The organism is Rhizobium sp. S152 (assembly GCF_030380735.1).
GTDB lineage: Bacteria > Pseudomonadota > Alphaproteobacteria > Rhizobiales > Rhizobiaceae > Rhizobium.
Genome location: NZ_JAUDRZ010000011.1, coordinates 56,830 through 169,374 on the forward strand (window position 1 = coordinate 56,830; position 112,545 = coordinate 169,374).

At 63.0% G+C, this 112,545-nt stretch carries 114 protein-coding genes and 1 tRNA gene (1 of these 115 only partly in view); 45 read left to right on the plus strand and 70 right to left on the minus strand.

All coding sequences use genetic code 11. From position 1 onward, the window contains the following. Positions 1–12 precede the first annotated feature (12 nt). The 3 genes from QTL95_RS14965 to QTL95_RS14975 all read left to right on the plus strand — a co-directional run bounded on the left by QTL95_RS14965 (position 13) and on the right by QTL95_RS14975 (position 3,786). Positions 13–2,739, plus strand: a complete 2,727-nt coding sequence (locus QTL95_RS14965; RefSeq protein ID WP_289720869.1) for a TIGR02302 family protein — start codon at positions 13–15, stop codon at positions 2,737–2,739. 113 nt (positions 2,740–2,852) lie between these two features. After that, complete coding sequence (locus tag QTL95_RS14970; protein ID WP_289720752.1) at positions 2,853–3,161, plus strand: hypothetical protein; 309 nt, start codon at positions 2,853–2,855, stop codon at positions 3,159–3,161. Between the two features lie 172 nt (positions 3,162–3,333). Beyond that, the gene (locus QTL95_RS14975) at positions 3,334–3,786 is read left to right on the plus strand and encodes a hypothetical protein (protein ID WP_289720753.1); all 453 of its coding nucleotides are present in this window, start codon (positions 3,334–3,336) and stop codon (positions 3,784–3,786) included. 22 nt (positions 3,787–3,808) lie between these two features. Here the strand turns inward: QTL95_RS14975 and QTL95_RS14980 are convergent, their stop codons facing one another. From QTL95_RS14980 to QTL95_RS14990, 3 genes are all read right to left on the minus strand, one after another. Beyond that, on the minus strand, positions 3,809–4,168 hold the full coding sequence (locus QTL95_RS14980) for a response regulator (RefSeq protein ID WP_037182439.1): 360 nt from the start codon (positions 4,166–4,168) through the stop codon (positions 3,809–3,811). A gap of 130 nt (positions 4,169–4,298) precedes the next feature. Next, entirely contained in the window at positions 4,299–4,841 is a 543-nt protein-coding gene (hpt, locus tag QTL95_RS14985; protein ID WP_289720754.1) for a hypoxanthine phosphoribosyltransferase, read from the minus strand. A gap of 64 nt (positions 4,842–4,905) precedes the next feature. Next, positions 4,906–5,568, minus strand: a complete 663-nt coding sequence (locus QTL95_RS14990; protein ID WP_289720755.1) for a hypothetical protein — start codon at positions 5,566–5,568, stop codon at positions 4,906–4,908. A gap of 205 nt (positions 5,569–5,773) precedes the next feature. Between QTL95_RS14990 and ftsE the strand changes: the two genes are divergently transcribed. The 4 genes from ftsE to QTL95_RS15010 all read left to right on the plus strand — a co-directional run bounded on the left by ftsE (position 5,774) and on the right by QTL95_RS15010 (position 9,097). Next, on the plus strand, positions 5,774–6,433 hold the full coding sequence (gene ftsE / locus QTL95_RS14995; protein WP_289720756.1) for a cell division ATP-binding protein FtsE: 660 nt from the start codon (positions 5,774–5,776) through the stop codon (positions 6,431–6,433). Further along, entirely contained in the window at positions 6,426–7,433 is a 1,008-nt protein-coding gene (locus tag QTL95_RS15000) for a cell division protein FtsX (protein ID WP_289720757.1), read from the plus strand. Before ftsE ends, QTL95_RS15000 begins: the two co-directional genes overlap by 8 nt. A gap of 74 nt (positions 7,434–7,507) precedes the next feature. Further along, on the plus strand, positions 7,508–8,218 hold the full coding sequence (locus QTL95_RS15005; protein WP_442981298.1) for a YdcF family protein: 711 nt from the start codon (positions 7,508–7,510) through the stop codon (positions 8,216–8,218). A gap of 81 nt (positions 8,219–8,299) precedes the next feature. Continuing rightward, positions 8,300–9,097, plus strand: a complete 798-nt coding sequence (locus QTL95_RS15010) for a lysophospholipid acyltransferase family protein (protein ID WP_289720759.1) — start codon at positions 8,300–8,302, stop codon at positions 9,095–9,097. Positions 9,098–9,100: 3 nt separating this feature from the next. Here the strand turns inward: QTL95_RS15010 and QTL95_RS15015 are convergent, their stop codons facing one another. Further along, positions 9,101–9,631 (minus strand): gamma-glutamylcyclotransferase, encoded by a 531-nt coding sequence (locus tag QTL95_RS15015; protein ID WP_289720760.1) that lies wholly within the window; start codon positions 9,629–9,631, stop codon positions 9,101–9,103. 51 nt (positions 9,632–9,682) lie between these two features. Here QTL95_RS15015 and QTL95_RS15020 point away from each other — a divergent pair, with 51 nt between their 5' ends. Beyond that, a complete protein-coding gene (locus tag QTL95_RS15020) occupies positions 9,683–10,684 on the plus strand; it encodes a DUF2125 domain-containing protein (RefSeq protein ID WP_289720761.1) in 1,002 nt (333 codons plus the stop codon). Between the two features lie 3 nt (positions 10,685–10,687). Here the strand turns inward: QTL95_RS15020 and QTL95_RS15025 are convergent, their stop codons facing one another. From QTL95_RS15025 to QTL95_RS15035, 3 genes are all read right to left on the minus strand, one after another. After that, positions 10,688–11,617, minus strand: coding sequence for a prephenate/arogenate dehydrogenase family protein (locus tag QTL95_RS15025; RefSeq protein WP_289720762.1), 930 nt, complete (start codon positions 11,615–11,617; stop codon positions 10,688–10,690). After that, entirely contained in the window at positions 11,614–12,723 is a 1,110-nt protein-coding gene (gene hisC, locus QTL95_RS15030; protein WP_289720763.1) for a histidinol-phosphate transaminase, read from the minus strand. The genes QTL95_RS15025 and hisC overlap by 4 nt, the downstream gene beginning before the upstream one ends. Before the next feature lie 95 nt (positions 12,724–12,818). Then, positions 12,819–13,595: a class I SAM-dependent methyltransferase gene (locus tag QTL95_RS15035; protein ID WP_289720764.1), complete on the minus strand. Its 777-nt coding sequence runs from the start codon at positions 13,593–13,595 to the stop codon at positions 12,819–12,821. 54 nt (positions 13,596–13,649) lie between these two features. Between QTL95_RS15035 and gloB the strand changes: the two genes are divergently transcribed. Further along, the gene (gloB, locus tag QTL95_RS15040) at positions 13,650–14,420 is read left to right on the plus strand and encodes a hydroxyacylglutathione hydrolase (RefSeq protein WP_289720765.1); all 771 of its coding nucleotides are present in this window, start codon (positions 13,650–13,652) and stop codon (positions 14,418–14,420) included. A 14-nt stretch (positions 14,421–14,434) separates the two neighbouring features. Next, on the plus strand, positions 14,435–14,857 hold the full coding sequence (locus tag QTL95_RS15045) for a cupin domain-containing protein (protein WP_289720870.1): 423 nt from the start codon (positions 14,435–14,437) through the stop codon (positions 14,855–14,857). Between the two features lie 2 nt (positions 14,858–14,859). Here QTL95_RS15045 and yddG read toward each other — a convergent pair whose 3' ends face one another. After that, positions 14,860–15,756, minus strand: coding sequence for an aromatic amino acid exporter YddG (gene yddG, locus QTL95_RS15050; RefSeq protein ID WP_289720766.1), 897 nt, complete (start codon positions 15,754–15,756; stop codon positions 14,860–14,862). A 30-nt stretch (positions 15,757–15,786) separates the two neighbouring features. Continuing rightward, complete coding sequence (locus tag QTL95_RS15055; RefSeq protein WP_289720767.1) at positions 15,787–16,563, minus strand: DUF3108 domain-containing protein; 777 nt, start codon at positions 16,561–16,563, stop codon at positions 15,787–15,789. A gap of 238 nt (positions 16,564–16,801) precedes the next feature. Here QTL95_RS15055 and rpmB point away from each other — a divergent pair, with 238 nt between their 5' ends. Beyond that, entirely contained in the window at positions 16,802–17,101 is a 300-nt protein-coding gene (rpmB, locus tag QTL95_RS15060; RefSeq protein ID WP_037182170.1) for a 50S ribosomal protein L28, read from the plus strand. Positions 17,102–17,216: 115 nt separating this feature from the next. Continuing rightward, positions 17,217–17,852, plus strand: coding sequence for a queuosine precursor transporter (locus QTL95_RS15065; RefSeq protein ID WP_289720768.1), 636 nt, complete (start codon positions 17,217–17,219; stop codon positions 17,850–17,852). A gap of 20 nt (positions 17,853–17,872) precedes the next feature. Here the strand turns inward: QTL95_RS15065 and QTL95_RS15070 are convergent, their stop codons facing one another. The 5 genes from QTL95_RS15070 to QTL95_RS15090 form a co-directional block, all read right to left on the minus strand. Beyond that, on the minus strand, positions 17,873–18,565 hold the full coding sequence (locus QTL95_RS15070; protein WP_289720769.1) for an LssY C-terminal domain-containing protein: 693 nt from the start codon (positions 18,563–18,565) through the stop codon (positions 17,873–17,875). A 102-nt stretch (positions 18,566–18,667) separates the two neighbouring features. After that, entirely contained in the window at positions 18,668–19,675 is a 1,008-nt protein-coding gene (locus QTL95_RS15075; RefSeq protein ID WP_289720770.1) for an esterase-like activity of phytase family protein, read from the minus strand. A gap of 6 nt (positions 19,676–19,681) precedes the next feature. Continuing rightward, entirely contained in the window at positions 19,682–21,583 is a 1,902-nt protein-coding gene (gene cobT / locus QTL95_RS15080) for a cobaltochelatase subunit CobT (protein WP_289720771.1), read from the minus strand. A 12-nt stretch (positions 21,584–21,595) separates the two neighbouring features. Further along, positions 21,596–22,588 (minus strand): cobaltochelatase subunit CobS, encoded by a 993-nt coding sequence (cobS, locus tag QTL95_RS15085; protein WP_018901558.1) that lies wholly within the window; start codon positions 22,586–22,588, stop codon positions 21,596–21,598. 308 nt (positions 22,589–22,896) lie between these two features. Further along, on the minus strand, positions 22,897–23,511 hold the full coding sequence (locus QTL95_RS15090) for a J domain-containing protein (protein ID WP_289720772.1): 615 nt from the start codon (positions 23,509–23,511) through the stop codon (positions 22,897–22,899). Positions 23,512–23,612: 101 nt separating this feature from the next. Between QTL95_RS15090 and QTL95_RS15095 the strand changes: the two genes are divergently transcribed. Further along, positions 23,613–23,894: a BolA family protein gene (locus QTL95_RS15095; protein ID WP_289720773.1), complete on the plus strand. Its 282-nt coding sequence runs from the start codon at positions 23,613–23,615 to the stop codon at positions 23,892–23,894. Positions 23,895–23,901: 7 nt separating this feature from the next. Here QTL95_RS15095 and QTL95_RS15100 read toward each other — a convergent pair whose 3' ends face one another. From QTL95_RS15100 to QTL95_RS15115, 4 genes are read right to left on the minus strand one after another with little or no spacing between them, the layout of a single operon-like run. Then, positions 23,902–24,384 carry a DUF2938 domain-containing protein gene (locus tag QTL95_RS15100; RefSeq protein ID WP_289720774.1) on the minus strand — a complete coding sequence of 161 codons (483 nt, stop codon included), beginning with the start codon at positions 24,382–24,384 and terminating at the stop codon, positions 23,902–23,904. 60 nt (positions 24,385–24,444) lie between these two features. Then, positions 24,445–25,755, minus strand: coding sequence for an HlyC/CorC family transporter (locus QTL95_RS15105; protein ID WP_289720775.1), 1,311 nt, complete (start codon positions 25,753–25,755; stop codon positions 24,445–24,447). Further along, positions 25,752–26,876 (minus strand): 3-dehydroquinate synthase, encoded by a 1,125-nt coding sequence (gene aroB, locus QTL95_RS15110; protein ID WP_289720776.1) that lies wholly within the window; start codon positions 26,874–26,876, stop codon positions 25,752–25,754. Before aroB ends, QTL95_RS15105 begins: the two co-directional genes overlap by 4 nt. Then, a complete protein-coding gene (locus tag QTL95_RS15115; protein ID WP_289720777.1) occupies positions 26,876–27,463 on the minus strand; it encodes a shikimate kinase in 588 nt (195 codons plus the stop codon). Before QTL95_RS15115 ends, aroB begins: the two co-directional genes overlap by 1 nt. 146 nt (positions 27,464–27,609) lie before the next feature. On the opposite strand from QTL95_RS15115, the gene QTL95_RS15120 reads away from it, so the two are divergent. The 5 genes from QTL95_RS15120 (at position 27,610) to QTL95_RS15140 (ending at position 31,439) form a co-directional block, all read left to right on the plus strand. Continuing rightward, positions 27,610–27,786: a hypothetical protein gene (locus QTL95_RS15120; RefSeq protein ID WP_037182135.1), complete on the plus strand. Its 177-nt coding sequence runs from the start codon at positions 27,610–27,612 to the stop codon at positions 27,784–27,786. A gap of 4 nt (positions 27,787–27,790) precedes the next feature. After that, on the plus strand, positions 27,791–28,744 hold the full coding sequence (locus QTL95_RS15125) for a site-specific tyrosine recombinase XerD (protein WP_289720778.1): 954 nt from the start codon (positions 27,791–27,793) through the stop codon (positions 28,742–28,744). Positions 28,745–28,806: 62 nt separating this feature from the next. After that, positions 28,807–29,760 carry an acetyl-CoA carboxylase carboxyltransferase subunit alpha gene (locus tag QTL95_RS15130; protein WP_037182127.1) on the plus strand — a complete coding sequence of 318 codons (954 nt, stop codon included), beginning with the start codon at positions 28,807–28,809 and terminating at the stop codon, positions 29,758–29,760. A gap of 196 nt (positions 29,761–29,956) precedes the next feature. Continuing rightward, on the plus strand, positions 29,957–31,210 hold the full coding sequence (locus tag QTL95_RS15135; protein WP_289720779.1) for a L,D-transpeptidase family protein: 1,254 nt from the start codon (positions 29,957–29,959) through the stop codon (positions 31,208–31,210). Positions 31,211–31,214: 4 nt separating this feature from the next. After that, complete coding sequence (locus QTL95_RS15140) at positions 31,215–31,439, plus strand: sulfurtransferase TusA family protein (protein ID WP_037182121.1); 225 nt, start codon at positions 31,215–31,217, stop codon at positions 31,437–31,439. Between the two features lie 42 nt (positions 31,440–31,481). On the opposite strand, the gene QTL95_RS15145 is transcribed toward QTL95_RS15140, so the two are convergent. Together QTL95_RS15145 and QTL95_RS15150 are read right to left on the minus strand one after the other, a co-directional pair. After that, a complete protein-coding gene (locus QTL95_RS15145; RefSeq protein ID WP_289720780.1) occupies positions 31,482–32,675 on the minus strand; it encodes a CobW family GTP-binding protein in 1,194 nt (397 codons plus the stop codon). A gap of 12 nt (positions 32,676–32,687) precedes the next feature. Further along, positions 32,688–33,806 (minus strand): D-alanyl-D-alanine carboxypeptidase family protein, encoded by a 1,119-nt coding sequence (locus QTL95_RS15150; RefSeq protein ID WP_289720781.1) that lies wholly within the window; start codon positions 33,804–33,806, stop codon positions 32,688–32,690. A 153-nt stretch (positions 33,807–33,959) separates the two neighbouring features. Here QTL95_RS15150 and QTL95_RS15155 point away from each other — a divergent pair, with 153 nt between their 5' ends. The 5 genes from QTL95_RS15155 (at position 33,960) to QTL95_RS15175 (ending at position 36,260) form a co-directional block, all read left to right on the plus strand. Beyond that, positions 33,960–35,123, plus strand: a complete 1,164-nt coding sequence (locus tag QTL95_RS15155; RefSeq protein ID WP_289720782.1) for a M20 aminoacylase family protein — start codon at positions 33,960–33,962, stop codon at positions 35,121–35,123. 66 nt (positions 35,124–35,189) lie between these two features. Beyond that, positions 35,190–35,266: transfer RNA gene (locus tag QTL95_RS15160), tRNA-Arg, on the plus strand. Positions 35,267–35,430: 164 nt separating this feature from the next. Then, positions 35,431–35,712, plus strand: a complete 282-nt coding sequence (locus tag QTL95_RS15165) for a hypothetical protein (RefSeq protein ID WP_289720783.1) — start codon at positions 35,431–35,433, stop codon at positions 35,710–35,712. A 128-nt stretch (positions 35,713–35,840) separates the two neighbouring features. Then, positions 35,841–36,008, plus strand: coding sequence for a Thivi_2564 family membrane protein (locus QTL95_RS15170; RefSeq protein ID WP_156114606.1), 168 nt, complete (start codon positions 35,841–35,843; stop codon positions 36,006–36,008). 99 nt (positions 36,009–36,107) lie between these two features. Further along, entirely contained in the window at positions 36,108–36,260 is a 153-nt protein-coding gene (locus QTL95_RS15175; protein WP_289720784.1) for a hypothetical protein, read from the plus strand. A 15-nt stretch (positions 36,261–36,275) separates the two neighbouring features. On the opposite strand, the gene QTL95_RS15180 is transcribed toward QTL95_RS15175, so the two are convergent. After that, positions 36,276–36,932 carry a hypothetical protein gene (locus tag QTL95_RS15180; RefSeq protein WP_289720785.1) on the minus strand — a complete coding sequence of 219 codons (657 nt, stop codon included), beginning with the start codon at positions 36,930–36,932 and terminating at the stop codon, positions 36,276–36,278. Positions 36,933–37,274: 342 nt separating this feature from the next. Between QTL95_RS15180 and dxr the strand changes: the two genes are divergently transcribed. Beyond that, on the plus strand, positions 37,275–38,468 hold the full coding sequence (gene dxr, locus QTL95_RS15185) for a 1-deoxy-D-xylulose-5-phosphate reductoisomerase (RefSeq protein WP_289720786.1): 1,194 nt from the start codon (positions 37,275–37,277) through the stop codon (positions 38,466–38,468). A gap of 738 nt (positions 38,469–39,206) precedes the next feature. On the opposite strand, the gene hemA is transcribed toward dxr, so the two are convergent. Further along, on the minus strand, positions 39,207–40,421 hold the full coding sequence (gene hemA, locus QTL95_RS15190; protein WP_289720787.1) for a 5-aminolevulinate synthase: 1,215 nt from the start codon (positions 40,419–40,421) through the stop codon (positions 39,207–39,209). Here hemA and QTL95_RS15195 point away from each other — a divergent pair. Continuing rightward, a complete protein-coding gene (locus QTL95_RS15195) occupies positions 40,335–40,535 on the plus strand; it encodes a hypothetical protein (protein ID WP_289720872.1) in 201 nt (66 codons plus the stop codon). The two genes, hemA and QTL95_RS15195, sit on opposite strands and share 87 nt — an antisense overlap. A 78-nt stretch (positions 40,536–40,613) precedes the next feature. On the opposite strand, the gene QTL95_RS15200 is transcribed toward QTL95_RS15195, so the two are convergent. The 3 genes from QTL95_RS15200 to QTL95_RS15210 form a co-directional block, all read right to left on the minus strand. Further along, on the minus strand, positions 40,614–41,411 hold the full coding sequence (locus QTL95_RS15200) for an FAD binding domain-containing protein (RefSeq protein WP_289720788.1): 798 nt from the start codon (positions 41,409–41,411) through the stop codon (positions 40,614–40,616). Between the two features lie 13 nt (positions 41,412–41,424). Beyond that, positions 41,425–43,770 (minus strand): xanthine dehydrogenase family protein molybdopterin-binding subunit, encoded by a 2,346-nt coding sequence (locus tag QTL95_RS15205; protein WP_289720789.1) that lies wholly within the window; start codon positions 43,768–43,770, stop codon positions 41,425–41,427. Positions 43,771–43,849: 79 nt separating this feature from the next. Then, complete coding sequence (locus QTL95_RS15210) at positions 43,850–44,341, minus strand: (2Fe-2S)-binding protein (protein WP_289720790.1); 492 nt, start codon at positions 44,339–44,341, stop codon at positions 43,850–43,852. A 284-nt stretch (positions 44,342–44,625) separates the two neighbouring features. Here QTL95_RS15210 and QTL95_RS15215 point away from each other — a divergent pair, with 284 nt between their 5' ends. The 4 genes from QTL95_RS15215 (at position 44,626) to QTL95_RS15230 (ending at position 53,839) form a co-directional block, all read left to right on the plus strand. Beyond that, positions 44,626–44,883 carry a YMGG-like glycine zipper-containing protein gene (locus QTL95_RS15215; protein ID WP_289720791.1) on the plus strand — a complete coding sequence of 86 codons (258 nt, stop codon included), beginning with the start codon at positions 44,626–44,628 and terminating at the stop codon, positions 44,881–44,883. Positions 44,884–45,053: 170 nt separating this feature from the next. Beyond that, complete coding sequence (locus tag QTL95_RS15220) at positions 45,054–46,982, plus strand: autotransporter assembly complex protein TamA (protein ID WP_289720792.1); 1,929 nt, start codon at positions 45,054–45,056, stop codon at positions 46,980–46,982. Positions 46,983–47,039: 57 nt separating this feature from the next. Further along, on the plus strand, positions 47,040–53,144 hold the full coding sequence (locus tag QTL95_RS15225; protein WP_289720793.1) for a translocation/assembly module TamB domain-containing protein: 6,105 nt from the start codon (positions 47,040–47,042) through the stop codon (positions 53,142–53,144). A 296-nt stretch (positions 53,145–53,440) separates the two neighbouring features. After that, a complete protein-coding gene (locus tag QTL95_RS15230; RefSeq protein WP_289720794.1) occupies positions 53,441–53,839 on the plus strand; it encodes a hypothetical protein in 399 nt (132 codons plus the stop codon). Between the two features lie 133 nt (positions 53,840–53,972). On the opposite strand, the gene QTL95_RS15235 is transcribed toward QTL95_RS15230, so the two are convergent. The 3 genes from QTL95_RS15235 to QTL95_RS15245 all read right to left on the minus strand — a co-directional run bounded on the left by QTL95_RS15235 (position 53,973) and on the right by QTL95_RS15245 (position 55,901). Next, the gene (locus tag QTL95_RS15235) at positions 53,973–54,287 is read right to left on the minus strand and encodes a hypothetical protein (RefSeq protein ID WP_289720795.1); all 315 of its coding nucleotides are present in this window, start codon (positions 54,285–54,287) and stop codon (positions 53,973–53,975) included. A gap of 442 nt (positions 54,288–54,729) precedes the next feature. Beyond that, positions 54,730–54,951 carry a hypothetical protein gene (locus QTL95_RS15240; protein ID WP_289720796.1) on the minus strand — a complete coding sequence of 74 codons (222 nt, stop codon included), beginning with the start codon at positions 54,949–54,951 and terminating at the stop codon, positions 54,730–54,732. Positions 54,952–54,959: 8 nt separating this feature from the next. Then, positions 54,960–55,901 (minus strand): AraC family transcriptional regulator, encoded by a 942-nt coding sequence (locus QTL95_RS15245; protein ID WP_289720797.1) that lies wholly within the window; start codon positions 55,899–55,901, stop codon positions 54,960–54,962. A 107-nt stretch (positions 55,902–56,008) separates the two neighbouring features. On the opposite strand from QTL95_RS15245, the gene QTL95_RS15250 reads away from it, so the two are divergent. Together QTL95_RS15250 and QTL95_RS15255 are read left to right on the plus strand one after the other, a co-directional pair. Then, entirely contained in the window at positions 56,009–57,211 is a 1,203-nt protein-coding gene (locus QTL95_RS15250) for an MFS transporter (RefSeq protein ID WP_289720798.1), read from the plus strand. Between the two features lie 118 nt (positions 57,212–57,329). Then, a complete protein-coding gene (locus QTL95_RS15255) occupies positions 57,330–58,301 on the plus strand; it encodes a DMT family transporter (protein ID WP_289720799.1) in 972 nt (323 codons plus the stop codon). A 139-nt stretch (positions 58,302–58,440) separates the two neighbouring features. On the opposite strand, the gene QTL95_RS15260 is transcribed toward QTL95_RS15255, so the two are convergent. Together QTL95_RS15260 and QTL95_RS15265 are read right to left on the minus strand one after the other, a co-directional pair. Continuing rightward, positions 58,441–58,689 (minus strand): hypothetical protein, encoded by a 249-nt coding sequence (locus QTL95_RS15260; RefSeq protein WP_289720800.1) that lies wholly within the window; start codon positions 58,687–58,689, stop codon positions 58,441–58,443. Between the two features lie 206 nt (positions 58,690–58,895). Next, positions 58,896–59,324 (minus strand): Lrp/AsnC family transcriptional regulator, encoded by a 429-nt coding sequence (locus QTL95_RS15265; protein WP_289720801.1) that lies wholly within the window; start codon positions 59,322–59,324, stop codon positions 58,896–58,898. Between the two features lie 127 nt (positions 59,325–59,451). Here QTL95_RS15265 and rocF point away from each other — a divergent pair, with 127 nt between their 5' ends. From rocF to QTL95_RS15295, 6 genes are all read left to right on the plus strand, one after another. After that, complete coding sequence (gene rocF / locus QTL95_RS15270) at positions 59,452–60,387, plus strand: arginase (protein WP_289720802.1); 936 nt, start codon at positions 59,452–59,454, stop codon at positions 60,385–60,387. Between the two features lie 13 nt (positions 60,388–60,400). After that, positions 60,401–61,600, plus strand: coding sequence for an ornithine--oxo-acid transaminase (gene rocD, locus QTL95_RS15275; protein ID WP_289720803.1), 1,200 nt, complete (start codon positions 60,401–60,403; stop codon positions 61,598–61,600). A 31-nt stretch (positions 61,601–61,631) separates the two neighbouring features. Continuing rightward, positions 61,632–62,420, plus strand: coding sequence for a glycerophosphodiester phosphodiesterase (locus tag QTL95_RS15280; RefSeq protein ID WP_289720804.1), 789 nt, complete (start codon positions 61,632–61,634; stop codon positions 62,418–62,420). Between the two features lie 192 nt (positions 62,421–62,612). Next, entirely contained in the window at positions 62,613–63,089 is a 477-nt protein-coding gene (locus QTL95_RS15285) for a chemotaxis protein CheW (protein WP_037182076.1), read from the plus strand. 310 nt (positions 63,090–63,399) lie between these two features. After that, positions 63,400–65,154: a methyl-accepting chemotaxis protein gene (locus QTL95_RS15290; RefSeq protein WP_289720805.1), complete on the plus strand. Its 1,755-nt coding sequence runs from the start codon at positions 63,400–63,402 to the stop codon at positions 65,152–65,154. Between the two features lie 493 nt (positions 65,155–65,647). Continuing rightward, a complete protein-coding gene (locus QTL95_RS15295) occupies positions 65,648–66,283 on the plus strand; it encodes a hypothetical protein (RefSeq protein ID WP_289720806.1) in 636 nt (211 codons plus the stop codon). A 36-nt stretch (positions 66,284–66,319) separates the two neighbouring features. On the opposite strand, the gene QTL95_RS15300 is transcribed toward QTL95_RS15295, so the two are convergent. From QTL95_RS15300 to QTL95_RS15380, 17 genes are all read right to left on the minus strand, one after another. Beyond that, the gene (locus QTL95_RS15300; RefSeq protein WP_289720807.1) at positions 66,320–66,580 is read right to left on the minus strand and encodes a formate dehydrogenase subunit delta; all 261 of its coding nucleotides are present in this window, start codon (positions 66,578–66,580) and stop codon (positions 66,320–66,322) included. Then, positions 66,570–67,397 (minus strand): formate dehydrogenase accessory sulfurtransferase FdhD, encoded by an 828-nt coding sequence (gene fdhD / locus QTL95_RS15305; protein WP_289720808.1) that lies wholly within the window; start codon positions 67,395–67,397, stop codon positions 66,570–66,572. The genes QTL95_RS15300 and fdhD overlap by 11 nt, the downstream gene beginning before the upstream one ends. Then, positions 67,397–70,276: a formate dehydrogenase subunit alpha gene (fdhF, locus tag QTL95_RS15310; protein WP_289720809.1), complete on the minus strand. Its 2,880-nt coding sequence runs from the start codon at positions 70,274–70,276 to the stop codon at positions 67,397–67,399. The genes fdhD and fdhF overlap by 1 nt, the downstream gene beginning before the upstream one ends. Positions 70,277–70,504: 228 nt before the next feature. Further along, positions 70,505–72,061 carry a formate dehydrogenase beta subunit gene (locus QTL95_RS15315; RefSeq protein ID WP_289720810.1) on the minus strand — a complete coding sequence of 519 codons (1,557 nt, stop codon included), beginning with the start codon at positions 72,059–72,061 and terminating at the stop codon, positions 70,505–70,507. Further along, the gene (locus QTL95_RS15320) at positions 72,058–72,537 is read right to left on the minus strand and encodes a formate dehydrogenase subunit gamma (protein ID WP_289720811.1); all 480 of its coding nucleotides are present in this window, start codon (positions 72,535–72,537) and stop codon (positions 72,058–72,060) included. The genes QTL95_RS15315 and QTL95_RS15320 overlap by 4 nt, the downstream gene beginning before the upstream one ends. 310 nt (positions 72,538–72,847) lie before the next feature. Then, positions 72,848–73,189, minus strand: coding sequence for an ArsR/SmtB family transcription factor (locus QTL95_RS15325; RefSeq protein WP_289720812.1), 342 nt, complete (start codon positions 73,187–73,189; stop codon positions 72,848–72,850). Positions 73,190–73,297: 108 nt separating this feature from the next. Beyond that, positions 73,298–74,068 (minus strand): SDR family NAD(P)-dependent oxidoreductase, encoded by a 771-nt coding sequence (locus QTL95_RS15330; RefSeq protein WP_289720813.1) that lies wholly within the window; start codon positions 74,066–74,068, stop codon positions 73,298–73,300. A gap of 199 nt (positions 74,069–74,267) precedes the next feature. Beyond that, positions 74,268–74,675, minus strand: a complete 408-nt coding sequence (locus QTL95_RS15335; protein ID WP_289720814.1) for a F0F1 ATP synthase subunit epsilon — start codon at positions 74,673–74,675, stop codon at positions 74,268–74,270. Then, entirely contained in the window at positions 74,675–74,908 is a 234-nt protein-coding gene (locus QTL95_RS15340) for a hypothetical protein (RefSeq protein WP_289720815.1), read from the minus strand. The genes QTL95_RS15335 and QTL95_RS15340 overlap by 1 nt, the downstream gene beginning before the upstream one ends. Beyond that, positions 74,908–76,356, minus strand: a complete 1,449-nt coding sequence (gene atpD / locus QTL95_RS15345) for a F0F1 ATP synthase subunit beta (protein WP_289720816.1) — start codon at positions 76,354–76,356, stop codon at positions 74,908–74,910. The genes QTL95_RS15340 and atpD overlap by 1 nt, the downstream gene beginning before the upstream one ends. A gap of 23 nt (positions 76,357–76,379) precedes the next feature. Continuing rightward, positions 76,380–77,264 (minus strand): F0F1 ATP synthase subunit gamma, encoded by an 885-nt coding sequence (locus tag QTL95_RS15350; protein ID WP_289720817.1) that lies wholly within the window; start codon positions 77,262–77,264, stop codon positions 76,380–76,382. Between the two features lie 26 nt (positions 77,265–77,290). Beyond that, positions 77,291–78,820 carry a F0F1 ATP synthase subunit alpha gene (atpA, locus tag QTL95_RS15355; protein ID WP_289720818.1) on the minus strand — a complete coding sequence of 510 codons (1,530 nt, stop codon included), beginning with the start codon at positions 78,818–78,820 and terminating at the stop codon, positions 77,291–77,293. Beyond that, complete coding sequence (locus tag QTL95_RS15360) at positions 78,820–79,386, minus strand: F0F1 ATP synthase subunit delta (RefSeq protein ID WP_289720819.1); 567 nt, start codon at positions 79,384–79,386, stop codon at positions 78,820–78,822. Before QTL95_RS15360 ends, atpA begins: the two co-directional genes overlap by 1 nt. Positions 79,387–79,640: 254 nt before the next feature. Further along, positions 79,641–80,030 carry an AGROH133_08824 family phage infection protein gene (locus QTL95_RS15365; protein WP_289720820.1) on the minus strand — a complete coding sequence of 130 codons (390 nt, stop codon included), beginning with the start codon at positions 80,028–80,030 and terminating at the stop codon, positions 79,641–79,643. 78 nt (positions 80,031–80,108) lie between these two features. After that, on the minus strand, positions 80,109–82,322 hold the full coding sequence (locus QTL95_RS15370) for a primosomal protein N' (RefSeq protein WP_289720821.1): 2,214 nt from the start codon (positions 82,320–82,322) through the stop codon (positions 80,109–80,111). Positions 82,323–82,376: 54 nt separating this feature from the next. Next, positions 82,377–83,522: an AAA family ATPase gene (locus tag QTL95_RS15375; RefSeq protein ID WP_289720822.1), complete on the minus strand. Its 1,146-nt coding sequence runs from the start codon at positions 83,520–83,522 to the stop codon at positions 82,377–82,379. A 21-nt stretch (positions 83,523–83,543) separates the two neighbouring features. Continuing rightward, positions 83,544–84,491: a GNAT family N-acetyltransferase gene (locus QTL95_RS15380; RefSeq protein WP_289720823.1), complete on the minus strand. Its 948-nt coding sequence runs from the start codon at positions 84,489–84,491 to the stop codon at positions 83,544–83,546. 143 nt (positions 84,492–84,634) lie between these two features. Between QTL95_RS15380 and QTL95_RS15385 the strand changes: the two genes are divergently transcribed. Together QTL95_RS15385 and QTL95_RS15390 are read left to right on the plus strand one after the other, a co-directional pair. After that, positions 84,635–85,579, plus strand: coding sequence for a tyrosine recombinase XerC (locus tag QTL95_RS15385; RefSeq protein WP_289720824.1), 945 nt, complete (start codon positions 84,635–84,637; stop codon positions 85,577–85,579). A 370-nt stretch (positions 85,580–85,949) separates the two neighbouring features. Next, positions 85,950–87,044: a TraB/GumN family protein gene (locus QTL95_RS15390; RefSeq protein WP_289720825.1), complete on the plus strand. Its 1,095-nt coding sequence runs from the start codon at positions 85,950–85,952 to the stop codon at positions 87,042–87,044. A gap of 286 nt (positions 87,045–87,330) precedes the next feature. Here the strand turns inward: QTL95_RS15390 and lpdA are convergent, their stop codons facing one another. The 12 genes from lpdA to QTL95_RS15450 form a co-directional block, all read right to left on the minus strand. Then, positions 87,331–88,737, minus strand: a complete 1,407-nt coding sequence (gene lpdA, locus QTL95_RS15395) for a dihydrolipoyl dehydrogenase (protein WP_289720826.1) — start codon at positions 88,735–88,737, stop codon at positions 87,331–87,333. Positions 88,738–88,763: 26 nt separating this feature from the next. Then, positions 88,764–89,402, minus strand: coding sequence for a LysE family translocator (locus tag QTL95_RS15400; RefSeq protein WP_289720827.1), 639 nt, complete (start codon positions 89,400–89,402; stop codon positions 88,764–88,766). Positions 89,403–89,433: 31 nt separating this feature from the next. Further along, on the minus strand, positions 89,434–90,186 hold the full coding sequence (locus QTL95_RS15405) for an SDR family oxidoreductase (RefSeq protein ID WP_289720828.1): 753 nt from the start codon (positions 90,184–90,186) through the stop codon (positions 89,434–89,436). After that, positions 90,183–90,689, minus strand: coding sequence for a hypothetical protein (locus QTL95_RS15410; RefSeq protein ID WP_289720829.1), 507 nt, complete (start codon positions 90,687–90,689; stop codon positions 90,183–90,185). The genes QTL95_RS15405 and QTL95_RS15410 overlap by 4 nt, the downstream gene beginning before the upstream one ends. A gap of 7 nt (positions 90,690–90,696) precedes the next feature. Then, positions 90,697–91,086, minus strand: a complete 390-nt coding sequence (locus QTL95_RS15415) for an MAPEG family protein (RefSeq protein ID WP_289720830.1) — start codon at positions 91,084–91,086, stop codon at positions 90,697–90,699. Positions 91,087–91,140: 54 nt separating this feature from the next. Then, positions 91,141–92,376 (minus strand): 2-oxoglutarate dehydrogenase complex dihydrolipoyllysine-residue succinyltransferase, encoded by a 1,236-nt coding sequence (gene odhB, locus QTL95_RS15420; RefSeq protein WP_289720831.1) that lies wholly within the window; start codon positions 92,374–92,376, stop codon positions 91,141–91,143. Between the two features lie 116 nt (positions 92,377–92,492). Next, positions 92,493–95,477, minus strand: coding sequence for a 2-oxoglutarate dehydrogenase E1 component (locus QTL95_RS15425; protein ID WP_289720832.1), 2,985 nt, complete (start codon positions 95,475–95,477; stop codon positions 92,493–92,495). 157 nt (positions 95,478–95,634) lie between these two features. Further along, the gene (gene sucD, locus QTL95_RS15430; protein WP_289720833.1) at positions 95,635–96,537 is read right to left on the minus strand and encodes a succinate--CoA ligase subunit alpha; all 903 of its coding nucleotides are present in this window, start codon (positions 96,535–96,537) and stop codon (positions 95,635–95,637) included. A gap of 16 nt (positions 96,538–96,553) precedes the next feature. After that, on the minus strand, positions 96,554–97,747 hold the full coding sequence (sucC, locus tag QTL95_RS15435) for an ADP-forming succinate--CoA ligase subunit beta (RefSeq protein ID WP_037181991.1): 1,194 nt from the start codon (positions 97,745–97,747) through the stop codon (positions 96,554–96,556). A 40-nt stretch (positions 97,748–97,787) separates the two neighbouring features. Beyond that, positions 97,788–98,750: a malate dehydrogenase gene (gene mdh / locus QTL95_RS15440; RefSeq protein WP_037181990.1), complete on the minus strand. Its 963-nt coding sequence runs from the start codon at positions 98,748–98,750 to the stop codon at positions 97,788–97,790. A 179-nt stretch (positions 98,751–98,929) separates the two neighbouring features. Next, positions 98,930–100,093, minus strand: coding sequence for a cell division protein ZapE (gene zapE / locus QTL95_RS15445; RefSeq protein WP_289720834.1), 1,164 nt, complete (start codon positions 100,091–100,093; stop codon positions 98,930–98,932). A gap of 48 nt (positions 100,094–100,141) precedes the next feature. After that, complete coding sequence (locus QTL95_RS15450) at positions 100,142–100,660, minus strand: protease inhibitor Inh/omp19 family protein (RefSeq protein ID WP_289720835.1); 519 nt, start codon at positions 100,658–100,660, stop codon at positions 100,142–100,144. 31 nt (positions 100,661–100,691) lie between these two features. Between QTL95_RS15450 and QTL95_RS15455 the strand changes: the two genes are divergently transcribed. After that, positions 100,692–100,958, plus strand: coding sequence for a hypothetical protein (locus QTL95_RS15455; RefSeq protein ID WP_289720836.1), 267 nt, complete (start codon positions 100,692–100,694; stop codon positions 100,956–100,958). Here the strand turns inward: QTL95_RS15455 and QTL95_RS15460 are convergent. Genes QTL95_RS15460 through sdhC form a run of 6 tightly spaced genes read right to left on the minus strand, consistent with a single transcriptional unit; the run spans position 100,955 to position 105,122 of the window. After that, positions 100,955–101,734: a succinate dehydrogenase iron-sulfur subunit gene (locus QTL95_RS15460; protein ID WP_289720837.1), complete on the minus strand. Its 780-nt coding sequence runs from the start codon at positions 101,732–101,734 to the stop codon at positions 100,955–100,957. The genes QTL95_RS15455 and QTL95_RS15460 overlap by 4 nt on opposite strands. Then, positions 101,727–102,185, minus strand: a complete 459-nt coding sequence (locus QTL95_RS15465; RefSeq protein WP_289720838.1) for a type II toxin-antitoxin system VapC family toxin — start codon at positions 102,183–102,185, stop codon at positions 101,727–101,729. The genes QTL95_RS15460 and QTL95_RS15465 overlap by 8 nt, the downstream gene beginning before the upstream one ends. Next, on the minus strand, positions 102,182–102,421 hold the full coding sequence (locus QTL95_RS15470) for a hypothetical protein (RefSeq protein ID WP_289720839.1): 240 nt from the start codon (positions 102,419–102,421) through the stop codon (positions 102,182–102,184). The genes QTL95_RS15465 and QTL95_RS15470 overlap by 4 nt, the downstream gene beginning before the upstream one ends. Positions 102,422–102,469: 48 nt before the next feature. Further along, positions 102,470–104,326, minus strand: a complete 1,857-nt coding sequence (gene sdhA / locus QTL95_RS15475) for a succinate dehydrogenase flavoprotein subunit (RefSeq protein ID WP_037181985.1) — start codon at positions 104,324–104,326, stop codon at positions 102,470–102,472. Between the two features lie 8 nt (positions 104,327–104,334). Then, positions 104,335–104,715 (minus strand): succinate dehydrogenase, hydrophobic membrane anchor protein, encoded by a 381-nt coding sequence (gene sdhD, locus QTL95_RS15480; RefSeq protein WP_289720840.1) that lies wholly within the window; start codon positions 104,713–104,715, stop codon positions 104,335–104,337. Positions 104,716–104,726: 11 nt separating this feature from the next. Then, positions 104,727–105,122 (minus strand): succinate dehydrogenase, cytochrome b556 subunit, encoded by a 396-nt coding sequence (gene sdhC, locus QTL95_RS15485; RefSeq protein WP_289720841.1) that lies wholly within the window; start codon positions 105,120–105,122, stop codon positions 104,727–104,729. Between the two features lie 314 nt (positions 105,123–105,436). Here sdhC and QTL95_RS15490 point away from each other — a divergent pair, with 314 nt between their 5' ends. After that, positions 105,437–105,946 (plus strand): hypothetical protein, encoded by a 510-nt coding sequence (locus QTL95_RS15490; protein WP_289720842.1) that lies wholly within the window; start codon positions 105,437–105,439, stop codon positions 105,944–105,946. 9 nt (positions 105,947–105,955) lie between these two features. On the opposite strand, the gene QTL95_RS15495 is transcribed toward QTL95_RS15490, so the two are convergent. Genes QTL95_RS15495 through tsaD form a run of 5 tightly spaced genes read right to left on the minus strand, consistent with a single transcriptional unit; the run spans position 105,956 to position 109,432 of the window. After that, the gene (locus tag QTL95_RS15495) at positions 105,956–106,603 is read right to left on the minus strand and encodes a class I SAM-dependent methyltransferase (protein ID WP_289720843.1); all 648 of its coding nucleotides are present in this window, start codon (positions 106,601–106,603) and stop codon (positions 105,956–105,958) included. Between the two features lie 6 nt (positions 106,604–106,609). Beyond that, positions 106,610–107,041, minus strand: a complete 432-nt coding sequence (locus QTL95_RS15500) for an EVE domain-containing protein (RefSeq protein WP_289720844.1) — start codon at positions 107,039–107,041, stop codon at positions 106,610–106,612. Positions 107,042–107,045: 4 nt separating this feature from the next. Further along, complete coding sequence (locus QTL95_RS15505; RefSeq protein ID WP_289720845.1) at positions 107,046–107,339, minus strand: YciI-like protein; 294 nt, start codon at positions 107,337–107,339, stop codon at positions 107,046–107,048. 9 nt (positions 107,340–107,348) lie between these two features. Continuing rightward, a complete protein-coding gene (locus tag QTL95_RS15510) occupies positions 107,349–108,341 on the minus strand; it encodes an NAD(P)H-dependent glycerol-3-phosphate dehydrogenase (RefSeq protein WP_289720846.1) in 993 nt (330 codons plus the stop codon). Then, on the minus strand, positions 108,338–109,432 hold the full coding sequence (gene tsaD, locus QTL95_RS15515; protein ID WP_289720847.1) for a tRNA (adenosine(37)-N6)-threonylcarbamoyltransferase complex transferase subunit TsaD: 1,095 nt from the start codon (positions 109,430–109,432) through the stop codon (positions 108,338–108,340). The genes QTL95_RS15510 and tsaD overlap by 4 nt, the downstream gene beginning before the upstream one ends. A 73-nt stretch (positions 109,433–109,505) precedes the next feature. On the opposite strand from tsaD, the gene hemC reads away from it, so the two are divergent. The 4 genes from hemC to QTL95_RS15535 form a co-directional block, all read left to right on the plus strand. Then, positions 109,506–110,435, plus strand: a complete 930-nt coding sequence (hemC, locus tag QTL95_RS15520) for a hydroxymethylbilane synthase (RefSeq protein ID WP_289720848.1) — start codon at positions 109,506–109,508, stop codon at positions 110,433–110,435. A gap of 6 nt (positions 110,436–110,441) precedes the next feature. Then, positions 110,442–111,161 (plus strand): uroporphyrinogen-III synthase, encoded by a 720-nt coding sequence (locus QTL95_RS15525; RefSeq protein ID WP_289720849.1) that lies wholly within the window; start codon positions 110,442–110,444, stop codon positions 111,159–111,161. An 89-nt stretch (positions 111,162–111,250) separates the two neighbouring features. Then, a complete protein-coding gene (locus QTL95_RS15530; RefSeq protein WP_289720850.1) occupies positions 111,251–112,531 on the plus strand; it encodes a COG4223 family protein in 1,281 nt (426 codons plus the stop codon). Between the two features lie 3 nt (positions 112,532–112,534). Beyond that, positions 112,535–112,545: the start of a heme biosynthesis protein HemY gene (locus QTL95_RS15535; protein WP_289720851.1), read on the plus strand. It continues 1,609 nt past the right edge of the window; the window shows 11 of its 1,620 coding nt (coding positions 1–11); its start codon is at positions 112,535–112,537; its stop codon lies beyond the right edge, outside the window.

Consider the following 112,545-nt stretch of genomic DNA (forward strand, 5'->3'; position numbering starts at 1 on the left):
GCGGAGACCGGATTGAAGAACAGCTCCAGCAGGGAGAAGAATGGTGCATTTGCGCTGAAGCCGTCCTTGGCGCGGCTGGTTGCGGCAAAGCGCTTTCTCGCGCGGCTGGTGCTTCTGTCGGAACAGGCGCTGCCGCTGCTTCTGCCGGTGCTTTCCGTCGCAGCGCTCTATCTCGCCGCATCTTGGTTCGGCCTGTTCCGCTTCACGCCCGATATCGTTCGTCTGGCACTCCTCGCCCTGTTCGCGGTCGCCGCCATCGCCTCGCTCATCCCCTTCCGCAAACTGCGCTGGCCGGATGCCGCGGCGGCCGACCGGCTGCTCGAGCAGCGCAACGGCCTGCCGCACCAGCCGGTCGCGGTGCAGGAAGACGAACCCGCCTTCGACACCCCATTTGCCCGGGCGCTGTGGCGCGAGCACCAGACGCGCATGGCCGAGAAGATCGCCGCCCTCGACGCCGGCTTTCCGCGCCCCGATATCGCGACGCATGACCGGCTGGCGCTACGCGCCATTCCCGCTTTGCTCGTCGTCACCGCCTTCGCCTATTCGCTGTCGACCAATGGCGGCTCGATCGCCGATGCGCTGCAGCCGCGCCCGGAACCGCAATCGACCGACCCGGCTGTGCGCATAGATGCCTGGATCACTCCGCCCGGCTATACCGGTCGCGCGCCCATCTATCTGACGGCCACCGGCACCGAGCAGGCGCCGATCAAGATCCCGCAGATGTCGAACCTCACGGTGCGGGTGAGCGGCGGCGAGACCGCCGAGAAGGTCGTCTTCCGCAACGCCGACGGCCGCGAGCAGGAGATTGCCGCGGATACCGACGCCAAGGTCAGGCCTGCGACGGGGCAAGCGCAATCCCCGCAAGCCGGAGCGTCCGAGACCGCCGCGTCCGGCACCGCGACACCCGCCGTCGCCGCTGCCAGCACGCACCTGATGAAGATCGAGGAAAGCGGCGCGCTGCAGGTGAACGGCCGCACCTGGACCTTCGACGTCATTCCCGACAAGGCACCGGAGATCGCCTTCAACGGCATGCCGAAGACCACGGTGAACGGCGCGCTTGAAATCGGCTTCACCATCAAGGACGACTACGGCGTCCAGGAAGCCCATGCCGAGATCCTGCCGGTCGAGAGCGATGCGAGTGCTACGCCGCTCTATCCGCTGCCGGATTTCCGCCTCGACGTGCCCCGCCGCAATGCCCGCGACACCAAGGGGCTGACGAGCAAGAACCTGACCGAGCACCCGCTGGCAGGCAAGCGCGTCCGCATCACGCTGGTCGCCAAGGATGCCGCCGGCCAGACCGGCCGCAGCCCGCCGCATGAAATGACCATGCCCGCCCGCCCGTTCAGCGAGCCGCTGGCCGCAGCCGTTGCCGAAGAGCGCCAGACCTTCGCGCTCGATACCCGCAAGATGCCCGAGGCGATCGCCCTCAACGAGGCGCTGACGCTGCGCCCCGAGGAGACGATCCCCAAGCTCACCAACTATCTTCTGCTCGAATCCGCCCGCCAGCGCATGAAGCTCGCAAAGGGCGACGAGGCGCTGAAGGACACCGCCGACTATCTCTGGGACATCGCCATCGGCATGGAGGACGGCGACCTATCGCAGGCCGAGCGCAACCTGCGCAACGCCCAGCAGAACCTCGCCGACGCCCTGCAGCGCAATGCGCCCGACGCCGAGGTCAAGAAGCTCATGGACGAGCTGCGCAAGGCGATGAACGACTACATGAAGGAGCTGGCGCAGCGCATGCAGAATGCGCCGATGCAGCCCAACCAGAACGCCCAGAACATGATCCGCCAGCAGGATCTCGAGCGGATGATGGACCAGATCGAGAACCTCGCCCGCTCCGGCAACCGCGACGCCGCCCAGCAGATGCTGTCGGAACTGCAGCGCATGATGAACAACATGCAGGCAGGCAGACCACAGCGCGGCCAGCAGCAGGGCCAGGACAACAGCCAGATGCGCCAGCAGATGGACAAGCTCGGCGAAATCCTGCGCGACCAGCAGAAGCTGATGGAAGAGACCTTCAAGCTTGACCAGCAGCTGAAGGACCGCATGCAGCGCGGCGATCCGATGGACCCGAATATGGGCATGAACGATCCGCTCCTCGACAACATGCCGATGGACGAGGACGGCAACCCTCAGGATCAGCAGCAGGGCCAGCAACAGCCGGGTGAACAGAAGCAAGGGCAGCAAGGCCAGCAGGGCCAGCAGCCTTCCGACCAGATGACCGAACAGCAGCTGCGCGATGCGCTGAAGCAGCTGCGCGAGCGTCAGGACCAGCTCGGCAAGCAGCTCGGCGAATTGCAGAAGGGCCTCGGCGAGATGGGCGTTAAGCCCGGTCCCGGCTTCGGCCAGGCCCAGCGCGAGATGGAAGGCGCCGGGCGCGAGCTCGGCCAGGGCCGCGGCGAGCCGGCCATCCAGGGCCAGGGCCGCGCGCTGCAGGCGTTGCGCCAAGGCGCCCGCGACATGATGAACCAGATGATGCAGGCCATGCAGGGCCAGCAGGGTCAGGGCCAGGGACAGCAGGGGCAGATGGGCCAGGGCAACCAGAACGGTCGCGACCCGCTAGGACGCCCGCGCCGCGCCGAAGCTCCCGATTTCGGCGACCAGGTGAAGATACCGAACGAGATCGACGTGCAGCGCGCCCGAGAAATCCTCGACGCCATCCGCGAGAAGCTCGGCAACAACCCGCCGCAGGAACTGGAGCGCCGCTATCTCGAACGGCTTCTCGACATCCAGTAACCGCTGCGGGCAAAGCTGAATTCACAACTTCGTGATAATCCAGTGATCGCTTTCCGAGATCCCTATTTTCACTTGAGACGCGAATTGTCGCGCCGTTCAGTGAGGGTATGTCCATGCACACAGGATGGAAGCAGCTTGGCGCCGCCGCTCTCGCGCTCGCCATGATGGCAGGCACGGCAGGTGCCTATGACATCGGCGGTTTCGCCTCGACCAACAGCGGCAGTAAGGGTCTTGCCGCCGGGCAGTACAATTCGTCCTTGCACCGTGGATGGGTAAGCACCGGCACCACCGGCAGCATCTCGCCCGACCGCTCGATGACCCGGCGGCCGCCCGGCTGCCCGCCGCGACCGAAGCCGGGCGCGTTACGCACGCAGGGCGGCAACAGCGGCACGACCATCAATCCGGCCTGCCCATCCTACTGAGCGAGGCGTATAGTCTTGACGTCATGAATTCGCCTTCATACGGGGAATGGTGATCCATGCGCCTTGCCTTGCGGCAAGGCTGCATCATATGACATTTCCCGGCAGCAGGGATTTTCCTGCCCCGCCCGAAGATTCGTAGTTTTCAGGGCAGACGACGAACGATAGCGATTCGATGGCAATTCTTTTCAAGACGGCAATTGGCGAAAACGCAGCATTTGCAATGATCGAGAATGCGCTGTCCGGCGGCGGCGATTACGACGGCTACCTCAACATGGTTGCCGACGAGGGCGAAAGGACGCTCACCTGGGCTCCCGGCATGCACGCCGAGCAGTTCCAGGCCGAAATCACCGAGATCCTGCGAACGACCTGGGACATCGCCCGCTTCTGGGTAATCTATGAGCGCCGCGACGACCGCCAGGATGCCGAGGCCAACGACATCAGAAACGGCGCCTTCAAGCTGACGCGCGGCTATGCCGGCGTTATCGTCGTGACGCTAAGCCTGTTGCACAAGCATGATCACGCCGGCGACATCGAGCTGATCTTCGTCTGTTTCCAGCAGGATTTTCACCGGCGGAACTTCAAGGTCCGCTATGAGGGTAAGTTCATCTCCGATCAGACCCGCTGATCGGAACACGCTTCAGGCCGACTCAGGCAGCCAGCGCACGGGCGACCGCCTTGCGGATATCGGGAAGCGCGAAAGGCTTGGACACCACGTCCACGATCTTCTCCGCGAGATCGTCGGCGCGTTCGCGCTGTTCGGCATAACCGGTCATCAGAAGAATCTTCAGAGCCGGGAAGGCCGATTTGGCCTGGTGCGCCAGCTCGATGCCGTCCATGACGGGCATGCGGATATCCGAAAGCAGCAGGTCGTAGCCGCCGATAGTGAGCTTTTCCAGCCCCTCCGCACCGTCAGCCGCTTCTTCGGTCTCATGACCGTCGAGGCGCAAAGCGCGGGCTACGAAAGAACGCAGGGAATCTTCGTCTTCCGTAATCAGAATTCTTGCCATGATGTGCATTGCTCCGTTTCATGCCCTGCCCCGCAAATCACACGAGTTTCCTTTGCGAGAGGTAAACGGGCGGGGGCAATGAACCGGACGATGGACGGGATGGTTAACAACCCGTCCCATTCGGGGACGCTCAGGCGTCGCCGGTGACGACGCCGACGAAGGGCAGTTCGCGGAAGGCGTAGGCCACATCCATGCCGTAGCCAACGACGAAATAATCAGGGCATTCGAAGCCGACGTAGTCCGCCTCCAGCTTTTCCTTGCGCTTGACGCTCTTGTCGAGCAGCACGGCGATGGTGACGTTGCGGGCGCCGCGTTCGAAGAGAAGTTCCTTGGCGAACTTCAGCGTGCGGCCGGATTCCAGGATGTCGTCGATCAGCAGCACGTCACGGTCCTTCACGTCGCTGTCGATATCCTTGACGATGCGCACGCCCTGCGAAACCGTACCGGTGCCATAGCTCGAAAGCGTGATGAACTCGACCTCGGGCGCAAGGCCCGTGTCGTGCAGCGCGCGGATGAGGTCGGCCGCGAAAATGAACGAGCCCTTGAGGATCGCGATGACAAGCAGGTCCTTCGTCGGACCCTCGGCGATCTGCTTGGCAATCGCATGATTGCGCTCGGAGATCTGCTCGGCGGTGAACAGGGGATCGATGTTTTTTCCGCGCACGACTGGCATGGGAAAGCTTGCTCCATGAAAAAGAAGCAAAGCCGTTAGCACAAAGCGGGCTGGGACGCACCCCTTACGGCATGAAGGAAAGCCGGACTTCCGGCATTTTTCCACCGACGTACTGCACGCGGGTCGAAAAGCCACGGCTCTGCCCGCCGTAAAGCACATCAGACGGCGGCTGGATGACGACGCTCGCCGACAGCTGGTCGCCGACGAAGAGATCGGCGCGCACCGGCCGCAGGAGCTGCGTGGTGTTGCCGGTATTGTCGATGATGCCGTTGATGAGCAGTACCCGCATGCCGTTGGCATCGCGCGGCGTCACGCTCACATGGGTGAAATGCAGCGGCGGCCCGGCAACCGCGGCCTGCGATCCCGACAGCCCGGAAAAGCCGCCGAAAAGGCCGAAGGCGAGGACGCAGAGCGCGATCACGAAGGCGGCGAACGTCTTGGCCGAGGACCGCTGCAGGAATTCCTCGCCCGCCTCGGCAAGCGACAAAAGCGTACCCCCGCCACCCGTCGCGGGTTCTTGAACCGCGAAGGCGGAGGTCCGGCGCCGGTAGTTGTCGTTGACGGTGTTTCCTGAAAATGTCTGGCTGCGCTCGCGGCCGATCACCACGAATTCGGCGTCGGCGATATCATCGGGACGCGCGCGGCGGGGTTGGTGTTTGGCCGGCTCCGGCGGAATGAAATCATAGGCCCGGCCCGGCGCCTGCCGGCTGAAGGATGAGGAACTCATGATGACGGCCTTTTCGGTGTCCACATGGTTTCGCGCCGAACGACAAATCCGGCATTGAAACGAATCCTCTCTACTCGTAAATTTTAATGGTTAACGCTTCGCAAAGATCGCCATCAAAGCGACGCCTTTCCGGCGAAATTTACCCGTTGTTAACGGAGTTGGTTAACAAGTCTTGCGTTGAAACAACAAGAAACTGAGCTGCCCGTTGATCCACTTCGAGAATGTCGGTTTGCGCTATGGCATGGGGCCGGAAATTCTCCGGGACCTGACATTCGACATTCCGAAGAAATCCTTCCAGTTCCTGACCGGCCCTTCCGGCGCCGGCAAGACGACGCTGCTCAGGCTTCTGTTCCTGTCGCTGCAGCCGACGCGCGGGCTGATCCGCATGTTCGGCCGCGACATATCCGACATTCCGCGCGGCGAGCTGCCGCTGCTGCGCCGCCGCGTCGGCATCATCTTCCAGGAATTTCGCCTGCTCGATCACCTGACGACCTACGAGAACGTGGCTCTGCCGCTGCGCGTGCGCGGCAAGGACGAGAGTTCCTACAAGACCGACGTGCTTGAGCTTCTGAAATGGGTCGGCCTCGGCGAGCGCATCAATGTGCTGCCGCCGGTGCTCTCTGGTGGCGAGAAGCAGCGCGCCGCGATCGCCCGCGCGCTGATCGACCGCCCCGAGATCCTGCTTGCCGACGAACCGACCGCCAACGTCGATCCGCCGATGGCCCGCCGTCTCCTTAACCTCTTCCTCGAACTCAACCGCCTGGGAACCGCCGTCGTGATCGCCACCCACGACCTGACGCTGATGGACCAGGTGGAAGCCCGCCGCATGATTCTCTCGGAAGGGCATCTCGAAATCCATGACTGAGCCCACATCCCGCGCACCCAACCCCGCATCGAAGGGCCAGAAACGGCCGGAGATGAAGGTGCGCCCGACGGCGCCGATCCTGCCCTCGGCCAATATTCAGGGCAACGCGCTGACGGTCGTGATCGCCATCATGGCCTTCCTCGCCTGCCTGACGCTCGGCGGTGTCTCCATGGTGCGTTCGACCGCGTCCAGCTGGGAAAGCCAGATTTCCCGCGAGATCACCATCCAGATCAAGCCGGACGACGGCCTGGATATGGACAAGGCGCTGCAGCAGGCCCGCGAGATCGCGCTGACCTTCGTCGGCACCAAGGATGGCCAGATCGTAGACGAGGCCGCCACCGCACGCCTGCTCGAGCCCTGGCTGGGCGCCGGCCTCGATATCAAGGAACTGCCCGTTCCGCGCCTCGTCATCGTCACCATCGACGAAAGCAATCCGCCGGACTTCGAGGCAATGCGCGCGCTCCTGAAGGAAAGCATCCCGCAATCCTCGCTCGACGACCACCGCACCTGGGTCGACCGGCTGGTCTCCATGGCGCACACGACTGTCATGATCGGCACCGGCGTACTGCTGCTGGTCTTCTCGGCGATGGTGCTCACGGTCGTCTTCGCCACCCGCGGCGCGATGTCGGGCAACCGGCATATCGTCGAGGTCCTGCATTTTGTCGGCGCCGAGGGTTCCTTCGTCGCCACCGAGTTCCAGAAGCACTTCCTGAAGATCAGCCTCAAGGGCTCGGCAATCGGCAGCGCGCTGGCCGCGCTCTTCTTCATGAGCGCCGGCTTCCTGCAGAGCCGCACACTGGCGACGCCGCAGACCGACCAGGCGACCGCGCTCTTCGGCACCTTTTCCGTGGGGGCGCTCGGCTATGCCGGGATCTTCGCGACGATGATCGTCATCGCGCTGCTGACCACCTTCACCGCGCGCCTCACCGTCATGCGCACGATCTACGAAATCGACACCCTGCGCTCGGATCCCACCCGCGCCGATGGTCTCACCAATTGAATTGACGACGCAATTTTTGCCATGAAAGCGTCTGTTCCCCGCCGCAATCTGCATATATTTTTCGATTCATGAGCATGGGTCACATGTACCGCAATTCGATTCGTTCGAAGTCGGAGCTTAATCGCACCGGCGGCGAGCCCGCGCGCCGTGGGCCCGTGCGCCGCATGCTGCGCTGGGGCGGTGTGCTTTTCGTTCTCACGACGGCGGTGATCTTCGTCGGCTTCCTGCGCTTCGCCGATTCGGTGACGACGCTGAAACCGCCGGCAGAACCGCATGCCGACGCCATCATCGTGCTCACCGGTGGCTACCAGCGCATAGACCAGGCCGTCGAGCTTCTACAGAAGGGCGCCGGCCAGCGCCTGCTGATCTCCGGCGTCCACCCGTCGACCACGCCACGCCAGATCAGAAAGATGACGCAGGCCTCGCCGGAGCTATTCTCCTGCTGCGTCGACGTCGGCTACGACGCGCTCGACACCATCGGCAACGCCGAGGAAGCGACCAACTGGATTCACGCCAAGGGCTACAAGAGCGTTCTCGTCGTCACCAACAACTACCACATGCCCCGTAGTCTGGCGGAACTCGCCTATGTCGACCCGGACACCCAGTTCATTGCCTATCCCGTCGTCAATACCGACCTGAAGAACAGTGACTGGTTTGCCAATCCGGATGCCATGCGGGTGATGCTGGCCGAATATGCCAAGGTGCTCTTCGCCGGCGCCCGCAACATCACCGGCCTTTGGCGCCATCCGGGCCTGCGTTCGGCGGAGCCGGACACAGATAGCTGAGCCGATAGCTTTTTATGTCGGGCGATTTCGTGTAGGAGGGCGCAGCCGCTGATCCTGCGGAAACCGGCCTTGGGAAAGTTCATGATCGCCCTGCGTTCCGTCCTCTTCAACACGATCTTCTACGCCAATCTCATTCTGCGGATGATCGTGCTATCGCCCTACTACTTCCTCGTCTCGCGCAAGCGCGCCTACAGCATCCCGAAGAACTGGGCGCTCTCGAACCATTGGCTGATGGAAAAGATCGTCGGCACCACCTTCGAGATCGAGGGATTGGAGAACCTGCCAGAGGGCGGCTATATCCTGGCGCCCAAGCACCAGTCCTTCTGGGACACCTACGCGCTGCTGCCGTGGCTGAAGGACCCGGTCTATATCCTGAAGCGCGAGCTGATGTGGATCCCGCTGTTCGGCTGGTACGCGAAAAAGCAGCGAATGATCCCTATCAACCGCGGCGCCCGCGGCAAGGTCATGGTCGAGGCGCTACGCCGCACCAAGGAAGAGCTCGCCACCGGCCGCCAGTTGATCATCTATCCCGAAGGCACCCGCCGTCCACCGGGCGCCGAGCCGGTCTACAAATACGGCATCGCCCGCATGTACCGCGACCTGCAGCTGCCGGTCGTACCCGTCGCCATGCATCCCGGCCTGTTCTGGCCGCGCCATACGACGATGCGCTACCCCGGCCATTTCAAGGTCAGGATCCTGCCGCCGATCATGCCGGGCATGGATCCCGACGCCTTCTTCGCGCATCTGATCGAGGTGACGGAAAAGGCAAGCGACGAGCTCCTCGTCGACGCCGCGCAAAGAAATCCCGAGCTTCCCCTGCCGCCCACCGCCGTCGAGCGGCTGGCCGAGATCGACAGAAAAAAGGCGGTCACGGCCTGATCATCAGGCCGCCCGCAGCCGCTCCACCTCGCCCACGACCTGCTCCAGCCAGTGATCGCGGATGCCCATGCTCTTCAGGTGCTCCAGCGTGTTGAAGACATAGGCGTCGTTCGGCCCCGACTGCCCGCTGGCGCTGTGAACCACCCGCGCCGCGGCAACCGCATCCAGCGCCCCGGCATACTGTGTGTGGCGGCGGTCGACGATATAGGCGACCGCCCGGCGGCTGCGGCCATCCGCCAGCCGCAATGGAACATGTCGCTCCAGATAGACGTTGGTGACAAGTTCGCGGGCCCGAAGATACTCGATCACACCGCCCCATTCGTCATGCGCGATGCGGAACGCCATGCCCCGGCAGGAACCGCCGTGGTCGAGCCCCAGCACCAGCCCCGGATGCTCTTGCGTTCCCCTGTGGACCCATGAGCGAACGCAGAGCGAGCGTCGGTAGCCGTGAATAAGCGCCTGAGAACGCTCCAGAAACGCAAAGCCCGGGTTCCACATCAGGGATCCATAGCCAAATACCCAAAATTCGTCCATATCCCACGCCAGACCGAGAATCCCATTCGCGACTCACCATTGGAGAACAACATGGCAGCGTCAAGCCAATCCCGCAGCGGCAGGAAATTCTGGTTGCTGGGCGGCGGCATCGTTCTGGTGATCGCGCTTTACACCGGCGCCTGGTTCTACGCCGCCTCGCAGCTGAAGAACACCGTGCTGCGGGCGATCGCCCCGCGCGATACGGCCGGTGTCAGTAGCGAGTGCACGGATATGGACGTGCGCGGCTTTCCCTTCCGCATCGGGCTGTTCTGCTCGAAGGTGGATGTCGACGACAACGTCAACGGCGTTTCAGCGAGCTTCGGCGCCCTGCGCTCGGCCGCCCAGGTCTATGCGCCTGGCCACATCGTCTGGGAACTCGATTCGCCCACCGAGATCCGCACCGCGCACGGCCTGTCGATCAATGCCGAATGGGAAAAGCTGCAGTCGAGCCTGGTCACCAAGTTTCGCGGCATCGATCGCTCCTCCACCGTCATCGACGGTCTGAAGGCGGTCGCCGTTTCCTCGCAGACCGGCCAGACGATCGATTTCAACGCCGCCCATACCGAGATCCACCTGCGCCAGAACGGCGCCGATCTCGACGGTGCGATCTCGCTCACGGATTCCGACACCTCGATCAAGGATTGGCCGCAACTGCTGCCGAAGCTCTCGGCCAGCATCGACGTGACGCTTGCCGGCAAGGCTGGTCTGGTCGATGGCAGCGACCGCCGAGGGCTCTATGGCTCCAGCGGCGAGCTGCGCAAGGTCGTGGCCGATATCGGTGACGGCAAGGTGATGACGCTGACAGGCCCGTTCACCTTTGACGAGGAGGGTTATCTCTCAGGAAAATTCAAGCTGGAGATCCAGGAACTCGGCCAATGGCGCAACAGCATCAAGCAGACGTTCCCTGACATGGCGAAGACCGTCGACACCGCCGCGAAGCTCCTGAAGGCGCTTGCCGGCGGCGGCGATACGGTCTCGGTCGACCTCGTCGTCGCACGCGGCAACGCCACCGTCGGCGGCTTCATCCCGCTCGGCTCGATCCCGCCGATCTGATTGTCAGGGCTTCTTCTCGAGCGTGTGCGGCCGGCCGAAGTCGGGGGCATCGACGTCCTGGCCTGCCTCGATGATCGAACGGCGGATGGCGCGGGTGCGGGTGAAGAGATCGAAAATCTTGTCGCCCTCGCCCCAGCGGATCGCCCGCTGCAGGTAGGCGAGGTCCTCGGAAAACCGCGCCAGCATCTCCAGGATCGCATCCTTGTTGTGCAGGCAGACGTCACGCCACATCGTCGGGTCGGAGGCCGCCAGACGCGTGAAGTCGCGGAAGCCTGATGCTGAATATTTGATAACTTCGGACTGCGTGACCGTTCCGAGATCATCCGCCGTGCCGACGATGTTGTAGGCAATCAGGTGCGGCAGGTGCGAGACGATCGCCAACACCTTGTCGTGATGCTCCGGGTCCATTACGTCGATCTTCGAGCCCAGCGTTTCCCAGAAACGGCTGAGCGTCCTCAGCGCCGTCTCGTCCGTATCGGCAAGCGGCGTGAAGATGCACCAGCGCCCTTCGAACAGGCCGGGGAAACCGGCATCCGGGCCGGATTTTTCCGTACCCGCCAGCGGGTGGCCTGGAATGAAGTGGACGTTATCGGGCATGTGCGGCTGCATCTGGGCGATGACCGACGCCTTGGTCGAGCCGACATCGGTGACGATCGCGCCCGGCTTCAGGCTGCCGGCAATCTCCCTGGCAACCGCCTCCGACGCGCCGACCGGCACCGAGACGATGACGAGGTCCGCATCCTTGACCGCTTCGGCCGAAGACGTCGTGTAGCGATCGCCGAGCTCAAGCTCTTCCGCCCGCGTCAGCGTCTCGGCGCTGCGGGTGGCGATGACCACCTCTTTCGCCAGCCCCAGCCGCTTGATGTCATGCGCCAGCGACGAGCCGATCAGGCCGATGCCGATAAGCGCGATGCGATCGAACTGGACCGTCATGGTTTCCGCCCCATGAATTCACCGAGCGCCTCGATGACGCCGCGGTTCGCTTCTTCCGGACCGATGCTCATGCGCAGCGAATTGGCAAAGCCGTAGCCCTTGACCGCGCGCAGGATATAGCCGCGGCTGGTGAGGAATTCGTCGGCATCGGCGGCGCGCTTGCCGTCGACATCGGGGAAATGCATCAGCACGAAGTTAGCCACCGAAGGCGTCACCTCGATGCCGAAGCCTTCCAGAGCACCTGTCAGCTTTTCGATCCACATCTGGTTGAAGGCGACGGCTTCCTGCAGGAAGGCCTGGTCGCGAATGGCGGCCGCACCTGCGGAGATCGCCGCGGAATTCATGTTGAACGGGCCGCGGACGCGGTTGAGCGCATCGATGATCTCGGCCGGCGCATACATCCAGCCGACGCGCAACGCGGCAAGGCCGTAGACCTTCGAGAAGGTGCGGGTCATCACCACGTTCGCATTGGAAGACACGATCTCGATGCCCGCCTCGTAGTCGTTGCGACGAACATATTCGGCATAGGCCGCGTCGAGCACCAGCACGACATCCTTGGGCAGCGCCGCCTGCAGCCGGCGGATCTCGCTGACCGGCACGTAGGTCCCGGTCGGATTGCCGGGATTGGCGATGAATACCATCTTCGTGTTCTCGGTCACGGCCGCCAGGATCGCGTCGACGTCGACGGTGCGGTTCTTCTCCTTCACCGTCACAGGCGTGGCGCCAGCGCCCATGATCTGGATCTTGTAGACGAGGAAGCCATGCTCGGTGATGATGGCTTCGTCGCCAGGCGCGAGGTAGACGTGGCAGAGCAGGCCGAGCAGCTCGTCCGAACCGTTGCCGCAGAGGATATTGGCCGCATTCAGCCCGTGCACCGAGGCGATCGCCTCGCGCAGCTCGACGGCCTGGCCGTCGGGATAGCGCTCGAGATTGTCGGCGGCGGCGCGGAAGGCCTCGATCGCCTTCGGGCTGGCGCCCAGCGGATTTTCGTTGGAGGAGAGCTTGTAGACCCTGGCCACGCCGGGGGCATGTTCCTTGCCCGGCACATAGGCTGCGATATCCAGAATACCGGGACGCGGAACGGGCTTGCTCTTCTCTACGCTCATGGGATCGACCTTGGAAAAACGCCGGGAAATCCGGCCAAAAATTGCCCTGAGGCAATAGAACGGAAAGGCGATCTTGTCGAGAGCGAGCTTGGGCTTTACCGGCTGCGCGTCGTCGGCACGCCGTGCGGCGCGAGGACGGGCACGAAGACGCGGCGCGAGGCGCGGGCGGCGACGGGAAGGCCCTGATAAAGCCGCTTCTGCGCCTCGACGATGATGGCGCCGGAAAAGGCCGGCCACATGGTCCGTCCGACTCGCTCGAAGGCGCTGCGCAGCCGCATCACCGTGCCCAGCTTCGATGGCGGAAACAGCAGCGCCTCGGCGGTTGCTCCGGGCGTGAAGTTGGTTTCGCGCAGCAGATGAGTCAGCTGCCCGCGCGAATAGGGCCGCCCGGAGCCGAAGGGCGTGTGCTCCATGCGTGCCCAGACGCCGCGGCGGTTGGGCACGACGATGACGAGCCGCCCGCCCGGCGCCAGCACCCGCCAGATCTCCTTCAGCGTCTCGCGCGGATTTTCGGCGAATTCGAGCGAATGCACCATGAGGATACGGTCGATCGACGAGTCCGGCAGCGGCAGTTCCTCGTCGAAGATCAGCGCGGTGGAGGACAGCGACCCCATCGGCCAGTTCACCGCCCCCTGCCCCGCCGGCATGAAGGCGAAGGTGCGCTCCGTATCCGCCTGGAAACGATCGAGAAACGGCACGGCATAGCCGATGCCGACCAGCCGCTCCTGCGGCAGCCGCACCCAGAGCGACGACAAGGCCATGCTGATCGACTGCTCGGCGATACGGCCGAGATCGGAATGATAGAACTGACGTAGGTCGACAATATCGGCGTGCATTGCGACAAATGTTATCGATAGCCGGTTGGACTTCAAGGGGCGACCCTCTACATTCCCGGTATGCCCGAGATAATGAGGTCGCCTTAAATTATGAAACCATTGAATCTGGAAGTTTTTCTCTGCCGAACCGATAATTTCGGCGTACTGGTCCATGATCCCGAGACCGGCAACACGGCGTCGATCGATGCCCCGGATGCCGATGCGGTGAAGGCGGCTGCCGATCGCCGTGGCTGGAAGATTTCCCATATCCTGACCACCCATCACCATACCGACCATGTCGAGGGCAATCTTGCGCTGAAGGAGCACTACGGCTGCGAGATCATCGGCCCGATCAACGAGGCGGTGGCGATTCCCGGCCTCGACCGGACCATGGCCGACGGCGACACCTTCCTGTTCGGCGACCACACCGTCAGCGTCATCGAGACCCCCGGCCACACCGCCGGCCACATCTGCTACCACTTCGTCGACGACAAGCTGCTGTTTGCCGCCGATACGCTGTTCGCGCTCGGCTGTGGCCGCCTGTTCGAGCGCCCGCCCGCCGATATGTGGCATTCGCTGCAGAAGCTTGCCGTGCTGCCGGATGAAACAGCGATCTATTTCGGCCACGAATACACGCTCACCAACGCCAGCTTCGCAGTGACGATCGATCCCGACAACGAGCGCCTGAGGAGCCGCGCCGCCGAGATCGAGGCGTTGCGCGCCGAAGGCAAGTTCACCATCCCGACGACGCTTGCGCTCGAGAAGGAAACCAACCCCTTCCTGCGCGCCGCCGATCCGGCCATTCGCCGCAACCTTTTGATGGAAAGCAAGACCAACGAGGAGGTCTTCGCCGAAATCCGCAGGCGCAAAGACAATTTCTGATGCCGGCTAAAGAGATGACGGCGGACGACATCATCCGCGAACTCGCCATGCAGCCGCACCCCGAGGGCGGCTGGTACATCCAGACCTTTCGCGACAGCGACACCGATGCGCGCGGCCACTCGACCGCGATCTACTATCTGCTGAAATCAGGGCAGCGCTCGCACTGGCATCGCGTCCATGACGCAGCCGAGGTCTGGCACTATTACGCCGGCGCGCCGCTGGCGCTGCATCGAGCCGCCGATGGCGGCAAAAGCGAAACGCTGACGCTCGGCCCGGATATCCTGGGCGGCGAGCGCCCGCAGGCGGTCATTCCCGCCAACTGGTGGCAATCGGCCGAAACGCTGGGCGACTATACGCTGGTCGGCTGCACGGTTGCGCCCGGCTTCGAGTTCTCAAGCTTCGAGATGGCACCGAAGGACTGGGCTCCGGCGTCCTGAGATCATTCCGCGGCGGCAGCTTCCCGCGCCGGCGCGGACTTCTTCCGGAACATATCCTGCGCGGCCAACACCGCGCCACCCGTGACCAGAACGCAGGCGATGGCGATGCGCGGCGTCGCCTCTGCGAAGCCGAACAGCGTAAGGATCAGCGTCGACAGCAGCGGCGCGGCATAGCTGGCGGCACCGAGGATCTGGATATTGCCGTTCTTGACGCCGTAGTCCCAGGCATAGAAGGCGGCACCCACGGGAAACAGCCCGAGGCCGACGACGGCGACCCATTCCACCACGCCCTGCGGCCACACCGTCGTCTCGAGCGCCAGATGGCAGACGAGCGACAGAATGGAGGTTGCTAGGCAAAAGCCGGTGACGACATCGGTCGACACCGCATCGAAGCGCCGCGTCAACAGCGAGTAGCCAGACCATGTGAAGGCGCAGAGGAAAGCGGCGCCATAGCCGAGCGCATAGGCACCATCGAAATTGACGCCGTTGCGTCCGACGATCAGAAACGTCCCGCAAAGCCCCGCCAGCGCGCCGACAAGGTGATACCAGCGCAGCTTCTCGCCCGGCAGCAGCGCCGAGCCGACGACAATCAGCAACGGCCAGAGATAGGCGATCAGCCCGGCCTCGACCGCCGGCGCGTTTCTAAGCGCCGTGAAGTAGAGAAAATGGTAGCCGAACAATCCGGCGATGCCGACAATCCAGACGCTGGCCGGCTGCTTCAACAGCGCCAGCCGCGAGGGCTTGAGAACAAGCACGAGAATGCCGGGCAGGCTGGCGATGGCAAAGCAGATGGCCGACAGCTGGAACGGCGGCATCTTGCCCGAGGCGGCGGTCAACAGCGCCAGGAACGACCACATCAGGATGGCCGAAAAGCCGATCAACGTTGCCCGCAGCTTCACATGTCCCCCTTCGCGGAGGCATGCGCTCCGTCAGCTTGCGCCGTACTTGACGGCGGTAATCGTCACCGGCCCGTATTGCGTGGGAATACGGACGTAGACAGGAGCATATACATTCGCCGCATCCGCCTTGGCAAACCAGATTTCCATGCGGTTGCTCTTGCTGAGATAGACGATGTCGCTGCGGCCCTTCTTGTAGCCGGATTTCGGCACGAAGCGGACGTTGCAGACGAGCGCCTTGCCGTTGAAGCCATTCGTCGAGAACTCCTGCGAGCCCTTACCCGACAGCACCAGATCCATGCGCATCTCGCCGTCGAAGATTGGCAGGCGCTGCCTGCAGGGATCGGCATCCGCGGGGAAGATCATCCCCGAGATCGGGTCGAGCACCGAACGCAGATCGCCGGCCGGCACGTCCACCCAGTTCTTCGGCAACCGTCGCGGCGGCTTCACCGTCGTCGACGTGATGTTGCCGTTGCTGTAGCGGACGTCATAGGTCCGCGCCCGCTTGCCGCTCTTGTAATAGAGGAAATAGCGCGTCGCCTGCAGCCGGTCGCCGCGCACGATGCCGTCGACGCTGGTCTTGGCCGAGATATCGGTCACGAGATCGGCAAGCCCGGCCGAGCTGATATCGCCGGAAACGCGGTAGCTCTTGTCGTCCTCGATCCGCGTCAGAAAGGCGGCGCGGGCAATCGTGATGATCCCGAGCGATACCTTGTACTCGGTGCGGTGCGTGACCTCGCTCGCCGTCGCCGGTAGGGCCATCAGCGCGGCAAGGGTCGAGATGAAGATTCGTTTGCTCCTATGAGCCATGAAATCCGCCTTGTTGGTCGCGCTGGTAAAGCGGCGAAGTAAGGTCTATACGCCTGTTGTCGCGTCAAGAAAACACGAGCTTTTTGACGGAATTGCGGGAAACGCCAAGGTTTGGCTTGACGCGCGCGGCCTGTCTGATTATAGAACCGCAACTTTCCAATCATGGCCTGATGGATTGCAAGCTCGACTTTGCGCGGGTCGGCAATCAATGGCCGAGAAAAACAAGAATAGGTGTTCCATGTCCCGCATGTGCGAATTGACCGGCAAGGCAGTCCTCGTTGGCAACAATGTCAGCCATGCCAACAACAAGACCAAGCGCCGGTTCCTCCCGAACCTGTGCCAGGTTACGCTGATCTCCGACGCCCTCGGCCAGCGTTACCGTCTTCGCGTTTCGGCTGCTGCTCTCCGTTCCGTTGAGCATCGTGGCGGCCTCGATGCCTTCCTCATCAAGGCAAGCGAAAACGACCTGTCGATGCGCGCTCGTCTGCTGCGCCGCCAGATCGTCAAGAAGACCGCTGAAGCTGCAGTCGCTGCATAATCAGCGCTGATCTTTAGCTGTACGGCTTCAAAAGGCTTGCACGGATAATATCCGTTCAGGCCTTTTGCTTTGCTGTGTGTTCCCTCCAACTGGTGGCATACCCCAGGATAAAAAAATGCTTCAGAGCCGCTATACCCTTATCTACGTTGCCCTGATGACGCTGGTCGTCGTCTCGTCCAACTTCCTCGTTCAGTTCCCATTGAACGTCACCGTCGCTGGCGTCAATCTGGCCGATCTCCTGACCTGGGGTGCCTTCACCTATCCGGTCGCCTTCCTGATCACCGATCTCACCAACCGCCAGTTCGGGCCGCAAGCGGCGCGCAAGGTGGTGTTCGCTGGCTTCCTCGTCGGCGTGGCACTTTCCTTCTTCACGTCGGTTCCGCGCATCGCGATCGCCTCCGGCACGGCCTATCTCGCCGGCCAGCTGCTCGATATCGCGCTGTTCAACCGCCTGCGCCGCCAGGCCTGGTGGCGTGCGCCGCTGGTGGGTTCGTTGCTCGGCTCGATGCTGGACACGGTGATTTTCTTCTCGCTGTCCTTCGCCGCCTTCTTCGTCTTCCTCGGCCCGAACGATCCGTTCGCGCTGGCAGCCTCGCCCGTTCTCGGCGTCCTTGCCGCCGAAGCACCGCGCTGGATCTCCTGGGCGATCGGCGATTTCTGGGTGAAGCTTTTTGTCGGCCTCGTCATGCTGTTGCCTTACGGCGCGCTGATGAGCGTCCTGCGCCCCATGCAGGCTGCCCGCGCCAGCTAAATCCATGGCAACGGCATCCCTCACGGGGTGCCGTTCTTCTCCCGGATGATCCCGACCAGCGCCTTGCCGTCGGTGAAATAGGGATCGCCGCCGCCGTTCCGTCCGGTCTTGGTGGCGCCTACGCCGGCGATCTCATATGTCGACGACAACTGACCCGCTTTCATCAGGTCACCGATCGTCAGGTTCCGCTCCGCATCGACATCCGGCCCGATATGATGGGTGATCTGCCCGGTATCGTGGCTGAAGCCCACCCCGCGATCGAAGCTCGCCGAGCCCAGCCAGATCGGCCGGCCATCCTCCGCCACCTCCTTTGTCATCCAGAAGCGGACATGATTGCGCTCATCGGCGCTCTTGCCGACCGCGAGCTCGAAGGCCAGATCCTGCTTACGTCCCTCGAACTTGAGCGGACTCACCGGCGCATCGAGATCGGGACGGTCGAGCACGACGCTGAGGCCGATTTCCGCCGACGTCCTGAGCGTGATCTTGTCGGCCGGGTCCCAGCCGGCGGCGGAAAAGGCGCGGATGACCTCTTCCTTCGTCCCAACCAACCCGACATTGATCGGATCGCCGGGAATATCCTGATCCGTCGTCGTCACCATCGGCCCGAATTCCGCGATGCGGCCTTCGTCGCGCAGGATCCACATCTCGGGCACCAGGAAGTAGGCAAGCAGCAGATAGGCCGACATCAGCACGAGAAGCCCGCTGGCAGCCATGCGCGTTCTGGTTCGTCGTCGCGTTTCACTTTGGCTCGTCATCCCCACTCCCCCGGTCCGCAGTCTACAACAAGACGCCGGGACGGGCGAGATATGAGCCACCTACTCGACCAGCTTGAATTCCAGCATGAGATTACGCTGCAGGATCGAATGATTGTCGTCGGATACGATGATCACATGTGTGCTGCCATCAGCCGCCCTGAAGACATCCAGGCCTTCCATATTGTCGATCTGGTAGCCGAAGTCGCTCTGCAGCAGGATCTCGCCATCCATGACCGCGCCCGGCCTGATGTCGGCCGATCTGATCCGGCGGATCCGCATGCCGATCCCCTCGGCGAGGTTGAAGCGGCGCTCGAGAAGCAGAAGATCGCCATCGGGCAGGAAGGCGCCGTCCGTGGCGTCGAAGTCGCCATAGTGGGCCAGCGCCAGCTTCCCCTTAAGGGGCCCGTCGAGAATGGCCGCATAGGCATTGCCCGCGTCGTCGAGGCTGCGTTCCGCGACGATCAGCGTGCCGCCCTTGAGCGGGCTGTCTTCGGGCGAAACCGCCACGGTCTCGAAACCGCGGTTCGAGCGAAGTTCCTTGCGTGGAAACGGAATGGGATAATTGCCGGTTACGGCGGAGGCCGCAAAGCCGGGATCGGGATAGACGTCGACCCTGTGGTTCTGCTCGAAGGACACCAGCACCCGGTCGCCATGCAGCGCCAGCCCCTCGGCATCCATCCGCCCCTTGCCCTCGAAGCTCCGGCCCTCGGCGTTTTTCATCGAGGTGATGACGACATCGGCCAGCCCCGAAAGACGTCCCGCGTCATCGCGCTCGATGCGCCCGGTCATCCAGTGTCCGGTATCCAGCACGCCGACGAAACTCGTCTGGTCCGAACGAAAACGGATAGACGACAGCGAACCGAACAGCCGGTTGCCCGAAGTCATTTCCAGCCCGCCGAGAAATTCGAACGGCCCGAACCTTGTCTGGTCCGAGCCGATCTTGAAGCGTGAGATCGGATTGCTTTTGACCGCGGCGCCATCCTCGGCGGCAATCACTGATGACGCCGCGAGCCCGAGCGTCAGAAGCGCACCGGCAAACCAGGACCGCGCGAGCCCGACAGCCTTCATATGGCGTCAGCCTGCACGGCGGGCGCGTCCGCCGCGCGGTTGCGCCGCCTGGTCCTCGAAGAGCGAGGCCAGCTGTTCGGTCATGGCGCCCGCCAGTTCATCCGCATCGACGATGGTGACGGCGCGGCGATAGTAGCGCGTGACGTCATGGCCGATGCCGATGGCGAGCAGTTCGACCGGAGAGCGGGTCTCGATGCGCTCGATGACCGCGCGCAGATGGCGCTCCAGATAGTTGCCCGGATTGACCGACAGCGTCGAATCGTCGACAGGCGCGCCGTCGGAAATCATCATCAGGATTTTGCGCTGCTCGCGCCGCGCGATCAGGCGGTTATGCGCCCACATCAGCGCTTCGCCGTCGATGTTTTCCTTGAGCAGGCCTTCGCGCATCATCAGGCCGAGATTGGTGCGCGAGCGGCGCCATGGGGCGTCGGCGGACTTGTAGATGATGTGGCGCAGGTCGTTGAGGCGGCCCGGCGTCTGTGGCTTGCCATTGGCAAGCCACTGTTCGCGCGCCTGCCCGCCCTTCCAGGCCTTGGTGGTGAAGCCCAAGATCTCGACCTTGACGCCGCAGCGCTCCAGCGTGCGGGCGAGAATGTCGGCGCAGGTGGCGGCAACGGTGATCGGCCGGCCGCGCATGGAGCCGGAATTGTCGATCAAAAGCGTCACGACCGTGTCGCGAAACTGCGTGTCGCGTTCCTTCTTGAAGGAGAGCGCCTGGGTGGGGTCGATGATCAGGCGCGTCAGGCGGGCAGGATCGAGATAGCCCTCTTCCAGGTCGAAGTCCCAGGAGCGGTTCTGTTGCGCCATCAGGCGGCGCTGCAGGCGGTTGGCGAGACGTCCGACGGCCCCCTGGAGATGGGCGAGCTGCTTGTCGAGGAAGGCGCGCAGGCGCTCCAGCTCGGCGGCGTCGCACAATTCCTCGGCGGTGATCGTCTCGTCGAACTCCTCGGTGAAGACGTGGTAGTCGACCTTCTCGTTGAAATCGTCGAAGGGCGTGTTGGGACGGCGGGTTTCGCCCGGCGTCTCGCTGTCGTCCTCGCCCTCTTCCTGCATGTCGTCGTCGGAGATCTCGGCGCCTTCGGTCTCGCCGTCCTCCATCTGCTCGTCGGCGACTTCGCTGTCCTCGACGGGCGCGGCATCCGAACCGGCATCGTCTTCGACATCGTCGTCGTTCTGGTCTTCGCCGCTCGGCTTGTCTTCCTCGTCCTGCTGGTCGTCGGAATCAGGATCGCTGTCGTCGTCACCATACTCCTCGGCCATTTCCATGGCTGTGAGCATGTTGCGGATGACCTTGGAGAAGGCCTGCTGGTCGTTGATGACGCCGGTCAGGTTCTCGAGATCCTTGCCGGCCTTGTCCTCGATGAAGGAGCGCCAGAGATCGAGCACCTTGCCGGCGGATTCCGGCGGCTTCTCGCCCGTAAGCTTCTCGCGCACCATCATGGCGACGGCTTCGCCGACGGGCGCGTCTTCCTGGCGTTCGATGCCGGAGAAATTGGCCTTGGCGTATTTTTCCGAAGTCATCGAGCGCAGGTTCGAGGCGACGCCTTCCATGCGCAGCGCGCCGATCGATTCCACGCGCGCCTGCTCGACGGCATCGAAGATCGCGCGAGCGTCGGAGCCCTGCGGCGCCATCGTCGAATGCACCTTCTCGTCATGGCAGGCGAGACGCAGCGCCATCGAATCGCCGAGACCGCGGGTGACCGCAAGCTCATGCATCGTCGGGCGCTTGGAGAGTTCCGGCAGGCGGATGCGCTCGGCGGTCATGCCCGGCCGCTCGTTGGCGAAAGTCACCTCGACCTCGCCGTCGCCGGCGATGGCGCGGACGCTGCCGGTTATCGCCCGACGCAGCGGCTCCACGTCGACGGGCGAACCGGGCTTTGCTTTCGAATTGTCACCACGCGCTGCCATGATCCGTTAGCCTCAGGCCTCCAGGACGATGTTGGCGGCGCTTTCCTTCAGCTCGACGCCGAAGGCGCGCTGATAGTGCTCTGCAACCAGTGGACGCTCCAGCTCGTCGCACTTGTTGAGGAAGGTGACGCGGAAGGCGAAGGCGAGATCACCGAAGATCTCGGCGTTCTCGGCCCAGGTGATGACGGTACGCGGGCTCATGACGGTCGAGAGGTCGCCGTTCATGAACGAGGCGCGGGTGAGATCGGCGACGCGGACCATCTTGGAGACGGTGTCGCGGCCGTTCTTGTCCTTGCCGAAGCTCTTCACCTTGGCGGCGACGATATTCACTTCGTGCTCGTGCGGCAGGTAGTTCAGCGTCGAGATGATCGACCAGCGGTCCATCTGCGCCTGGTTGATCTGCTGGGTACCGTGATAGAGGCCCGTCGTGTCGCCGAGGCCGATCGTGTTGGCGGTGGCAAACAGGCGGAAAGCCGGGTGCGGGCGGATGACGCGGCTCTGGTCGAGCAGCGTCAGGCGGCCGGAGGATTCCAGCACGCGCTGGATGACGAACATCACGTCAGGGCGGCCGGCGTCATATTCGTCGAAGACGAGCGCGACATTGTGTTGGTAGGCCCAGGGCAGAATGCCGTCCTTGAATTCGGTGACCTGCAGGCCGTCCTTGACGACGATGGCGTCCTTGCCGACGAGGTCGATACGGCTGACATGGCTGTCGAGGTTGATACGCACGCAGGGCCAGTTGAGGCGCGCGGCGACCTGCTCGATGTGCGAGGACTTGCCGGTACCGTGGTAGCCGGAGATCATCACGCGTCGGTTATGAGCGAAGCCGGCGATGATGGCGAGCGTGGTTTCGCGATCGAAGAGATAGTCGGGATCGAGATCCGGAACATAGGCGCTGCCCTGGCTATAGGCCGGAACGCGGATGTCGGAATCGATGCCGAAGACCTCCCTGACGGAAACGGTGGTGTCCGGAAGTTCCGAGATATCAAGGTCAATCTTGCTCATCATGTCTCCAAGGCGGGTGGCCGACACCCTGCCATACTGTCTCAGCTCGTTTCGCGATCATGGCGTCGCGGTACCCCACGCGCTCATGTCTGAACGTCGGCGATGCTTCTCCGGGACTGAAACGAAACCTCGGACACGACATGATGATCGCCTGCGAGCATTCTTGAACATAGTCCCGGACAAGAAACGCCGCGTCCGGAAGTGGCCGAGGCGCCTGTGGGACAAACGCAGAAACAGGTGCCGCGGTTGCCTGCGGCCTCAGCCGATTTGGACCATACCCGATTGAAGACCAAGAGCAAGGACGGGAATTAACAAAAACCGTTCTGCTTCAACAATTGATAGGCCTGGATCACCGCGCGGAAACGCTCCTCGGATCCGCGGTCGCCGCCATTGGCGTCGGGATGGTGCTTCTTCACCAGTTCCTTGTAGCGGCTCTTGATCTCCGACGAGGTGGCGTTGGCCGCCAGATTCATGGTGTCGAAGGCCTTGGCCTCCAAGCTCTTCAACTTGCGCTGCTCGGGAAAGCGCGGACCGCTGCTCTTGTTTTCCTTGACGAAGCCGAAGGGATCGCGAACACGCGTATAGGCGCCGGAGCGCACCTCGGAATGGATCGGGCTATCCTTGGCCGACTTGTTGACCCCAACGGTCCAGGTCGGGCGATGACCGGTGATCGCTTCCTTCTGGTAGCGTGCGATCTCGCTATCCGAGAGGCCGGAGAAGTAGTTGTAGCCCTTGTTGTATTCTTTGACGTGCTCGAAGCAGAACAGAAAGAACTGCCCCTCGGCATTGCGCCCGACGGGAGCACGATGCACGCCTTTCTTGTCGCACCCGTCCCACTGACAGGTCGGGGGAGCCTGTTCGGGTTCCTGCTCGCGTTTGCGGCGGGTGCGGATGCGGTCGAAGTATTTGGAATCGAGTCTCATGACGGCGCTAATTATGGTGTCCAGATCGGATCAGGACAAGAATTGACAAATGGGAATGTTGCTGGCTTGGTGGGAACCTTTTTCGCAAAGCAGCAAGAGCCATGACCCTGCAGTCCGATATCGAAGAAAAGCTCGTCGCGGCGTTCGCGCCCGAACGCCTGTTCGTCATCAACGAGAGCCATCTCCACGCCGGCCACCACCCCGACATCACGGGCGCCGGCGAAACCCACATGCGGGTGCGCATCGTCTCCGAACGGTTTACCGGTATGACGCGCCTTGCCCGCCACCGAGCGATCACCGAACTCCTCAGGCCGGAACTCGACGCCGGCCTGCATGCGCTCGCCGTCGAGCCCGCGGCTCCCGGCGAGGCCGTTCGCTGGTAAGCCAGGTTTAACGGATCAGCAGAGCCGTCGCGTAGAGGCCGAAGCCGAACACCGTATGCGCCACGAGGCCGAGGAACCGCACCTTGTTCGGGTTCGGCGTCTTCGATGCCGCCCAGCCGATGCCGAGGCCGGGCTGCAGCAGGAACCAGCCGGCGGCGATCGTCACGATCCCCCAGATCCATGCCGGCAGGAAGGTCGGGGCGACCAGCCAGTAAGGGCCGGTGAGGATCACCAGCATGATGCCATAGATAATACCGACGGCGTAGTGGAAGACCCAGCCGAGCGCGACTTCGTGCCTGTAAGGCTCGGCCTTGCCGATATCGTCGTGAAAGACCGTGCCCTTGGCGAAGAGATGCCAGAGCCAGCGACCGGGCGGTCCCCAGTTGGGCAGGCCGGTGCCGGTCAGCTTGCCGAGGATGACGGCCCAGATATCCATGAGGATGGTGGCGCCGATGCCGATGGCGATCGAGCGCCAGAGAATATCAAACATATCAAATCCATAGTGATGCTGCTCGCCGGGCTCCTCCCGCAGCGCGCAATGGGTGGGAAATCAGGTCCGGTTAGCCTCGTTCTCCAGAGCCGGACGGATGCGTAGTCTGGTAATACGGTTCTTCTCGCGCTTCATGACGGTGAAGCGCTTGCCATAGAAGGTGAAGGCCTGCCTTTCCTCGGGAATGGTCATGGATTCGTGGATGACGAGACCGGCGATCGTCGTCGCCTCCTCGTCCGGCAACTGCCAGTCGAGCGCGCGGTTGAGGTCTCGGATAGGCACGTTGCCGTCGACGACGATCGACCCGTCCGCCTCCTGGCGCACGCCCTGCATGTCGATATCGTGCTCGTCTGCGATATCGCCGACGATCTCCTCGAGGATGTCCTCGAGCGTCACGATCCCCTGCACCTCGCCATATTCGTCGACGACGACGGCGAAGTGCTGCTTGCGGCGCAGGAAGGCGTTGAGCTGGTCTTCGAGATTTGTGCTGTCGGGCACGAACCACGGCTTCTGCGCGATCTTGGATATCTCCAGATGCTCGGGCTCGGCATCGCGTTCGGCCAGCGCCCGCAAGAGATCCTTCGAATGCACGACGCCGATAATGTTGTCCGTCGAGCCGCGCCACAGCGGCATGCGGGTGAACGGGCTGTCGAGGATGGTGCGCACCACAACCTCGGGCGGATCGTCGGCATTGATCCCGCGCATCGCCATGCGATGAACCATGATGTCGGACAGTTCGAGTTCGCTCAAGTCGAGCACGCCGCCGAGACGGTCGCGGTCGGCCTTGACCACCGAGCCCTCGCGGTGAAGCAGATCGACCGCGCCGCGCAGCTCCTCATGCGCCGTCAGCATCGAGACTTCGCGCGACAGGGTGATGCCGAACAGCGAGAGGATGCCGCGCACGATCATGTTCACGAAGGACGAAAGCGGACCGACCACCGCGACGAACAGCTTGACGCCGCCGGCCGTGTTGAGCGCGAAGCGTTCCGGCGCCGAGATCGCCCAGCTCTTCGGCAGCACTTCGGCGAAGATGACGAGGATAACAGTCATCGCCAAGGTCGCGAGCGCCACGCCCGAGGTCCCGAACAGACCAAGAAACAGGCTGGTGGCCAGCGCCGAGGATAGAATGTTTGCGAGGTTGTTGCCGATCAGGAGCGCGCCGATCAGCCGGTCGCGCCGCTCGATCAGCTGCCGCACGATGCCGGCGCGCGCCTCGCCGTTGGTTTCGAGTGTATGGATGCGGCTGCGGGAGACCGCAGTCAGCGCCGTTTCCGAACCCGAAAAGAACGCCGACATGAGAACGAGGGCCACGATGGAGACAATTTCCGGCCAGTATGCGGAAAGGAATGCCAGCGTGCCTTCGAGGGTCATTGCGGATGCTTCTCCTTGAGGAAGCTCAACACTTCCGATGACGGCACGTCGTTGGCGACGAAGGACTGACCGATGCCTCGGGTGAGAATGAAGGTGAGCTTGCCGCTCTTCACCTTCTTGTCCTGCGCGATCGCATCCATCAGCACTTCGGCCGGTGGCAGCATGCCGGGAATATCGGACATGCGCGTCGGCAGCCCGACCTCCTTCAGATGGCGCTCGACGCGACGGGCGTCGTCGGGGCTGGCAAGGTTCATGCGCGCCGAAAACTCGTGCGCCAGCACCATGCCGATCGCAACGCCCTCGCCGTGAACGAGGCGGGCGCTGTCATAGGCGGTCGCGGCTTCCAGCGCGTGGCCGAAGGTGTGGCCGAGATTGAGAAGTGCACGTTGGCCGTTCTCGTGCTCGTCGGCAACGACGACATCGGACTTCGCCTGACAGCTCGCGGCAATCGCCTCGATCCGCTCGGCACCTCCGGAGAAGACCGATTTCCAGTTGGCTTCGAGCCAGGCGAAGAAATCCGGTTTGTCGATCAGGCCGTATTTGGCGACTTCGGCATAGCCAGCGCGGAACTCGCGCTCACTCAGCGTATTCAAGACGTCGGTATCGGCCAGCACCAGATCCGGCTGGTGGAACACGCCGATCAGGTTCTTGCCGTGGCGGCTGTTGATGCCGGTCTTGCCGCCCACCGACGAATCCACCTGCGACAGGAGCGAGGTCGGCACCTGCACGAAACGGACGCCGCGCCGGACGATGCCGGCGGCAAAGCCGGTGAGGTCGCCGATGACGCCGCCGCCGAGCGCGACCACGAAATCGTTGCGCTCGATGCGCGCTTCGAGAACCTTGTCGCAGACATTTATCAGGTGCTCGAAGCTCTTGGTCTTCTCGCCAGCCGGCAGCACCAGCGTCGCCGCCGTGATGCCCGAAGCCTCAAGGCTCCTAACCAGCGAATCGAGATAGAGCGGCGCGACGTTCTCGTCGGTGATGACAGCCGCCTTGCGACCCTTCAGCCGCGACGCGATCTCCGCGCCCGCCCGCGCAATCAGCCCCGGCCCGATCAGGATGTCATAGGCACGCTCGCCGAGCGGCACGTGAACCTTGCGATCGGAGACGGTGGCATTCATCAGGCTGCACTTTCAGTTCGAGAATTGATCACGGCCTTCAAGACTTCCTCGGCCATGAGTTCCTTGCGCACATCGCGCGACAGCACGGTCAGATCCGCGAGCGCGTAGACGGGATAACGGGCGTTCATCAGGTTTTCGAGCGTCTGCTTCGGGTTTTCCGTCTTCAAAAGCGGCCGCGTGTCGCGCTTATTGACGCGCTCCCAGAGCACATCGAGATCGGCTTTCAGCCAGACGGAGAGCCCGCCCCTCTTGATATGCTTGCGGGTGCGATCGTTGATGAAGGCGCCGCCGCCGGTGGAGACCACGCGCGGCCCGCCCTTCAGCAAACGCTTCATCACCCGCCCCTCCAGCGCCCGGAACTCTTCCTCGCCATAGGCGGCGAAGAGCTCGGTGATCGACATGCGCGAGACGCGCTCGATTTCGGCGTCGCTGTCGATGAAGGGAATGCCCAGCTGCTGGGCGGCGATCCGGCCGACCGAGGACTTTCCGGCGCCCATCAGGCCGACGAGAACGAGATTGCGTGAACCGAGCGCGGCGCGAGCTTTGACTCGCAAGCTGTCGACAACGGTAAGAACTGGGTCGCTCATTGGTCCATTCACACTTTGTTTGCAAACGGTATCGACAAATGAAGGTGTAGCGTCAAGTCGCGGGCAAGGGAAACATGCTTCAAAAGGCCCTTCTTGCACTTGCAAACGCGCTTCTTCATAAAGAGGCAAAGCCATGGAGTTGCTGAATGCCGAGCCTGTTCCGTTTTCTTGCCGTGCTGGCGGTCATCGCCGGAGCGATTTACGGAACGATGTGGGCGCTGGTGACCTTCGTGGAGCCAGAGCCGCGCGATGTGACGATCCGCATTCCCTCCGAACGCGTCAATCCGCCGCCGACGGGCGCGATCAATCCTGCCAAGAAGTGAGCGAATGAAGGATCTCGGCCGGGTTCACGTCGAAGCCTTCCTGGAGATGATGAGTGCCGAGCGCGGCGCCGCGTCTAACACGCTCGTCTCCTACGAGCACGATCTCGACGACTTGCACTCCTTCCTGAACGGCCGCTCCGTGCGCCTCACCGAGGCCTCCTCCGCCGATCTTGCAGCCTACCTCTCGTCGCTCGGCGCGCAAGGGTTCAAACCCTCCTCGCAGGCCCGCCGGCTGGCCTCGATGCGACAGTTCTACAAGTTTCTCTACGCCGAGGGCCTGCGCACCGATGACCCGACCGGGATCCTCGACGCGCCGAAGAAAGGCAGGCCGTTGCCCAAGACAATGGGCTTGGACGAGGTCGGCCGGCTGCTGGAGCAAGCCGAAAGCGAGGCCCACGATCCGGCGCCCGGCCAGTTGCAGCGCCTGCGCATGCTGGTGCTGCTTGAACTTCTCTATGCCACCGGCATGCGCGTCAGCGAACTCGTCTCGCTTCCCGCCCGCGTGCTCGGCCAGGACGGCCGCTTCCTGATGATCCGCGGCAAGGGAAACAAGGAGCGCCTCGTTCCGCTCTCCCAATCGGCGATCGCAGCGCTCAAATATTACGGTCCGATGCTCGCCGCCGAGACCGCCGCCTCCGCCCATCCACAGGAAAGCCCATGGCTTTTCCCGGCCAATTCGAAAGAAGGTTACCTGCCCCGGCAGGTTTTTGCCCGCGACTTGAAAAATCTTGCGATCCGGGCAGGTCTTACCCCATCTATGATCTCGCCGCACGTGATGCGGCACGCCTTTGCGAGCCATCTGCTTGCCAACGGCGCCGACCTTCGCGTGGTCCAGGAACTGCTCGGACACTCCGACATTTCGACCACGCAAATATACACGCATGTCCTTGAGGAAAGGCTTCAGCAACTGGTCCAAACGCATCACCCCCTTGCCAAACAGGCGAAAAAGCAGGAATAGGACCGGCAACAGAGGGCCTGCTGATGAAAAGCAGCCCGGCACAAGGAACGGAAACGCACCTCATGCACAACTATCTCGACTTCGAAAAGCCGATCTCCGACCTCGAAGGCAAGATCATCGAACTGAAGAAGATTGCCTCGGAAGACGAGAGCATCGACACGTCCGATGAAATCGGCAGGCTCGAAGTTCGCGTCCGCGAAGCGACGATCGACATCTATTCGAAGCTCAACGCCTGGCAGAAGACCCAGGTCGCGCGTCATCCGCAGCGGCCGCACTTCGTCGATTACGCCAGGACGCTGTTCCAGGAATTCACGCCGCTCGCCGGCGACCGCAAGTTTTCCGAGGATGCCGCGATCCAGGCGGGCCTTGCACGTTTCCGTGGCCAGCCTGTCGCGGTTCTCGGCCAGGAAAAGGGTAACGACACCAAGAGCCGCCTGAAGCACAATTTCGGTAGCGCCCGTCCGGAAGGCTACCGCAAGGCGATCCGCGTGCTGGAGATGGCTGACCGCTTCGGCCTGCCCGTCATCACGCTGGTCGACACGGCAGGCGCCTACCCAGGCGTCGGCGCCGAAGAGCGCGGCCAGGCGGAAGCCATCGCCCGTTCGACGGAAATGTGCCTCGGCGTCAAGGTTCCGATCATCTCCGTCGTCATCGGTGAAGGCGGCTCCGGCGGCGCCATCGCGATCGCGACCGGCAACCGCGTCTACATGCTTGAGCATTCGATCTACAGCGTGATCTCGCCCGAGGGCGCGGCATCGATCCTGTGGCGCGATTCGGCCCGTGCCAAGGAAGCCGCGACCAACATGAAGATCACCGCCGACGACCTGAAGTCGCTCGGCATCATCGACGGCATCATCGGCGAGCCGCTGGGCGGTGCGCACCGCGATCCCGACACCGTCATCGCCGCCACCGGCGACGTGATCGCCAACGCGCTCGGCGAACTTTCCGGCCGCACCGGCGAACAGCTGCGCAACGATCGCCGCCAGAAATTTCTCAATATGGGCCGCAATCTCTGAGCCAGGAGAGGCGGCCTGCCGACAATTGCGGCCAAACCTTGGCCACAATAATGTTATCAATAGCTTTTGCACTTGCGGGGGCAATGGGCGGACGGCATAGGTTCGTAAGGTTTTCTAAACCATCATGGGCCAATGATTCGTCTGGAACCCGAAGCCGCAGGCGATTGGGTCGCATCTCGTAAATGGGCTAGTTTGAATGCGCATTCGTCATTTTGCCTACGTCTCGCTGATCGCGCTGGCTCTGACCGGCTGCAATGACGCGTTGGACACGACGCAGATCGATCTGTCGAGCGTCAAGAACAAGGTCGAGCAGCCTCTGCCGCCGCGCATCCTGAACGCGATGGCCGCCAAGGGCATGGACCGCAATTCGCCGATCCTGATCCGCATCTTCAAGGAAGAAGGCCAGCTCGAGGTCTGGAAGGCGAAGACGGACAACCGCTTCGACAAGATCGCCGACTACAAGATCTGCGCCTGGTCGGGCCGCCTCGGCCCGAAGGTGAAGCAGGGCGACCGGCAGGCGCCGGAAGGTTTCTACAACCTCACCCGCGCCAACCTGAACCCGAATTCCAAATATTATCTCGCCATCAACACCGGCTTCCCGAACAAGTACGACGCCGTCAACGGCCGCACCGGCACGGACCTGATGATCCACGGCGCCTGCTCGTCTTCGGGCTGCTATTCGATGACCGACCAGCAGGTGCTCGAGATCTACGCCTTCGCGCGCGACGCCTTCAAGGGCGGCCAGACCGGCGTGCAGCTCCAGGCCTTCCCTTTCCGGATGACGGCCGAGAACATGTTCAAGCACCGGATGAACGAGAACATCGACTTCTGGAAGATGCTGAAGGTCGGCTACGACAACTTCGAAGTCACCAAGCGTCCGCCCGACGTCAATGTCTGCGAGAAGAAATACGTCTTCAACCAGCAGTCTTCGGGCGCCTTCAGCCCGGCCGGCAAGTGCCCCGAAATGTCGACGCCGCCGGCGCTCGCCTCGGCGCTGTCGTCCTACCAGAAGACCTATGACCTCGCCTACACCCGCGCCTCGAAGGAATTCGACGGCATGGCCTGGTATGACCCCTCGGAAGCCGAGCGCAAGGCCGTTGTCGCCAAGACCCGCAAGGGCCGCGAACTGGCCTACGCACCGACAGGAACCTCGCTCGAGGCCGGCCGCATGATGAAGGTCGCCGATCTCGAAGGCATGGCCGCCGCCAAGACCGCGACCACGGTTGCATCCAACACGGCACCGACCGCAACGCCTGCGGCCGAAGCACCGGCTACGGCTGCGGCCACCGACGTCGCCCTCGTCAACCCGGCCTCCGTGCCCGTTCCGACGCCGAACCCGATGATGCCGCAGAGCAGCCAGCTCGCCACCGCCTACGCACCGGCCGAACAGGCTGAATCGGTCGAGGTGGCCTCCAAGAAGCCCTTCTGGAAGTTCTGGGGCAGGGACTGACGGCTTGACCGCGGTCCTTTACGACCTGCGCGGGCTGAAATGTCCGCTGCCCGTCATCAAGACACGCAAGAAGATCTCCTCCCTACCATCGGGAGCGCTGATCCGCGTCGAGACCACCGACCCGCTGGCGGGCATCGACATTCCCCATTTCTGCAACGAGGACGGCCACCAGCTGGTCGAAAGCGAAAAGACCGACACCGGCCACCGCTTCCTCATCCGCAAGGGCTGAAGCGCCTAACTCTGAAATCGTCAGAAACGCATGCCGGGAAGACTAAAAACGCATTCCCGGAACGGCGAGCGGATTGTCGTTCAGCGCCGCGCGATCGGGCGTATCTATGCGCGGCTTGCCGAGAAACGCGTCGAAGAGATCCTTCACGAAGGCCTCCGGCAGGTCCTTGGTGATCATCACCATGCGGGTGCGCTTGTCGCTGGCGTCGGGCCATGCCGGAAGCCGGGTCGGCGCGTGGAAGATGTTCTGCACGCCATGCAGCACGACGGGTCGCTCCGGCCGATCCGAGACCGCGATGATCGCCTTCACCCGTAGCAGCTTTTCGCCGTGCGCCGAGCGCAGGAGATCGATGAACATGTCGAGCGCCATCGGATCGATCGGCTTCTCCTCGATGATCGAGAAGGAACGGATCGACGCATCGTGACGGTTCACGTCATGCGGGTTCTGGTCGTCGTGGCCATGGTGATGATGGTGAGCATGATCGTGACCGTGATGATGGCCATGGCCATGGCCATGGTCGTGCCCATGATCGTCGTCGTGATGATGATGCGCCTCGTGCTCGTCCTCGTCGCGCAGCCAGCGGCCGACATCGGCGATCTTCGTCGCCGGATCGTAGAGCCCGTTTACCAGCAGCTTCGCCGTGCCGGTTTCGGCATCGTCGGCATCCATGATCGCGGCACGCGGATTGAGCGCCCGCAGCCGCGCTTCCAGCGCGTCGCGAACGTCGGCCGATGCCATCGACGCCTTCGAGATGATCAGCCGGTCGGCCACGGCCGCCTGCCGCACCGCCTCCTCGTGATTGTCGAGCGTCTGTGACCCGTTGACCGCATCGACCACGGTCACGACACCATCCAGCTCGAAGCTGTCGGCGATGACGGGATTGCCCATGATCGCCTGCATGACCGGCGCCGGATCGGCAAGCCCCGTGGTTTCGATCACGACCCGCTTCACTGCCTTGACGCGGCCTGTCTGCACCGCATCCATCAGGTTGGCGAGCGTATCCACCAGCTCGCCGCGCACCGTGCAGCACAGGCAGCCGTCGGAAAGCTCGATGATCGCGTCACCCGAGCTCTCGACCAGCAGGTGATCGATGCCGACATCGCCGAACTCGTTGATGATGACGGCCGCGTCCTTCATCTCGGTATCCTTGAGGATCCGGTTGAGAAGCGTCGATTTGCCGGCGCCGAGAAAGCCGGTCAGGATGGTGACCGGAATTCGATCGGGAAGAGCGCTCATGTCGATATGACCTTAGAACGAGGTCGGACGCGGCATCGGCACGGGAATGTTAGCGGTGTCGCCAACGCCGACCGTAGCCACCTTGTCGGGCTGCGGCTCCTCCTGACCGGGGATGAGGCCCGCATAGACGAAGTTCGGCTCGCGAGTCATTTGCTGGATATAGGGCGAATGGATCTTCATCCGGCCCACTTCGTCGCGGGTTTCGCTGCGGATCTTGGCGCCCTTGGCGCTGCAGATCTCGGCGGTGATATCGGCGACCTCAGGGGTTTCGCCATAGGGTTTAAGCGTGCCGAGCGTGTCCGTGGCCGGAAACTGCGTGGTGAAGCCGCGCTGCAGCATGTCGGCGGAGGCATCCGCGCGGGCTGCGAGGCTATCGGTGCCGAGCACGACGGAAACAAGCGTGCGGCCGTCGCGCGTCGCCGAACTGATCTGGTTGAAACCGGATGCGCAGATGAAGCCGGTCTTCATCCCGTCGGCACCGGCGAAGCGGCCGATCAGCATGTTGATGGCGGGGATGTTCTGCTTGCCCGTGGTGATGCCCTCGACCGAGAAATAGCCGGCATATTGCGGAAAGTCGCGGCGCAGCGCCACCGACAGGATCGCCAGATCGCGCGCCGTCGTGTACTGGCCCTTGCCGGGCAGGCCGTTCGGGTTGACGAAATGAGAATCCGTCATGCCGAGCTTGGCGGCTTCGGCGTTCATCCGGAGCACAAAGCCCTCCTGGGTGCCGCCTACCGCTTCCGCCACGGCCACCGCGACATCGTTGGCAGACTTCACGATCAGGATCTTCAGCGCGCTGTCGAGCGTCAGCTTCTGGCCGGGCTTGAAATACATCTTGGCCGGCGGCTGCGCGGCGGCGCGCTTGCTCATGACGATAGGGGTATCGACGCTGATCTGGCCGGAGCGGATCGCGTCGAAGGTGGTGTAGATCGTCATCAGCTTGGTCAGCGACGCCGGATACCACTTGCGGAACGCGTCCTCGTGCTCCAGCACGCGACCGCTCTGCACATCCACCAGGATGTGCGGGTTGGCATAGGCCTGCGACACGCCTGCAAAGGCGATGGCGGCTGCGGAAGCTGCGATTGAGAGCGGCCGCATGGCGGCAAACAGGCGATTTTGGCGCGTCGACACGGTTTGTCCTCAAAGATGTCGGGGTGTCTCGAAAGTTTCCCCTATTTAACGTATATGGCCATGACATGGCAAAGGTCATTGACTAACTTATTTCCGCGGCATGGTGTCTCCTTTCATTCGACACCGCCGTTTCGATTTCAAGGGAAAGCACGCATGCCGATTTTGAACAGAGCCGCCGAACTTCAGGACGAAGTGACAGAATGGCGCCGGCACATCCATGAGCGCCCGGAACTGCTCTTCGCCGTCGAGAACACCGCGGCCTTCGTCGCCGAAAAGCTCAAGGAATTCGGCGTCGACGAAATCGTCACCGGCATCGGCCGCACCGGGGTCGTCGGCGTCATCAGGGGCAAGGGCGAGGGCAGCCGTGCCATCGGCCTGCGCGCCGACATGGACGCGCTGCCGCTGACGGAGATCTCCGGCAAGCCCTGGGCCTCGACAACGCCTGGCAAGATGCACGCCTGCGGCCATGACGGCCACACCGCCATGCTTCTCGGCGCCGCCAAGTACCTCGCCGAAACCCGCAATTTCAATGGCAGCGTCGCGGTCATCTTCCAGCCCGCCGAAGAGGGCGGCGCCGGTGGCGACCTCATGGTCAAGGACGGCATGATGGAGCGCTTCGGCATCGAGGAAGTCTACGGCATGCACAACCTGCCGGGTCTGCCCGTCGGCCAGTTCGCCACCCGCAAGGGTCCGATCATGGCAGCGACCGACGAGTTCACCGTGACCGTAAAGGGCCGCGGCGGGCACGCCGCGCAGCCGAACCGCACCATCGATCCGATCGCCATTGCCACCCAGATCATCACCAACCTGCAGATGATCGCATCACGCAATGTCGATCCGCTGCGCTCGGTCGTCGTCTCCGTCACCAAGTTCAACGCCGGCTTTGCCCACAACGTCATCCCCAACGACGCGACCTTCGCCGGCACCGTGCGCACGCTCGACGAAGCCGTGCGCGATCAGGCCGAGAGCCGCTTCCGCCAGATCGTCGACGGCATCGCCGCCGCCCATGAGGCGCAGGCCGAGATCAATTTTCACCGCAACTATCCGGTCACCTCGAACCACGCCGACGAGACCGTGCACGCGATCGACGTCGCGCGCGACATCGCCGGCGCCAGCAACGTCAATCCCGAGATCGATCCGATGATGGGCGGCGAGGACTTCTCCTATATGCTGATCGCCCGCCCCGGCGCCTTCATCTTCATCGGCAACGGCGACACCGCGGGCCTCCACAACCCCGCCTACGACTTCAACGACGAAGCCATCGCCCACGGCATCTCCTACTGGGTCCGCCTCGCCGAACAACGCCTCGGCGCCTGAGCCGGACAAACGCGCGTAAAAGAGGCTTGGCTAAACGCCAAGCCTTTTGTATGGATGGCTCTAAGTGGTCCCGTAGCTCAGCAGGATAGAGCATCAGATTCCTAATCTGAGGGTCACGCGTTCGAATCGCGTCGGGATCACCATTTTTTCGATAACCTCGTCAATATTTCACGGCATGCCGCGAACCTGTCGCGCCGATTTTCACCAATTTACGTCGTTTTCTGCGACTTACGATTGTCTGTTAGGCATACCTTGCAACATGCGGCACGGTCTGCCACGTTCTCTCAATCAAACGGCGGAGGAAAAGTTGGCGAAAATTCTGCAGATCATCGGTGTGCTTATCGTGTTGGCCGTCCTGATAGCGCTACTTTTCCTCGTGGCTATCGGGAGCAGCGCGTCGGTTTTGTTCGTAGCACTGCCTTGGGCCATTCCGTCAATCGTGTGCGGGATTCTTATAGCGGCGTTCGGATCGATGCTCGAACAACTTGTCGCCATCCGCCTGACTGCGGAGAAGCAGACCGCCATACTCGAAGAAATCGCTCACCCTCAGCCAAGGATGGGCGCTGTTTCTCGATCCGACCGGGGCTAAGGGGCTCTGTCAAACCAGCCGTCGAGCCACTGCCATCGGCCACTTGCGCGGCCCCCCTTCCCTTTCCCGGTTCGCCCCTTAGTTAACCCCTCGTGTCGAAAGACTTTTTCGAAAAGGAGTGGGGATATATGGGTGCATCCATATTGATTGGAATTCTGATCACCTTTCTGGTGATCGTTCTGGTTCTGTATCTGGTTCAACGCCTGCCGATCGACGCGCGTGCGCGCCAGATCGTGCAGATCATCGTCATCATCATCGGCATTGTCTCGCTGCTGAAATATCTCGCGGTATTCTGACCTCTCGGGCCCGGCGAAAGCCGGGCCTTTTCGCATGCGCCTCCGGCCGGAACCTTCGGCAAATCCCGGCGTTAAGCTGGAAATAGAGGAGTGCTCGCCATGCGCATGAAACTGACCTTGCTGGCAGTGACCTATCTCATCGTCAGCGGCGTTCTGATCGCCACCACCTACAGGGCCACCGGCCCGATCACCACGCCCAAGACCGACCGCGCCGCTGCCACATCCTTCCTGGTCGAGCGCTTCGCCGGCTGAGTGTGCCTGTCGCCGCTACCAGGTAATGTTGTAGTTCAGCCTGATGTTGCCTGATCGGTCCGCCGATCCGGGATCGTTCACAGTCGCGGTGAGATCAAGGTTCGGCACGATATTCTGGCTGACGACGAGCGAACTCGTGAACGCGCTGCTCACATTGTTGAAATTTGCCCCCGCCGAAACCGATGTGCCCGTCCATGGTTGAATGAGCTTCAGCGCCTGCGACGTCGTCACCGACGTCTGGCGCGTATCCACCGGATCATAGCTGACATTGACGGAGCGCGTAGTCTGCATGTCGAGCGAATCGGAGAATATCCAGCTTCGCGAGCGGCTGAGCATCAGCGAGGCCGTGGCGCGCAGCGTATCGACGCGCACGCTGGCTGCCTGTTCGACGCGTGCGGCCGGCGTGACGCCTACCTTGCTGATCCGCCCCCACAAAGCCGCCTGCTCGCTGTCAGGCACCAGCGCGCCGCTTCGCGTCGAGGCAAGCCCGATATCGGCGCCGGCGCTGGTTTCCCATGCCATCGGCAGGCGAAAGCCCATCGTCGCCTTGTAGGAACGGTCGGAGACCTTCACCGGCGTCCAGATCACGAGATTGTCGGCACGGGCATCGGTCCCCACCGCAACGGACAAAGGTGCAATCAATAAAAGCAATGAACTGAGCGTCGTTCTCATGGGGCTGCCGTCCCTTGGTAACGTGTGACGTAAATCTGAGACGCGCGGAAAAGCTTTCCTGGAACCCCACATGGCGTCCCGACGTCTCGTTGCTGGTTTTGAACTGGCGTCCGGGTCAATGCCCGAAACACCGTGCGGACACGCCCTGGCGTATCCCGCCCGCCATGTAATCCGCCCAACGGGCGACGGCGGCACGATCGGTTGCAATGCACTAAGGATCACATCCAAGCGCCGTCTTGTAAACCCTCGGCCGCCAAAAATCTGCTGCACCGCACACTTGCCGCCCCCTTAAATCCCTTGTAGAGCCGGAGGCAAAAGCAGGAATTTTTGGCGAAATCCTTGATGACATCAGGCAGAAAAGCGCCGCGGCGCCTCAGCATCTTCGGCTCCACCGGCTCGATCGGGCAGAATACGCTCGACGTCGTGCAACAGCTGGGTGGACGTGAGAATTATGAAATTCTTGCCGTCACCGGCAACGACAATGTCGATCTCCTGGCCGAGCAGGCGAAATCCGTGGGCGCCCGGCTTGCCGTCACCGCCAACGCCGAGCGCTACGACGCCTTGAAGGCAGCTCTTGCAGGCAGCGGCATTACCCCCGCCGCCGGCGTCTCGGGGCTGGCGGAAGCCGCCGATATGGATGCCGACTGGGTGATGGCCTCGATCGTCGGCACAGCGGGGCTTCAGCCGACGCTCTCGGCCGCGCGCATGGGCGCCACGATCGCGCTTGCCAACAAGGAATGCCTGGTATCCGCCGGCGATCTCTTCGTCGACGCCGTGCGCAAGGGCGGCGGCCAGTTGATCCCGGTCGACAGCGAACACAGCGCCATCTTCCAGTCGCTCGACGAGGACCAGCGCCACGCTGTCGAGCGGATCATCCTGACGGCCTCCGGCGGCCCCTTCCGCACATGGTCACGCGCCGAAATGGCCAATGTTACCGCCGCCGTCGCCCGCGCCCACCCGAACTGGTCGATGGGCCTGAAGATCTCGATCGGCAGCGCCTCGATGTTCAACAAGGCGCTGGAGATGATCGAGGCCAAGCACCTCTTCGACATCAGGCCGGACCAGATCGAGGTCATCGTCCATCCGCAGTCGGTCATCCATTCCATGGTCGGCTATACCGATGGCTCCGTCATCGCCCAGCTCGGCAGCCCGGATATGCGCACCGCCATCGGCTATGCGCTGGAATATCCGCAGCGCCCGGCGCTGAATGTCGAGCGCCTGGATTTCGCCAGGCTGTCGCGGCTCGATTTCGAAGCCCCCGACGAACAGCGCTTCCCGGCCCTGCGCCTTGCGCGCGTGGCGCTCGAACGCGGCGGCCTGCAGGGCGCGATCATGAATGCCGCCGAGGAAGTCGCCTTCCACGCCTTCGTCGAGGAACGGATCGGCTTCCTGGAAATGGCCGATATCGCCGAGGCGGTGATGGACCTGATGATCTCGACCGGCGCTGCCTCCAGCATGGACGACGTCTTCGCCGCCGACGCCGAAGCCCGTCACCGCGCCACCGAGCTGGTGGCGACCCGGGACAAGGCTGCGTGAGGATCTGATTAGCCGGCTAATGACACTGAGTTCAGCGACGGCGACTAAGACGAAAAAAAAGTCTTTACAATAGGTTAACGCCGCACGAACCACCCACTGCCGTCATGCTCGGCCTTGTGCCGAGCATCTGCCACCGCATCAACTTGCTGGACGTGAATGGACACTTGGTGAAACGGCTGACGCGGTTTAGCGGCGGAACGAGGGAAGCCACTGCCTCGGACGACCCCGCGTCACCCTTCCAGTCACGCCGCACCGTTGCATTCCCGGCTACGTGCTTAGATCCTCGGCTCAAGGCCGAGGATGACGCCGAAAGCGGGGAAAACGCAACCCGCCCAATAGGTTACCGCCGGCCGAGCCACCCACTGCCGTCATGCTCGGCTTTGTGCCGCGCATCTGCCACCGCATCAACTTGCTGGACGTGAATGGACACTTGCTGAGACGCTGACGCGGTTTGGTGGCGGAACGAGGGCAACCCCCTGTCTCGGACGACCCAGCATCACTCTTCCAGTCACGCCGCACCGTTGCATTCCCGGCCACGTGCTTAGATCCTCGGCTCAAGGCCGAGGATGACGCCGAGAGTGGGGAAAACATCGTCAATCCAATGAGTTAACGCCGCAAAGCCCCCTCCCGCGGACGTCATGCTCGGCCTTCTGCCGAGCATCTGCCAAGGACCCCACTCACTCGACGTGAGTGGACGCTTGGTGAGACCGAAAACGCGGGTAAACGATGGACGTCGCCCTACGCGACGTGCCGTGCCAGCGCGCAGCGCGACCACAGCGAATGCAGCGCGCCGACCAGATGCTCGATATCGGCATCGGTGTGCAGCGGGGTGGGCGTGATGCGCAGGCGTTCAGTCTTCTTCGGCACCGTCGGATAGTTGATCGGCTGCACGTAGACGCCGCAATTGTCGAGCAGCAGGTCGGAGATCCACTTGCACTTGGCCGCATCGCCGACCATGACAGGCACGATATGGCTCGGGTTCGGCATGTGCGGAATGCCGGCCTGATCGAGGGCGGCGCGCAGCATGCGGACGCGGTCCTGATGGCGGGCGCGCTCGAAGGGGCTGACCTTCAGGTGCTGGATCGAGGCCACGGCACCGGCGGCGAGCGCCGGCGGCAGCGCCGTGGTGAAGATGAAGCCGGAGGCGAACGAGCGGATGAAGTCGCAGAGCGCAGTGGACGCGGCGATATAGCCACCCATGACGCCGAACGCCTTGCCGAGCGTGCCCTCGATCACGGTCAGGCGATCCATCAGCCCTTCGCGCTCGGCGATGCCGCCGCCGCGCGGGCCGTACATGCCCACCGCATGCACTTCGTCGAGATAGGTCATGGCGCCGTACTTGTCGGCGAGGTCGCAGATTTCCTTGATCGGCGCGATATCGCCGTCCATCGAATAGACGCTTTCGAACGCGATCATTTTCGGCGCCTTCGGATCGGCGGCGGCAAGCTTGGCCTCAAGATCCTTGACGTCATTGTGCTTCCAGATGACCTTTTCGCACTTCGCATAGCGAATGCCCTCGATCATCGAAGCGTGGTTCAGCGCGTCGGAGAAGATGATCAATCCGGGGATCTTGGCGCCAAGCGTGCCGAGAGCCGCCCAGTTGGAAACGTAGCCCGAGGTGAAGACCAGGGCTGATTCCTTGCCGTGCAGATCGGCGAGTTCCTGCTCGAGCAGAACATGGTAGTGCGTGGTGCCAGAAATATTCCGGGTGCCTCCCGCACCCGCGCCACAGTGATCGATGGCGTTCTTCATGGCTTCTACGACCTTGGGGTTCTGGCCCATGCCGAGATAGTCGTTGGAACACCAGACCGTCACGTCCTTCGGTCCATCCGCCGTATGGCGTGTGGCGCGCGGGAAATTGCCACGATGACGCTCAAGATCGGCAAAAACGCGATAGCGGCCTTCCGAATGAAGGCCATCCAGCTCGTTTTTGAAAAACGCTTCGAAATCCATAGTCTGCTCCAGTATCGTGCAAGCGTTTTTGCCAACCGCGGCCCGCACGTCAACCCTTTGCGCCCGCAATACCGCCGACTGCGGCAAAAGGCGCATAGGTTTGAATTGTTTTAATTCGAAACTGGCGGCTCTCACAAGGGCGCATTGCCGCTCGCGGGGCGTAACCCTCCCCCGCGAGCGGTCACGATGATGTCAGCCGGCCTCGGCGACAGCGCGCTTGGCCATCACCTTCACGAGGTTGGCACGGTATTCCGCCGTCGCGTGCAGGTCCGACATCAACCCGGAGGGATCGACGGTAACGCCCGATATCGCGGCCGGCGACCAGTTGGCCGAGAGCGCCTGCTCCATGCCGGAATGCCGGAACACGCCGTCCGCTCCGGCACCCGTCACCGCCACCCTGACGCCGCCGGCTCCCTTGGCCACGAACACGCCGGTCATGGCGTAGCGCGAGGCCGGATTGCGGAACTTCGTATAGGCCGCCTTTTCGGGCGCCACGAAGCGCAGCGCCGTGATCAGTTCGCCATCGTCGAGTGCCGTCTCGAACAGACCAGTGAAGAAATCGTCCGCCGCGATCTCGCGCTTGTTGGTCACGATGCGGGCGTCGAGCGCCAGCATCGCCGCCGGATAGTCGGCCGCGGGATCGTTGTTGGCGACCGATCCGCCGATCGTCCCCATGTGGCGGACATGCGGATCGCCGATCACGCCGGCGAGCGTGCAGATCGCCGGGCAGACGGCAGCGAGCGCCGAGGACGCCGCCACCTCCGCATGCGTCGTCGCCGCCCCGATCGTCACGCTGCGGCCTTCGACCTTGATGCCGCCGAGATCAGGAATATGCCGGAGATCGACGAGGTCGCTCGGCGCCGCAAGCCGCTGCTTCATCGTGGCGATCAGCGTCATGCCGCCGGAGACATACTTGCCTTCCGATGTGCCTGAAAGCATCGTTACGGCCTCGTTCACGGAAGAGGCGCGGTGGTAGCTGGTCTCATACATCCTCGTTCCTCCCTTAGAGAACCGCGCGTGCCGCCATCCACACCTTCTGCGGCGTGGCGGGCATGGTCAGCATGTTGTTGCCGATGGCATCGGTGATGGCGTTGATCAGCGCCGGCGGCGAGCCAATGGCGCCCGCCTCGCCGCATCCCTTGATCCCCAGCGGATTGCTCGGCGAGGGTGTCGTCTGGTGCGAGAGCTTGAACGACGGCAGGTCCTCGGCGCGCGGCATGGCGTAATCCATGAAGCTCGCGGTCAGCAGCTGGCCGTTCTCGTCGTAATGCACGCCCTCCAGCAGCGCCTGGCCGATCCCCTGCGTGATGCCGCCATGCACCTGTCCCTCGACGATCATCGGGTTGATGATATTGCCGAAGTCGTCGGCCGCGACGAACTGGACGATCTCGGTCCTGCCCGTTTCCGGGTCAACCTCGACCTCGCAGATGTAACAGCCGGCCGGGAAGGTGAAGTTGGAGGGGTCGTAGAACGCAGTCTCCTTCAGCCCCGGCTCCATTCCCCCCGGCAGGTTGTGCGCCGTATAGGCGGCAAGCGCTACCTGGAACCAGGGCAGCGCCTTGTCGGTACCCGCCACTTTCAGCTCGCCGTTCTCGATCACGATATCGCTTTCGTCGGCCTCCATCAGGTGGGCGGCGATCTTCTTGGCCTTCGCCTCCACCTTGTCGAGCGCCTTGACCACGGCCGACATGCCGACCGCGCCGGAGCGCGAGCCGTAGGTGCCCATGCCCATCTGCACCTTGTCGGTATCGCCGTGCACGATCGAGACGCTGCCGATCGGCACGCCGAGGCGATCGGCCACAAGCTGCGCGAAGGTGGTTTCGTGCCCCTGCCCATGGCTGTGCGAGCCGGTGAGCACCTCGATGGTGCCGACCGCGTTGACCCGGACCTCGGCCGATTCCCATAGGCCGACCCCGGCGCCGAGCGATCCCACCGCCTGCGACGGCGCGATGCCGCAGGCCTCGATGTAGCAACTCATGCCGATGCCGCGCTTCATGCCGCGCTGCGCGGCCTCCGCCTTGCGGTCGGCAAAGCCGCTCCAGTCCGCCTGCTGCATGGCCGCATCAAGCGACGCCTCGTAGTCGCCTGCGTCATAGTTCATGATGACAGGGGTTTGATGCGGGAAGGAGCGGATGAAGTTCTTGCGCCTGAGTTCCGCCGGCGAGATGCCGAGCTCGCGCGCCGCCGTTTCCATCGTTCGTTCGAGCAGATAGGTCGCCTCCGGTCGCCCGGCGCCGCGATAGGCATCGACAGGCACCGTATTGGTGTAGACGGTCCTGACATTGGCGTGGATGGCCGGGATATCGTACTGGCCCGACAGCAGCGTCGCGTAGAGATAGGTCGGCACCGCCGAGGAGAACAGCGACATGTAGGCGCCGAGATTGGCGATCGTGTCCACCTTCAGCCCGATGATGCGATGATCCGCGTCGAACGACATCTTCACCGTCGAGATATGGTCGCGGCCATGCGCGTCGGTCAGGAACGCCTCCGTCCGGTCGGACGTCCATTTCACCGGCACCCCTGTCTTCTTCGAAGCCCAGAGACAGACGATCTCCTCGGGGTAGATGTAGATCTTCGACCCGAACCCGCCGCCGACATCGGGCGCGATGACCCTGAGCTTGTTTTCGGGCGCCACGTTGTAGAAGGCGCTCATCACCAGCCGCGCGACATGCGGGTTCTGGCTCGTCGTGTAGCAGGTGTAATGGTCCTCGGCGGAATCGTAGATGCCAAGGGCCGCGCGCGGCTCCATGGCGTTGGGCGACAGGCGGTTGTTGCTGAGTTCGATCTCGGTGACATGCGCGGCACGCGCGATCGCCTCGTCGGTCGCCGCACCATCACCGATCTGCCAGTCGAAGATCAGGTTTCCGGGTGCGTTCGGATGGATCTGCGGCGCGCCCGGCTTCAGCGCGTCGACCGCCTCCACCACGACAGGCAGTTCCTCGTAGTCGACGACGACGGCCTCGGCCGCGTCGCGCGCCTCCGGCAGCGTATCGGCAACGACGATCGCCACCGCATCGCCGACATAGCGCACCGTCTCCGTCGCCAACGGCCGCCAGGCGCCCATGTTCATCGGCGAGCCGTCCTTCGAATGGATCATCCAGCCGCAGATCAGGTTGCCGATGCCATCGGCGAGCAACTGCTGGCCGTCGAGCACGTCAATGACCCCGGGCATCGCTTTCGCGGCCGACGCATCGATCCCGACGAGCCTGGCATGCGCGTGCGGACTGCGGACGAAATAGGCGAATTTCATGCCCGGCACGACCATGTCGTCGGTGTAGCGTCCCTTGCCGGTGAGGAACCGCTTGTCTTCCTTGCGCGCGACGCGTGCACCAATTCCTTCAACACCCATGGTGTCCTCCCTAAGGTTTCGGGCCTGGCATTTGCCAAAGGAAATGTCGTTCGGCAGTCAGCCAGACAATGCGGGAAAGCTATTCGGCCGCGTGTCGGGCCGCACCGTGCATCTGCTCGTTGGCTGACAGCACCGCCTTCACGATGTTGTGGTAGCCGGTGCATCGACAGATATTGCCGTCGAGTTCCAGGCGGACCGTCTTCTCGTCGAGGTCGCCGCCATGGCGGGAAATCATGTCGATCGCGGTCATCACCATGCCGGGCGTACAGAAGCCACACTGCAGGCCGTGATGCTCGTTAAACGCCGCCTGTACCGGATGCAGTTCGCCGCCCGCGGCGATGCCCTCGATCGTCGTCACCGAAGAGCCGGATGCCTGCACGGCAAGGATGGTACAGCTCTTCACGGACTTGCCGTCCAGATGGACGACGCAGGCGCCGCACTGGGTGGTGTCGCAGCCCACATGGGTGCCGGTCAGGCCAAGCTTTTCGCGAATGAAATGGACGAGAAGCGTGCGCTCTTCACAGTCGCCGCTCACCGTCCGGCCATTCACCGTCAGTGTCACTTTCGCCATGATTTCCTCCTCGTGCCTCCTCCAGGCACGGCCGATATCATTTGACGTTTTTGCTTTCGTAGCAACCACTACTTTAGGAAGTTTCCCTGAATTTCGCGTGTTCGTGCGATGCAATCCGGACGCCTCTGAAAGGCCCTTGATCGGCCCCTCGCGACCGGAAAAAGCTGGACTGCTCCATTTTGCGCCATAGTTTGCGGACTAGCTTGGCAAAAAAGAATCAAGGGACGGCCAGCGCCATCGCGCGCCAAACACCAGCGCCACCGGCGCCAAAACAGGAGACTATCATGAAGAAGATTGTTGCACTCGCCCTCATCGGCCTCGCGGTCGCCAGTTGCACGCCCACCCAGCAGGGTGCCGGCATCGGCGCGGCATCCGGCGCCGTCATTGGCGGAGCTGTAACCGGCAATGTCCGCGGCGCCGCCGTTGGTGCGGCGGTTGGCGGCGTTTCCGGCGCGCTCATCGGCCGTGTCGCCGAGCAGCCGGGCCAGTGCTACTACCGCGACCAGTACGGCCGCCGCTACATCGACGATTGCCGCGGCTGATCGTTCCAGCATGCTTCGAAATCCCGGGTTCGCGCCCGGGATTTTTCATTTTTTTCTACTAATTCAGCAATCAAGCGATTTAAAACGGTACACGAAATTGAATTTTGCCGCTAAGGTTGCCCCCGGCTGGGGACGACGAGCTTAATTCCAATGTAACCAAAAAGCGGCGGATGCAGATCAGAGGGAAGTCACCGAAAACGGGTATTGCGTATCGGCGAGCAGGCACTGTGATGGCGGTCGCGGCAGCGATCGCATGGTCGCCGGCACTCGTGTCCGATGCTTTTGCATTCAAGCTTTTCGGCATGACGTTCTTCGGCAAGGACGACGACGCGGCCGACCAGGTGCCCGATCCCGTTCGCTACGACGTGACGCTGACGACCGATGTCGTCGATCCCGATCTCAAGGAAGCCCTGGAAAACAGCTCGCGGCTGGTGGGCGACAAGGATCATCCGGTGTCCGGCGATCTCGGCGTCGTCGTCAAGGCGCGCGACGACCGAGAGCGCATCATCGCCGCCCTTTATGAAAAGGCCCGCTATGGCGGTGTCGTCACCATCACCGTCGACGGCAGGAACATCGACGATCTCCCGCCCAACCCGACCTTCAACCGCTCGAAGCCCGTTCCGGTCACCGTCAACGTTGCGGCCGGTCCCGTCTTCAAGGTGCGCGAGGTGCAGTTCGGCGGCGAAGCGGCGGATCGCAATCCCGCCGACTACGATCTGGCGCCCGGAGAAACCGCGGGATCGCTGACCATAATCAAGGCCGGCGACAAGATCGTCGAGCAATTAAAGGCCGAAGGCCGTCCGCTCGCCAAGCTCACCAAGCGCGAGGTGGTTGCCGATCACAAGACCGATACCGTCGATATCGTGCTCGCGGCCAACGGCGGTCCCGTCGCCCCGATCGGCGATGTCGGCGTCAGCGGCGCGAAGGTGGTGCGCTCCGATTTTATCCAGCGCTATTCCCGCCTGAAGAAGGGCGAAGCCTATTCGCCGGAAACGCTGAAGAAGGCCGGCGACCGCCTGCGCGCGCTCGGCACCTTCTCAAGCGTGACCATCCACGAATCCGAGACGCTGGCCGCCGACGGCACCTTGCCGATGACGATCGAGGTCTCCGAAGGCAAGCAGCGCTATTTCGGCGTCGGCGCACAATATTCCACCACCGACGGCTTCGGCCTGAATGGCTACTGGGGCCACCGCAACCTCTTCGGCGGCGCCGAATCGCTACGCGTCGAAGGTTCTGTCGGCCGTCTCGGCGAAACCCTCGATGCCGGCGATCTCGACTATTCGGCCGGCGTCACTTTCACCAAGCCAGGTATCTTCGTGCCCGAGGCGACGCTGATCGCCAGCGTGCTTGCCAAGACTGAGAACCCGGACGCCTACAATGCCAAGCTCGTCACCGCTTCGCTCGGCATCGCCTACGAGCTCAGCGACTACGACAAGCTTACCGGCGCTGGCGAAGTGAGCTGGGAACGCGACGACGACGCCTTCGGCGAGAACGACTACCTGACCTTCGCGGTACCGATCCAGTACGACCGGGACACGCGCGACAACAAGTTCGATCCGACCGAAGGCTATCGCGCCATGGCCAAGGTCACGCCAAGCTACGAGGCCTATAACGGCACCTTCTTCTCCGGCTTCGAAGGCTCGATCTCGGGCTACAAGGGGCTGGGTGCCGAAGACCGTATCGTTCTGGCCGCCAAACTCTCGGCCGGCGTTCTCGTCGGCGCCGACAATCTCGAGAACATTCCCGCCACCCGCCGCTTCTTTGCCGGCGGCGGCGGTTCCGTGCGCGGCTACGGCTACCAGGAAATTTCGCCCTACGATGCAGACAACGAGGCGACCGGCGGCGCCTCCTACGTCACGGCGTCCTTCGAGACGCGATTGAAGATCACCGATACGATCGGCATCGTGCCATTCCTCGACGTCGGCACGGTTTCGGCCGACATGGTGCCCGATTTTTCGGATATAAAGATGGGCGCCGGCATCGGCATTCGCTACGCCACGCCGTTCGGGCCGCTGCGGCTTGATTTCGCCGTCCCGCTCAACAAGTACGAGAACGGCACGGAATACGGCATCTATGCCGGTATCGGCCAGTCATTCTAGGGCCGCGAGGCCTTCGGGCCGTGCGCCAGCAATAAGAACGGGATAGTGTCCGCGATCATGCACACACTGACGAAAATCGTGAACTGGATGGTGCGGCTGCTCGGCTATTCCGCCGGCATCCTCGTGATCCTCGTTGCCGTTGCCGTCGGCATTTTCGGGTTCACCGCCTTCGGCGCCCGCGTCGTCACCGACAAGGTCACCTCGATCATCTCCAACCGCGACATGACGGTGCGCGTTCTCGAACCGCAGGGTCTTCTGACCGGCGGCCTGCGCGCCAGCCAGATCGTGCTGTCGGACACCAAGGGCGTCTTCGCCCAGATCGACGGCATCTCCGTCAACTGGAACCCGCTGGCGCTATTGACCGGCCGCTTTCACGCCAGCCGCGTCGAGGCATCCGAGATCAATCTATTCCGCAAGCCGGTCCGCACCCTTCCCTCGCGACCTGATGCCGAGGACAGCGGCGGCTTCTCGCTGCCCCTCAAGCTCGATATCGACAGGATCGCCCTTCCCGAAATCAGCATCGCCGAACCCATCGTCGGCCGCGCCTTCACGCTCGCCGCCGAAGGCAGCATGCGCGCCGACAGCCAGGGCGGCAACGCAGCCATCAACGTCAACCGCCACGATGTTCCGGATGCGCGGCTGACGGCAGATGTCGCCTTCAACCCTGAAGGCAACCAGCTGCGTCTCAACGCCAAGCTCAACGAACCCAAGGGCGGCCTTCTCGCCGGCCTGCTTGCGCTGCCCGGCAACCCCGCCGTCGAGATCGGCCTGACCGGCAACGGTCCCGTTTCGGACTGGCGCGGCAAGTTGCAGGCTTCCCTCGACGGCCAGCAGCGCGCAGCGATCGAAACCCACCACACGCTGACATCAGAAAGCCTGCACCATCTCGAACTCAAGGGCGGCGGCGACCTGAGCTCGCTGCTTCCCGCAGCCTTCCGGCCGCTCTTTGCCGGCCAGACCAACATCGATGTCGCCGCCAACTTCGACAACCGCGGCAAGATCGATATCCAGACCGGCAACATCGCCACGGGCGCCGTCGTCATCGCCGCCTCCGGCACGCTGGACCCGAAGGGCAACAACAGCCTCAACGCCAACCTTATCGGTACATCCGGCCCGGTCGATTTCCGCTGGCCGCTTGCCGACGGCGACGCGCGCTTCATGATCTCGGGCGTCAACCTGGCGCTGACCGGCGACGCCAAGGCATCGCGGCTGAACGCCAGCGCCTCTCTCGACACCGCAACGCTGCCGCAGGCGACCATCGGCAACGTCAAGCTCACGGCCAAGAGCGACAACTTTAATCTCTCCGGCCGAAGCGGTGGCGTGCAGATCCGCCTCGTCGCCGGCGACATGACCTTCACCAATCCCGACATCAACCGCGCCATCCAGGGTCCGGTGACCATCGTCGCGCCGCTGCAGGTCTCACCAGACGCCATCGGTTTCAACGGTACGACCATTGAGAGCGCATCCGCCAATGCGGCCCTCAACGGCGCCTACAAGCTGAGCGCCGGCGCACTGACCGGCAACGTCAAGCTGACCGTCGAGCCGCCTGCCTTGCCGCCTGCCGTCGCCAGCCGCATTGACGGCCCCGTGACGATCGAAAGCCAGGTGGCCGCGACCATCCCCTCGAAGGTCAACCTTTCCAACCTCTCCATCAAGTCGAACACGATCCAGGCCGCCGGCAATGTCGTGCTCGACGACACCGTGCTCGACGCCACGCTGTCCGGCCGCCTGCCCGACATCAACAAGATGCTCGACACCGCGAACGGCGAAGTCGGCTACCAGCTGAAGGCCAAGGGCGATATCTCGGCACTTTCAGTCACTGCCGACATCACCGCCCCCGCCCTGCAGATGGCCGGCCGCAAGGTCACCGACCTCGCCGTCAACCTGACCGGCACCGCAAATCCGAACGCGCCGCAGGCGAAGATTTCGGCCAAGGGCGCGATCGAGGGCCAGCCGATCAACATCGGCACCGATGTGCAGTCCGTAGACGGCGCAATCGTCCTTCCCTCGATCGCCGCCGATATCGGGCAGAACAGGCTCAGCGGCCATGTCGAACTGTCGAAAGCTTTCGAGCCCACGGGCGCGCTGACATTCGACCTCCCCGACCTCAGCCTGATCGCGGCGCTCGCGGCGCAAAAGGCCGAGGGCGACCTGAAGGGCTCGGTCGATATTACCAACGACGCCGGCAAGATCGCGCTCAAGGTCGCCGCAACCGGCAGCGGCCTGAAGCGCGACGCCTTCTCGGTCATCAACCCCGACATCGACGTCACCGTCAGCGATCTCAAGGCCTTCGCGGGGTCGGGCACCATCAAGGCCCGGTCGCTCGGCTCCGGCACCAACAAGGTGGACAATCTGGCGCTGACTTTCACTCAAAAGCAGAACCGCACGGTCTTCAATCTCGATTCCTACTATGACGGCAGCCCGCTGGTTGCCGCAGGCGGTGTCGAAGTCAATGCCGGCACGACCGCGGTGCAGCTCGAGCGTTTCTCGGCGAAGCCGCGCAACATCCCGGTCGATCTCGCCGCGCCCTCCGAAGTCACCATCAGCGGCGGCGCCGTCAGCCTCGACGGTCTGCAGCTGAAAACAGGTAACGGCTCAGTCAGCGTCACCGGCCAGGCCGGAGAAACGCTCGCTATCGACGCCGATATCAAGGAGCTGCCGGCAAGCCTCGCCAACAGCTTCGTCCCGAAGCTTGATGCAACAGGCACCATTTCAGGCAAGGTCACCGTCAGCGGAACGCCTGCCGCACCCGTCGCCAATTTCAAGCTTGACTGGAAGGACGCCGCCACCAGCCAGACCAAGGGCGCCGGCCTGCCGCCGCTTGCGATCGGCGCCGACGGCAAGTTCGCCGACAACAGGCTCGATTTCGAGACGGATCTGAGCGGCAAGGGCGGCGTGTCGCTGACCGCCAACGGCAATTTCGTCACGGCCGGGCCGGATGCGCAATCGCTGCAGGCCAAGGGCGCCATCGTCAACATTCCGGCAGCGCTTGCCAACGCCTTCGTTCCCGATCTCGGCGCCGAAGGATCGATCTCCGGCGACGTGACTGCCTCTGGCAAGCTGCCCGCCCCCACCGTCGATTTCAAGCTCAACTGGAAGAACGCCGCCACCCGCCAGACGAAGAGCGCCAAGCTCACCGCGCTCGGGCTTGCGGCAACAGGCAAGCTTGAGAACAACAACCTCGCCTTCAACGCCGACGCCACCGGCAGCGGCGGCTTCTCGCTGAAGAGCAACGGCAGCTTCGTCGTCGCCGGCCCGCAGGCGCAGACGCTCAGTGTGAACGGCCGCCTCGAAAACATTCCCGCCGCCCTTGCCAACGCCTTCGTGCCCGATCTCGCGGCTGAAGGCATGCTGTCGGGCACGCTCACGGCCACCGGCAAGCTGCCGACGCCATCAGCCGAATTCGACATCGACTGGAAGAACGGCGCCACACGCCAGACCAAGGCCGCCGGCCTCTCCGGCCTCACGCTCGCGGCCAGGGGCAAGTTCGCCAACAGCAAACTGGATTTCGACACCGACGTCGCTGCCAATGGCGGCATCGGCCTGAAGGCAACGGGCAACGTGCTTCTGAAAGGCACCGCGATCAGCAACCTCGCCGTCAATGCGACGGCGACAAACATTCCCGCCGGCCTCGCCAATGCCTATGTCGCCAATCTCGGCGCCACCGGCACGATATCAGGCAAGGCCGCGCTTTCGGGCAAGCTCGAACAGCCCAAGGCCGATTTCGACCTTGCCTGGAAGGACGTCGCGACGAACCAGACCAAGGCAGCCAAGCTGCCCGCCATGGCACTGGCGCTGAAGGGCACGCTTGCCGAAAAGGCGCTGGATTTCACTACCCGCCTCGATAGCAGCGCGGGTGCGGCACTCGACGCATCCGGCAAGATCGGCCTCGAGGGCCTGAAGCCGACCACCATCGACGCCAACGCCACACTGAACAGGCTGCCCGCGGCGCTGGTCAGCAGCTTCGTTCCCAATCTCGACGCGTCAGGCATGATCTCGGGAACCGCCAAGGCCACCGGCGCCCTGCCGCTGCCATCCGTGGACTTCAAGCTCAACTGGGCGAATGCCGTCACCCGCCAGACGAAGAGCGCCGGCCTTTCCGGCCTCAATCTCGACGCCACGGGCAAGTTCGCCGACAACAGGATCGATTTCGACGCCAGCCTCACCAGCGATCGCGGCTCTTTGTTGAAAGCCAAGGGCAACGCCGCGCTCAATGGTGCCAACGTCTCTGGCCTCTCGGTCAACGCCGATATCACCAACCTTCCGGCCAGCATCGCCAACGGCTTCGTGCCTGGTCTCGGCGCCCAGGGCACGATATCGGGCACGGCCAAGACCACGGGGACACCCGCCAATCCGATCATCGATTTCAAGCTCGACTGGAAGGATGCCGCCACCAGCCAGACCCGGGCATCCGGCATCTCCTCGCTGACGGCCGCCGCCAGCGGCAAGCTCGCCGACGGCAAGCTCGATTTCAACACCAACCTTGCCGGCAGCGGCGTATCGCTGAAAGCCGGCGGAAACTTTGTCGTCACAGGCGCCAACGCCCAGACGCTGTCCGTCAATGCCGATATCGCCAACCTGCCGGCCGGCCTCGCCAATGCCTTCGTTCCGGGGCTTGCCGCCGAAGGCAATATCACCGGCACCGTCAAGGCCTCCGGCAAACTGCCGCTTCCATCAGTCGATTTCAGGCTCGACTGGAGGGGTGCGGCCACCAGCCAGACCAGAAGCGCGGGCCTCTCGCCGCTCGCCATCACCGCCAATGGCGGCCTCAAGGGCGACCGCCTGACGATCGACACCACGGTGGCAGGCGATGCCGGCCTGTCGCTCAAGGGCGGCGGCAGCGTCGTGATCACGGGCAACCGCGCGCTCGACATGCGATTTGCCGGCAACCTGCCCTTCGCCGTGCTCGGCATGCAGCTGGCCGAGCAGGGCCTCGTCGCCGATGGCGCCGCGAACCTCAACCTGCAGATATCAGGCACCGCCGCCGCCCCGCTGATCAACGGCACCGTCTCCACCAGCGGCGCCAAGGTCGTCGACGTCCGCCGCAACCTGGCGATCAACAATCTCACAGCCGATATCCGCTTCAACGGCGCACGCGCGGTGATTTCCCGCCTCAACGGCCAGCTTGCAAGCGGCGGAAGTCTTTCGGTCACGGGCGACGTCGGCATCCAGCCCGCCTCCGGTTTCCCCGCCAACATCGACATCAAGCTCGACAACGCCGTCTATGTCGACGGCACGCTCGTCGTCGCCACGGTCAACGGCAATGTCGGCGTCAGGGGGCCGCTGCTGACCAGCCCCACCATCAATGGCAAGCTCAGGCTCGAGCGCGCCTCGATCACCGTTCCCGAAAAACTGCCGACCTCGCTCAGCGAAATCGATATCCGCCATATCAACGCCCCGAAGGCGGTGCTGGCCCAACTGCGCGATGCGATGGCGCAAGGCGCGCGCCAGAAATCGAGCGTCATAAACCTCGATCTTCAGCTCGACGCGCCCTCGCAGATCTTCGTGCGCGGCCGCGGCATCGATGCCGAACTTGGCGGCAGCGTCACCGTGCGCGGCACCGCCGCCTCGCCGGTCGTCTCCGGCGGCTTCACCATGCGGCGCGGCCGCATGACCATCCTCAACCGCCGCCTCGACTTCACCGACAAGAGCCGCATCACCTTCGCCGGCGACCTCACGCCGGCGCTGCAGATGGAAGCGAGCTCGACCTCGGGCTCGACGACGCTGACCGTCGACGTCGCCGGCCTCGCCACCGATCCGGCGATCACCTTCTCCTCCTCACCGGCGCTGCCGCAGGACGAGGTGCTGGCGCAGCTGATCTTCGGCCAGTCCATGTCGAAGCTCTCGCCGGTGCAGATCGCCCAGCTCGCCGACGCCGTCGCCCAGCTTGCCGGCGGCCGTTCCGGCTCGCTGTTCAACGGCCTGCGCAACCAGCTCGGCGTCGACGACTTCGACATCAGCACCGACGCCCAGGGCCGCACCAATGTCAGCGTCGGCCGCTATCTCAACGAACGCACCTATTTCGAGCTGCAGCAGACATCAGGCAAGGGCGGCGCCAAGGCAGTCATCAACCTCGATGTCGGTCGCGGCGTGAAACTGCGGGCAGGCGCCGGCGGCGACGGCGCCGGTGAGGCTGGGATCGTGTATGAGAAGGAATACTGATCGGGGGGCTTATCCAGCTCCGCCCGTCGAACCGCTTAAACAAACATAAATTTCCAATGAAGTTCGATGACCGCTGCTGGCGCTTGTGCGCCAGGAGACCCATTGGCTGAAGCGGCCATCAAACCGCCCACCCGATCGCCCCCATGTCTCTCGACTGGTCGATCTCCGGCATAAATGCATTGAAGCTTGTGGCTCAGCCCCATAAACCCTGCATGGGCAATTTTTTGATTGCGGCAGCCGATCCTCTGTCCTTGGAGCGTGTATCGGTTTGAATGGAAGCTGACAAAGGAATGCAGATGTCGATCACTGTCCAGAAAACAATCCCCGCTGCGCGAATGCATCAGTTCCACCAGATGGTCGAGCGGTGGCTTCAGGAAGGTCCGATCAAGCTCGCGACCAATGCCACGATCACCGCGATGGACAATGCCGCAATCCCGAAGGAAGAACAGGCGGCGATCATCGAGGACCGGGACATCATCATGAAACACAATATGCGACTCGGCCTGATCAGCGAAGTCTTCGCAGCGGCCATCGAGAAGGCTGTAAAATCATCCCGGTCAGGACACGAGGCGCAGGACGAGATCGCTCGATTGATCGTGACTGCAATCGGCATCCGTCAGGACGATGAGAGTGAGCTGGTCACATTCACCTTCGCTACTCAAAGCGAGGCCGATGCATTCAGCGGGTTCGCCTGACGGCCGCGATCGGCGCTTCTGCGATATGACCGCAACCGGCCCCGAAGCGGACATTCCGATCCAATCTCGCTATCCCTGAGATGAGCTAGTTTCGGGGCTGGCGGCTTTCCCAACGCTGGGGTCAAAAGCAACTTTAGGTTCGCCTGAACACTTTGTCGAACCAATAGCTGTCTTGTTCTGAGAACCAGCTTTCATTCTTGGCCGTTCGCAGTGCCGCCAATGGTGTCATGTCCATTTGGTATCGAAAGAACAGTGCAAGCAGGTCGCGAAGCTGTTTGTCTGTTGGAGCCCGCTTCAGTCGGATTATCAGGTCGCACCCCTCACCGGTTACATCCTGTACGACGCTGATGCGACCAAGCCACTCGAACATGGCGGTTTCGTCGTTTTCACTGAAATAGGTCGGGCCTTCCACTCTTATTTGCATCCGGTACTCCTTGGCGCGCAACATCAATGATGTCTTAGACACTACGTTGGCACGAAGCGTTAGACCCGGAATGGCCCATTGCGGACTAAAGACGAACTTGTTCCACAGCCCCACCTTTGTCAGCTTCCCAAGCGTTCGTCATGGCAAGCACTTCATCCAACGGCTCGTTGGGATGCGATGTGGTACAAAGAAATCGGTCAGGTCGTGAGCCGTCTCCAATCACTAGCCAGTCTACCTTATCCTTCAGAAGGTTCGAGCCGGGGCCGTAGATTGCCAGCAACGAGACGCCATCAGCGAGACACTGCTCGATGAAGCCCTCTAGGAGAGATTCATCCGATACCGGCGAGTGTAGAATGAGTTTTCGAGCAAACGACATACACGCAGGTTAAACGCTGAACGCAATGACCGCAATTGGCGCAAAGCGGCCTCCCGCTTTCACAATCAATAACCCGCAATCACCACCCAATCAAGGCAACTCCCTGAGCATCAGGATCCGGTTTGCGGTCGAAAAGGCAATGACCTTGTCCTGCTCGAGCGCCCGCAGGACCGCCCTGACCTCCCCCCGCGTGAATCCATCGACGCCCAGCCGGTCGATGACGTCAAGCAAGTTGATCGTTACCTCAGGCTTGGCCTTGAGCGCGCGCAGCCTTTCGATCAAGGCGTTTTCGGTATCATCAAATCGACTCATGGGGCACCTTAGCCGGCAATCGGCGCCACGGCACCATTCCGCTTCTCGCGAAAATGGCTCGGTGAAGCGCCGATCACGCGTTTGAACGCGCGGCTGAAGGACGCCTCGGAATCGTAGCCGAGCCGCTCGGCGACTGCTGACACCCGCTGCCCCTCGCGCAGCCATTCATGGGCCTGGTGCATGCGCATCCGCGCCACGTAACGCGCTGGCGTTTCGCCGACGACGCTGACGAAGCGCTGGGCAAAGCCGGAGCGCGACGCGCCCATGTGGCGCGCCAGTTCGTTCACGCTCCAGTCGTGCGCGGGATCGAGATGGATCGCGGCCAGCACCCGCCCGACTTCCGGGTTGCGCACGGCGGCAAGCCAGCCGCTGGCGTCGCCGCAGCCATGCTCTACCCATGTGCGGATGATCGTTGCCGTCAGCACGTCGGCAAGGCGCGACAGGATGCCGCCGGCGCCCACGCGGTTCATCTCGACCTCGCGCATCATCGCGTCGAGCAGCGGCGGTATCGTCGGCTCGCTCTTGGCGAGATCGCTGGTGCGCATCACATCCGGCATCAGGTTGAGGAGCGGATGCCGCTTGTCGACATTGAAGCGCATGACCGCGAAGAAGATGAGGTTGCTGCTATCGGTGCACGGGCATTGCAGGTCCACGATGCCGTCGCAGAGCGGCTTGCGCGGCAGGCAGTCGACAGGGGTCGGTGAAATGCCCGGTTCGCTCGCCAGCACATGCGCGTCGCCGCGCGGCAAGAGCACGGCGTCGCCCGGGCGCATCTCCGTCCACTCGCCGTCAGGCGCCTGCAGGTAAGCACTGCCCGCCGCCAAGAAGTGAAATCGCGCTTCGGCCTGCGCGGGATAGGCCGTGGCCCAAGGCGCTGATGGCTGGCAGCGGCCGTATTCGACGCCATCGAGTCGAAGCCCGCGAAGCATCTCGGTCAAAGGATCGGTCATCATGGCCTCCGGCAGGTTTGGACGAATTGTTATGCTTTATATCTTTTCCAGCATGGAAACGCCAGATGCTTGGGCGTAGCGTCCCCGCAGAAATTACGGAGATGCATATGAACATTCATTCTGAGGTCAACCGTCCAGCCGCAACGGGTGAGACACCGGCGGCATGGGCAGGCGTTGTTTCGCTGTCGCTTGGCGTATTTGGGCTCGTGACGGCGGAATTTCTACCCGCGAGCCTGCTGACGCCCATGTCGCATGACCTCGGCGTCAGCCTAGGCGCGGCAGGTCAATCGGTGACGGCCACGGCCGTGGTCGGCGCGCTGGCGGGGCCGGGCATCGTGCTCGGCACAGCCCGCTTCGATCGACGCTACACGCTCTTGGCGCTGACAAGCCTGCTCATCATCTCGAGCCTGATCGCCGCCACGGCAAACGGGCTCGTCACCCTGCTCCTGTCGCGCGCGCTGCTCGGCATCGGGCTTGGCGGCTTCTGGGCGATGTCGCTGGCGCTTGCAATGCGCCTAGTGCCGGAGCGGCTGATGCCGCGCGCCATGGCGATCGTCATGACCGGCGTGTCCGCAGCAACCGTCTGCGCGGCGCCTGTCGGAGCCTGGGTCGGCGAGGCGTTCGGCTGGCGCGCGGCCTTCTGGATCGCCGCGGCCCTCGGCGTTGTCGCATTCGCCGTCCAGGCGTTCACGCTTCCGGCCATGCCGCCGACAGGTTCGGCAGGCCTCGGCACGATGGCCTCGGTGTTGCGGCGCCCAGCCATCCGGCTCGGCCTTGCTACCGTGCTGCTCGTCGTCGCCGGTCACTTCGCGGGCTTCACCTTCATCCGTCCCTTCCTTGAAACGGTGCCGCATTTCGGCGTCGAGGCGATCTCCGGCATCCTTCTCGCCTTCGGTATTGGCGGCTTCCTCGGCAACATCGTCGGCGGCCTGATCGCCGAACGCAATACGACGCTTGCCATGACGCTTGCCGCCAGCGGCATTGCCGTCACCGCCTTCCTGCTTGCCTTCGCCGGTGAGGCGCCGGCGCTGGCAGCGGTCGCGACAGCCCTGTGGGGCTTTGCCTTCGGCGCCTTGCCGGTCAGCGTTCAGAGCTTCGTCACCCAGGCTGCCGCCGACGAGGCGGAAAGCGCCGGAGCAATGATGCTGACGACGTTCCAAGTCGCGATATCAAGCGGCGCCGTGCTTGGCGGGCTTATCGTGGATGTCCAGGGTGCGGCTGGCGTCTTTGCCTTCGCCGGCATCGCGGCCCTGCTCGGCGCCACCCTGATCGGCGTCGCGAGCCGCCGCGGGGTGGAAGCCACGGGCTGATTATGCTTCAGCCCCGCGCCGTGATGAACGGCGCGGGGCCGCCGTTCGTCCGCGATCGGCCCTCGGCAGTGACCACCATCATCTGTGCAGCGCTGGGGAACTATGGCATAGTTGCCCCATGGCGATACATGTCTTGGCGGTCCATCGCGACACGGTCGGGACGGAAAAGGGGGCGGGCGGTTCGCTTGCTGCCGCCTATTCCGTGGGTATCCTCTGCTGGCTGCTATCATCAGGCGTCTATATCGCCGCCAAATGGGTCTCTCCCGAGATGCCGCCCTGGGCGCTTTGCTTCTGGCGCGTGCTGATCGCCTGGGCAATCCTGATGCCAATCGTCTACCGGCATTTCGGCGCCATGGTCGCGCTCGTGCGGGCGCGCGGTCTCGAACTGCTCATCATCGGCGGCATTGGGCTTGCGATCTGCCAGGGCCTGATTTTCGTCGGCCTGGAACATGCCGATGCCACGACCGCCGGCATCATCATTGCCCTGATCCCGATCATCACCATGATCCTTGCCCGGTTCATTCTGGCCGAGCCGATGGGACGCTGGCAGGTGATCGGGTCGATCCTCGCCTTTCTCGGCATCGTGGTCATCATCATCAAGGGCAGCCCGGCCGCACTCCTGCGTCTCGATTTCAACCCCGGCGAGTTGTGGATCGTCGCCGGCGCCTTCTGTTTCAGCCTCTACACCGTGCTGCTCCGCAGGGCGAAATTCGACGTGAACCGCCTTGCGCTCCTCGTGCTGCTGCTCGGCGCCGCCGCGCTGACGGCGCTGCCCTTCTACCTGTATGAACTCGCCTCCGACGAACGCTCGACACTGAATGCCAGCGGACTGATCGCGCTCGCCTATGTCGCGATCCCCGGCGGCGCGATCATGTATTATCTCTTCAATCGCAGCATCGAGGCGCTGGGTGCTGCGCGGGCGGGCGTGCTCCTCTACATCCAGACCATCTTCATCGCCGTGCTCGCCTACCTCATCCTGGGCGAACAATTGCAGCGCTATCACCTCGAAGGCGCCGCACTTATCGTCGCCGGCCTGCTGCTGATCATCCTGTTGAAGCCAAAGGCCGGAGTGATGGCGAGCAACGCCTGAGAGAGGTGCAGTGTTTTTCGATGAACGCTGGTGGCGGAGCGGGCGGCCGCTTTCGGCCTGAACCCGCCAACAGTCAGGTGTCACTGGTTTCGCGATGTTTTGCTCAGAACACCAATGTCGGCGACACATCCGAATGCCATCACAGGCATTTTACAGGACCTACTGCCGCATAAGCTGCCACTGGAAATGCCTGCAGTCCGATGGCGAACACTACCCCATGGAAGGCAGCTAAGAACCAGGCGCTTTTTCGAAGTTGCGGGTGAGTTATCGAAGCGATGAGGATTGCAAAACTCGAAAATCCAACGGCAAGCCAGATAAAGGTTAGCGGCGGAAAATATATCATGATGACCGGAAAGCAGCGTGCGAACGTATTGTGAGCTGCTGTCATGTAAGACCATCCCGCCAGCGTTACCCAAAATAGCGTGTGCATGAGTACGGTACCCAGTCTCCACAAGCGGCTGTATCGCACTGTCTGCCTCCATTATTTTCGCTTCGACAGCGATACAATCTTGCCGCTAGTCACACAATGACTGCAATCCCGCGCCACACTCCTGCTTCGCGCCTGCACCTCGCGAGCAAGCCAGCACCTTCCCCTCAAAACCCGGTCTTGCTTGTTTTCAGCAGGATATTAGTTTCAGTCGAGTTGATGCCGTTGATCAGCCGGATGCGGCGTAGCGTCTCGTCGAAGGAGACGAGGTCGCGGTCCTCGAGTTCGGCGATGAAATCCCATTTGCCGTTGGTGCTGTGCAGCGCGCGCACCTGCGGCAGGCCGCGCAGCTGGTCGGCGACCTTGTCGGCGAGCTTGCCGAGCACTTCGATCATCACGATGGCGCGCACGCCCGCCGCGCGCGTCTCGTGCCCGGTGCGGATGGTGAAGCCGGTGATGGTGCCGTTCGCGACAAGCCGGTCGATCCGCGCCGAAACGGTGGCGCGCGACGCCCCGGTCATGGCGGCGAGCGACGAGACAGGAGTTCGCGCGTTGTGCCTCAGCGCGCTCAAGAGTTCCTGGTCGAGATCGTCCATACCGTTCACTTTGCGAAATCGGACTTGGCAAAGTGCCAAATCGCCGTTCAGAACTGACACTTTTTCATCTTTTTGTCAGCGCGTCGATATCTCAATATGTCCCGAAGCATCAAGCAGGAGCACAGGCATGCAGGCACAGCGAAAGTCGATCACCCTCATCGGAGCGCCGCTCGAAGAAGGTTCCGGCCGAAGGGGAGCGGCCATGGGTCCGGCGGCTCTGCGCATCGCCGGTGTCGACCAGACGCTGATCGATCTCGGCCACGATGTGGTCGACGCCGGCGACGTCAATGTCGTGCCCGCGCGTGACCTGCCGAACCATCCGAAGGCGCACAATCTGCGCACCGTCGGCGCGTTTACCCGCGCGCTGGAAGCTGGTGTTTACGAAGCCGCAGCGGCCGGACGTTTTCCGCTGATCCTCGGCGGCGATCACAGCCTATCGATGGGCACTGTCTCGGGCATGGCTCGCCACGCCGCCAGGCAGGGCCGCCCGCTCGTCGTTCTCTGGCTCGACGCCCATTCCGATTTCAACACGCCGGAGACCTCGCCGTCCGGCAATATCCACGGCATGCCCGTCGCCTATTACTGCGGCAAGGCCGATCTTGCCGATATCCTGCCGCGTGACCGGCCGCTGGTCGATCCTGAAAACGTCTACCAAGTCGGCATACGCTCCGTCGATGCGCCGGAGCGCGAGTTGATCAAGGAGCACGGCGTCAACGTCTTCGACATGCGCTCGATCGACGAGCAGGGGGTTGCCGCGATCATGCGCGACATTCTTTCCAAGGTCGAAGCGGCGAACGCGCTGCTGCATGTCAGCCTCGATGTCGATTTCCTCGATCCCGACGTCGCGCCCGGCGTCGGCACCACGGTGCCCGGCGGCGCCACCTTCCGCGAGGCGCACCTGATCATGGAGATGCTCTGCGACAGCGGCCTCGTCTCCTCGCTCGACCTCGTCGAACTCAACCCGTTTCTCGACGATCGTGGCAAGAGCGCCCGCATCCTGGTCGAACTGACGGCCAGCCTCTTCGGCCGCCGCATCTTCGATCGTCCGACACGCGCAGCATGATGGGAGGGATGACATGAACACGTCTGCAAACCTGATCGATACCGAACAGCGCCTCGGCGCCCATAACTACAAACCCCTTGATGTCGTCCTGACGCGCGGCGAAGGCGTCTATGTCTGGGACACCGACGGCAAGCGTTACCTCGACTGCCTCTCGGCCTATTCGGCCGTCAACCAGGGCCACTGCCACCCGAAGATCCTCGAAGCCATGGTCGCCCAGGCCGGCAAGCTGACGCTCACCTCCCGCGCCTTCCGCAACGACCAGCTCGCTCATCTCTACGAGGAACTGGCGGCGCTGACGGGATCGCACAAGATCCTGCCGATGAACTCCGGCGCAGAAGCCGTGGAGACCGCGATCAAGGCCGTGCGCAAATGGGGTTACGAGGTCAAGGGCGTGCCCGAGGGCAAGGCCGAGATCATCGTCTGCTCCGACAATTTCCACGGTCGCACGCTTTCTATCATCAGCTTCTCCACCGATCCCGATGCCCGCTCCGGCTTCGGCCCCTACACGCCGGGCTTCCGCACCGTCCCCTTCGGCGATATCGAGGCCTTCACCGCTGCGATCAACGAGAACACCGTGGCCGCCCTCATCGAGCCGATCCAGGGCGAGGCCGGCGTCATCATTCCGCCAACGGGCTATTTCAAACGCGTCCGCGAGCTCTGCACCGATAATAACATCACGCTCATCCTCGACGAGATCCAGACCGGCCTCGGCCGCACCGGCAAGCTGCTGGCCGAAGAGCACGAAGGCATCGAGGCGGACGTGACGCTGATCGGCAAGGCGCTGTCGGGCGGGTTCTACCCGGTCTCCGCCGTGCTCTCCAATTCCGAGGTTCTCGGCGTCCTGAAGCCCGGCCAGCACGGCTCGACCTTCGGCGGCAACCCGCTCGCCTGCGCAGTCGCCCGTGCGGCACTCAGGGTACTCACCGAGGAAGGCATGATCGAGAACGCCGCCAGAATGGGCGACTACTTCCTCGAAGGGCTGCGCTCCATCCGCTCCAACATCGTCAGGGACGTGCGCGGACGCGGCCTGATGATGGCCGTCGAACTGGAACCGGAAGCCGGCGGCGCCCGGCAATATTGCTACGCGCTGAAGGATCTCGGCCTGCTCGCCAAGGACACCCACGAAAACACCATCCGCCTCGCCCCACCGCTCGTCATCACAAGGAGCCAGGTCGAATGGGCGGTCGAGCAGATCGAAAAGACCATCGCCTGATGGCTTGCGGTTCCACGCCGACGAGGACAAGGTGCGTACCACCATCCCCGCCGACGGATTGCCAATGCCCGATCTCTGGAAAGCCCCCCTCGACCGCCCCCTCGTGATCGCACATCGCGGGGGCGCGGCGCTGGCCGCGGAAAATACGATAGCAGCCATCCGGGCAGCAGAGGCTGCCGGGGCCGACGCGATCGAGACCGATATCCGGGCAACAAGCGACGGCGCGCTGGTGTGCGTGCACGACGCCGACCTCTTGCGGCTGTGCAACAATCCCCGTGCCGTGGCCGATCTCGACCTGACGGAACTGCGTCAAGTCCTGCCCGGCGTTATGACGCTTGCGGAAGCGCTTGGCGCCACCGGCACCATTGGCATTCTTCTTGATTTCAAGCTGGCCGACGAATCTGCTTTGCTGGATGTAATTGACGAGATCGAGCGATCTCCAGTGTCTCGAAACGCCTTGCTCGGCCTGCGAAGCTTGCCGCTGATCTGCGCTGCCCGCTCACGAAGCCACCTGCCTATCCTCGCCTTCCTTGATAGCGAGGACCTTATAGACGACGCGGTCGCCGCCGGCGCCAACTGGTTCCGGCTTTGGCAAGGCTGGACCTCGCGCGACAGCGTCTCCGCGGTTCAGGGTGCCGGGATGCACGCGGCCATCATGGTGGGTCAGCCGCGCTCGGTGCCGTTGCCGGAATATCCACCGTTCCCTGTCGGCGTGGTCGACGCCGCCGGACTCGCCCGGATCGCGCAAACACGCCCGGATGCAATCCTGCTCGACGATCCTCGCCTGCTGCGGGCACCGGCATCGCCCGTTGCTCTCTAGGGCAGCCAGACTCTGCGCCGGGCGAAAAATCCTCCCTGTCGGTTTAGATTTGCGAAACACTCTTTCGCTAGCGTCCATGCCAACCGTATCGATTCCCTTCCTGATGAAGGGCGCGCGGTTTGAAGGCAAAGTCCGACCGTGCCATGGGGGCGCGGCTGCTTCTGCCCTGGCTTAGACGGTTGGGACACATTCATGGCTACGATCAATTCCACCAGCTTCAGCAGCGATATGCTGGAAATCATTGCCTTCAGACTGCACGATCAGGAGTTCTGCGTTAAAACGACGACCATCCGCGAAATCCGCGGCTGGGCGCCGTCCACGCCGATCCCGCATGCGCCGGCAGACGTGATCGGCGTCATGAACCTGCGCGGCTCCGTGATCCCGATCATCGACCTCGCCTTCAAGCTCGGCATGAAGAGCACCGTCGCCAACGAGCGCAGCGCCATCGTCGTCGCCGAAGTGCACAACATGGTCATCGGCATGCTTGTCGACCGCGTCTCCGACATCCTGACGATCTCGGCCGAACAGGTGCAGCCGGTCCCCGAGGTCACCGCGTCCTTCGACCGCGCTTTCTGCGAGGGCATCATCGCCTCGGAAAACGGCATGATCTGCTTCCTGAACCTCGCCAAGATGTTCAAGGAAAACGAAACCGACGACCTCGCCGCCTGACCCCGATCTCGATTGCACAGTTTCGAAAGGCCGCCGCGAGGCGGCTTTTTTGTTGAGCCAATATTTCAATATAAGAATTCAACTATGAGTTCTGATTGCCGACAGATACTACATTAGACATTTATTTTATACTAAACATTAACCCTGGAAAGAGCATCATCGGTTGTGAAGAGCCTCTAATATTCGATCAAAGGTAGGCTGACGCACTCTTTTTCCGAGTGCTTCCCTCTCTTACGTAAGGTTGAGTTGAGGAGGCGGCTTCGATAACCGGGCGGGCCGCGATCGGCATTCGCCAGAGAGGGATTGGGGAATGTTTGGGCTTTCGTCCGATGCGAAGCATGTTCTTGAGGCGATCTCCAAGTCGCAGGCAATCATCGAGTTCGACCTGAAAGGCAATGTGCTCACGGCGAACGAGAATTTCTGCAAGACACTGGGCTACGGCCTAGCCGACATCGTCGGCAAGCACCACAGCATGTTCTGTGAACCGGCCCTTGCGGCCACATCGGAATATCGCGAGTTCTGGGCGCGTCTCGGCCGGGGCGAGCATGACGCCGGTTCCTACAAGCGACTGGCCAAGGGTGGACGCGAAATCTGGATCCAGGCCTCCTACAACCCCGTTTTCAAGCACGGCAAGCCCTACAAGGTGGTGAAGTTCGCCGCCGATATTACCGCGGAGAAGAACTGCGCCACGGAAGGCCTGGGCAAACTCGATGCCATCTCCCGCTCGCAGGCCGTCATCGAATTCACCCCGACGGGCGAGATCCTCACCGCCAACGAAAACTTCTGCAACGGCCTTGGCTACTCGCTGGGCGAGATCGTCGGCAAGCATCACAGCATGTTCTGTGACCCCGCCTACACCCGCTCCGAGGAATATGCCAGTTTCTGGCCTCGCCTCGCCCGTGGCGAATTCATCGCCAACGAATTCGTCCGCTACGGCAAGGGCGGCCGCGAAATCTGGATCCAGGCCGCATATAACCCGATCACCGACACCAACGGCAAGGTCTACAAGGTCGTCAAGTTCGCGACCGACGTCACCCAGCGCATGACGGCCATCAGCCATCTGGCCGACGCATTGCGTCATCTGTCCGAGGGCGACCTGACGAAATCGGTGACCACGCCCTTCGTTCCCTCGATGGAACAGTTGCGGCACGACTTCAACGCCGCGGTCACCAAGCTCTCTGAGACCATGCAAACCATCGGCGACAACAGCCGCGCCATCGCCGCCGGCTCGCGCGAGGTCGGCACATCGGCCGATTCCTTCTCCAAGCGCACCGAGCAGCAGGCCGCCTCGATCGAGGAGACGGCGGCGGCGCTCGAACAGATCACGACGACGGTGAACGACTCCAGCCACCGCGCCGACGAGGCCGGCAAACTGGTGGCCAAGACCAAGCTCGGCGCCGAACAGTCCGGCGAGGTAGTGCGCAACGCCGTGGCCGCCATGGGCCAGATCGAACAGTCGTCGCGCGAGATCACCAACATCATCGGCGTGATCGACGACATCGCCTTCCAGACGAACCTGCTGGCGCTGAACGCCGGCGTCGAGGCCGCCCGCGCCGGGGAGGCAGGCAAGGGCTTCGCCGTTGTCGCCCAGGAAGTCCGCGAACTCGCACAGCGATCGGCAAGCGCCGCCAAGGAGATCAAGGCCCTCATCACCACCTCGAGCGAACTCGTGAGAAACGGTGTGGACCTTGTCGGGCAGACCGGCAGGGCGCTGGAGACCATCGTCGGGCAGGTGGCCGAGATCAACGTCAACGTCGCGGCCATCGTCGAAGGTTCGAAGGAGCAGGCAACGGGGTTGAAAGAGATCAATACCGCCGTCAACCAGATGGACCAGGCGACACAGCAGAACGCCGCCATGGTCGAGGAAAGCACCGCCGCGAGCCACACGCTGGCCGCCGAGGCCGAGGCGCTGCGGAACCTCGTCGCGCAGTTCAAGCTGGGCAACGAATATGCACGCGGGAGTGCCGCCCGCCCTGTGCCCTCGCCGGCCTTGCATCTTGTCGCCAGAGTGGCACGAGCCCAGGGCGCGGCTATGCCTTCGGCCGATCATTGGGAAGAATTCTGAGATTCTCAAGCGGACCTGCAACAATGCCGCTAGCTTCGCTGCTAGCGGCATTGTTGCATTTTAACGTGAGATTAGCAGCTCGATCCAAAAGATATTAATATCTCTATACGTGCATTATTATAATCTAATTTAGATACATATTTGTTTTAGGGGCATCCGGAGAGAACGCCCAGCGCATGCCACACAAAGAGAACATCACCTTGTTTTAAAAATACTTTTTGTACGAAATCGTACGAATTGAACAAAGTATGGACTCCCATAGGTGGCACGCCTTGAAACACTCGCTTTAGAGTCTGTTAGCCTTTATTCCACGATATAAAACCTAAGCGCGAACACCCATTGAAATTTTAGCTAAGGAGCATATTCTAATAATCACGCGGGACTGACGCTATCAACCACTCTCGGTTGCTTCCAGGTCCCCGTGGAAAGCGCGCTTCCACTTGTTTCACCACCGGGGCCTCGAGTCCCGGCCATCGATCATTTGGAGGATTGAATGAAATACCATATCGCCACCATCGCAGCGCTTACCGTCGGTTTCGGCGCTCTCATGGTACCGTTTCAGGCCGGTGCGTTTGATGTAGGTGGCAAGGGCGGACTTAGTGTCAGCACCAGCAATGGCCTGGGCGTCTCCCTCGGCGGGTCGAACGGCGTCAATGCCAATGTCGGCGGCACCAAATCCGGCGGATTGGGCGTCAGCGCGTCCGTTGGCGGCTCGAACGGCATCAACAGCAACACGTCCGTTGGCGGCAAGAGCAGCACCGGCGGCCTCGGAGTCAGCACCACGGCAAGCGTCGGCGGTTCCAAGGGTGTCAATGCCGATGTCAACGCCAATGTCGGTGGCTCAAGCCTCGCCACCGCCAATGCCAAGGTTGGCCTTGCCGGCAACACGCTCGCAAATGTCAACATCGGCGTGCCCGGCGTGACGGACCCGACCAATCCAAACAACCCCAACAACCCGAACAATCCGAACAACCCGCGCAACCCGATCAATCGCCAGCTTGTCGCCTATGACGACATGTCTCCAGCCGATCGTGCGAAGATGAAGGTGCGTTGCAAGGATATCGTTCGTGGCGGCGGCTTCGATTCCGGCCTCGTCAAGCTCTGCAAGATGGTCATCGCCATGCGTTGACCCTCGCGGCAGAGATCGAAAGGAACAGGCGCCGGTTCACCCCTCCGGCGCCTTTTCTTCGTCTCGGCGCACGGGCTCCGGCCGCCTGATCAGCGGCATTGCCTCGGTGACCAGCGCGCTCAGCCCATTGGCCTCGCGCTCGGCGATCTCTAACAGCTGCCGGCGCATGCGCGGCTCCCAGAACTTGTTGATATGCAAGGCGACCCCTTCGGCCGCCTGTGCCTGTGGCTGCGTCGCGAAGAAGGTCGCGATCTGGTTGGCCATGTAGACCAGCTTGGTCCCGGTATCATGCGACATCGGATATGCTCCCGGCCTTGATGCGATGTGGATGCGTGAAGATTTCGAAATCCTCGCCGCGCACCAGCGCCACCAGTGTCATCCCGGCCTCCTCGGCGGTGCGGATCGCCAGTGCCGTCGGCGCCGAGATCGCCACCAGAACGGGGCTTCCGAGAATCGCTGCCTTCTGCACCATCTCGACCGACAGCCGGCTGGTGACGGCAACAATCCCCTCTCGGCCGGTCTCCCCCATGCCGACGACGGCGCCGCAGAGCTTGTCCAGTGCATTGTGCCGCCCGACATCCTCGCGAACCGCCAGGAGCCCCTTGCCCGGAACATAAAAGCCAGCGCCGTGCACCGCCCGTGTCTCCCGATACAGCGGCTGCGCGCCATTGAGCAGCGCCACCGCCTCGACGATATCGTGATAGGTGACCGTCAGCCCCACCGCCGAGACGTCGGGCACCTTGCGGACGGCCTGCTCGATCGATTCGATGCCACAGAGGCCGCAGCCCACAGGCCCCGCCATGCTGCGCCGCCTCGCCCGCAATTGTTCTTCTACATCATCGGCCAGCCAGATCTGCACGTCGATCCCGCGCTCGCCCGGCACGACGTCGATCGACGAGATCTGCGCACGATGAGAAATGATCCCTTCGGTCAGCGTGAAACCAACTGCGAAATCCTCGATATCATCGGGCGTGCCCATCATCACGGCGTGCGTGGAGCCGCCATAGGAAAAGGCGATCGGCACCTCCTCCGGCACCATGCGCTCGCCCGGCGTCACAATGCCGGCGCTGCGCGCGGTACGCCTGACCGATATCCGGCTTGGCCATTCCGTCATTATTCCGCTGCCTCCAGCTTTCCCTTGATCCGCCGACTTTGCCGCGCCTGCTCCTCATATTCAACCTGCCAGTTGGTCGGGCCATTGGAGGGCGAGACCTGCACGGCAGTCACCTTGTATTCGGGGCAGTTCGTCGCCCAGTCCGAGAAGTCTGTCGTGATCACATTGGCCTGCGTATCGGGATGGTGGAAGGTTGTGTAGACCACGCCGGGCGAAACGCGATCGGTGATCAGCGCCCTGAGCGTCGTGTCGCCCGAGCGGCTCATGAGCTTTACCCAGTCGCCGTCGCGAATACCGCGCTGTTCTGCATCATGCGGATGGATCTCCAGCCTGTCCTCTGCGTGCCAGACGACATTCTCCGTGCGCCGCGTCTGCGCCCCGACATTGTACTGGCTGAGAATGCGGCCCGTGGTCAGAAGCAGCGGGAAGCGTGGTCCCGTCCGTTCGTCGGTGGCGACGTATTCGGTGCGGATGAACTTGCCCTTCCCGCGAACGAAGCCATCGACATGCATGATCGGCGAACCCTGGGGATGCGCTTCGTTGCAAGGCCACTGCACGGAACCCATCTTATCGAGGTAGTCGTAGGAGACCATGGCAAAGCTCGGCGTCGTCGCGGCGATCTCGTCCATGATCTCGGAGGGGTGCTTGTAATTCCAGGAAAGCCCGATTGCCTGCGCCAGCTTCTGCGTCACTTCCCAATCGGCATAGCCGTTCTTCGGGCTCATCACCTTGCGCACGCGGTTGATGCGACGCTCGGCATTGGTGAAGGTGCCGTCTTTCTCCAAAAAACTCGAGCCCGGCAGGAAGACATGCGCGTAGTTCGCCGTCTCGTTCAGGAATAGATCGTGGACCACGACGCATTCCATCGCAGCCAACCCCGCCGCAACATGCTTGGTATCGGGGTCCGACTGCAGGATATCTTCGCCCTGGACATAGAGCCCCTTGAAGGAGCCATCGACGGCCGCATCGAGCATGTTGGGAATGCGCAGGCCCGGTTCGTCGCTGATCTTCACACCCCAGAGCTTTTCGAAGATATCGCGCGTCGCATCATCGGAGATATGCCGATAGCCCGGCAGTTCGTGCGGGAAGGAACCCATGTCGCAAGAGCCCTGCACGTTGTTCTGGCCGCGCAACGGGTTCACGCCGACGCCGGGACGACCGATATTGCCGGTGACCATTGCCAGATTGGCGATCGCCATGACCGTCGTCGAACCCTGGCTATGCTCGGTCACACCAAGGCCGTAATAGATCGCGCCGTTGCCGCCTGTGGCGTAAAGGCGGGCAGCACCGCGCAGCATCTCCGCCGGTACACCGGTCAAAGCTTCCGTCGCCTCCGGACTATGATGAGGCTCGGCGACGAAGGCCGCCCAGTCCTCGAACTCCGACCAGTCGCAGCGCTCGCGAATGAAACGCTCGTCGAACAGTCCCTCGGTGACGATCACATGCGCCAGCGAGGTCATGACGGCGACGTTGGTGCCCGGCTTCAATGGCAGATGATAGGCCGCCTCGACATGCGGCGAGCGGACGATATCGGTGCGGCGCGGATCGATGACGATCAGCTTGGCGCCCTGCCGCAGCCGCTTCTTGAGCCGCGAGGCGAAAACCGGATGCCCATCCGTAGGATTGGCGCCGATAACGACGACGACGTCGCTCTTCTCGACGCTGTCGAAATTCTGCGTGCCCGCCGAGGTGCCGAACGCCTGGCCGAGGCCATAGCCGGTCGGCGAATGGCAGACGCGGGCGCAGGTGTCGACATTGTTGTTGCGGAAGCCGGCGCGCACCAGCTTCTGCACCAGATAGGTTTCCTCGTTGGTGCAGCGCGATGAGGTGATGCCGCCAATGGAATCTCGCCCATACTGATACTGGATGCGCCGGAACTCGCTCGCCACATGCGCGAAGGCCTCGTCCCAGCTCACCTCGCGCCAGGGATCGGTGATCTTCTCGCGCACCATCGGATTGAGGATGCGGTCCTTGTGGCTGGAATAGCCGTAGGCGAAGCGACCCTTGACGCAGGAATGCCCGCGGTTCGCCTGCCCATCCTTCCACGGTACCATGCGCACCAGTTCCTCGCCGCGCATCTCCGCCTTGAACGAACAGCCGACGCCGCAATAGGCGCAGGTGGTCACCACCGAATGTTCCGGCTGGCCGATCGCGATCACCGACTTCTCGGTCAGTGTCGCCGTCGGACAGGCCTGCACGCAGGCGCCGCAGGAGACGCATTCCGACGAGACGAAATCCTCGTGCATGCCGGCCGATACACGGGAATCGAAGCCGCGCCCCTCGATGGTCAGCGCAAACGTGCCCTGCACTTCCTCGCAGGCGCGCACGCAGCGCGAACAGACGATGCATTTGGCCGGATCGAAGGTGAAATAGGGATTGGATTCGTCTTTTGGCGCCCACTTGGCATTGAGTCCGCCATTGTCGCGTGCCTTGACGTGGTTCTCGCCGTCATAGCCGTAGCGCACATCGCGCAGGCCCACCGCGCCCGCCATGTCCTGCAGCTCGCAATCGCCGTTGGTCGCGCAGGTGAGACAGTCGAGCGGATGATCGGAAATATAGAGCTCCATCACCCCGCGCCGCACGTCCTTGAGCCGGTTCGTCTGCGTCGACACCACCATGCCCGCCGCGACAGGCGTGGTACAGGACGCGGGTAGGCCGCTACGTCCCTGGATCTCGACAAGGCAGAGCCGGCAGGAACCGAAGGCGTCGATCATGTCGGTGGCGCAGAGCTTCGGGATCTCGATCCCCGCATCCATCGACGCGCGCATGATGGATGTGCCCTCGGGCACCGTGATCTGGTTGCCGTCGATGGTCAGCGTTACCATGGTCTCGGAGGCGGAGGCCGGCGTGCCGTAGTCGATTTCATGAACGAGGGACATGATGTGCCTCCGTAAGAGAATGATCTGCCGTCGTGGATGGCGCTAAGACCCCTCCCCAACCCTTCCCCACAAGGGGGAGGGGCTTCACTGCGGCGCGGTCATCGCGCTGCAGCGGCTCTCCCGCATGTGGACGCGTTGAGACGAGAATGGGAAGGGCGCAGCACCCTGAGCCCCTTCCCCTTGTGGGGAGGGGTTGGGGAGGGGAATAGACGTTCGATGCAATCCTCATCATTCCGCAGCCTCCACCATCGGCCCCGGCGCGAAATCCTCGGGAAAATGCGTCATCGCGCTCATGACGGGATAGGGCGTGAACCCGCCGAGCGCGCAGAGCGAGCCGAACTTCATCGTGTTGCAGAGGTCGGCGAGCAGCGCCCGGTTGTTCTCCGGCTCGATCCCAAGCGCGATCTTGTCGGCCGTTTCCACCCCGCGCGTCGAGCCGATGCGACAGGGCGTGCACTTGCCGCAACTCTCCACCGCGCAGAACTCCATCGCGAAGCGCGCCCGCTTCAGCATGTCGGCGCTGTCGTCGAAGACGACGATCCCCGCATGGCCGATCAGCCCGTCCCTGGCGGCGAAAGCCTCGTAGTCGAACGGCGTGTCGAACAGCGCACGCGGGAAGTAGGCGCCCAATGGCCCACCCACCTGCACCGCCTTGACCGGCCGCCCCGAGGCCGTACCGCCGGCGATGTCGTCCACGATCTCGCCCAGCGTCAGCCCGAAGGCCGCCTCATAAAGACCGGGATGCCTCACATTGCCGGCGATCTGCAACGGGATCGTGCCGCGCGAACGGCCCATGCCGAAATCGCGATAATAGGCCGCGCCCTTCTCCATGATCACGGGCACGGAAGCCAGCGAGATCACGTTGTTGATGACGGTGGGACAGTCGAACAGGCCCTTGTGCGCCGGCAGCGGCGGCTTGGCGCGCACGATGCCGCGCTTGCCCTCGAGGCTGTTCAGAAGTGCCGTTTCCTCGCCGCAAACATAGGCGCCGGCGCCGGTACGAACCTCGATCTCGAAAGCTTTGCCGGAGCCGAGAACCGAAGAGCCGAGCACGCCGGCACGTCCCGCGATCTCGACCGCCTCGGTCATGGTAGCAATGGCATGCGGATACTCCGAGCGAATATAGACGAAGCCCTTTGTCGCCCCGGTCGCGACCCCCGCGATCGCCATGCCCTCGATTAGCACAAAGGGGTCGCCTTCCATGATCATCCGGTCGGCGAAAGTGCCGCTGTCTCCCTCGTCGGCATTGCAGACGATGTATTTGCGCGCACCGGGCGCATCGAACACGGTCTTCCACTTGATGCCGGTCGGAAAACCCGCACCGCCGCGCCCTCGCAGACCGGAATCGGTGACGTCCTTGACGATATCGGCCGGCTGCATGGCGATGGCGCGTCGCAAACCGGAGAGCCCGCCATGCGCCTCGTAATCGCTGAGCGACAGCGGATCGATCACCCCGCAACGTGCAAAAGTCAGCCGCGTCTGCCGCTTGAGAAACGGGATGTCCTCGACCATGCCGAAGCGGAGCGGATGATCGCCGCCCGATATCAGCCCCGCATCGAACAATGCCGCGACATCACGCGCCTTCACCGGGCCGTAGCCGATCCGCTTGCCGTCCACCTCGACCTCGACCAACGGTTCCAGCCAGTGCATGCCGCGCGAGCCGTTGCGCACGATCACAGCATCAAGGCCGCGATCGGAAATTTCCTTGGCGACCGCATCGGCCACCTTGTCGGCACCGAGCGACAGTGCCGCCGCATCGCGAGGGATATAGATCCTGACGCTCATCGGCGTGCCTCCGCGATCATCTCCTCGAGGTCGGCGACATCGACCCGGCCGTGCACCTCGCCGTCCACCATCGCGGACGGCGAGCATGAACAGAGCCCGAGACAGAAAACCGGCTCCAGCGTGATCGCTCCGTCGGGCGTCGTGCCATGCCAATCGATCGCCAGCATCGCCTTCACGCGTTCGGCCAGACGGTCTGCGCCCATCGACTGACAGGATTCGGCCCGACAGAGCTTCAGCACATGTCGGCCGGCCGGGTGGTCGCGATAGTCGTGATAGAAAGTGACGACGCCATGCACTTCCGCCCGCGACAGGTTGAGCCCGTGCGCGATGACGGGAAGTGCCTCCTGCGGGACATAGCCGAACATGTCCTGAATCTCGTGCAGGATCGGCAGCATCGGTCCTTCGAGCGTCTTCAGACGTTCGACGATCTCACGAACCAGATCGGAAATATCGCCCTTGGCGACATGAATGGTCATCAGCGGCCCTCCCAGACCAGCGGCGACAAATCAGGGCTTTGGCCGGCTTCCTCCCGAAGCCAATCGCCGAAGCCACAGACATTAGTATAGAACGTTCCCGGGCAAGGACGAAGCGATCAATAGGACGGTCCATCGCCTGATGGAAAGCCTATCGGAACTCGCCAGACGGGATAGGGCCTCATGCGGCAATGCCGGGCTGGTCTGCGACCTGGAAGACCGCGACGCGAACGAGTTTATGGAAATGGCCGCCGGTCAAGTCCGGTTGGACTGCATCTTCCGGGCGAAGCGGTCTCTCTCGAAATACGGCTCTTCAGTCTTCGTCGGCTTCCGGAAACATGACGAAGAGCGAGCGAAGAAAGGTCACCGTCTCTACCTTGGCGATCCTGTAGTAGATCAGCCGCCCGTCGCGACGGCTGGAAACCAGCCCTTCCATCCTGAGGCGCGCAAGCTGTTGCGAGACCATCGCCTGCTGTACGCCGAGCAGTTCTTCCAGTTCACCGACCGTGCGCTCCCGCTCCGTCAGCAGATAGAGGATGAGAAGCCGGTTATGGTGAGACAGCGCCTTGAGAACCGTACTAGCGGTACGGGCCCTTGCGGACAGCTTTCTCAGCCTTTGGTCGGCATGGCCCGGTTGAGGTGTGGACAAGTCCATTCTGCATCTCTGACTATAACAAACGCCGCACTTAAAACGGGTGCAACAACCTTATTCGCACCCGCCGTCGGCTTGGATCTCTTGAGATGCTAAAAAACTTATCGCTGCTCAGCAGATAAGCTGACCGCCATTTATTTCAAGCACTTGCCCGGTCACGTAACCGGAAAGTGATGGAGCCGAGAGGAACAAATAGGCGGGAGCACAGTCCTCCGCCGTTCCCAGCCGCTGCAGCGGAATGCCCTTGCGCGTTGCTTCCAGTTTCTCGGGCGACGAATAGCGCTGGTGGAAATCGGTTTCGATGGTGCCTGGCGAGACGCAATTGACGCGGATTTTTGATGGTGCCAGCTCCCGCGCCAGCGCCTTCGAATAGGTCGAGACGAAGGCCTTGGATGCCGAATAGATCGCCGAGCCAGGACTGCCGCCCGTCAGCGCCGAGATCGACACCGTGTTGACGATGGCAGCACCGTCCGCCGCCTTCAGGCCAGGGATCAGAGCGCGCGTCAGCTCCACGACGGAGGTCTGGTTCAGATGCACGATCTTTTCATATTGCTCATCGGTCAGCGTATCGGCGGGAAACCGGCCAACCATTGTCCCTGCATTGTTGACGAGCACATGCAGGCGGTCGAAGGTGCTCAAGACCTTGGCCGCAAATGCAGCCGTGCCATCCGCCGTCGAAAAATCGCCTGGAACGAGGAAGGCGCGCCGGTCCTCTTCCGCCGTCAGCAGGAAATCCGGAAGTTCCCGGTCCCCGTCGCGCCCGACATGCACCAGCACGCGCGCGCCACAATCGAGAAACTGCCGGGCAACCTCAAGGCCGATGCCCCTGCTCGCGCCGGTCACCACGACATTCCTATTTTCGAACAATTTGGGATGAAACACGCAAGCCCTCCTCGGCTATGTCGGTGCGGCGGGGGCCGATGACGGCGCAGGCGCGACCGGCGGCGTTGAACCCCGAGGCAACCACAGCGCGCCCAATCCGTCAACCTTTGCCGCGATCCGCGCCAGCGACCGGATCGCGTGCCCAAAAACAAAAAAGCGGCCCTGAGGCCGCTTCGATGGTGTCACGCCGTGGCGCTGATCAGTCCTCGCGGATCACGCCGCTGAGGTGGGTCAGTTCCATGACATAATGCTCCAGCCTCGACTTGTGCTCGTGATGCTGGGTGTCTTCGATTTCGCGCTTGGCCGCTTCGATACGCAGCGTCAGCTCGTCCTTGGTGATGTCCTCGATCGCGACCGCGGATTCAGCCAGAAGCGTGCAGCCGGTCGGCAGGATGTCGGCGAAGCCACCGAAAACAACGTAGTCCTTCTTTGCGCCGCTGGAAGAGCGAACGCTGACGATGCCCGGCTTGATCGTCGTCATCGTCGGCGCGTGGTTCGCCATGACGGTCATCTCGCCCTCGGTGGCCGGAATGACAACTTCCGTCACCATCTCCGACAGTAGCAGGCGCTCCGGAGACACGAGTTCAAAATTGAAATTGTCAGCCATCAGTGACTTACCTTCTCGGCCTTTGCATCTTGCAGTTTGGTCCCGCAGAACGGGCAGTGCTGTATCGCCTGATCGAGATAGCCCAGACCTTCCTCGGTCTGGACCAGTCCGACAACCATCATCAGCGCGCCGTTGTCCGCCCTGTAGACGGTGGGCGCCGCGGGTTCCGGAAGATCCGCCACGACCACCCTGAGGTCGTCGCAGCAGAAAATCTCGTCATGAGCTTCGCTCATTAGGCAGCTGCGGAGAGCTTCTTGGCCTTTTCGATGGCTTCTTCCATCGAGCCGACCATGTAGAAGGCTGCTTCCGGCAGGTGATCGTAGTCACCGTTGACCAGACCCTTGAAGCCCTTGATCGTGTCTTCGAGAGCAACCAGCTTGCCCGGCGAACCGGTGAAGACTTCGGCGACGAAGAACGGCTGCGACAGGAAGCGCTCGATCTTGCGGGCGCGGGTGACGGTCATCTTGTCCTCTTCGGACAGTTCGTCCATGCCGAGGATGGCGATGATGTCCTGCAGCGACTTGTAGCGCTGAAGCGTCGTCTGGACCTTACGGGCGACTTCGTAGTGCTCTTCGCCGACAACCATCGGGTCGAGCATGCGCGAGGTGCTATCGAGCGGGTCAACAGCCGGGTAGATACCCTTTTCGGCGATCGAGCGCGACAGAACGGTCGTTGCGTCCAGGTGGGCGAACGAGGTTGCCGGAGCCGGGTCGGTCAAGTCGTCGGCGGGGACGTAAATGGCCTGAACCGAGGTAATCGAGCCCGTCGTCGTGGTCGTGATGCGTTCCTGCATCTGGCCCATGTCGGTGGCCAGCGTCGGCTGATAACCAACGGCCGAAGGAATACGTCCGAGCAGAGCCGACACTTCGGAACCCGCCTGGGTAAAGCGGAAGATGTTGTCGACGAAGAACAGAACGTCCTGGCCCTTGTCGCGGAAGTCTTCGGCGATCGTCAGACCGGTCAGAGCGACGCGAGCGCGGGCGCCCGGCGGTTCGTTCATCTGGCCGTAAACGAGCGCAGCCTTGGAGCCTTCGCCGCCGCCATGCTTGTTGACGCCGGATTCGATCATTTCGTGGTAGAGGTCGTTGCCTTCGCGGGTACGTTCACCCACGCCTGCGAATACCGAGTAACCACCGTGCGCCTTGGCGACGTTGTTGATCAGTTCCATGATCAGAACGGTCTTGCCGACGCCGGCGCCGCCGAACAGGCCGATCTTGCCGCCCTTTGCGTAAGGTGCGAGCAGGTCGACGACCTTGATGCCGGTGACGAGGATCTGTGCTTCCGTCGACTGGTCGACGTAGGCAGGTGCGTCCTGGTGGATGGCGCGCTTGCCCGAGGTAACCAGCGGACCGGCTTCGTCGACCGGCTCGCCGATGACGTTCATGATACGGCCGAGCGTTTCCGGACCGACCGGAACCGTGATCGGAAGACCGGTGTCGGATACGGCCTGACCGCGAACCAGACCTTCGGTCGAGTCCATGGCGATCGTGCGAACTTCGTTTTCACCCAGGTGCTGAGCGACTTCGAGCACGAGGCGGTTGCCGCCGTTCGTGGTTTCGAGCGCGTTCAGGATCGCCGGCAGTTCGCCTTCGAAGGCAACGTCTACGACGGCGCCGATAACCTGCGTGACCTTGCCGGCGGAGCCTGCCGCGGCCTTCTTGGGGGTAGCTGCCTTAGCCATCTTCTTACCCTCTTTCCCTAACCTCAGAGCGCTTCCGCGCCCGAAATGATTTCAATGAGTTCCTTGGTGATCTGAGCCTGGCGCTGACGGTTGTAGTTCAGCGTCAGCTTATTGATCATCTCACCAGCGTTACGCGTCGCATTGTCCATCGCGCTCATCTTGGCGCCCATTTCGCCGGCGACGTTCTCGAGGAGCGCGCGGAAGATCTGGACGGAGATGTTGCGTGGGATCAGATCCTCGAGGATCGCTGCCGGATCCGGTTCGTATTCGTAGACCGCGCCGGCATGCGCCTCGTCCTCGGCAACGGTCTCGCCGACCGAAGCCGGGATCAGCTGCTGAGCCGTCGGAACCTGCGAGATCACCGACTTGAACTCGGAGTAGAACAACGTGCAGACGTCGAACTCACCGGCTTCGTACATCTCGATGATACGCTTGCCGATGCTGTCGGCGTTCTCGAAGGCAACGCGCTTGACGTCGCGCAGTTCCTTGCGCTCGACGATGAGCGAGAGGAATTCGCGGCGCAGGCTGTCGTAGCCCTTCTTGCCGACCGTGAAGATCTTCACCGTCTTGCCTTCGGCGATCAGCTTGCGAGCATGATCACGGGCAAAACGAGAAATCTGCGAGTTGAAACCGCCGCAGAGGCCGCGCTCGGCGGTGCAGACGACGAGCAGGTGAACCTGATCCTTGCCCGTACCGGTCATGAGCGTCGGCGCACCATCCGCTTCGGTGACGGCCTTGGCGATGTTCGCCAGGACCGCACCCATGCGCTGCGAATAGGGCCGAGCGGCCTCGGCCGCCTCCTGCGCACGCCGAAGCTTCGCCGCGGCGACCATTTTCATCGCCTTGGTGATCTTCTGCGTCGCCTTGACGGAGGCGATCCGGTTTTTCAGATCCTTAAGTGAAGGCATCCGTGATCCGTCCTAACTGGGTCCGATTACGAGAAAGACTTCGCGAAGCTGTCGATGGCAGCGGTGAGCTTGCCCTTCGTATCGTCGCTGATGGCCTTGTCGTTACGGATCGTGTCGAGGATCGCCGCACCTTCGGAACGGAGGTACGACAGCAGGCCCTGCTCGAACTTGCCGACCTGGTTGACCGGGATCTTGTCGAGGTAGCCGTTGACGCCGGCGAAGATCACCGCGACCTGCTCTTCCGTCTTCAGCGGCGAGAACTGCGGCTGCTTCAGGAGTTCGGTCAGACGTGCACCGCGGTTAAGCAGGCGCTGCGTCGAGGCGTCGAGGTCGGAGCCGAACTGGGCGAAGGCGGCCATTTCGCGATACTGGGCGAGTTCGCCCTTGATCGAGCCGGCAACCTGCTTCATGGCCTTGATCTGGGCGGCCGAGCCAACGCGCGAAACCGACAGACCGACGTTAACGGCCGGACGGATGCCCTGGTAGAACAGGTCGGTTTCAAGGAAGATCTGGCCGTCGGTGATCGAGATCACGTTGGTCGGAATGAACGCCGAAACGTCGTTACCCTGGGTTTCGATGACAGGCAGAGCCGTCAGCGAGCCAGCGCCCTTCTCGTCGGAGAGCTTTGCAGCGCGCTCGAGGAGACGGGAGTGAAGGTAGAAAACGTCGCCCGGATAAGCTTCGCGGCCCGGCGGGCGGCGCAGCAGAAGCGACATTTGGCGATAGGCGACAGCCTGCTTGGAAAGGTCATCGTAACCGATCAGCGCGTGCTGGCCGTTGTCGCGGAAGTATTCGCCCATGGCGCAACCGGCGAACGGTGCCAGGTACTGCATCGGAGCCGGATCGGAAGCCGTAGCGGCAACGACGATCGAGTACTTCATTGCGCCGCGTTCTTCGAGAACCTTGACGAACTGGGCAACGGTCGAACGCTTCTGGCCGATAGCGACGTAGACGCAGTACAGCTTGTCGCCGTCAGGACCGTTGTCGTGGATCGCCTTCTGGTTCAGGATCGCGTCGAGAATGATCGCGGTCTTGCCGGTCTGGCGGTCGCCGATGACGAGCTCGCGCTGGCCGCGGCCAACCGGGATGAGCGCGTCGATGGCCTTGAGGCCGGTCGACATCGGCTCATGAACCGACTTGCGCGGAATGATGCCGGGAGCCTTGACGTCAACGCGCGAACGACGCGTTGCGTTGATCGGGCCCTTGCCGTCGATCGGGTTGCCGAGAGCGTCGACAACGCGGCCGAGCAGTTCCGGACCAACCGGAACGTCAACGATGGCGCCGGTCCGCTTGACGGTGTCGCCTTCCTTGATGTCGCGGTCGGAGCCGAAAATAACGACACCGACGTTATCGGACTCAAGGTTCAGCGCCATGCCGCGGATGCCGCCCGGGAACTCGACCATCTCGCCTGCCTGGACATTGTCCAGGCCGTAAACGCGAGCGATACCGTCACCGACGGAGAGCACCTGACCGACTTCCGAGACTTCCGCCTCTTTGCCGAAATTTTTGATCTGATCTTTGAGAATTGCGGAAATTTCCGCGGCGCGGATATCCATCAGCCAACCTCTTTCAATGCAAGCTTAAGGGTAGAGAGTTTGGTACGAAGAGACGTATCAATCTGACGGGACCCGACCTTCACGATCAGACCACCAAGAATTGACGGATCAACCGTGACGTCGACCGCCACGTCTTTGCCGGTGACGCCCTTGAGCGCCGCCTTCAATTCAGTTTCCTGCGCTGCGGAGAGCGCATGGGCCGAGGTCACCTCGGCGGAGATTTCGCCACGCTGGTTGGCGGCAATGATGCGGAAGGCCTTGATCATGCCCGGGAGGGCGAACAGGCGGCGGTTACGCGCCACGACCTTCAGGAAGTTTGCGAAGAAGCCGCTGATGCCGGCCTTCTCGCTGATCGCGACGATGGCCTTCAGCTGGTCCTCGGCGGAAAAAACCGGACTGGAAATGAAACGCTTCAGATCGGCGCTCTCGTCCAGCATCGCCTGAAAACGGTCGAGATCGGCCGTCACGGTCGCGACGGCATTCTCTTCGAGCGCCAGCTCGAACAGCGACGAGGCATATCGCTCTGCAACACCAGATGTAAGCTGGGACGTGTCTGCCACGGGCACAAATTTCCCTGATTTCAACCCAAGAATCCGGCTTCCGGCGGGCGCCTGATCTAAATTCCTGAATTCGTTATGATTTCCCCCAGAAATCGCAAGAGAAGCCTCTTGCTTCTTCCGAAATTCGGGGTCCGTCTAACATAGGATATCGGGACTCGCAACACGCGTAACGCCGTTATCCTGTTTTAGCGGCGATTTATGCCGCAAAAATGCGCGATACGTCGAGAGCCGGCGATCGGCCTGCTCGATATCCGTTCAAATCAGGCGGAAAAGAAACCGAAGACATAGCCGAGCGGAAGCGCCGCCAGAACCGCCTGCACAACCAGTAGTATATAGTTGACGAAAGTGCCTCCACGGTCGGACAGCAGCGAAATGATGCGCGCGAAGGCGGCCATTGCGAAGGCGGCACCGAGAACCAGATAGGTGTTCGGCTGCGCCAGCAGTATGGGTGCCAGACCGAGCGCAAGATAGACGCCGCCCGTCGAGCGCTGCTCGGCGTAACCGTCGCGGCGTCCTTCGCGCGGCTGCAAGCCGAACAGGCGCATGGCGTATCCCGGCGCGAACATGATGATGAAGCCCGCGAATGCGGTAAATGCCGCCGCGCAGAAAGCCAGTTGTTCGCCCAGTTCTTCGGGAAAATACAGTTCCATAGATCGACCTCAAATCACGCCCAATGCGCTCCTTATGCCACGATTGGCAAAGACCGCAAGCATCCGAGATCGGCTGAACTATAGGAAGCTCTGCGGATCGATATCGAGCTGCACGTGGATGGAGCCGCGCTCCCTGGGCGACTGTGCCAGCATGGTGCGAAGGAAGGCCTGCATGTCGGAGTTCCTACGCCCATGCACGAGCAACCGGAAGCGATGCCTTCCACGCACCAGCGCCAACGGCGCTTCGGCCGGCCCGAGCACGGAAATGCCGGTTACCTGAGGCGCGGCATTGCGCATGCTGCGCGCATGACCTTCGGCGTCCTGCCTTGTTTCCGCCGAGACGATGATCGACGCCAGCCGCCCGAACGGCGGCAGGATCGCCCGCTCGCGCTCGGCGATCTCGCGCTCGTAGAACGCACCAGCATCGCCCGAGACGATCGCCTGCATCACGGGATGCTGCGGCTGGTAGGTCTGCAGCAGGCCGTGGCTCTTCAGACCCGTGCGACCGGCGCGGCCCGTCACCTGCGACAGCAGCTGGAAGGTCCGCTCGGCCGCCCTGGGATCACCGTTCGCCAACCCGAGATCGGCATCGATGATGCCGACGAGCGTCATCAGCGGGAAGTTATGCCCCTTGGCGACCAGCTGCGTGCCGATGACGATATCCGCCTCGCCCTTGGCGATGGCGTCGAGTTCCAACCTCAGTCGCTTCACCCCGCCCATGATGTCGGAGGAGAGCACGATGGTCCGCGCCCCGGGAAAATGCCGCTCCACCTCTTCCGCGATCCGCTCGACCCCCGGCCCGCAGGCGACCAGATGATCGAACGTGCCGCATTCCGGACAGGCCTCGGGCGTATGCTCGTGGTAGCCGCATTGGTGGCACTGCAGCTGCCGCTTGAACCGGTGCTCCACCAGCCAGCTGGAGCATTGCGGGCATTGGAAGCGATGGCCGCAGACCCGGCAGAGCGTCAGCGGCGCATAGCCGCGCCGATTCAGGAACAGCAGCGCCTGCTGCTGCTTCTCCACCGTCTTGCCGATGGCCCTCAAGAGCACCGGCGACAGGAAGCCCCCGCGCTCCGGCGCATGCCTTCTCATGTCGACCAGATGCAGGTCGGGCAGCGCCGCGTCGCCGAAGCGTGTCGGCAGGTGGATCGTCGTATAGCGCCCGCTCTGGCCGTTGACTTGGCTTTCCACCGATGGCGTGGCCGAGACCAGCACGACGGGAAAATCGCCGATCCGGGCGCGCACGACAGCCATGTCGCGCGCATTGTAATAGACGCGGTCTTCCTGCTTGTAGGCGGGATCGTGCTCTTCATCGACGATGATCAGCCCGAGATCCTCGAACGGCAGGAACAGCGCCGAACGCGCGCCGGCCACGACCCGGACCTCCCCCGTCACCGCCTGCCGCCACACCTTCTCGCGTGTCCGCGGCGCCAGATCGGAATGCCATTCGGCAGGCTTCGCGCCGAAGCGATCCTGAAAGCGCTCAAGGAAACTTGCCGTCAGCGCGATCTCCGGCAAGAGGATCAGCACCTGCTTGCCGCGCTTCAGCGTCTCGGCGATCGCCTCGAAATAGACCTCCGTCTTGCCCGAACCGGTAACCCCATCGATCAACGATACAGCGAACTGGCCGTTGCGCACCTCTTCGAGGATTTCGTCGGCCGCCTCTTTCTGCGGACCCGCGAGCCGCGACGGCGCGAAGTCCGGGTCCGGCTTCGCCACAACAGGCGGAGGGGGCAGGAAGACCGTCTCGAATATCCCCTGTGCGATCAATCCATCGACCACGCTCGTCGAAACGCCGGCCGCATGCGCCAGACCGATGCGCGTCCACGACAACCCGTCGCCGGCGGTATCGAGCACGCGGGCGCGCGCCGGCGTCATCCGCTCCGGGTCGCCGCCGACAAAGCGCAGCCCCTCCACCATCGGTTCCGGATCGAAAGCGTTGGGAACGCGCAGCGCCATCCGCGCCACCAGCCCCGGCGGCGACAGCGTGTAGCTTGCCACCCAGTCGACGAAATCGCGCATCTCCTTTGAGAGCGGCGGGCAATCGAAGACCTTGGTGATCGGCCGGAGCTTCTTCGGATCGACGCCCTCGTCTCCCCCCTCCCAGACGGCGCCGATCACCTGGCGCGGCCCAAGCGGCACCTGCACCACAGAGCCGGGCTCGACCGCCATGCCCTCGGGCACGGAATAGGAATAGGGCGTTGGCGTGGGCAGGGGAACGAGCACCGCCACCGTACGCACGGCGGGCGGCGGCTCGATCGGGCCAAAGAGGTCGGACGAATCTATGCTCATCGGGCGCGACCATGCCCGCAACGAGACCAAAATGAAACCCGCGACATCACGCTATCAATCGTCATCATCGCCCTCGCCGGCGATGACACCCGTCAGCCGCATCCCCTCGATCCAGGTCGCCCCGTTCTCGCGGATCACCCTGCGCGGCCGGACCCCGCAGCGCTCGCGCACCGCCTCGGCCAGGCCCTCTGAATGCGTCACGATCCAGATCTGGCTGCTCTTCGACGCCTCCGCAATCATGTCGGCCAGCGGCGCCAGCATATCGGGATGCAGGCTCGCCTCCGGCTCGTTAAGGGCGATGAACGGCGGCAGGCGGTAGGATAGGAGTGCCGCCGCCAGCCCGAGAAAGCGGATCTGCCCATCCGACAGTTCGCGCGGCTGGAACACCCGGTGCGGGAAATCCGGAAGTGCGAGCCCGAATTCCGCCGTCTCTTCCGGGATCGGCACCACCAGCCGCGCGCCGCCGAAGGCTGAGGCGACGACGCGGTCGAGATCATCAGTATCCTGCCGCGTGTGTCTCAACGTCGCGAACACCGCCGCCAGATTGGCGCCGTCCTCATCCAGCATCGGCCCGGTCACGGCAAGACAGGGCTGGCGCAGCGGCGAGGCGCGATCGGTGCGAAAGCCATGAAAGAACCGCCAGTTGGCGACCACGCGGCGAAATGCTGATATCTCGGGAAAATGCCCGGCATCGCCAAGCAGCGCCATCGCCGTTTCCGAGGTCAGCGCCTGATCCGGATAGTCCTGCATCCGTCCGGAGCCATCCCGCACCTGGATCGCGGGGCCCGCCCGCTTCATCATCGTAACCGGCCGCCCGTGATCGACGATCAGCTCCTCGGTCTTCACCTGCGGCTCCAGCGGAAAACCGGCCGCGGCCTTCGGCGGGCGCAAGCCGACCTCGACCCTGTAGCGAAAGGTGACGGCCCGCTCCTCGTCCAGAAGCTCGACCTCGAGCCGCACCCGCGCCGGGCCGTCACTCTGCTTGCGCGTGCCCGACCACAGCACCGAGAACATGCCGCCCTCGGCCGCAAGCTCGCGCACCAGCCGCCCGGTGACGGCCGCCTGCACCAGCTGCAGGGCACGATAGAGATTGGATTTGCCGACCCCGTTCTCGCCAAGAAACAGCGAGGTCTCCGACAGATCCATGCGGATCGAACGGAGCGACCGGTAATTCTGGGCGAACATGGAGCGGAGTTGCATGCCCCGCTTTACCCCATCCGTTCAGCGAAATGAATGGGCATCGGCCATCTCGGGCAGGCTTGGCTCGACGAGAGGCTGGAAGCGCGCGTCGCCATCAAGCTTCAGCGCCTCGACGGTGTGCGTCTCCAGCGCCCTTGTGACGTCGTTGATATCGCCATCCAGATGCTCGACCGGGATCATCTCTCCGATTACGAAATCGAAGCGGTCGCCGCGCTTGTTCAGGAGTTCATGAAACACCGTCATGTCGCGCAGCTCCGTCGACCACTTCGCGAACCAGTAGAACAGCCCGGAATTGCGCGCCGTCATATGCACCGGCAGGATCGGCAGATTGTACTTGCGCGCCAGCCCGACGGCAGACGTCTTCCATGGACGCTCGTTGAGCCGGCCATTCGCCCAGTAGGCGATGCGCCCGGAGGGAAACAGCACCGTCGCCTTGCCCTCGCGCACCGCATGGTTCGTCAGCTGCAGCGTTTCTCGCGCCTTGAGCTTGCTCTTGTATTCCTCGCGCCACTCCACCGGAATGATCATCTCCGCGAAGCGCGGATTGACGCGCACCGCATCGCGGTTGGCGAAAACCATCATATCCGGCCGCCGCGTCTTCAGAAGATCGAAGACGGCGACGCCATCGGCGATCCCTGTCGGGTGGTTGCTGACGAGAATGAAGCCGCCGCGCGCGGGAATGCGCTCGTCGTTTCTCACCGTGATTTCCAGATCGAGCAGGTCGCTCATATATTCGAAGCACTGGAAGCCTGGCATGTTGGCGATGTCGTTGGCAAACTTCATCGCCTTGTTGTAGCGCAGCAGCGTGTAAAGAAACGGCCGCATGACCGGCCACAGCGGATGGCCGACGATCTTCTGGCCGCGCTCGGCAATCAGCGTATCGACGATATGTCCGGGTCTTCCCTGCGAAACAAGCGCGATTGCTTCCGCGAACTGTCCAAGTGCCGTCGTGGGTTGGCGCCGTGCCATGCAAGTTCCTGCGTCGTTAGGAGAACATCAGGTCTCCAAGGTTATGATGGAAGCATGACAAGCACTTGGCCGGCATTAGCAATTCCATAACGGTCCCCCTTCACAATTGGCAGCCGTACCGGCGAATTCAAGGGGCTGCGACGTTGAACGAACTGCTGATCATCGCCGACCATAGGCTGATGGCCGAGCGCGCCGCATGGCTCGAAAGCCTGGCACGCGAGCGGCGCCTGTCTGAACATACGCTCGACGCCTATGAGCGCGATACGCGCCAGTTCCTGGCCTTCATGACCGGCCACCTCGCCGGCCCGACGACGCTCAAGAATATCGAGGCCCTGCGCCCGGCTGATTTCCGCGCCTTCCTCGCCTCCCGCCGCAAGGAAGGCTCCGGCGCCCGCTCGCTTGGCCGCAATCTGGCCGGCCTGCGCTCGCTGCTGCGCTACCTTGAAAAAAAGGGCCTGGTGAACGCCGCCGGTGCCGGCGCGGTGCGCTCGCCCAAGCAGCCCAAGTCGCTGCCCAAGCCGCTCTCGGACGGGCAGGCTATCAAGGTCGCCAGCGACGAGGCGCAGATGCATGAGGAGCCCTGGATCGCCGCCCGTGACGCCGCCGTCTTCACGCTGCTCTATGGCTGCGGCCTGCGCATATCCGAAGCACTCGACCTCACCCCTGCCGACCTCCACGCCGGTGCCACGACGCTACGCATCACCGGCAAGGGCAACAAGACCCGCATGGTACCGCTGCTCTCGGTGGTTTCCGAGGCGGTCGCCCGATACAAGGCGCTCTGCCCCTATCATCTGGCCGACGATCAGCCGCTGTTTCGCGGCGCGCGCGGCGGCAAGCTGCAGCAGGCGATCATCCAGCGCACCATGCAGAAGATGCGCGGCGCCTTCGGCCTGCCGGAGACGGCAACCCCGCATGCGCTACGCCACTCTTTCGCCACCCATCTCTTGGCCGGCGGCGGCGATCTCCGCACCATCCAGGAACTGCTCGGCCACGCCAGCCTCTCGACCACGCAGGTCTACACGGGTGTGGATTCCTCGCGGCTTCTGGAAGTTTACGATCGCGCCCATCCTAGAGCCTGTCCGGGCTAGATTGCAGCATTCTGCCGGAGCAGGTTTTCGTCAGGGCAAAGGCGATTGGCGAAGGGCATACCCCTAGGTACGGTCGAGCCGATCGCCTTTGATCCTGGCGGAAAGATGCCCGGCCCCAACTGGTTTGCAAAGCAAACCACCGGGGTTGGCTGAAACGGGCCGCCTGATCGTTCGGCCGGCTTGGCCGTATGCGTTGGCTACGACGCGCGCCGGCCGAACGACCATCCGACTCCGTTTGAGCCAACAGAATGCTGCAATCTAGTCCGGACAGGCTCTGAGGCGTAATCCTTTGTTAACACCTTCTCTTAAAGGAATATGCGCAGCCCGCGTGTAGAATGCAGGCGCCCATTTTCGTGACCGGAACACCATCATGACGATCTCCATCGGCCACCGCACCCTTCACATCGGCCCGCACGGTCCGGCCTCGCCAGGCAATATCGTGCTCTGGCTGGTCGCCGCCTTCCACGTGGCGCTCGCGGCACTCCTGATCGTCACGCTGTTCTCGATCTCGCCCGCCCGCGCCGCCGAAGACGCCAGCTGCACCGGCCGCAACATCCTTACCGACCTCCAGCAGAGCGATCCGGCCCGCTATGCCGAAGTCGTCAAGGAAGGCGATGCCGTGCCGAACGGCAAGGGCATCTTCTGGAAGATCGAAAAACCCGGCATCAAGCCGTCCTGGCTGCTCGGCAGCATGCACGTGACCGACCCGCGTGTGCTCGACCTGCCGCCGCGCACCCAGTCCGCTCATGATGGCGCCGACACCATCGTCATCGAATCCGACGAGATCATCGACGAGAAGAAGGCCACGGCAGCGCTTCTGATGAAGCCCGACCTGATGATGTTCACCGACGGCACCACCATCGAAAAACTGTTGTCGCCGCACGAGTACCAGCGCCTCAAGGCCGGCCTGAAGAGCCGCGGCATTCCGCTTTCCGCCGTCTCGCGCATGCGCCCCTGGATGATATCGAGCGTCGTGGCGCTGCCCGCCTGCGAGATGGCCCGCAAGGCAAAGGGCGTCCAGTTCCTCGACCAGAAGATCGCCACCGACGCCGTTGCCGAGGGCAAACAGGTCAAGGGCCTCGAGACCCTTGCCGAACAGCTGCAGGCCATGGCGGAACTCCCCACCGAATTCCACATGAAATCGCTGATCGAAACGCTGGAGCTCGGTTCGAAGATGAACGACGTCGTGGAAACCATGACGGATCTCTATCTTTCCGGCGATATCGGCATGACCATCCCGATGCTGAAAACCGTATCGCCTGAAGGCGAGAACGATGACGGCGACTACGCTACCTTCGAGCAGCGCATCATCCTCGACCGCAACAAGATCATGGCCGAACGCGCTGCACCGATCCTCGCCAACGGCAACGTCTTCATGGCCGTCGGCGCGCTGCATCTGCCCGGTGAGGGTGGAGTGATCGAGCTTCTGCGCAAGCAGGGCTTTACGGTGACGGCGGTGAATTGAGGGCTGCCACGGACCAAGCTCCACGCTTGCCGCAAAAGTCCCCTCCCCAACCCCTCCCCACAAGGGGGAGGGGCTAGTTTGTGGCGACGCCGAGCGCCGCTTTTACCCTTGCATCAGTTGAGAGAGCAAAGTTCTGCCGAGCGATTGCCGCCCGGAAGCCCCTCCCCCTTGTGGGGAGGGGTTGGGGAGGGGTCTTACGACAAAGAGCAAACCGCGCGAGGATTAGCCAAACGAAAAGGCCGCGGTCCTCTCGAACCGCGGCCCCTTCGAAGCTTATGGCAAAGCCTTACATATGGATCGGCTTGAAGAACGCGGCCAGCGCGGCTTCCTTCACCGCTTCCGACATCGTCGGGTGCGCGTGGCAGGTGCGGCCGAGGTCCTCGGCGGAGCCGCCGAATTCCATCAGGACGGCGATCTCGTGGATCATTTCGCCGGCGCCGAAGCCGACGATGTGGCCGCCGAGGACGCGGTCGGTGGTCTTGTCCGAGAGGATCTTCACGAAACCATCCGTCGCCAGCATCGCCCGTGCACGGCCATTGGCCGTGAACGGGAACTTGCCGACCTTGTAGGCGACGCCTGCAGCCTTCAGCTCTTCCTCGGTCTTGCCGACGGAAGCGACTTCGGGCTGCGTGTAGACGACGCTCGGGATCACGTCGTAGTTCACATGGCCGTGCTGACCGGCGAGGATCTCGGCCAACGCCACGCCCTCGTCTTCAGCCTTGTGCGCCAGCATCGGGCCCTTCACCACGTCGCCGATCGCATAGATGCCGGCGACGTTGGTCTTGAAGTGACCGTCGATCTCGACGCGGCCGCGATTGTCGAGCGTCACACCCGCTTCCTCGAGACCGAGGCCGGCCGTGTAGGCCTTGCGGCCGGTGGCCACCAGCACGACGTCGGCTTCGAGCGTGACCTTGTCGCCGCCCTTGACCGGCTCGAAGGTGACCTTCGCGCCCTTGCCGCCCTTTTCGACGCCGACGACCTTGGCGCCGAGGTTGAAATCGATGCCCTGCTTGGCGAGCATGCGCTGGAACTGCTTGGCGACATCGCCATCCATGCCGCCGAGGATCGTGTCGAGATATTCGACGACCGTGACCTTGGCGCCGAGGCGCGACCAGACCGAGCCGAGCTCGAGGCCGATGACGCCGCCGCCGACGACGATCATCGTCTCCGGAACCTTCTCAAGCGCGATGCCGCCGGTCGACGAGATGATGACCTTCTCGTCGAGATCGACATGCACGCCCGGGATGCCGGCGACGTCGGAGCCGGTGGCGATGACGATGTTCTTGCCTTCGATTTCCTGCACCTTGCCGTCCTCAGCCGTAACCGAGACCTTGCCAGCCGAGACGATCTTGCCGGTGCCGATGAAGCTGTCGATCTTGTTCTTCTTGAACAGGAAGGCGACGCCGTCGACATTGGCCTTAACCGTCGCATCCTTGTGCGCCAGCATCTTGTCGAGGTTCAGCTTGGGTGCAGCCACCTCGATGCCGAGCGCGTCCATGCCGTGGCCGGCCTGATGGAACATTTCCGACGCATGCAGCAGCGCCTTGGAGGGAATGCAGCCGACATTGAGGCAGGTGCCGCCGAAGGTCGCGCGCTTTTCGACGACGGCGACCTTGAGGCCGAGCTGGGCCGCCTTGATGGCAGCGACATAGCCGCCGGGGCCGGTTCCGATAACGATCACATCATAGGACATTGGTGCTTTTCCTTTTCGTTATTTATCTAGTCCGCCGCGCGGGCGAGCGCGAGACGGAAGCCGAAGCCGACCAGAGCGGCGCCGGTAATGCGGTTGAACCATTTGCCGCTGGCGATGAAACGATCGCGAACGGCCTTGACGGTGAAGAAGGTGGAGACGGCGGCGAACCATAAGACCAGCGCGGTCGCCATGCCGATGCCGTAGCTGAACTGGATGAGGCCGGGCGTGTCGTGATGAACGAGCGTCGAAAACAGCGACAGGAAGAACAGAACCGGCTTCGGGTTCAGCGCATTGGTGATGAAGCCCATGCCGAGGCAGCGCAGCGCCGAGATCGGCTTGCGATCCTCTTCGCTTACATTGATCTCGCTGACGTTGAAGCCCGGCGCGCGAAACGACTTGATGCCGAGATAGACGAGATAGGCGACACCCGCCCACTTGATCATCGCGAACAGCATCAGCGACTGCGACACGATCAGCCCGAGGCCGAGGATCGTGTAGCTGATGTGGAACAGCAGTGAGAAGCCCATCCCGAGCCCGGTCATCATGGCGGCGCGGCGGCCATGCACGATGCTCTGGCGCAGGATCACCGCGAAGTCGGCGCCCGGCACGACGATGAAGATCGAGAAGACGGCCATCAGGCCGAGAAATTCGAGAACGTACTGCATGATCATATCGCCCTTGAAATGATGAACCCGATCATCGGCCGCCGCTTACATTGAGGATCGCGCCGGTCACATAGGATGCATCCCTGGATAGCAGATAAAGCACCGCGTCGGCGATCTCTTCCGCCGTCCCGGCGCGCTGCATCGGAATGCTCGGCGCCATCTGGCGCGCCCGATCAGGCAGGCCGCCGGAAGCATGGATCTCGGTGTCGATGACACCAGGCCTGATGGCATTGACCCGCACGCCCTCGGTCGCCACTTCACGGGCAAGGCCGATGGTGAAGGTGTCGATCGCGGCCTTGGAGGCGGCGTAATCGACATATTGCGACGGCGAGCCGAGGATTGCGGCCATAGACGAGATATTGACGATCGCCCCGCCCTTGCCGCCATGCCGGGTCGACATGCGGCGCACGGCCTCGGCCGCGCAGAGGATCGAGCCGGTAATGTTGATGCGCATCATTCGCTCGATGCGCGCGACCGACATTTCATCGACGCGGGCGGGCGCATCGACGATACCGGCATTGTTGGCAAGTCCGTCCAGCCGGCCGAAATGGCGGTCGACGGCCTCGAACATCTGCGTGATATCCGAGGCTTCGCCGACATCGCCCTTGATCGCGATGGCATCACCGCCGCCGGTCTTGATCTTCGCCACGACCTCGTCCGCCGCCTGCTTGTTGGAGGCGTAGTTGACGGCGACGTGCCAGCCTTTCGACGCCGCCAGCAGGCTGATCGCGGCGCCAATGCCGCGGCTGCCGCCGGTGACGAGAAGAACGGGTTGGTCACTCATGACGCACATTCCTTGAAGTCGAGCACATCCCAGGGCGCGACCGATGCCTTGCCCTTGCCCCAGATCGACGAGGCGCGAATGGCCGGTCCGATGCCGGGCAGCACGATCTTGTCTGCCGCGGCACCTGCTTCCGGCTCCAGGTTGTTCATCTCGCCCTTGGCATCGACGCCGTAGACCATGCCCTGCCAGATGGTACAGGCATTGAGATCGTCGCCGGTCACGTCGCCGCCGGGGCAATTGAACATGATCATCCCGATCGAACGATCCGGTTCCTCCGACGGCATGACGTAGCCGTCGAGCACCATCGATGTCTTCAGCACCTTGATCTTGAACTGGTTGCTCGCGGCCGCCGCTTCGGAATTGAGCGGCGAGAAGCGCAGCTCATAGGCGCCGTCGCGATCGGCATAGACCGCACTGCCCTGCTTGCACTCGGCCGCCAGCAGCGGCTGGCCGCAAAGCGCGGCGAAAACGAAGGGGGCGATGGCAACAGAAAGCTTACGCATCATCCCCTCACCACACGATGCCTGAGAACATCAGCACCAGCCCGATCGCCGACACCGACCAGATCCATGAGCGGTAGGGGCTGAGCCCGATCAGATAGGCAGGCAGATAGGCGACGCGCGCCCAGAACCACAGCGCTGCACCCCAGTGGGTCAGGCTGTCGGAACGGCCGGAAGCGACGGTGACCACGGCAAGCGCGATGAATATGGGATAGGTTTCCTGGAAATTCCTCAGCGCCCGCGTCGCACGGCCTGTGAGCACATTCGGCTCAGGCTCATGGTCGCGCGTCGAATTCGCCTCCTTCACGCCGCTCTGCATGCGATAGGCCGCCGCCTGCGCCATCATGTAGGCGAAGGCGAGCGCGGCGCTCCAGAGCAGGTAGGCAAGTTCCAGCGACATCAGGTGTTCCGGTGCTGAGGCGAAAAGGGCCGCTCGCGCGGCCCTGTCGGTCTCTTAGAGATCGAGAACGAGGCGTTCCGGATCTTCCAGGCTTTCCTTGACGCGAACGAGGAAGGTAACCGCTTCCTTGCCGTCGACGATACGGTGGTCGTAGGAGAGCGCGAGATACATCATCGGACGGATGACGATCTGGCCGCCGACGACGACAGGACGATCCTGGATCTTGTGCATGCCGAGAATGCCCGATTGCGGCGCATTCAGGATCGGCGAGGACATCAGCGAACCGTAGACACCGCCATTGGTGATGGTGAAGGTGCCGCCCTGCATGTCAGCCATCGAGAGCGAACCATCACGCGCCGACTTGGCGAGGCGGCCGAGGTCCTTTTCGATCTCGGCGATCGACATCTGGTCGGCATCGCGGATGATCGGAACGACCAGGCCCTTGTCGGTGCCGACGGCCATCCCCACGTGGCAGTAGTTCTTGTAGATGATGTCGGTGCCGTCGATTTCGGCGTTGACGGCGGGCAGTTCCTTCAGCGCGTGGGTGACGGCCTTGGTGAAGAAGCCCATGAAGCCGAGCTTGACGCCGTGCTTCTTCTCGAACACGTCCTTGTATTTGGCGCGCAGCGCCATCACGGCGCTCATGTCCACCTCGTTGTAGGTGGTGAGCATGGCGGCGGTGTTCTGCGCATCCTTGAGGCGCTTGGCGATGGTCTGGCGCAGGCGCGTCATCTTCACGCGCTCTTCGCGGCCGGCATCCTCGACCGTCGACGGGCCGCGTGCGGCGGCAGGGGCTGCCGGAGCAGCAGCGGCAGGAGCCGCGATGCCCTTGGCGACGGCGGCGATCACGTCGCCCTTCAGGACCTGGCCACGCTTGCCGGAGCCATCGACCTGATCGGCCGAAAGGTTGTTTTCAGCGAGCATCTTCGAAGCAGCCGGTGCCGGCGGCATCGAGGAAGCGGCAGCGGCAACCGGCGCGGCAGCGGCCGGAGCCGGCTCGGCGGCCTTGGCGGGAGCGGCAGCTGCGGCCGGAGCGGCGGCAGCGGCACCGGCGCCGGCGGCGATCTGGCCGAGCAGCGCGTCGAGACCGACGGTTTCGCCAGCCTGCGCGACGATTTCGGAAAGTACGCCGGCAGCCGGTGCCGGAACTTCGATGGTCACCTTGTCGGTTTCAAGCTCCACCAGCGGCTCGTCGGCCTTGATGACATCGCCGACCTTCTTGAACCAGGTGCCGACGGTTGCCTCGCTGACGGATTCACCGAGAGTTGGAACGCGGATTTCTGTGGCCATTGTTCAAATCCTGAATTTTGATCTTTGTGATATGGGACGGCGTCGCGGCGCAGACGGCCGATATGAATTAATGCGGAGAGGAAACGCGGCGCGCTCCCTCCCCGATCTCATTCTCGTTAGCCGCCGAGCGCGTCCTCGAGGAACGCGGCGAGCTGTGCCAGATGCTTGGACATCAGGCCGGTTGCGGGCGATGCCGCGGCCGGACGTCCGGTGTAGCGAACGCGCTGGTACTTCGCATCGATATGGGCAAGCACCCATTCGAGATACGGGTCGATGAACGACCATGCACCCATGTTCTTCGGCTCTTCCTGGCACCAGACCATTTCCGCGTTGCGGAAGCGCGAGAGCTCGTTGATGAGCGCCTTGGCCGGGAACGGGTAGAGCTGTTCGACGCGCAGCAGGTAGACATCGTCGATCCCGCGCTTTTCGCGCTCTTCCAGCAGGTCATAATAGACCTTGCCGGTGCAGAGCACGACGCGGCGGATCTTGGCGTCCTTCTGCAGCTTGATCGGGCCGTCCTTGATGACCTCGGCATCGTCCCAGAGCAGACGGTGGAACGAGGTCTCGCCGGCCATTTCGGCCAGGCCCGATACGGCGCGCTTGTGGCGCAGCAGCGACTTCGGCGTCATCAGGATCAGCGGCTTGCGGAAGTCGCGCTTCACCTGGCGGCGCAGGATGTGGAAGTAGTTCGCCGGCGTCGTGACGTTGGCGACCTGCATGTTGTCTTCCGCGCAAAGCTGCAGGAAGCGCTCGAGGCGGGCCGACGAGTGTTCCGGACCCTGGCCTTCATAGCCGTGCGGCAGCAGGCAGACGAGGCCCGACATGCGCAGCCACTTGCGTTCGCCAGACGAGATGAACTGGTCGAACACGACCTGCGCACCGTTGGCGAAGTCGCCGAACTGGGCTTCCCAGAGCGTCAGCGCGTTCGGGCGGGCCAGCGAGTAGCCGTATTCGAAGCCAAGAACGGCTTCTTCCGAGAGCATCGAGTTGATGACCTCATAGCGCGCCTGGTTGGGCGCAAGATTGGCGAGCGGTATATAGCGCTCTTCGGTTTCCTGATCGTAGAGCACCGAGTGACGCTGCGAGAATGTACCGCGCTCGCAATCCTGGCCGGAAAGGCGGATCTTGTGGCCTTCGGTGACGAGACCGCCGAACGCCAGCGCTTCCGCCGTCGCCCAGTCGATACCTTCGCCCGTCGAAATCATGTTCGAACGGTTTTCCATGAAGCGCTGAATGGTACGGTGCGCGTGGAAGCCTTCGGGGATCTCCGAAAGCTTGCGGCCGATTTCCTTCAGCTGCTTCATCGGCACGGCGGTCTTGCCGCGACGCTGCTCGTCGGCATTGTCGGCCGTGCGCAGGCCCGACCACTCGCCGTCAAGCCAGTCGGCCTTGTTCGGCTTGTAGTGCTGGCCGGCCTCGAACTCCTGCTCGAGATGCGCACGCCAGTCGGCCTTCATCTTCTCCACTTCGCCTTCGCTGAGCACGCCCTCGGCAACGAGACGCTCGCTGTAGAGCTGCAGAACGCTCTTGTGGCTGCGGATGACCTTGTACATCTTCGGCTGCGTGAAGGACGGTTCGTCGCCTTCGTTGTGGCCGTAGCGACGGTAGCAGAACATGTCGAGCACGACAGGCTTGTGGAACTTCATGCGAAATTCCATGGCAACCTTGGCGCCGTAGACGACCGCTTCCGGATCGTCGCCGTTGACGTGCAGGATCGGCGCCTCGATCATCTTGGCGACGTCGGACGGATAAGGCGACGAACGCGAGAAGGCCGGGTTCGTGGTGAAGCCGATCTGGTTGTTGATGATGACGTGCATCGTGCCGGCGACGCGGTGGCCGCGAAGACCGGAAAGGCCAAGGATTTCGGCGATCACGCCCTGGCCGGCGAACGCGGCGTCGCCGTGGATCAGAAGCGGCAGAACCTTTGCGCGTTCCGACAGCGGAATGATGTCGCCGTCCCAAACGGTGGCGCTCATGTCCTGCTTGGCGCGGGCCTTGCCCATGACGACGGGGTCGACGATTTCAAGGTGCGACGGGTTGGCCGTCAGCGACACGTGAACCTTGTTGCCGTCGAACTCGCGGTCCGACGATGCGCCGAGGTGGTACTTCACGTCGCCGGAACCTTCGACTTCGTCAGGCGCGTAGGAACCGCCCTTGAATTCGTGGAAGATGGCGCGGTGCGGCTTGCCCATGACCTGGGAGAGCACGTTGAGGCGGCCGCGGTGGGCCATGCCGAATACGGCTTCCTTGAGGCCGAGATGGCCGCCGCGCTTCAGGATCTGTTCGAGCGCCGGGATCAGCGATTCACCGCCGTCGAGGCCGAAGCGCTTCGTGCCCTTGAACTTGACGTCGAGGAACTGCTCGTAGCCTTCGGCTTCGATGATCTTCGACAGAATTGCCTTCTTGCCCTCGGCGGTAAAGGCCACACCCTTATCAGGACCTTCGATCCGTTCCTGGATCCAGGCCTTTTCCTCGGGGTTCGAAATGTGCATGAACTCGACGCCGATCGTCGAGCAATAGGTGCGCTCGAGAATCTCGATCATTTCGCGCACGGTCGCGTATTCCAGCCCGAGCACGTTGTCGATGAAGATCTTGCGGTCGTAGTCGGCAGCGGTGAAGCCGTAATTTTCAGGCGCCAACTCGTGGTAATCTTCAACAGGAGCGGCGATGCCGAGCGGATCGAGCTTGGCGTGCAGATGGCCGCGCATCCGGTAGGCGCGGATCATCATGATGGCGCGCACGCTGTCGCGCGTCGCCTGCAGGATGTCTGCGCCGTCGGCCGGCTTGCCGGCTGCTTCAGCCTTGGCCTTGACCTTGGTTTCGACGACCTTTTCGATGATGCCCCAGTCGCCGTCGAGCGCCGAGACGAGATCGCCGCTGGCCTGCAGCGGCCAGTTCTTCTTGCGCCAGGATGCGCCCTTGGCAGCCCGCTTCACATCATCAGGATTGTCTTCCAGCGCCTTGAAGAAGGCACGCCATTCTTCGTTGACCGATGCCGGGTCGTCCTCATAGCGCGCATAGAGCTGCTCGATGTAAGCAGCGTTGGCGCCATCCAGGAACGAGGTGATCTGAAACTGCTCGTTGGCTTCTTGCCGTGCCATGGTGATACGCGGACGCTTCCGCCCGCCTCCTGACTTTGTGTTTTTTGCCGATCCCATCGACCGGCTGCCGCATCTGTCTTGCCGCCTGTCCGCGGCCTACTCGTGTCTTGGTCGAAACCGGGCAGGAATTTTATCCTGCCCGGGTATATAGATTGGCTCAGCCCTTGAGGACTTCAACCAGCGTCGTGCCGAGGCGTGCCGGCGAAGGCGACACCTTGATGCCAGCTGCTTCCATGGCAGCGATCTTCGATTCCGCATCGCCCTTGCCGCCGGAAACGACCGCGCCAGCGTGGCCCATGGTGCGACCCTTCGGAGCCGTACGGCCCGCGATGAAGCCGGCCATCGGCTTCTTGCGGCCCTTCTTGGCTTCGTCGATCAGGAACTGGGCTGCGTCTTCTTCAGCCGAGCCGCCGATTTCGCCGATCATGATGATCGACGTCGTGGCTTCGTCGGCCAGGAACATCTCGAGCACGTCGATGAACTCGGTGCCCTTGACCGGATCGCCGCCGATACCGACAGCCGTCGTCTGGCCGAGGCCTTCGTTCGACGTCTGGAACACGGCTTCGTAGGTCAGCGTGCCGGAGCGCGAAACGATGCCGACCGAACCCCTGCGGAAGATCGAGCCCGGCATGATGCCGATCTTGCATTCTTCCGGCGTCAGGATACCCGGGCAGTTGGGCCCAAGCAGTCGCGACTTGGAGCGGTCGAGGCGAGCCTTGACGCGAACCATGTCCATGACCGGGATACCCTCGGTGATGCAGGTGATGAACGGGATCTCGGCGTCGATCGCCTCGATGATCGCATCGGCTGCGCCAGCCGGCGGAACGTAGATGACCGAAGCGTCGGCACCGGTGCGTTCCTTGGCCTCGGCGACGGTTGCGAAGATCGGCAGGCTTTCGCCCTTCGAGCCGGTCCAGGTTTCGCCACCCTTCTTCGGATGGATACCGCCGACCATCTGCGTGCCGTAGTAGGCGAGCGCCTGTTCGGTGTGGAAGGTGCCGGTCTTGCCGGTCAGGCCCTGAACGAGAACCTTGGTATTCTTGTTTACGAGAATAGACATCTATCAGGTCCCCAAATTAGGCGTTGATCGCCGCGACGATCTTCTTGGCGGCATCGTCGAGATCGTCAGCTGCCGTGATCGCGAGACCGGATTCGTTGAGGATCTTCTTGCCGAGCTCGACATTGGTGCCTTCGAGGCGAACGACGAGCGGAACCTTGAGACCGACTTCCTGAACCGCTGCGACAACGCCTTCGGCGATGACGTCGCACTTCATGATGCCGCCGAAGATGTTGACGAGGATGCCCTCGACCTTCGGGTCGGCCGTGATGATCTTGAACGCAGCCGCGACCTTCTCCTTGCCGGCGCCGCCGCCGACGTCGCAGAAGTTTGCCGGCTCCTTGCCGTACAGCTTGATGATGTCCATCGTCGCCATGGCGAGACCGGCGCCGTTGACCATGCAGCCGATGTTGCCGTCGAGAGCGACATAGGCGAGGTCCCACTTGGAGGCTTCGATTTCCTTGGCGTCTTCTTCGGTCTCGTCGCGCAGCGCCTTGACGTCGTCATGGCGGAACAGCGCGTTGCCGTCGAAGGACATCTTGGCGTCGAGAACGCGCAGGTGGCCGTCCTTCATGACGATCAGCGGGTTGACTTCGAGAAGCGCCATGTCCTTTTCGCCGAACGCCTTGTAGAGCGCCGGGAACAGCGACTTGGCGTCTTCGGCGGCAGCGCCGGAGAGTTCCAGAGCCTTGACGATCTTGGCGACGTCATCAGCCGTTACACCGGCTTCCGGGTTGATGGCGATCGTGTGGATCTTCTCAGGCGTGTCATGGGCAACGGCTTCGATGTCCATGCCGCCTTCGGTCGAAACCACGAAGGCAACCTGACCGACCGAACGATCGACCAGCAGCGAGCAATAGAGTTCGCGATCGATGTCGGCGCCGTCTTCGATGTAGAGGCGGTTGACCTGCTTGCCGGCTTCGCCCGTCTGCGCCGTCACCAGCGTGTTGCCGAGCATTTCCTTGGCGTGAGCGACGACTTCGTCGATCGACTTGGCGAGGCGAACGCCGCCCTTGGCGTCGGGGCCGAGTTCCTTGAACTTGCCCTTGCCGCGGCCGCCGGCGTGGATCTGGCTCTTGACCACGTAAAGCGGGCCCGGGAGCGACTTGGCGGCGGCTTCGGCTTCCTCGACCTTGAGGATCGGCACGCCCTTGGCGACCGGCGCGCCGTAGCCCTTCAGCAGAGCCTTGGCCTGGTATTCATGAATGTTCATGGATCTGTTCCTGTTTGGATTGCGTCAGCGATCGGCCGGCTTACTTCAGCGACGGCGCGATGTTGATGCAGGCTTCGCACAGGCCGGCGACAGCGCCGACGGACTTGTCGAATGCTTCTCTTTCGGCCTTATTGAGATCGATCTCGATGATGCGCTCGACGCCGCCGGCGCCGATGACGGTGGGAACGCCGACATACATGTCCTTGACGCCGTACTGGCCGGTGAGCTGCGCTGCGCAAGGCAGGACGCGCTTCTTGTCCTTGAGGTAGGATTCTGCCATTTCGATCGCCGAGGCGGCCGGCGCATAGTAGGCCGAGCCGGTCTTCAGCAGACCGACGATTTCGGCACCGCCATCACGGGTACGCTGGATGATTTCCTCGAGGCGCTCCTTGGTGACCCAGCCCATGGTGACGAGATCGGTGAGCGGAATGCCGGCAACGGTCGAGTAGCGGGCGAGCGGCACCATCGTGTCGCCGTGGCCGCCGAGAACGAAGGCGGTGACGTCCTGTACGGAAACGTTGAATTCCTTGGAAAGGAACAGGCGAAAGCGCGAGCTATCCAGAACGCCGGCCATGCCGACGACCTTGTTGGCCGGAAGGCCGGAGAACTTCTGCAGCGCCCAGACCATGGCGTCGAGCGGGTTGGTGATGCAGATCACGAAGGCGTTCGGGGCATACTTCTTGATGCCGGCACCGACCTGTTCCATGACCTTGAGGTTGATGCCGAGCAGGTCGTCGCGGCTCATGCCCGGCTTGCGGGCGACGCCGGCGGTGACGATGCAGACATCGGCGCCTTCGATCGCGGAGTAGTCGCTTGCGCCGGTGAGGTTGGCATCGAAGCCTTCAACCGGCGAGGACTGCGCGATGTCGAGACCCTTACCCTGCGGGATGCCGTCGGCGATATCGAAGAGAACGATGTCACCCAGCTCCTTCAGGCCGGCGAGATGCGCCAGCGTGCCACCAATCATGCCAGAACCAATGAGTGCGATCTTGTTACGCGCCATTTCGGTGTTTCCTTTGCGACCAAAATTCGTCGGGCGACGCGTGAAGGGGCCTCGCCCAATGCCGCAATCGCATAGACCTTAAGGCCAAAAATGGCAACCTATTATTTTTGGTTGAGGAATTTCAATCGTTTAGAACATAAATTTCTTACGTAAACGTCAATAAAATTCTTACCGGAAAGTTACTCTGCGGCCCTTCGGTCGTGGTGCAGCGCGAGATATTCGGCACTCCGCATTTCGAACAGCCGCGAGGCCGTCCGGTCGAATTCGAAACCTTCCGTACCACGCGCTTGTGTCAGAAGATTTTCAGGCATCGCTGCCGCGGAGATATAAAGCCTGACGGCGTGATCGTAGAGTGTGTCCACCAGAATGATGAAACGCTTCGTCTGGTTCCGCTTCTCCGGTCCGAGCAAGGGAACATGATCGACAAATATGGCGTCAAAACGTTCCGAGATCGCGAGGAAGTCGGCGGCACCCAGCGGCTTTTCGCAGAGATCGGCGAATGTGAAACGCGCCAGCCGGTCGACGCCAAGCGGCACATGGATCGAGCGCCCCTTCATCGGGATATCGATCGCCTGCGCCTTGCGCCCATGCAGCGCCTGGTTCCAGGCGGCGTCCATGGCCATGTCGGCATGCCGGTCGAGCGGCGTGATATAAACAGGCAGGCTGTCGATCTTCTCCATCCGGTAGTCGGTCGGAGAATCCAGCGTCACGGTATCGACGTGCGCGTTGAGCAGCCCGATGAACGGCAGGAACAGGCCGCGATTGAGGCCGTCCCTGTAGAGATTGTCGGGCTCGACATTCGACGTCGCTACCAGAATGCAGCCGCGCCCGAAGAGATCGGAAAACAGCCGCGACAGGATCATCGCGTCGGCGATGTCGGTGACAGTGAACTCGTCGAAGCACAGAAGCTCGGCTTCGTCATACAGCGCCGCACCGACAACGGGGATCGGGTCCGCCTGCTTCGTCTCGCCGTTCTTCAGCTTCAGCCGATGCGCCGCGATGCGATTATGCACGTCGGTCATGAATTCGTGGAAATGCGCCCGCCGTTTCTTGGTGCACGGCGCCATCTCGAAGAACATGTCCATCAGCATCGTCTTGCCGCGGCCGACGCTGCCATGGATATAAAGCCCGCGAACTTTCTCCGACGGCTTCTTCTTGGCCGCGAACAGCCAGCCGAGCGCACTCGATTTCGCCGCCGGGCGCTTCTGCTTGAGGTCGGAAAGCACCCTGTCCAGGCACTTCGCGACATGCATCTGGGCGGAATCAAGTTGAAGCGAGCCCGAGGCCGTCAGCGACTTCAATTGTTCGCTGACGCTCAAGCTGTAGTCTGGCATCGGTTGCATCTGGGATATCCGCCTGAAAAAGATCGGCGGAGCGAGCCGCCGGCTCGCTTACCGGCTGAGCGCGATCGGCTGCCCGGACTTGGTCTGGCCGCTAAAGGCATTGTCGGCGGTCTTGTAGACGCTTCCGACCTGGTCGCCGTTGACGTCCTTGAGGACCACCTGCTTGCCCGAGACTTCCCAGGAGCGCATGGCCGTCAACTCGCCGACGCAGCCGCGCGTGCCGCCGCGCGATCCGCTGCCGAGGTTGGTGAGCGTCAGGAACATGTCGCAGGAGCCGTTGACCCGCCAGCTGCCGACCAGCGACTCCTTGGTCACGTCGAGGCCACCATTGGCCGCCATGGCGCCACCCTGGCCGGCCATCGGTGCGCCGGTGGTCGGCGCGGCCGGGAACTGCGAGGCACCCGACGGCGGCGGCAGCTGCCCGCCCTGAACCGACGGAACCGGCTGGGCCGTCAGCGGCGCCGGTGCCGAAGCCGAACTGTAGCTCGCATCGTTATACGCCGTCCGCTGGCAACCGGCGAGTGACAGCACGACCGCCACACCTGTCATCGCATATCGCAATTGCATCTGAATGCTCCCGAATGTCCGCATTTGTCGTATGAAAATAGTGATTAGACTTATTTTCGAGTTAACGTATTTCACTTTGGTTAATCAAGCCGGCACATCCCGCGAATTGCCCGGGACTGAGCTAGGCCCGAACAGCCGCAATTCAACCGGCTTGGCCGAGAACTTCCTGAAGATAGAATTTGTCAGCAAGGTGATCGACGGCAGATTCTCTGATCTCGAAATCGTGAAAGCCGCATTCCGCTCTGATGGCGGCATTGAAGCGGCCCTGAGGCGGGCCGCCCTGGATGAAACGCCTTAGACCCGGCGCTCGACCATCATCTTCTTGATTTCGGCGATCGCCTTGGCAGGGTTCAGCCCCTTGGGGCAGGTCTGCGCGCAGTTCATGATCGTGTGGCAGCGATAGAGGCGGAACGGATCCTCGAGATTGTCGAGGCGTTCGCCGGTCGCTTCGTCGCGGCTATCGATCAGCCAGCGATAGGCCTGCAGCAGCACGGCCGGGCCGAGGTAACGGTCGCCGTTCCACCAGTAGCTCGGACAGGAGGTCGAGCAGCAGGCGCACAGGATGCACTCGTAGAGGCCGTCAAGCTTCTGGCGGTCGTCATGGCTCTGCTTCCACTCCTTGGCCGGCGTCGGCGACACCGTCTTCAGCCAGGGCTCGATCGAGCGGTGCTGGGCGTAGAAGTTTGTGAGATCAGGCACCAGGTCCTTGACCACAGGCATGTGCGGCAGCGGATAGATCTTCACCGAACCCTTGATGTCGTCGAGACCCTTGGTGCAGGCGAGCGTATTCGTGCCGTCGATGTTCATCGCGCAGGAACCGCAGATGCCCTCGCGACAGGAACGGCGCAGCGTCAGCGTCGGGTCGATCTTGTTCTTGATGTAGAGCAGACCGTCGAGCACCATCGGCCCGCAATCGTCGACATCGATGTAGAACGTGTCGATCGACGGGTTCTGGCCATCGTCAGGGCTCCAGCGATAGACGCGGAATTCGCGCGTATTGGTCGCGCCCGCGGGCTTCGGCCAGGTCTTGCCTTCGCGGATCTGGGAGTTCTTGGGGAGTGCGAGTTCAACCATTTTTGTTTTCCTGTTCAGAAACGAACAACGCATGCGCCGCTTCAAGGGTCCGTATCCGGCCACCCTCGCCGGCAGCATGTGCCTTGGTTAGAAATTTGACGTCTGACGTCACGAGAAAGCTGTCATCCGTCGATAGTGTTGCCGCGAGATACATGCAGTCATAGACGGAGTGGTCGAGCTTGCGGGACAGAGCGAAACCTGACTTGACTAGAGCCTGAGACGGCAGAACGACGTCGATGCTGTGATCCAGTGTCGTCAGTCCGTCCACGGCTTGTTGAGGCGTAATCTGCCCAAGCCGCACCTTGCGCTGCAGGACATTGGCGACCTCTGCGAAGATCAGATCCGGAGCGACCCTCCGTACCGAACTGCCAAGCAGAAAATCGGCGTCAACATGTTCCGGCTCCGGCACGAACCATGCGATCGCAGCCGATGCATCGACGACGTAGATCAACGATTTCGATCCTCTCGCAGCATCTCGACAGCACTCGTCTGCTCGACGCCTTTCGGCGTCATAGCTCGAATTCTGGCAGCAATCGCCGGGAGGTCGTCGCGTCGAGGCCGAGCCGGAACCGCTGCCTGCAGCAGCGCCTCCACCTCTTCCTCGACGGAGCGGTTGTTGAGCCGCGCCCGATCGGAAATACGCGTCAGCAGCTCTTCGTCCGCGATCCTGATACGCATCTCACCCATGACAGTGCCTCCGGTGACGACCTTTCCTCTATTCTCTCACAATCCTCATCAGTACACACGCGCCTTGGGCGCGATCTTCTGCGGATCGATGCCCTCTGCGATGAGCTCGGTATGCACAGGGCGGTAGTCGAGCTTGACGTCGCCGGCATCGTTGACCCAGGCCAGCGTATGCTTGCGCCAGTTGACGTCGTCGCGGCCGGCGAATGCGCCTTCCGTGTAGTCCTCGCGGGCGTGCGAACCACGGCTCTCCTTGCGCGCTTCGGCGCCGTAGATCGTCGTGATGGCGTTGGCCATCAGGTTCTGCAGTTCCAGAGTTTCGACAAGATCCGAGTTCCAGATCATCGAGCGGTCGGTGACCTTGATGTCGCGCATTTCCTGCCAGATGGCCGAGATGCGCTTGCAGCCCGATTCCAGCGATTCCTGCGTGCGGAACACGGCGGCGTCTTCCTGCATGGCGCGCTGCATCTTCTCGCGAAGATTGGCCGTCGGCGTGCTGCCGGAGGCGTGACGCAGGCCGTCGAAGCGATCCATGATCTTGTCGCAGGCAGCGACGTTCAGATGCGGGATCGGCTCGTTGCGGTCGATCACCTCACCGGCGCGGATGGCGGCTGCGCGGCCGAAGACCACGAGGTCGATCAGCGAGTTGGAGCCGAGGCGGTTGGCGCCGTGCACCGAGGCGCAACCGGCTTCGCCGACGGCCATCAGGCCAGGAATGATTCTTTCAGGGTTGGAGCTGTCGGCGTTCAGCACCTCGCCCCAGTAGTTCGTCGGAATGCCGCCCATGTTGTAGTGAACGGTCGGCAGAACCGGGATCGGCTCTCGCGTCACGTCGACGCCGGCAAAGATCTTGGCGCTCTCGGAAATCCCCGGCAGGCGCTCGTGCAGCACGGCCGGATCGAGATGGTCGAGATGCAGGAAGATATGGTCCTTGTTCTTGCCGACGCCGCGACCTTCCCGGATCTCGAGCGTCATGCAGCGCGAGACGACGTCGCGCGAGGCAAGGTCCTTGGCCGACGGCGCGTAGCGTTCCATGAACCGCTCGCCCTCGGAATTGACGAGGTATCCGCCTTCGCCGCGCGCACCTTCGGTGATCAGACAGCCGGAGCCGTAGATGCCGGTCGGGTGGAACTGCACGAATTCCATGTCCTGCAAGGGCAGACCGGCGCGCGCTACCATGCCGCCGCCGTCGCCGGTGCAGGTATGGGCCGAAGTCGCCGAGAAATAGGCGCGACCATAACCGCCGGTCGCCAGCACTACCATCTTGGCGGCGAAACGATGGATCGTGCCGTCGTCGAGGTTCCAGGCAACGACGCCGGTGCAGCGGCTGCCGTCATCCGACATGATCAGGTCGAGCGCGAAATACTCGATGAAGAATTCGGCGTTGTTTCTGAGCGATTGGCCATAGAGCGTGTGCAGGATGGCGTGACCGGTACGGTCGGCCACGGCGCAGGTGCGCTGCACCGGCGGACCTTCGCCATAGTTCTGCATGTGGCCGCCGAACGGCCGCTGGTAGATCTTGCCTTCTTCGTTACGCGAGAAGGGAACGCCATAGTGCTCGAGCTCATAGACCGCCTTCGGCGCTTCCATGGTCAGATACTGCATGGCGTCGACGTCGCCGAGCCAGTCGGAGCCCTTGACGGTGTCGTAGAGGTGCCACTGCCAGCTGTCGGGCGTCATGTTGCGCAGCGAGGCCGCGATGCCGCCCTGGGCGGCGACGGTGTGCGAGCGGGTCGGGAATACCTTGGTGATGCAGGCCGTCTTGAAACCCTGCTCGGCCATGCCGAGCGTGGCGCGCAGACCGGCGCCGCCGGCGCCGACGACGATCACGTCATAGGAGTGGTCGACGTACTTGTAGGCTTTCCCGTTCTGGGCGGGCCCATTCTGAGCGGATGAATTCGAAGCCATGATATCAATTATCCTACGAACGCGATCTTCAGGATGGCGAACAGACAGAGCCCCGCCATGAAGATCGAAAAGAAGCTGTTCAGCATCAAAAGGCCGAGCTTGGCGACTTCGCCGTGCACGTAGTCCTCGATGATGACCTGCATGCCGAGCTTCATGTGAATGACGCCGGAGATGACCATCAGCCCCATGATCACCGCGACGAACGGATTCGACAGGGCGTGAACGACCTCGGCGTAGGGCTGGCCGGCATGGACGATCATGAAGATGATGAAGAAGAGAAACAGCGGTACGTTTGCGACCGCCGTCACGCGCTGGCGCCAGAAATGATCCGTGCCTTCCTTGGCCGAACCGAGGCCGCGAACCTTACCCAGAGGGGTACGCATATCCATGAAAGCAACCTTCAGAAGCGAATGGCGAAGCCGATCACCCAGACCAGGACGGTCAGACAGAGCGAGGCGATGACGTTTGCGATGGCGAGCTTGGTGGAGAATTCCTTCCCGAAGCCATGACCCAGGTCCCACATGAAGTGGCGGAAGCCGCCGAGCATGTGATGGATCAGCGCCCAGGTGTAGCCGAGCAGGACAAGCTTGCCGATGATGCTGCCGAGCACCCAGTTGGCCCAGTCGTAGGCGCCCTGTCCGGTCGCGGCCGCGATCAGCCACCAGGCGACCAGCACGGTGCCGAAGTAGAGCGCGCCGCCGGTGATGCGGTGGACGATCGACATGACCATGGTGGGGATTAGTTTGTAGATTTGCAAATGCGGCGACAGGGGCCGATTACTTGTCGTGTTCGCCATCAGAACCTCGCGGCGTCTTCTCTTCGCTCCCGAATGTCGGAGCATTCAAGCCAACCACACGAATGACAAAATTATCTGTGTGCGTTGCATCAATGGGGACGTTTAATCACGGAAACCCCTAACGACAAGTATAATTGCAGTGGCTTGGGAATTTAATCGATTTGCGTCTTGACGCGTCGAAAAAGATGAGCATCGCCCTCCACTTCGCTACCCCTTCCGGATGATTTTTCAAGCTTCGATGGACAAGCCGGCGCTTTTGGCGCATTTTTGCGTTAACGCTTTGTTAAGCATTCGGTTTCCGGAGACCAAAGGCCATGGTAAAGACCATCTCGAAACTCGTATCCCTGTCGCTGGCGGCGCTGGTTGCGCTGCCCGCCATGGCAGGCGATTTCGGCGCCCGGCCCTTCCCCCGCCATCACGGTGGCATCCATTCGGGCAACCACGGTTCGCCGGTTTTCCGTCCCAATCCCGGCTGGAGCGATTCCCGTATCCGCCTCGCCCAGGGATATAACGGCTTCGGCAATCACCACCGCTGGCGCAATCCGGTCCTGAAGCGCGTCTCGCCCGCCTACACCCGCGCCGGCGACAGCCGTGCCAACGTCGTCCTCGTCGTCCAGCCGCAACAGACGGGCAACTACGGCAGCATCTATGCCGGATCGTCCTACGCCTATGGCGCCGAAGGCGGCACCTATGTCGTCGGCAGCGGCTATGGCGGTTACGAAGCGCGGCGCGAGCAACTCGCACCTAGAGCCAAGGTCATCGAGGTCACGGAAAAGACCAGCGCCTGCTCCTACGAACAGGGCGTCTGCGTCATCCGCCCCTGATAGCGGTCATCAGCCGTCGAAGCGCCAGACCGTGGTCTTCTTGACCTCGCTGTCCTCGAGCGCCCGCGTCACCGGCACCTCGTAGGCAGCACAGGCGACAAGCCTCTCCTTCGGCAAATAGGCCCGCCCGGGATCGCCGACGAGTACGGTCACACCTGATGCCGCCAGCCGCTCGAACCACGGCACCAGCGCCGTCGCGAAGTCGCGATCATAGAACACGTCGCCGGCCAAGAGCACATCGGCGTCGATATCGCCACCGATCAAGTTCTCGCCGGTGAAACCGATCTCGACCCCGTTCAGATCGGCATTGAGCGCCAAGGCGGTCGCCGTCCACGGATCGATATCGGCGGCGAGCACCTGGATTGCGCCCGCCATTCTCGCCGCGATCGCCACCAGCCCGGAGCCGCTGGCGAAATCGACGACGCGCTTGCCCAAGACAGTCTCGGGATGATCGAGCACATAGCGCGCCAGCCCCTGCCCGCCTGCCCAGGCGAAAGCCCAGAACGGCGGCGGCAGGCCGATCTCGGCGAGCTCCTCTTCCGTCTTCAGCCACAGCTCATGCGCTTCCGTCGCCAGATGGAGCCTGATTTCAGGCACATGCGGCGGCGTCATCGGGCTGGTATTGTCGCGGATGAAGAACGCGGGGTCGGTCTTCACGTGGGATCAGCGCGGCGGGTTGTCGAGGCCGCCCATGCGGCAGACCTCAAGCCATTCCTCGTCGGTCACCGGCTGCACGGAAAGCCGCATCGACGTCACCAGCGACATCTTCGACAACTTCTCGCTCGCCTTCACATCCTTCAGCGTCACCGGCTTCGGCATATCGCGGACGGCGCGGATATCGACACAGTCCCACTTGGGGTCGCCCTTGGCGGTGGAATCGGGATGCGACAGCGCGCAGACCTCGACGATGCCGACGATCTCCAGCCCGTCATTGGAGTGGTAGAAGAAGCCCTTGTCGCCGATCTGCATCGCACGCATGTTGTTGCGCGCCAGATAGTTGCGAACGCCGGTCCACTCCGTGCCCTTTTCGCCCGCCGCCTTCTGCTGCTCCCAGGACCAGGCCGACGGTTCGGATTTGTAAAGCCAGTGCGCCACTTGCTTACGCCTCCGGCTTGTTGAAGACCCAGTTGAAGGGCTTCACCTCGACGCTCTCGAACAGGCCCGCCTTGGTGTAGGGGTCGCTGTCGGCGATCGCGATGGCGGCCTCGATGCTCTCGGCCTCGACGATCACCAGGCTGCCGTTGGGCTTGCCCTCGGCATCGAGAAACGGACCCGCCATCTTCAGCGTGCCGGCTTCGTTGAGCGCGTTGAGGTGGTCGACATGGGCGGGGCGTGTGTCCATGCGGACGTTGAGATAGCCGGGCTTATCCTTGCAGACGAAAGCAAAAAGCATGTGAGTCTCCTATTCGGTCGTGATCGGTCGTGTCATCAGCTGTTCGATTGCCTCGGAAACGCCGAGCTTGCCATCGATGATCGCGGAAACGGCATCGGTGATCGGCATGCCGACGCCGAGCGACGCCGCCACCCTGGCGCAAACTGCCGCCGCGAAGGCACCCTCAACCAGCTCGCCATGCGAAGGATCGACCCGCTCGCCGCGCCCAAGCGCGATGCCGAAACGCAGATTGCGAGACTGATGGCTGGTCGCTGTCAGCACGAGGTCGCCGAGGCCCGACAGTCCCGGCACCGTATCGGCCTGCCCGCCGCGAGCGGCCACGAAGCGCGACATCTCGGCCAGCCCACGGGCGATCAGTGCCGCGCGCGCCGAATCGCCGATGCCGGCGCCCTCGACGATGCCGCAGGCGATCGCCAGCACGTTCTTCAAGGCGCCGCCCAGCTGCACGCCGATCCGGTCGGAGGACGGATAGAGCCGGAAGGTCCGGCCGGAGATCGCCTGTGCCAGCCGCTCGGCAATCTCGCCGTTCTCGGCGGCAACCACCATGGCGGTCGGCAGCCCCTTGGCGATATCGGCCGCGAAGCCCGGACCTGAGAGCACCGCGATCGGATGCCCCGGAAGCGCCTGCTGAAGAAGATCGGTCAGGAGATTGCCGGTGGTCTTCTCCAGCCCCTTGGCGCAGGTAACTGTCACGGCATCCTTAGCCAGATAAGGACCATAATGCCGCGCCGCATCCGCCTGTGCCTGCGAGGGCATGGCGAAGAGCACGATGCCGGCATCGCCGATCGCATCCGCCTCGGCCGCAAACTGCAGCGCGTCGGGCAGCGGAATGCCGGGCAGTGCCGCGTCGTGCAGACGTTCGGCGGCGAGATCGGCCATCAGACCGGGATCCCGGCCGACAAGCGTCACCTTGTGCCGCCCCGTCAGCGCGATCACTGATGCCAGTGCCGTTCCGAAGGCGCCGGCGCCGATGACGGCGATCGTTTCGCTTTCTCCACTCATGCCTTTGCTCCCCGCTTTCCGAAGCCCAGCAATGTCTCGGCGCTCGAATCCAGCGGCCAGCGCGAGCGCGGCTGCACGTCGAGGTCATCGGGCACAACGCCCGTTGCCATCCGCTCCAGCCCGGCCCAGGCGATCATCACGGCATTGTCGGTGCAGAGATGCAAGGGCGGCGCCACGAAGCGGAAACGGTTCTTGTCGCACAGCGCCTGCAGCGTGCCGCGCACGGCGAGATTGGCGGCAACGCCGCCCGCCACCACCAGCGCCGGCTGGTCGACATCGGGGTAGAGCGCCTTGAACCGCTCCAGCCCACGCCCGATCCTATCCTTCAGCGTCCGCGACACGGCATCCTGGAACGAGGCGCAGATATCGGCCACATCCTGGTCGCTCAGCGGCGCGATCTCGGTCGCCGCCTGCCGCACGGCCGTCTTCAGGCCGGAGAAGGAGAAATTGAGCTTCGCCTCGCCGACCAGTGGTCGCGGAAACTTGAAACGCTGAGGATTGCCCGATTTCGCCGCCCGCTCGACGGCCGGTCCACCGGGATAAGGCAGGCTCAGGAGCTTCGCCGTCTTGTCGAAGGCCTCGCCAAGCGCATCGTCGATCGTCGTGCCCCAGCGCTCGTAGTCGCCGACGCCTTTGACCAGGATCAGCTGCGTATGGCCGCCGGAAACGAGCAACATCAGATAGGGAAAGGAAAGCCCATCCGTCAGCCGCGCCGTCAGCGCATGGCCCTCGAGATGGTTGACCGCATAGAGCGGCTTGCCGGAGGCCTTGGCGATCGCCTTGCCGGTCATCAGCCCGACCAGCAGCCCGCCGATCAGCCCTGGCCCCGAGGTCGCGGCGATGGCGTCGATGTCGGGCAGCGACACATTGGCGCGTTTCAATGCCTCGTCGATCAGCGTATCCAGCGCCTCGACATGGGCGCGGGCCGCGATTTCTGGCACCACCCCGCCATAGGCGCTATGCTCTTCCAGCTGGCTCAGCACCACGTCGGAGCGCACGGTCGGCACGCCCCCGGCATCGCGTTCGACAACGGCGGCGGCGGTTTCGTCGCAGCTTGTTTCGATGCCGAGGATGCGCAGAAAGGGAGCCATGGAGCCTGATCGTTGATTGCGATGGGTATGAAACCTGTTTACGAGAAACTCCGGTAACAACGGATCAATGCGGATGCAAACAAAACCTTTCCGGATCGGCACCAGAGGCAGCCCGCTGGCGCTTGCCCAGGCAAACGAGGCCCGCGACAGGCTGATGGCCGCCCACGGCCTTCCGGCCGAGATGTTCGAGATTGTCGTGCTCAGTACCAAGGGCGACCGCATCACCGACCGCTCGCTTGCCGAGATCGGCGGCAAGGGCCTCTTTACCGAGGAGCTCGAACAGCAGCTGACCTCGGGCGATCTCGATATCGCCGTGCATTCCGCCAAGGATATGCCGACGACGCTGCCCGAGGGGCTCTGTCTCTCCGCCTACCTGCCGCGCGAAGACATTCGCGATGCTGTCGTAGGCCGCTCCGCTCCGAAACTGATCGACCTGCCGCATGGCGCCACCGTCGGCTCCTCCTCGCTGCGTCGCCAGGCGCTGATCCGCCGCATGCGCCCGGATATATCAGTCATCACCTTCCGCGGTCTCGTCGAGACGCGACTGCGCAAGCTGAATGAAGGCCAGGTCGATGCGACGTTGCTCGCGCTCGCCGGCCTGAAGCGGCTTGGCAAGGTCGACGTCATCACCGACATCCTCGACGCCGATGCCTTCCCGCCGGCACCCGCGCAGGGCGCCATCGCCATCGAAAGCCGCATCGGCGATGCAACCGTCGACGCGCTGCTGGCGCCGATCAACGACGCCTCGACCTTCGACGCCGTCTCCTGCGAACGCGCCTTCCTGGCAGCCCTCGACGGCTCCTGCCGCACCCCGATCGGTGGCTATGCCATCTGCGAGGGCGACCAGCTGCGCTTCCACGGCCTGATCATCACCCCTGACGGCCGCAGCCAGCACGCCATCACCATCGACGGCAACCGTCGCGATGCATCGGCCCTCGGCACCCGTGCCGGGCAGGACATCCGCGCCCGCGCCGGCAGCGCCTTCTTCGAAGACTGGAGCTGAGGCACGATGCGCGTGCTCGTGACCCGTCCCCTCAAATCCGCCGAGCGTACCGCGGGGCGGCTTCGGGAGATGGGGCACGAGCCACTGCTGCTGCCGCTGGCCGAACCGAAACACGAGACGGCGCGGGCACTGCAGGCAATGGCTGAAACCGACGGCGCCATCGCCATGACCAGCGCCGAGGCGGTCCGAACATTTCACGGCCACACCGATGATCTTGCCCCGCATCTCGACCGCCCGCTCTTCGCCGTCGGCGAGGCAACGGCCGAGGAAGCCACGGCCGCCGGTTTCCGCCGCGTCACGGCATCCTCCGGCAACGGCCGCGATCTTGCCGAGCAGATTGCCGGCCACGGTTTCGACCGCGCGCTCTATCTCGCCGGCGCCCCCCGCGCCGCGACCTTCGAGCACCGCGCCGATGAGCTTGGCCTGCGCCTCACCGTCGTCGAAGCCTACGCCATGCGACCGCTCGCCATCTCCGCGTCGACGATCCGCGACCTTTTCGCCCGCCGTTCGCCTGAGATCGTCCTCTTCTATTCCCGGCAGACGGCGCAGTGGTTCTTCGATCAGCCCGAGATCGCCGCGCATCTCGATCGGCTGGCGAACACGAGGCTGCTCGCGCTTGCCGAGCCGGTCGCCGCCGCCGTACCTAAGGCACTGCGTAAAAATATCGTGATCGCCGCGATGCCGGACGAACAGAGCCTTTTGTCGCTGCTCCAGATCGCCCATTAGGTCTCCAGGCGCCCAAATTTTATCTAACCTCTTTCCTTAACTGGCATCACTGACTAGTTTCGTTGCAATGCATGAAATACGAGGATCTCATGGCACCAGGAAATCCGCCACGCCACTCGAAGAGCACCGACAAGCCGGTCACCATCGATCTGGGTGAGCAGGAATTTGCTTCTGCCCGCGAACCGGAAAAGCCTGCCGATCAGGCGGTCGAGACCGCCGAGGAAACGCTGGCCGCCGAAATCGACGCGAGCCGCCAATCCACGCCGAAGCCGGACATCACGCAACCATCCGACGAGCCGGCACGCGAATCCGTAACAGAACCCGAAGACCTCCCGCCGCCGCCCGCCGAACCCCGGAGCGTTGCGGACGAACCGCCCCTTCGCGAGCCGCCGCAGCGCCCGCAGGGCGGCCAGACCTCCGGGTTGATCGCCGCCGGCATCCTTGGCGGGCTGATCGCGCTCGTCGGCGCCGGCGCCATGCAATATGCCGGCTATCTTCCGGGCCCGACATCGTCTGAAACATCCTCTCCCGATGTCGCAAACCTCTCGGCCGAGATAGACGGCATCAAGCAGTCGCTGACCAACCTTGCCGCCGCGCCGGCAACCGATGACGGCACGCTCGAAAAGCGTCTCGCCGCGCTCGAAGCCGTCGCCAAGGCACCGCCGGTTTCCGCCGCTGCGCCAACGGATACCGCCGCAGTCGACCAGCTGAACCAGAAGATCGCCGATCTCTCCGCCCAGCTCGATCAGCTGCGCGGCACGGTGACCCAGGTTGAACAGAGCGCCCCGAACGGCGCGGCAATCGAGCAGCGCCTGAGCGAAGCCGAGAAGAAGCTCGACGAGCCCCGCCGCGACGTGGCCGTCGCCCAGGCGATTGCCGCAGCGGCCCTCAAGGCCGCGATCGATCGCGGCGGACCGTTCACCGCCGAGCTCGACACCTTCGCCGGCGTCTCGCCCGATGACCCCGCTGTCGCCGACCTCCGCAACTTCTCCGAAACCGGCGTTCCATCCCGCGCCGAGCTCATCCGCCAGGTTCCCACGGTGGCCACCGCCATCGTCGAATCCGTCGCCAACAAGGATCCGAACCAGAACTGGTCGGACCGGCTGATGAACAGCGCCAAGTCGCTGGTCAGCGTTCGCCCCGTCGGCAATATCGAGGGCGACAGCGTCGAGGCGATTGCCGCGCGCATGGAGGACAAGGTGAAGAACGGCGACCTGCCGGGCGCCGCCAACGAGTGGACCATGCTGCCTGCCGATGCCAAGCAGGCATCCGCCGCCTTCAAGCAATCGCTGGAAGCGCGCATCCGTGTAGAGGATCTCGTCGGCGGCGCGCTGTCGAAGGCGATCTCCGGCGCCGGCAAGGAGAACTGAGACATGGTCAGGCT

Excerpts from the sequence above, each read along its gene's own strand:
- QTL95_RS15055 (WP_289720767.1), bottom strand. The coding sequence starts at position 16,563 with ATGGCTCATAGGAGCAAACGAATCTTCATCTCGACCCTTGCCGCGCTG.
- QTL95_RS15410 (WP_289720829.1), bottom strand. The coding sequence starts at position 90,689 with ATGCGTAAGCTTTCTGTTGCCATCGCCCCCTTCGTTTTCGCCGCGCTT.
- aroB (WP_289720776.1), bottom strand. The coding sequence starts at position 26,876 with ATGAATGCCACCGTCTCCGATCGCAAGGTTCACGTGCCGCTCGGCGAG.
- QTL95_RS15530 (WP_289720850.1), top strand. The coding sequence starts at position 111,251 with ATGGCACCAGGAAATCCGCCACGCCACTCGAAGAGCACCGACAAGCCG.
- QTL95_RS15230 (WP_289720794.1), top strand. The coding sequence starts at position 53,441 with ATGTCGATCACTGTCCAGAAAACAATCCCCGCTGCGCGAATGCATCAG.
- QTL95_RS15235 (WP_289720795.1), bottom strand. The coding sequence starts at position 54,287 with ATGTTGCGCGCCAAGGAGTACCGGATGCAAATAAGAGTGGAAGGCCCG.
- hisC (WP_289720763.1), bottom strand. The coding sequence starts at position 12,723 with ATGAGCGTAGAGAAGAGCAAGCCCGTTCCGCGTCCCGGTATTCTGGAT.
- QTL95_RS15380 (WP_289720823.1), bottom strand. The coding sequence starts at position 84,491 with ATGGCACGGCGCCAACCCACGACGGCACTTGGACAGTTCGCGGAAGCA.
- QTL95_RS14990 (WP_289720755.1), bottom strand. The coding sequence starts at position 5,568 with ATGAGTTCCTCATCCTTCAGCCGGCAGGCGCCGGGCCGGGCCTATGAT.
- QTL95_RS15405 (WP_289720828.1), bottom strand. The coding sequence starts at position 90,186 with ATGAGTGACCAACCCGTTCTTCTCGTCACCGGCGGCAGCCGCGGCATT.
- QTL95_RS15290 (WP_289720805.1), top strand. The coding sequence starts at position 63,400 with ATGTTTGGGCTTTCGTCCGATGCGAAGCATGTTCTTGAGGCGATCTCC.
- fdhD (WP_289720808.1), bottom strand. The coding sequence starts at position 67,397 with ATGACGGAATGGCCAAGCCGGATATCGGTCAGGCGTACCGCGCGCAGC.
- QTL95_RS15260 (WP_289720800.1), bottom strand. The coding sequence starts at position 58,689 with ATGACAGCAGCTCACAATACGTTCGCACGCTGCTTTCCGGTCATCATG.
- QTL95_RS15250 (WP_289720798.1), top strand. The coding sequence starts at position 56,009 with ATGAACATTCATTCTGAGGTCAACCGTCCAGCCGCAACGGGTGAGACA.
- QTL95_RS15180 (WP_289720785.1), bottom strand. The coding sequence starts at position 36,932 with ATGAGAACGACGCTCAGTTCATTGCTTTTATTGATTGCACCTTTGTCC.
- QTL95_RS15130 (WP_037182127.1), top strand. The coding sequence starts at position 28,807 with ATGCACAACTATCTCGACTTCGAAAAGCCGATCTCCGACCTCGAAGGC.
- QTL95_RS15115 (WP_289720777.1), bottom strand. The coding sequence starts at position 27,463 with ATGAGCGACCCAGTTCTTACCGTTGTCGACAGCTTGCGAGTCAAAGCT.
- QTL95_RS15215 (WP_289720791.1), top strand. The coding sequence starts at position 44,626 with ATGAAGAAGATTGTTGCACTCGCCCTCATCGGCCTCGCGGTCGCCAGT.
- QTL95_RS14975 (WP_289720753.1), top strand. The coding sequence starts at position 3,334 with ATGGCAATTCTTTTCAAGACGGCAATTGGCGAAAACGCAGCATTTGCA.
- QTL95_RS15505 (WP_289720845.1), bottom strand. The coding sequence starts at position 107,339 with ATGCTTTTTGCTTTCGTCTGCAAGGATAAGCCCGGCTATCTCAACGTC.
- QTL95_RS15010 (WP_289720759.1), top strand. The coding sequence starts at position 8,300 with ATGATCGCCCTGCGTTCCGTCCTCTTCAACACGATCTTCTACGCCAAT.
- QTL95_RS15470 (WP_289720839.1), bottom strand. The coding sequence starts at position 102,421 with ATGGGTGAGATGCGTATCAGGATCGCGGACGAAGAGCTGCTGACGCGT.
- QTL95_RS14970 (WP_289720752.1), top strand. The coding sequence starts at position 2,853 with ATGCACACAGGATGGAAGCAGCTTGGCGCCGCCGCTCTCGCGCTCGCC.
- tsaD (WP_289720847.1), bottom strand. The coding sequence starts at position 109,432 with ATGGCTCCCTTTCTGCGCATCCTCGGCATCGAAACAAGCTGCGACGAA.
- QTL95_RS15265 (WP_289720801.1), bottom strand. The coding sequence starts at position 59,324 with ATGGACGATCTCGACCAGGAACTCTTGAGCGCGCTGAGGCACAACGCG.
- QTL95_RS15100 (WP_289720774.1), bottom strand. The coding sequence starts at position 24,384 with ATGTTTGATATTCTCTGGCGCTCGATCGCCATCGGCATCGGCGCCACC.
- QTL95_RS15425 (WP_289720832.1), bottom strand. The coding sequence starts at position 95,477 with ATGGCACGGCAAGAAGCCAACGAGCAGTTTCAGATCACCTCGTTCCTG.
- QTL95_RS15455 (WP_289720836.1), top strand. The coding sequence starts at position 100,692 with ATGAAAATAGTGATTAGACTTATTTTCGAGTTAACGTATTTCACTTTG.
- QTL95_RS15295 (WP_289720806.1), top strand. The coding sequence starts at position 65,648 with ATGAAATACCATATCGCCACCATCGCAGCGCTTACCGTCGGTTTCGGC.
- mdh (WP_037181990.1), bottom strand. The coding sequence starts at position 98,750 with ATGGCGCGTAACAAGATCGCACTCATTGGTTCTGGCATGATTGGTGGC.
- hpt (WP_289720754.1), bottom strand. The coding sequence starts at position 4,841 with ATGCCAGTCGTGCGCGGAAAAAACATCGATCCCCTGTTCACCGCCGAG.
- gloB (WP_289720765.1), top strand. The coding sequence starts at position 13,650 with ATGAAACCATTGAATCTGGAAGTTTTTCTCTGCCGAACCGATAATTTC.
- QTL95_RS15105 (WP_289720775.1), bottom strand. The coding sequence starts at position 25,755 with ATGACCCTCGAAGGCACGCTGGCATTCCTTTCCGCATACTGGCCGGAA.
- sdhA (WP_037181985.1), bottom strand. The coding sequence starts at position 104,326 with ATGGCTTCGAATTCATCCGCTCAGAATGGGCCCGCCCAGAACGGGAAA.
- atpA (WP_289720818.1), bottom strand. The coding sequence starts at position 78,820 with ATGGATATCCGCGCCGCGGAAATTTCCGCAATTCTCAAAGATCAGATC.
- sdhD (WP_289720840.1), bottom strand. The coding sequence starts at position 104,715 with ATGGATATGCGTACCCCTCTGGGTAAGGTTCGCGGCCTCGGTTCGGCC.
- QTL95_RS15490 (WP_289720842.1), top strand. The coding sequence starts at position 105,437 with ATGGTAAAGACCATCTCGAAACTCGTATCCCTGTCGCTGGCGGCGCTG.
- QTL95_RS14980 (WP_037182439.1), bottom strand. The coding sequence starts at position 4,168 with ATGGCAAGAATTCTGATTACGGAAGACGAAGATTCCCTGCGTTCTTTC.
- QTL95_RS15020 (WP_289720761.1), top strand. The coding sequence starts at position 9,683 with ATGGCAGCGTCAAGCCAATCCCGCAGCGGCAGGAAATTCTGGTTGCTG.
- QTL95_RS15510 (WP_289720846.1), bottom strand. The coding sequence starts at position 108,341 with ATGAGTGGAGAAAGCGAAACGATCGCCGTCATCGGCGCCGGCGCCTTC.
- QTL95_RS15075 (WP_289720770.1), bottom strand. The coding sequence starts at position 19,675 with ATGAAGGCTGTCGGGCTCGCGCGGTCCTGGTTTGCCGGTGCGCTTCTG.
- QTL95_RS15450 (WP_289720835.1), bottom strand. The coding sequence starts at position 100,660 with ATGCAATTGCGATATGCGATGACAGGTGTGGCGGTCGTGCTGTCACTC.
- rocD (WP_289720803.1), top strand. The coding sequence starts at position 60,401 with ATGAACACGTCTGCAAACCTGATCGATACCGAACAGCGCCTCGGCGCC.
- atpD (WP_289720816.1), bottom strand. The coding sequence starts at position 76,356 with ATGGCTAAGGCAGCTACCCCCAAGAAGGCCGCGGCAGGCTCCGCCGGC.
- QTL95_RS15015 (WP_289720760.1), bottom strand. The coding sequence starts at position 9,631 with ATGGACGAATTTTGGGTATTTGGCTATGGATCCCTGATGTGGAACCCG.
- QTL95_RS15300 (WP_289720807.1), bottom strand. The coding sequence starts at position 66,580 with ATGTCGCATGATACCGGGACCAAGCTGGTCTACATGGCCAACCAGATC.
- QTL95_RS15205 (WP_289720789.1), bottom strand. The coding sequence starts at position 43,770 with ATGGGTGTTGAAGGAATTGGTGCACGCGTCGCGCGCAAGGAAGACAAG.
- QTL95_RS15025 (WP_289720762.1), bottom strand. The coding sequence starts at position 11,617 with ATGACGGTCCAGTTCGATCGCATCGCGCTTATCGGCATCGGCCTGATC.
- QTL95_RS15240 (WP_289720796.1), bottom strand. The coding sequence starts at position 54,951 with ATGAGTCGATTTGATGATACCGAAAACGCCTTGATCGAAAGGCTGCGC.
- QTL95_RS15155 (WP_289720782.1), top strand. The coding sequence starts at position 33,960 with ATGCCGATTTTGAACAGAGCCGCCGAACTTCAGGACGAAGTGACAGAA.
- cobS (WP_018901558.1), bottom strand. The coding sequence starts at position 22,588 with ATGAGCAAGATTGACCTTGATATCTCGGAACTTCCGGACACCACCGTT.
- hemC (WP_289720848.1), top strand. The coding sequence starts at position 109,506 with ATGCAAACAAAACCTTTCCGGATCGGCACCAGAGGCAGCCCGCTGGCG.
- QTL95_RS15065 (WP_289720768.1), top strand. The coding sequence starts at position 17,217 with ATGCTTCAGAGCCGCTATACCCTTATCTACGTTGCCCTGATGACGCTG.
- rocF (WP_289720802.1), top strand. The coding sequence starts at position 59,452 with ATGCAGGCACAGCGAAAGTCGATCACCCTCATCGGAGCGCCGCTCGAA.
- cobT (WP_289720771.1), bottom strand. The coding sequence starts at position 21,583 with ATGGCAGCGCGTGGTGACAATTCGAAAGCAAAGCCCGGTTCGCCCGTC.
- QTL95_RS15220 (WP_289720792.1), top strand. The coding sequence starts at position 45,054 with ATGCAGATCAGAGGGAAGTCACCGAAAACGGGTATTGCGTATCGGCGA.
- dxr (WP_289720786.1), top strand. The coding sequence starts at position 37,275 with ATGACATCAGGCAGAAAAGCGCCGCGGCGCCTCAGCATCTTCGGCTCC.
- hemA (WP_289720787.1), bottom strand. The coding sequence starts at position 40,421 with ATGGATTTCGAAGCGTTTTTCAAAAACGAGCTGGATGGCCTTCATTCG.
- zapE (WP_289720834.1), bottom strand. The coding sequence starts at position 100,093 with ATGCAACCGATGCCAGACTACAGCTTGAGCGTCAGCGAACAATTGAAG.
- QTL95_RS15200 (WP_289720788.1), bottom strand. The coding sequence starts at position 41,411 with ATGTATGAGACCAGCTACCACCGCGCCTCTTCCGTGAACGAGGCCGTA.
- QTL95_RS15210 (WP_289720790.1), bottom strand. The coding sequence starts at position 44,341 with ATGGCGAAAGTGACACTGACGGTGAATGGCCGGACGGTGAGCGGCGAC.
- sdhC (WP_289720841.1), bottom strand. The coding sequence starts at position 105,122 with ATGGCGAACACGACAAGTAATCGGCCCCTGTCGCCGCATTTGCAAATC.
- QTL95_RS15005 (WP_442981298.1), top strand. The coding sequence starts at position 7,508 with ATGGGTCACATGTACCGCAATTCGATTCGTTCGAAGTCGGAGCTTAAT.
- odhB (WP_289720831.1), bottom strand. The coding sequence starts at position 92,376 with ATGGCCACAGAAATCCGCGTTCCAACTCTCGGTGAATCCGTCAGCGAG.
- QTL95_RS15350 (WP_289720817.1), bottom strand. The coding sequence starts at position 77,264 with ATGCCTTCACTTAAGGATCTGAAAAACCGGATCGCCTCCGTCAAGGCG.
- QTL95_RS15125 (WP_289720778.1), top strand. The coding sequence starts at position 27,791 with ATGAAGGATCTCGGCCGGGTTCACGTCGAAGCCTTCCTGGAGATGATG.
- fdhF (WP_289720809.1), bottom strand. The coding sequence starts at position 70,276 with ATGTCCCTCGTTCATGAAATCGACTACGGCACGCCGGCCTCCGCCTCC.
- QTL95_RS15175 (WP_289720784.1), top strand. The coding sequence starts at position 36,108 with ATGCGCATGAAACTGACCTTGCTGGCAGTGACCTATCTCATCGTCAGC.
- QTL95_RS15285 (WP_037182076.1), top strand. The coding sequence starts at position 62,613 with ATGGCTACGATCAATTCCACCAGCTTCAGCAGCGATATGCTGGAAATC.
- QTL95_RS15000 (WP_289720757.1), top strand. The coding sequence starts at position 6,426 with ATGACTGAGCCCACATCCCGCGCACCCAACCCCGCATCGAAGGGCCAG.
- QTL95_RS15225 (WP_289720793.1), top strand. The coding sequence starts at position 47,040 with ATGCACACACTGACGAAAATCGTGAACTGGATGGTGCGGCTGCTCGGC.
- QTL95_RS15045 (WP_289720870.1), top strand. The coding sequence starts at position 14,435 with ATGACGGCGGACGACATCATCCGCGAACTCGCCATGCAGCCGCACCCC.
- sucC (WP_037181991.1), bottom strand. The coding sequence starts at position 97,747 with ATGAACATTCATGAATACCAGGCCAAGGCTCTGCTGAAGGGCTACGGC.
- QTL95_RS15195 (WP_289720872.1), top strand. The coding sequence starts at position 40,335 with ATGACGCTCAAGATCGGCAAAAACGCGATAGCGGCCTTCCGAATGAAG.
- QTL95_RS15135 (WP_289720779.1), top strand. The coding sequence starts at position 29,957 with ATGCGCATTCGTCATTTTGCCTACGTCTCGCTGATCGCGCTGGCTCTG.
- QTL95_RS15390 (WP_289720825.1), top strand. The coding sequence starts at position 85,950 with ATGACGATCTCCATCGGCCACCGCACCCTTCACATCGGCCCGCACGGT.
- QTL95_RS15525 (WP_289720849.1), top strand. The coding sequence starts at position 110,442 with ATGCGCGTGCTCGTGACCCGTCCCCTCAAATCCGCCGAGCGTACCGCG.
- QTL95_RS15370 (WP_289720821.1), bottom strand. The coding sequence starts at position 82,322 with ATGAGCATAGATTCGTCCGACCTCTTTGGCCCGATCGAGCCGCCGCCC.
- QTL95_RS15145 (WP_289720780.1), bottom strand. The coding sequence starts at position 32,675 with ATGAGCGCTCTTCCCGATCGAATTCCGGTCACCATCCTGACCGGCTTT.
- QTL95_RS15400 (WP_289720827.1), bottom strand. The coding sequence starts at position 89,402 with ATGCAGTACGTTCTCGAATTTCTCGGCCTGATGGCCGTCTTCTCGATC.
- rpmB (WP_037182170.1), top strand. The coding sequence starts at position 16,802 with ATGTCCCGCATGTGCGAATTGACCGGCAAGGCAGTCCTCGTTGGCAAC.
- QTL95_RS15315 (WP_289720810.1), bottom strand. The coding sequence starts at position 72,061 with ATGAGCGTCAGGATCTATATCCCTCGCGATGCGGCGGCACTGTCGCTC.
- QTL95_RS15325 (WP_289720812.1), bottom strand. The coding sequence starts at position 73,189 with ATGGACTTGTCCACACCTCAACCGGGCCATGCCGACCAAAGGCTGAGA.
- QTL95_RS15460 (WP_289720837.1), bottom strand. The coding sequence starts at position 101,734 with ATGGTTGAACTCGCACTCCCCAAGAACTCCCAGATCCGCGAAGGCAAG.
- QTL95_RS15415 (WP_289720830.1), bottom strand. The coding sequence starts at position 91,086 with ATGTCGCTGGAACTTGCCTACCTGCTCTGGAGCGCCGCGCTCGCCTTC.
- QTL95_RS15320 (WP_289720811.1), bottom strand. The coding sequence starts at position 72,537 with ATGACCATTCATGTCGCCAAGGGCGATATTTCCGATCTGGTTCGTGAG.
- QTL95_RS15335 (WP_289720814.1), bottom strand. The coding sequence starts at position 74,675 with ATGGCTGACAATTTCAATTTTGAACTCGTGTCTCCGGAGCGCCTGCTA.
- QTL95_RS15245 (WP_289720797.1), bottom strand. The coding sequence starts at position 55,901 with ATGACCGATCCTTTGACCGAGATGCTTCGCGGGCTTCGACTCGATGGC.
- QTL95_RS15095 (WP_289720773.1), top strand. The coding sequence starts at position 23,613 with ATGACCCTGCAGTCCGATATCGAAGAAAAGCTCGTCGCGGCGTTCGCG.
- QTL95_RS15375 (WP_289720822.1), bottom strand. The coding sequence starts at position 83,522 with ATGCAACTCCGCTCCATGTTCGCCCAGAATTACCGGTCGCTCCGTTCG.
- QTL95_RS15340 (WP_289720815.1), bottom strand. The coding sequence starts at position 74,908 with ATGAGCGAAGCTCATGACGAGATTTTCTGCTGCGACGACCTCAGGGTG.
- QTL95_RS15090 (WP_289720772.1), bottom strand. The coding sequence starts at position 23,511 with ATGAGACTCGATTCCAAATACTTCGACCGCATCCGCACCCGCCGCAAA.
- lpdA (WP_289720826.1), bottom strand. The coding sequence starts at position 88,737 with ATGTCCTATGATGTGATCGTTATCGGAACCGGCCCCGGCGGCTATGTC.
- QTL95_RS15365 (WP_289720820.1), bottom strand. The coding sequence starts at position 80,030 with ATGGAACTGTATTTTCCCGAAGAACTGGGCGAACAACTGGCTTTCTGC.
- QTL95_RS15255 (WP_289720799.1), top strand. The coding sequence starts at position 57,330 with ATGGCGATACATGTCTTGGCGGTCCATCGCGACACGGTCGGGACGGAA.
- QTL95_RS15170 (WP_156114606.1), top strand. The coding sequence starts at position 35,841 with ATGGGTGCATCCATATTGATTGGAATTCTGATCACCTTTCTGGTGATC.
- sucD (WP_289720833.1), bottom strand. The coding sequence starts at position 96,537 with ATGTCTATTCTCGTAAACAAGAATACCAAGGTTCTCGTTCAGGGCCTG.
- QTL95_RS15070 (WP_289720769.1), bottom strand. The coding sequence starts at position 18,565 with ATGGCTGCCAGCGGGCTTCTCGTGCTGATGTCGGCCTATCTGCTGCTT.
- QTL95_RS15120 (WP_037182135.1), top strand. The coding sequence starts at position 27,610 with ATGCCGAGCCTGTTCCGTTTTCTTGCCGTGCTGGCGGTCATCGCCGGA.